Below are 114,144 nucleotides of genomic sequence, written 5' to 3'. Positions count from 1 at the left end.
CCGGAGCCCATCACGAGGGCGACGTCGTGGGTCTCGGCCCCGGTCAGTTCGCGCAGGCGCGCGGCGGCGGCGTCGGCGGCGGCGTACGGGTCGCCCTGGATGTCGTCCGGAAGAAGAGATGCGTTCACGTGGACGAGGGTAGCCGCTTCTCGCCTACGCGCGTAGATGACAGACCTCACGGGATTGGGATCGTTGTCTTGTCGTTTCCGACGATGGATTACCGCGGGTAAGTCATCGGGGTGCGGGACGGGCGCCGGACGGGTGCCGGGTGTGCGCCGGTCAGCAGGGGCGCTTGCGCAGTTCCATCACGTAGTCGTGGGGCGCCCCCGCGGACTCGACGGCGTCGGCGATCTCGCCCAGGTAGCGGGCCGAGGGGAGGCCGCCCTCGTAGTCGTTGAGGACGTAGGTCCAGGCCGGCTTCTCGCCGTCCAGGGTGTGCACGCGCACGCGCATGCGGCGGTACGTGCCGAGGTCCACGCCGTCCCAGCGGTCGAGGGACTCCTCGTCCATGGGCGCGATGTCGTACAGGCCGACGAACACCTGGGCCAGCGGCTCCTCGACGATCGTCGCCAGCGCGCCCTCCCAGCCGAACTGCTCCCCGCCGAAGGTCAGCCGCCAGTCGTTCAGCCAGCCCGTGGCGCGCAGCGGGGAGTGCGGGGCGCGGCGGGACATCAGCCGGGCGTCGAGGTTGCCGGCGTAGGCGGCATAGAGCGACATGGGGGAGAGGGTACGGCAGCGCCCTCATGCCGCTTACGCGCCCCGGGAGCGAGCCCCGGGGCGCCCCTGAGGCACCGGGCCTCCCGGTCACCGGGTCTTTCGCCGGCGCGGGCCCCTTCGCCGGGGATGTCCGGGTCCGCCCTCCGGGACGGGCCGCCGGCCGCTCCTCGGGCCGCCCGGCCGGATTCCGTACGGTTCGTCTCCCGGGGGACGCGCGTCGGCGCACGTCGGAAGGGGCCCGCCGCCCCCGGGCAGTGGCACCTTGAAGCGTGCGGGACAATGGGGTACGTGACTCGGATCGTGATCATCGGTGGCGGACCTGGCGGATATGAAGCGGCGCTGGTGGCCGCGCAGCTCGGCGCGGAGGTGACCGTCGTCGACTGCGACGGTCTGGGCGGCGCGTCGGTACTGACCGACTGCGTGCCGTCGAAGACCCTTATCGCGACGGCCGAGGTCATGACGACCTTCGACTCGTCGTACGAGGAACTCGGCATCATCGTCGCCGACGACACCCCGCCCCTGGAGCGGGCCGCCCGCGTGGTCGGGGTGGACCTGGGCAAGGTCAACCGACGGGTCAAGCGGCTCGCGCTGGCGCAGTCGCACGACATCACCGCCTCCGTGACGCGCGCCGGCGCGCGGGTCATGCGCGGGCGCGGACGCCTGGAGGGCATGCAGGCGCTCGACGGGTCGAGGAAGGTCGTCGTCACCGTCGCCGACGGCACCGAGGAGACCCTCACCGCCGACGCCGTGCTCATCGCGACCGGCGGTCACCCGCGCGAGCTGCCCGACGCCCAGCCCGACGGCGAGCGCATCCTCAACTGGACCCAGGTCTACGACCTCGACGAGCTGCCGGAAGAGCTGATCGTGGTCGGCTCCGGTGTGACCGGCGCCGAGTTCGCCGGCGCGTACCAGGCCCTCGGGTCCAAGGTCACCCTCGTGTCCTCCCGCGACCGGGTGCTGCCCGGCGAGGACCCGGACGCCGCCGCCGTCCTGGAGGACGTCTTCCGCCGCCGCGGCATGAACGTCATGGCCCGCTCCCGCGCGCAGTCCGCCAAGCGCGTCGGCGACCGGGTCGAGGTCACCCTCGCCGACGGCCGCGTCATCACCGGCACGCACTGCCTCATGGCCGTCGGCGCCATCCCGAACAGCGCGGGCCTCGGCCTGGAGGAGGCCGGCGTCAAGCTGCGCGACTCCGGGCACATCTGGACCGACAAGGTCTCCCGCACCACCGCGCCCGGTGTCTACGCCGCCGGTGACGTGACCGGCGTCTTCGCGCTCGCGTCCGTCGCCGCGATGCAGGGCCGGATCGCGATGTACCACTTCCTCGGCGACGCGGTGGCCCCGCTGAACCTGAAGACGGTCTCCTCCAACGTCTTCACCGACCCCGAGATCGCCACCGTCGGCTACTCGCAGGCGGACGTGGACGCGGGCAAGATCGACGCGAAGGTCGTCAAGCTGCCGCTGCTGCGCAACCCGCGCGCCAAGATGCAGGGCATCCGGGACGGCTTCGTCAAGATCTTCTGCCGGCCGGGCACGGGCATCGTCGTCGGCGGTGTGGTCGTGGCGCCGCGCGCCTCGGAACTCATCCACCCCATCTCGATCGCGGTCGACAACAACCTGACGGTCGAGCAGATCGCGAAAGCCTTCACGGTGTACCCCTCTCTCTCGGGATCGATCGCGGAGGTCGCGCGGCAGCTGCACACCCGCAAGGCGGGCGCCGAGGGCTGATGACCTGCGGCAACTTCCCGCTGGTCGCGGGGAGTTGCCGGACGTGCGGCTGGCATAGTCGGGCGGGATAGGTCGGAGGAAGGTCCTATACCACTTCGGGTTCGGCCATGCGAACAACTTCTGCTAATCGGCGCAAACTGCTGAAAGCAGACGGTCGCTGGGGTTACTGTCAGTTTCGTGTTCGCTGCTGAACGTCGCCAATTGATCCTCGAAATGGTGCGAGCGAACGGTGCCGTGTCGCTCCGTGAGCTCGCCCGCGTCGTCCAGACCTCCGAAGTGACCGTACGGCGGGACGTGCGGGCACTGGAGGCGGAAGGACTCCTCGACCGCCGGCACGGCGGTGCCGTACTGCCGGGTGGGTTCACCCGGGAGTCCGGCTTCCCGCAGAAGTCGCATCTCGCGACCGCCGAGAAGACGGCGATCGCCGATCTCGCGGCCGGCCTCGTCGAAGAGGGCGAGGCGATCGTGGTCGGTGCGGGTACGACCACGCAGGAGCTGGCCCGCCGGCTCGCCCGCGTGCCCGGACTCACGGTGGTCACCAACTCCCTCCTGGTCGCACAGGCGTTGGCCCATGCGAACCGGGTGGAGGTCGTCATGACCGGCGGCACCCTGCGCGGCTCCAACTACGCGCTCGTCGGCTCCGGTGCCGAGCAGTCCCTGCAGGGGCTGCGGGTGTCGAAGGCGTTCCTGTCCGGGAGCGGGCTGACGGCCGAACGCGGGCTGTCCACCTCCAACATGCTCTCCGCCTCCGTCGACCGGGCGCTCGTGCAGGCCGCCGCGGAGGTGGTGGTCCTCGCCGATCACACCAAGCTGGGCACGGACACGATGTTCCAGACCGTGCCGACGGATCTCATCACCCGCCTCGTCACGGACGAGCCGCCCGGCCATGACGACCGCGCCGCCACGGAGTTGCAGGCCCTCGCCGACCAGGGGGTGCAGATCGCCGTGACCGGGGCGAACGGAAGCCCGGGGGGTGACCAGGTCCCGCCGGCCCGCCGCCCCCAGCTGCCGGGACCACGCCGGGGCAACCCCCTGCGCTCCACCTCCGTCCTCTCCGACCAGCCCCAGCCTTCCGAACGGGCCAGGGTCGCGGATCTCCGTCGCAGGTGAGCCGCGCCGCGCTCGCCGGGACGGGGGGCGGTTCGGCGAGGCCGGGTCGCCGGGCCGAGAGGGCGGGGGCCTGGCGGGGGCCGCGCCGACGGGCCGATCCGAGCGGCCGAGTCCTCGCCGGCCGAGTCCTCGCCGGCCGAGTCCTCGCCGGAGGACGGGCCGAGCGTTCCGTCGGCGGGTTCATGACGCCGTGAGCCGTATACAGGCGTGACCGGTGCGGGCTGGTCCTGATGGCCCGGGTGGGCGCGTGCGCGCCGCCGCACCGGCCGACTGCACCGGGCTGGCCGACTGCACCGGGCTCCCGCCGTTCCACGGCAATAGTGGGCCATGTCCCCGGAAGAGCCCACTGCCGGGCCGGGGCGCCCGCAGGCCGACGCCTCCGTATGCCCCACATCCCCCTGCTGCCCACCTCATGCCCCACGACGAACCGGCCCCCGGTGCGTGCGCACCAGGAGCCGGTTCAGGTCGTGCAGGTGGACGTCAGTCCTTGATCTCGCAGATCGCCGCGCCCGAGGTGATCGACGCGCCGACCTCCGCGCCCAGGCCCTTGATCGTGCCGGCCTTGTGGGCGTTCAGGGGCTGCTCCATCTTCATGGCCTCCAGGACGACGACCAGGTCGCCCTCCTTGACCTCCTGGCCCTCCTCGACGGCCACCTTGACGATGGTGCCCTGCATCGGGGAGGCGAGGGTGTCGCCGGAGGCCACGGGGCCGGACTTCTTGGCGGCGCGGCGCTTGGGCTTGGCGCCCGCCGCGAGGCCGGTACGGGCGAGGGACATGCCCAGCGAGGACGGCAGCGAGACCTCAAGACGCTTGCCGCCGACCTCGACGACCACGGTCTCGCGGCCCGTGTCCTCGTCCGCCTCGGCGTCGGCCGGCGCGGCGAAGGGCTTGATCTCGTTGACGAACTCCGTCTCGATCCAGCGGGTGTGGACCTTGAACGGATCTGTGGAGCCGGTCAGTTCGGGCGCGAACGCCGCGTCCCGGACCACCACACGGTGGAAGGGGATCGCTGTGGCCATGCCCTCGACCTGGAACTCGTCCAGCGCCCGCGCGGCCCGCTCCAGGGCCTCCTTGCGGGTGCGGCCGGTCACGATCAGCTTGGCGAGGAGCGAGTCCCACGCCGGGCCGATGACCGAGCCCGACTCCACACCGGCGTCCAGGCGGACACCGGGACCGGACGGCGGGTCGAACACGGTGACCGTACCCGGGGCGGGCAGGAAGTTGCGGCCCGGGTCCTCGCCGTTGATGCGGAACTCGAAGGAGTGGCCGCGCAGCTCCGGGTCGCCGTACCCGAGTTCCTCGCCGTCCGCGATGCGGAACATCTCGCGGACCAGGTCGATGCCGGCGACCTCCTCGGTCACCGGGTGCTCGACCTGGAGACGGGTGTTGACCTCCAGGAAGGAGATCGTGCCGTCCTGGCCGACCAGGAACTCACAGGTGCCCGCGCCCTCGTAGCTGGCCTCCTTGAGGATGGCCTTGGAGGCGCGGTACAGCTCGGCGAGCTGTTCCTCGGACAGGAACGGCGCCGGCGCCTCCTCCACGAGCTTCTGGTGGCGGCGCTGGAGCGAGCAGTCACGGGTGGACACGACGACCACATTGCCGTGCTTGTCCGCCAGGCACTGGGTCTCCACGTGCCGCGGACGGTCCAGGTACCGCTCCACGAAGCACTCGCCGCGCCCGAAGGCGGCGACCGCCTCGCGCACCGCCGAGTCGTACAGCTCCGGCACCTCTTCGAGAGTGCGGGCGACCTTGAGGCCGCGACCGCCGCCGCCGAACGCCGCCTTGATGGCGATCGGCAGGCCATGCTCCTCGGCGAAGGCGACGACCTCGTCGGCGCCCGAGACCGGGTCGGACGTGCCGGCCACCAGGGGCGCGCCGGCGCGCTGGGCGATGTGGCGGGCCGCCACCTTGTCGCCCAGGTCGCGGATGGCCTGCGGCGGCGGGCCGATCCAGTTCAGACCGGCGTCGAGGACGGCCTGCGCGAATTCGGCGTTCTCCGAGAGGAAGCCGTAACCCGGGTGGATGGCGTCCGCGCCGGACTCCCGGGCCGCGTTCAGGACTTTGTCGATGTCCAGGTAGCTGGTTGCCGGTGTGTCACCGCCCAGGGCGAACGCCTCATCCGCAGCGCGGACATGCAGAGCGTCCCGGTCCGGGTCCGCGTAGACGGCAACGCTCGCGATCCCCGCGTCCCGGCAGGCCCGAGCCACCCGGACAGCGATTTCGCCACGGTTGGCGATGAGCACCTTGCGCACGATTGAGGCTCCCTCCTTGAAACAAGCCGAGTTTAGGGACTGCCGACACGGCTCTTCGACCCGTCCCCAATGGTGAGCTTGCCCACACGGAGCGTGATGCGGGGCTCGCCCGACCCGCGAAAGCCCCGGTGGCACCTTGCTACGCAGGACTCCTCCGGAAAACCCTAGTCCTGTCATGTGGCCAAGGTCTCTGTAAGAGCGTGCTGCGGCCCACTCGGTTTCTTTGTCGAGTCCCTACGAATGGCCCAATGATTCTTTGCTGCCGCACGAACCCTTGTCCCCTGGTTTACCCGTTAGTAGCGTTCGCCCTGTCTCGGACTACTGCTGGTAACAGCGGTCAAGGTGGGGAGCGGGTGGGGCCGGTGGTGCGCAGAACCGTGGCGTGGGTGGTGACCGTCGTCCTCCTCGTGGAGGCGCTCGGCATCGGGGCGCTGAACTGGTTCCTCGGCGTGGTCGTGGAGCGGCAGAAGATGTCCATGGCCGGTGTGGACCCGCGTCTGATGTCGACGTCCTCGAAGATCGGCGGCGTCGTCTTCGGCCTCTACTTCCTGCTGTGCGCCCTGGTCGCCCTGCTGGTGGCGGTCCGCGACCGGGCCCCCGCCGGCTTCGGGCGCGTCGTGCTGATCAGCGCGGCGGTCGTGCACGGCCTGCTGGGCGCCTTCGCCTGGGGCCTGGTCAACGCGACGGCCTTCCTGGTCATGGTCGTGGTGCTCGCGCTCCTGGTGCTGCTCCTGGTGTCGTACGACCGTGACGGCGGCCCCGCCGGGGCCGCGCCCGGTGGGGACGGCGGGACGGGCGGCGACCCGAGGGCCGCTGACGAGCCCGTGGACGCCCGCGCCGCCCCTCCGGGGGAACCGGCCGCCGGGCGCCCGGCGGAGCCGCGGGGCGGGGGCGACGGGCCGCAGGACGCCGTCCCCGAGCGGATCACCCGGCCGGTGCCCACAACTCCGTGATGCCGACGCCCAGTTCGGCCAGCAGCTTGCGCACCAGGGGCAGGCTGATGCCGATCACATTGCCGTGGTCGCCGTCGATGCCCTCGATGAAGGGCGCGGAACGGCCGTCCAGGGTGAACGCCCCGGCGACGTACAGGGGCTCGCCGGAGGCCACGTAGGCGGCGATCTCCTCGTCGCTGGGCTCGCCGAACCGTACGACGGTGGAGGCGGTCGCCGAGACGTAGCGCTTGGCCGCCGTGTCCCAGACGCAGTGCCCCGTCTGGAGGATGCCGGCCCGGCCGCGCATGGACTTCCAGCGGGCGGTGGCCTCCTCGGCGTCGGCGGGCTTGCCGAGCGCGCGGCCGTCCAGCTCCAGCACCGAGTCGCAGCCGATCACCAGGGCGCCCTGGACCTCGGGCAGCGCCGCCACGACGGACGCCTTGGCCTCGGCGAGGGCGAGGGCCAGTTCGGCCGGGGTGGGGGCGGTGACGGCGTCCTCGTCGACCCCGCTCACGATGACCTCGGGGGTGAGGCCCGCCTGCCGGAGCAGGCCGAGACGGGCGGGGGACTGGGAGGCGAGCACGAGCCGCCTGCGGTGCGTCGAGGTCATGCGATCAGGTTAGTCACCCGGTCGCGGGCCCGCGCGAATCGCCCGCCGGCGGGCTCGGCGCGGGCCCGGTGGGCTCAGCGCAGACCCATCAGGGCGGCCACCACCATGGCCGCGGTGACCGCCACGGCCATGAGGACGCCGAGCCGCCGCAGCATGTCCTGCGCGTCGCGCAGCTCTTTCGGCGGTTCGTCGTCAGGGTCGGACCAGAGCATGCCCCCAGCGTGGGGCTTGGCCGGCGAGGGCCGCCTGAGTACTGGTACTCAAGTCGGCCCTCGGTCTCGTACCGCCGGTCTCCCGGCTCGGCCCGTCCTAGCTCGGCCAGTAGGTGCGCATCCAGGCCGCCGCGCCCGCCCGGGGGACGCGGGCGGCGGCGATGCGGGCCGGGTCGGACCACGCGTCCTTCGGGCCCCGCGCACCGGACGGCGCGGCGGCCGCCGCGGCGGCGCGGGCGCGGACCACCGCCAGGGCGGCGGCCAGCTCCTCGGGGGTCGGGTTGCCTCGTACGACCTTGATCGTCATGTCGGCTCCTGTCGGTCGGCCGGGCCTAGAGGGGGATGTTGCCGTGCTTCTTCGGGGGCAGTGATTCCCGCTTGGTGCGCAGCTGACGCAGGCCCCGGACGATGTGGGAGCGGGTGTCGGACGGCATGATCACCGCGTCGATGTAGCCGCGCTCGGCCGCCACGTAGGGGTTGAGGAGGGTGTCCTCGTACTCCTGGATCAGCCGGGCCCGCACGGCCTCCACGTCCTCGCCGGTCGCGGCCGCCTCGGCGAGGGTGCGCCGGTGCAGGATGTTGACCGCGCCCTGGGCGCCCATGACGGCGATCTGGGCGGTCGGCCAGGCGAGGTTGAGGTCGGCGCCCAGGTGCTTGGAGCCCATCACGTCGTAGGCGCCGCCGAAGGCCTTGCGGGTGATCACGGTGATCAGCGGGACGGTGGCCTCGGCGTAGGCGTAGATCAGCTTGGCGCCGCGCCGGATGATGCCCTCGTGCTCCTGGCCGACGCCCGGCAGGAAGCCGGGCACGTCCACGAAGGTCAGCACCGGCAGGTTGAACGCGTCGCAGGTGCGCACGAACCGCGCGGCCTTCTCGGAGGCGTCGATGTCCAGGCAGCCGGCGAACTGCATCGGCTGGTTGGCGACGACACCCACCGGGTGCCCCTCGACCCGGCCGAACCCGGTGACGATGTTCGGCGCGAACAGGGCCTGCGTCTCGAAGAACTCGCCGTCGTCCACGACGTGTTCGACCACCGTACGGATGTCGTACGGCTGGTTGGCGCTGTCCGGGACCAGGGTGTCCAGCTCGCGGTCCTCGTCGGTGGCCGCGAGGTCCGCCTCCTCCGGGAAGACCGGGGCCTCGGAGAGGTTGTTGGACGGCAGGTACGACAGCAGCTGCTTGATGTACTCGATGGCGTCCTTCTCGTCCCCGGCCATGTGGTGGGCCACGCCGGAGACGGCGTTGTGGGTCCGGGCGCCGCCCAGCTCCTCGAAGCCCACGTCCTCGCCGGTGACGGTCTTGATGACGTCGGGTCCGGTGATGAACATGTGCGAGGTCTGGTCGACCATGACCGTGAAGTCGGTGATGGCCGGGGAGTACACCGCGCCGCCGGCGCAGGGGCCGACGACCAGGGAGATCTGCGGGATGACACCGGAGGCGTGGGTGTTTCGGCGGAAGATCTCGCCATAGGCGCCGAGCGAGGCGACGCCCTCCTGGATCCGGGCGCCGCCGGAGTCGTTGATCCCGATGACCGGGCAGCCGGTCTTCAGGGCGAAGTCCATGACTTTGACGATCTTCTGGCCGTACACCTCGCCGAGCGCGCCGCCGAAGACGGTGAAGTCCTGGGAGAAGACGGCGACGGGCCGGCCGTCGACCGTTCCGTACCCGGTGACGACACCGTCGCCGTAGGGCCGGTTCTGCTCCAGACCGAAGTTGGTGGAGCGGTGCTGGGCGAACTCGTCCAGCTCGACGAACGACCCCTCGTCCAGGAGCAGTTCGACGCGCTCACGGGCGGTCAGCTTGCCCTTGGCGTGCTGCTTCTCGACGGCGCGCTCCGAGCCGGCGTGCGTCGCCTCGTGGATGCGCCGCTGGAGATCCGCGAGTTTGCCCGCGGTCGTGTGAATGTCGATCCCTTGGATCTCGTGACGCTCTTCCGGCTCGGACATCGGGATGCGGCTCCCTGCCTGCTCAAAAGGGGGGGACGGTTACTCGTTCGTAGAGTAGTGCTGGGGCTACCGATCAGCACTGCGTCGTTTGCCACACCTAGGGTGGCTTGCATGACGCCCCGAGATGCAGCAGACGACAACGCCGGCCGCTGGTCCGATCTGGACCGCCCGCCGCTGAACGCGACCGCCCTGCGCCGCGCGCTGGTGCGCGAGGGCGGGCTGTGGTCGGAGCTGGAGGTGGTGCAGCGCACCGGCTCCACCAACAACGACCTCGTGGCGCGCGCCGCGGCCGGTCCGGTGGCCGAGGGCACGGTGCTGGTGGCGGAGGAGCAGACGACCGGCAAGGGCCGCCTGGACCGCCGCTGGACGGCGCCGCCGCGCTCCGGCCTCTTCGTCTCCGTGCTGCTGCGGCCCGCGGAGGTGCCGGTGCACCACTGGGGATGGCTGCCGCTGCTCACCGGGGTCGCGGTGGCGACGGGGCTGGCGCGGGCGGCGGGCGTGGACACGGCGCTGAAGTGGCCGAACGATCTGCTGGTGACGGTCGGCGGGGAGGAGCGCAAGGCGGGCGGCATCCTGCTGGAGCGGGCCGGCGAGGACGGCGTCGTCATCGGCTTCGGCCTCAACGTCTCGCTGCGCGCGGAGGAACTGCCGGTGGCCGGGGCGGGGTCGCTGCTGCTCGCGGGCGCGGTGAGCACGGACCGGGATCCCCTGCTGCGGGCGGTACTGCGCTCCCTGGAGGACTGGTACGGCCGCTGGCGCGCGGCCCTCGGCGACCCCGCGGAGTGCGGCCTCCAGGAGGCCTACGCGGCGGGCTGCGCGACGCTGGGCCGCACGGTGCGGGCGGAGTTGCCGGGCGACCGCGACCTGATCGGCGAGGCGGTGGCCGTGGACGGCGACGGCCGCCTGGTCATCGCGACCCCGGAGGGCGTCCAGCCGGTGGGAGCGGGCGACATCGTGCATCTGCGCCCGGCGTGAGGTCTTCGCCCAGGGGCGCGGGGCTGCGTTGTGCACGGCGGGTCGGGAAGTCTTCTAGGGGCGCGGGGAACTGCGCGACGAGCCACGACGGCGCCGCACTGGCGTACGGCGGGCCGGGAGGGCTTTTGAGGGGCGCGGGGAACTGCGCGACGAGCCACGACGGCGCCGCACTGGCGTACGGCGGGCCGGGAGGGCTTTTGAGGGGCGCGGGGAACTGCGCGACAAGCCACGACGGCGCCGCACTCGGGACGCTGGGCCGGGGCCGGGTCGCTCGCCCGCGCTGGCGGGGTGCCTCCCCCAGAGGGGGTACCCCCAGCGCCCACCCGTGCCGCCCCAAGCGGCACGCCTGCCCGCGGCCAGGGGGCGGCAGCCCAGGGCTACGGCGTCGTCGGGTGCGGGGTGCGTGCGCCGTTGAAGAAGGTGGTCAGGTAGCGGTGGGCGGTGCGGAGGCGGGACGCCGTGTCGCCGCCGTGGAGGTTCACCGCGTGCGCGATACCGCACATCAGCGGCACGAGATCCGCCGCGGTGAGGTCGGCGCGGACCGCCCCCGCCGCGTGCGCCCGGTCGAGAAGCTCCGTGCCGGCCGTCGTCAGCGCCCGCTTCAGCTCGGCCGTACGCGGCAACGCGTCCACCGTCGCCGCCGCGACCGGCGCCAGCGCCGCATCCGTGACCTGAGCCTCCACGACACGCGACAGGAACCCCTCCAGCGCGCGCAGCGGATCCGTGTCGGCCAGCGCCCTGGCGCCGTGCTCCGCGAGACCTTCCAGACAGGGCGCGGCCACGGTCTCCAGCAGCGCCTCGGGCGTGGCGAAGTGCCGGTAGACGGTCCCGACCCCGAGCCCCGCCCGCCGCGCGACATCGTTGAGCTGGAGCGCGGCACCCTCGTCCACCAGTTCGCGGGCTATGGCGACGATCCGGTCCCAGTTCCGGGCGGCGTCCTTGCGCAGCTGCGTGCTCGTCATAGGGGCAGTCCAGATCGCTCGTCTCGCGGTATCGGTTCGGCGTTCGATCGTACGCGGAGCGTTCGGGCCGCCGAGGCCGTCAGCGCCGGGGCACCTCCGCACCGAGGAACCCCGTGATCAGCTCCAGCCACCGCTGGGGCTGCTCCAGGAAGGGCAGATGCCCGGTGGCCAGCTCGGCGGTGCGCGCGCCGGGAACGGCCGCGGCCAACTCGCGCTAGAGGGCGGCCGGTATCAGGGGATCGGCGGTGGTCACCACGACCAGCGTGGGGACGTCGAGCGAACCGAGGTCCGCCCGGACGTCGACGCGGCGGACCAGGTCGACCTGGGCCCCGGTTCCGGCCGGCAGCGCCGCCGCGGTCCGCTCGGCGGCCCCGCGCACCTGGGCCGGGGTGAGGGTGTTCAGCACCGGCGTGCTCAGGGCCAGGTGGGTCAGGTACTGGGCGAGCAGGACGTGCTGCCCCGACTCGTACAGCTGCTGCCAGATCGCGGCGGCCAGCTCGGTGCGCGTGTCCAGCCGGGCGAAGGCCGCGCTCAGCACGAGCGCGGTGACCCGGCCGGGATGCCGGACCGCCGCCCTGATCGCGACCGGCCCGCCGAGCGAGTATCCGCAGAGCGCGAACGTGCCGAGCCCCTCCGCGTCCGCCGCCGCGACGAGCTGGTCCGCCAGCTCGTCGAGTTCCAGGGACGCGGGCGCTGCGGGCGTGCGCCCCGAGCCGGGGTGGTCGACGCCGACGACGGTGTGCCGGGCGGCGAGCCCTGCCATGAGCGGCCCGTAGTTGGCCTCGATGCCGCCGCCCGCGCCGTGCGCGAGGACGAGACCGGGCCCGGAGCCGCGGACGGTGCGGGCATAGGCGGTCGGGGCGGTGCCGGTCACGGTGATGTCCTTGTCGGTCGGTGCGCCGGTCGGTGAGTCGGTGAGTGCGCCGGTCGGCATGTCGGTCGGGAGGCCGGGATCGGTCACGGGGCCGGTCATGGACGCGCGCCCACCGGCGCGTGGGTCTCGCTGAGCCGTCGTACGGCCTCGGCGAGACGGGGGTCGGTCGCGTGGCGGTACGGGGCGACCGGGAGCGCCTCGGGCCCGATGACGACGCCGGTCCTGCCGGTCAGGGCGCCGTCGGTGGCGGCGGTGATCGAGGGCCCGGCCGCCGCGGACGCCGGGCCGGAGGTGGCGCGGGCGAACCTGCGCCGTACCAGCGGCCACAGCAGCCGTAGGGCGGGGGAGACGATCCGGGGATCGGTCAGGGTGCCGTCGGTCATGTCGGTCGCCGCGCCCCCGGGATCGGCCGCGAAGACCGAGACGCCCGTGCCGTCCAGCCGGGCCGCCAGGTCCAGGGTGTACGCGAGGTTGGCGAGCTTGGCGCGTCCGTAGTGGTGGAAGCCGTAGTAGCCGCCGGGCGGTTCGACGGCGTCGAAGTGCCGCTTGGCGACACCGACCGCGCCCGAGGTCACGTTCACGATCCTGCTCGGCGCGCCGGCCCTCAGCGTGGGCAGCAGCAGTTCCGTCAGCAGGTAGGGCGAGAGGTGGTTGACGACGAACGACGCCTCGACGCCGTCCAGGATCCGCCGCTCGGCGAACATCGCCCCGACGTTGTTGACCAGCAGCGCGAGGGGCTCCCCGGAGGCGGCGTGCTCGTCGGCGAGCTGGGCCGCGAGCGAGCGCACCTGGTCGAGCGAGGAGAGGTCGGCGCACAGGAACCGTCCGGGAACCGCCGGGTTCACCGTGCCGATCCGCTCGACCGCCCTGGCCCCCCGCACCCGGTCACGCCCGACCACGGTCACCGCGAACCCGGCCGCCGCCAGCCCGAGCGCCGTCTCCAGCCCGATCCCTCCCGTCCCACCCGTCACCACAGCTGTCTCCGACATGACCGCCTCCACCCCGAAACGAAACCAGAAACCGGATAGGGAATCCGCTTGATGACGCCGGACGCTAGCACATAAACGGATTACCTATCCGATTAATCTCCGGGCACCCGCACCGCCCCGCGGGCACCCGCACCGCCCCGCAGGTGCGCACAGCGACTTCGCCCCCCAAGCTGATGGCGGGGGGTCCGGGGGTCGCGGGCTCCCTGAAAGGGCGTCGGCGCCGACCCCGCACACGACCCGGCACCGGACAAGCAGACCTCGGCCGAACCCGACGGAGTGAGCTGGCGCACACCTGCCGTAGAGTTGAGGCCGGTCGTACCTGACCGCGGCAGATCGGAAGGGCAGCAGGCGTGACCGTCGACGACACGGGCCCCGGCGAGCAGGACCGGACGGACCCCAGCGCCGCCGACTCCGGCGAGGACCCGCTCGCGCTCCGTCTCGAACAGCTCATCCTGGGCGCCGAGCGCCGCTACACCCCTTTCCAGGCCGCCCGCAGCGCCGGCGTCTCCATGGAGCTGGCGTCCCGCTTCTGGCGGGCGATGGGCTTCGCGGACATAGGCCAGGCCAAGGCCCTCACCGAGGCCGACGTCCTCGCCCTGCGCCGCCTCGCCGGTCTGGTCGAGGCGGGGCTGCTCAGCGAGGCCATGGCCGTACAGGTGGCCCGGTCCACCGGGCAGACCACCGCCCGGCTGGCCGAGTGGCAGATCGATTCCTTCCTGGAGGGCCTGACCGAGCCCCCCGAACCCGGCATGACCCGCACCGAGGTGACGTACCCCCTGGTCGAGCTGCTGCTGCCGGAGCTGGAGGAGTTCCTGGTCTACGTCTGGCGCCGGCAGCTCGCCGCCGCGACCGGGCGGGTCGTCCAGGCCGCGGACGACGAGGAGATGGTCGACCGGCGCCTCGCCGTCGGCTTCGCCGACCTCGTCGGGTTCACCCGGCTGACCCGCCGCATGGAGGAGGAGGAACTCGGCGAACTCGTCGAGGCCTTCGAGACCACCGCCGCCGACCTGGTGGCCGCGCGCGGCGGCCGGCTCATCAAGACCCTCGGCGACGAGGTCCTGTTCGCCGCGGACGACGCGGGCACGGCCGCGGACATCGCGCTGCGCCTGGTGGAGACGCTGGCGGGCGACGAGACGATGCCCGAACTGCGCGTCGGCATGGCCTTCGGCACCGTGACCACCCGGATGGGCGATGTGTTCGGCACGACGGTCAACCTGGCCTCCCGGCTGACCTCCATAGCCCCGCGCGACGCCGTCCTGATGGACAGCGCGTTCGCCAAGGAGCTGATCCGCTCCGGTGAGGCGCCCGCCTCGGAGGCGGAGGCCGCCGAGGCCGCGGCGACCGCCGAGAAGGAGGGCGCGGAACCGCCGTCGTACCGCTTCGCGCTCCAGCCGATGTGGCAGCGCCCGGTGCGCGGCCTCGGCGTGGTCGAGCCATGGCTGCTCACCCGGCGGAACGGGGAGCAGTAGCCGCCCGGCCCTAACCCCTGTGACCGCCGCCGAGCACGTCCACGTCCACACAGAGGGCGATGATCGGCAGGCACAGCCCGCCCGGAGCGGGCGCGGGGCTGCCGTGGGCCGGGGTGGGCGCCGGTGTCGTGGGCGGTGCCGGGCGGTGTGAGGGCGGTGCGGGAGGGGCCGGCGCCGAGGCCGTGGGCCGGGGCGGGGCGCTCGGCGCGGTGCTCTTCCCGGGCGCGGACGGCACCCCGCCGCCCGAACCACCCGAGCCGTCCGATCCGCCGGAGCCTCCCAAGCCGCCCGATCCGTCCGGGTTCCCGGGTGTCGCCGCGGCCCCGGAGGGTGTCGGCGCGGGAGTCCGTCCGGCCAGGTCGGCGGCCGTCGAGGGCGGCGCGAGCGGGCCGGTGGTCAGGGTGCCGGTGGCGGTCGCGGCCGTACGACCGCCGGTCCCGGACGTGCCGGTGCGCGGTCCGGCGCTCGCGAGAACGCCGCCCGGGTCGAGCCGGGGTTCGGCCGCCGCGGTGCCGGGGGCGCCGACGCCGGACTCCGGGGACATGCGGACCAGGCCGAGCACCCCGGCCGCGAGGACGAGCCCGCTCGCGGCGAGCAATGCCTTGCGGGGGCGGGGTTTACGGTGCCGTCCGCGACGTAGACCGGAGAACCAGCCGCCCGGTTCCTCCACCCCTGCCTGACCTGTCCGTGTCCGTATACGTGTCTCCGCCATGCCTGCCTGTTCTCCCCCCACGACTCCCGACGACTCCCCCAACTCCCCACGGCCCCGCATCGCCGCGCGCTCCCCTTCACGCCCCCACCGCGCAGCGCACGCTATGCGCTCGTGTGGGTGATGTGGGGCGAGACGGCCGTGATGTCACCCGAACGGGCGTAGCGGTACGGGGTTTCCTGTGATCGGGTGCGGCTGCGATGATCGGGCCGACAGGGGTTAACCCGCGTTAACACGTGTACCGGAGGATGCGATGAGCGAGGCGCGGTTCGGGGAGTTCGTGCTGGTGCGGCGGCACGGGTACGTCGCGGAGCTGGTCCTGGACCGGCCCAAGGCGATGAACGCCGTCTCCACGGAGATGGCCCGCTCGATCGCGGCCGCCTGTACGGCGCTGGGCGCGGACCGGGACGCCCGCGTGGTCGTCCTGACCTCGTCGCACGAACGGGCGTTCTGTGTCGGCGCCGACCTCAAGGAGCGCAACTCCTTCAGCGACGCGGACCTGATGCGGCAGCGGCCGGTGGCCCGGGGGGCGTACACCGGCGTGCTGGAGCTGCCGATGCCGACGATCGCGGCGGTGCACGGGTTCGCGCTGGGCGGCGGCTTCGAGCTGGCGCTGTCCTGCGATCTGATCGTGGCCGACCGTACGGCCGTGGTGGGGCTGCCCGAGGTGTCCGTGGGCGTGATCCCGGGCGGCGGCGGCACACAGCTGCTGCCCCGGCGGGTCGGCGCGGCGCGGGCGGCCGAGCTGGTGTTCTCGGCGCGGCGCCTGGAGGCGGTGGAGGCCGGTGAGCTGGGGCTCGTGGACCACGTGGTCGAGGAGGGCCGGGACCGGGAGGAGGCGCTGGAGCTGGCGACGCGCATCGCCGGGAACTCCCCGGTGGGCCTGCGCGCGGCCAAGCGGGCGCTGCGGCTGGGGCAGGGCCTGGATCTGCGGGCCGGTCTGGAGGTCGAGGACGCCGCGTGGCGCTCCGTGGCCTTCTCCGGGGACCGCGCGGAGGGCGTCGCCGCCTTCAACGAGAAGCGGCAGCCGGAGTGGCCGGGGGAGTAGGGGCAGGCGCCCCTGGTGCGCCCCCGGTGCACCCCTGAGGCACGCGGGATGCGCCACTTAAGGTGCATCCCTGGCCAAACCCCCTATTCGCCGTACCAACACCACCCTCACCCGAAATCCTCCCTAATCTGGAGTAATGGGCGACGACGAGCGGCTTGCCGCAGTGGTGGCGTTGGCGCAGGGGATGGCCGCGGCGCACACCCCCGAGGACTCGTGGCAGGCCGCCGCGCTCGGCGCCTGCCACGCGCTGGACGGCAGCTTCGCCGCGCTGTCGGTCTGGGAGCGCGAGCTGGGGCGGCTGCGGGTCCTGGCGAACGTGGGGGACCGGCGCCCGGACGAGGAGGAGTTCCCGGCGGCCGAGTCCTATCCGGTGCACCAGTTCCCGGAGATCACCGAGTTCCTGCACGAGCGCTGGGCGGGCGGCGGCGGTCCCAACGCCTGGGTGGAGACCGCCGAGGGCACCGCCGCCGGCCGCCCCGGCTACTTCCACCAGCGCGTCGCCGCCCTGCGCCGCCGCGGCCGCGGCTGCTGTGTCGTCGCCCCCGTCGTGCTGCACGGCAGGGCCTGGGGCGAGGTGTACGTGGCGCGCGCCGTCGGAGCCCCGGTGTTCGGCCGGGCCGACGCCGACTTCGCGACCGTGCTCGCCGCCGTCGTCGCCGCGGGGCTCGCGCAGACCGAGCGCCTGGAGGAGGCCCGCCGGCTCGCCTACACCGACGCCCTGACCGGCCTCGCCAACCGCCGCGCCGTCGACACGCACCTCGACGAGGCGCTCGAACAGCACCGCGCCGAGGGCGCCGTCGTCAGCCTCGTGGTCTGCGACCTCAACGGGCTCAAGCGGGTCAACGACACCAAGGGCCATGCCGTCGGCGACCGGCTCCTGGAGCGGTTCGGCTCGGTGCTGTCGCTGTGCGGCGCGATGGTGCCGGGCGCGCTGGCCGCGCGGCTCGGCGGCGACGAGTTCTGCCTCCTCGCGGTCGGCCCGGCCGCCGACGAGGTGGTCAAGGCGGCCGACGAACTGTGCCGCCGTGCGGGCGAGTTGGAGCTGGGGGAGGGGGTCGCCTGCGGGGTCGCCTCGACGGAGGACCCGATCGGACCGGTGGCCGACGCCCGGCGGCTGTTCCGCCTCGCGGACGCCGCCCAGTACCGCGCCAAGGCCATGCGTGCCGACCGCCCCGTGGTCGCCGGCCGCGAGGGCCCCGACGACCCCGTCGTCCGGCTCGCCGACGAACCGCCCCCCACCCGCGCCGAGCGCCGCCGGTTCCGCGGCCGCAACCCCTGAAGGCTGCGACGAAGCCCACATCACCGGGTAAGGGGTGCACCCCGTCCCCACTAGTGACAGCGCTGCATTCAATGCGTACGCTCCTGAATATGGATATGCACACTGTGGTGGTGGGGACGTCCGGTGTCTCGGCGTCCGACGTTCTCGCCGTGGCGCGCGGCGCTGCCCGGATCGAGCTGTCGGAGGAGGCCGTGGCGGCACTGGCCGCGGCCCGCGGGATCGTGGACGCGCTGGCGGCCAAGCCGGACCCGGTCTACGGCGTCTCCACCGGCTTCGGCGCCCTGGCGACCCGGCACATCAGCCCGGAACTCCGCGCCCAGCTGCAGCGCAACATCGTCCGCTCGCACGCCGCCGGCATGGGCCCGCGGGTGGAGCGGGAAGTCGTACGGGCCCTGATGTTCCTGCGCCTGAAGACCGTCTGCTCCGGGCACACCGGCGTACGCCCCGAGGTCGCGCAGACCATGGCCGACATGCTCAACGCCGGGATCACCCCGGTCGTGCACGAGTACGGCTCGCTCGGCTGCTCCGGCGACCTCGCCCCGCTGTCCCACTGCGCCCTGACCCTGATGGGCGAGGGTGACGCCGAGGGCCCCGACGGCGTCGTACGGCCCGCCGGCGAACTGCTCGCCGAGCACGGCATCCAGCCCGTCGAGCTGCGCGAGAAGGAGGGCCTCGCCCTGCTCAACGGCACCGACGGCATGCTCGGCATGCTGATCATGGCCCTCGCCGACCTCGACACCCTCTACAAGTCCGCCGACATCACCGCCGCGCTGAGCCTGGAGGCGCTGCTCGGCACCGACAAGGTGCTCGCGCCCGAGCTGCACGCCATCCGCCCGCACCCGGGCCAGGGCGCCGCGGCCGCCAACATGCTCGCCGTGCTGAAGGGTTCCCAGCTCACCGGCCACCACCAGGACGACGCCCCGCGCGTCCAGGACGCCTACTCGGTGCGCTGCGCCCCGCAGGTCGCGGGCGCCGGCCGCGACACCATGGCACACGCCCGCCTGGTCGCCGAGCGCGAGCTGGCCTCGGCCATCGACAACCCGGTGGTGCTGCCTGGGGGCACCTCCCAGGCTTTCGGCTCTGGGGGAGGCCGGGTGGAGTCCAACGGCAACTTCCACGGCGCGCCCGTCGCCTACGTGCTGGACTTCCTCGCCGTCGCCGCCGCCGACCTCGGCTCCATCGCCGAGCGCCGCACCGACCGGCTCCTGGACAAGAACCGCAGCCACGGCCTGCCGCCGTTCCTCGCCGGCGACGCCGGTGTGGACTCCGGTCTGATGATCGCGCAGTACACGCAGGCCGCCCTGGTCAGCGAGATGAAGCGGCTCGCCGTACCGGCCTCCGCGGACTCCATCCCGTCCTCCGCCATGCAGGAGGACCACGTCTCCATGGGCTGGTCGGCCGCGCGCAAGCTGCGCACCGCCGTGGACAACCTCACCCGGATCATCGCCGTCGAGCTGTACGCGGCCACCCGCGCGCTCCAGCTGCGCGAGGGCCTGAGCCCGGCGCCCGCCTCCCGGGCCGTGATCGAGGCCGCCCGCGCCGCCGGTGTCCAGGGCCCCGGCCCCGACCGCTTCCTGGCGCCCGACCTGGCCGCCGCCGACGCCTTCGTGCGCGGCGGGCACCTGGTCGAGGCCGTGGAGAAGGTCACCGGCCCGCTCCAGTGACCGGCGGACGAAGGGGCCCCGGCCGCCGGCCGGGGCCCCTTCGGCGTCACTTCAGCCGGGTCTCCTGGGCCTTCACGACCGCGGGCGTCACCGTGTACGCCTTCTCGGCCATCATCGCGCCCAGGTTCGACGTGAAATAGACGGAGACGGTGGAGCCGTGCCGGTCCACCTCGGCGTGCACGAGGGCCGTGCCGCCGTCGCCGCCCTCGTCCTTCTCCATGGTCGCGGCGAACGCCACCGACGCGTCCCCGCCGCCCAGCGGCTTCTCCCCGGCGACCTCGGTGAACTTCACCGAGGTGCCCGCCTGCCGGCCGGTGAAGCCGCCCGCGCATGCCTTTACGGCGGCCGACAGCGAGGTCAGGGACCGCTCGGCGCCGTCCCCGTCGTACGAGGCGAGCGCCACCGTGGTGACATCGCGGTCGAGGGACTCGCGCATCGTCTCCTCGAACTCGCCCTCGTCCAGGTCGTCCAGGGACGTCGGCTTGGCCGAGGGCCGCTTCTTCGCGTTCTCGGTGACCATGCGGTCGGTGCTCGCCGGGGCCTCGGTGGGCGCGAGCCCGCTCAGCACCCGGGTCAGGGGCCCGCAGGCCGCCTTGTCGGTGGTGATCCGCTTGGCCCGGGCCTCGGTCACCGCCCCGACCGCGTACCCGGGCACATCGCCCTGAGCGACGATCAGCTTCCCCAACTCGGCGGCGCTCAGCGCCTTTCGCGCGGAACCCTTGTCCGCGGAATCCTTCGACCCTCCGTCGGAACACCCCGTGACAAGGGCGAACGACAGCGCGCTCACGGCGACGGTGGCGCACAGCCGCACGCCTGACGATCTCTTCATGAGGCGAACTATGTAAGCCCTGTGAAAGATCGGTCAAGGGAGATTAAAGACCCAGGCGTTCGCGGCGCACCGAATAGACCACGAACCCCGCGCCCAGCGCGAGGAACAGGGAGCCGCCGACGATGTACGGCGTGGTGTCCGGGCTGCCGGTGTCGGCGAGCCGAGCGTCGTCCGCCGGGCCCGAACCGGCTCTGGTGGCCGCCGCCGTCACCACACCCGCCTGCTCGGTGACGGGCGTGGAGAAGGTCGTGACGGAGCCGGCCGCCACGTCCTGCGCCGGTCCCTCCTGGGACGCGTTCGCGGACGGGACGAACCACAGGGCGCACAGCAGAGTGCCCGCGGCGGTGGCGGTCAGCAGCGGACGGCGAGCGGATGACACGGAATATCGATCCCCTTGTGACGCTGGCGAATTGGCCGTGTGAGCCGATGTTAGTGAAAGTCGCGGGTCACGGGAAAGTCACGGGAGGTTTCGGCCGTACGCTCCCGCCATGAGCGATGAAGAGACATCACGTTATGTACGGCTTCGGGTGGAGCTGGTGGTCGAGATCCTGGACGACGACGAGGTGACCCGGGCCGCGCTGGGCCGGCTCGCGGCCGATCCGGAGCTGCCGGAGTCCGAGCGGGACCAGGCCGAGGGCGCTGTGACGGAAGACACCGCGGAGGCCCTCGCCTATCTCGTGGACCCGTTCGACCTGGTCAGCGCGGTGCCTGGGGTGGAGCTCCAGCAGGCCTCCTGGTCGAGTGAGCGGGTCGACTACGACCCGGACTCGCCCGAATGGGACATCGACGGCGATGATGGGGAGGACGACGAAGAGGACGGCGTCGGCTGAGCGTCCAGGGGCACCTGAAACCCCGGGCGGCGACCTGCCGTCCGGGGTTTCGTCGTACGAGGGGGCGCACGGACCGATCACGCACCACCCCGCCCGGCGATGTCCCGCACGGGCCGGCGGACGTGGTGTGCCCCACAGATCCGGTGGATCCGGAACGGGACGAACCGGCCGTAGCGTTGAAGGTTCCCACGGGGGGACTCTCGGGGTTATCTGCGACTCGGCAACGATGGAGAAGCTTGTGATGACGGACGGTAAGCGGCGCAATGGCCTGGTGGCCGCGTCCGCTCTGCTCGGCGGTGTGCTGATGCTCTCGGCCTGTTCCGGAGGGGACAAGGCCGCGGCCCACGGCAGCGGCGAATCATCGCAGGCCCAGGCCGACGCGGCGGCCGCCCAGAAGTCGTCCGAGGCGCAGATCGCCGTCACCCCGAAGGACGGCACGGACAACGCGTCGATCAACAACTCCGGCACCGTCACGGTCGGCAAGGGCACGCTCACCGGTGTCACCATGACCACCGAGGACGGCAAGACCGTCGCCGGCCAGCTCTCCGCGGACAAGCTGAGCTGGAAGCCGACCGTCCAGCTGGAGCGCTCCACCACCTACAGGATCGCCGCGACGGCGAAGGACTCCCAGGGCCGCATAGCCCACGAGAACGCGTCCTTCACCACCGTCTCGCCGTCGAACAGCTTCATCGGCAGCTTCACCCCCGACAACGGCACGACCGTCGGCGTGGGCATGCCGGTCTCGATCAACTTCGACAAGGCGATCACCAACAAGGCGGCCGTCCAGAAGGGCATCACGGTCAGCACCAGCAGCGGCCAGGAGGTCGCCTGCCACTGGTTCAACGCCAACCGCATGGACTGCCGTCCCCAGGACTACTGGAAGGAAGGCTCCACCGTCACCCTGAAGCTCGCCCTCGACGGCGTCCAGGGCGCGAACGGCGTCTACGGCGTCCAGCAGAAGACGGTCACCTTCCACATCGGCCGCAACCAGGTCTCCTATGTCGACGCGAAGACCCACCAGATGAAGGTCACGCAGGACGGCAAGGTCGTCAAGACCATCCCGATCTCCGCCGGTTCCCCCGAACACACCACGTACGAGGGCCAGATGGTGATCTCCGAGAAGTTCAAGCAGACCCGCATGAACGGCGCGACCGTCGGCTTCACCGACGACGACGGCAAGGGCGAGTACGACATCAAGGACGTGCCGCACGCCATGCGCCTGACCACCTCGGGCACCTTCATCCACGGCAACTACTGGGGCGCCCCCTCGGTGTTCGGCAACGTCAACACCAGCCACGGCTGCGTCGGCCTCCAGGACGCCAAGGGCGCGGGCGACCCGAACACCCCGGCCGCCTGGTTCTACGACCACTCGCTGATCGGTGACGTCGTGGTGATCCAGCACACCGGCGACAAGACCGTCTCCCCGGACAACGGCCTCAACGGCTGGAACATGGACTGGTCCCAGTGGAAGGCCGGTTCGGCCGTCTGAGCCCGCCCCCGAAAGCCCCGTGAGTGCCGCCCCTTCGGGGGCGGCACCGCTGCTTGCGGGGCACGCGGGGATTCTTAACCCGCTCTTAGGTCAGCCTCAGGAAGCGGTCAGGGGCCGTTCCTATCGTTCCGGCCATGTTCTTCACCTACCTGAGGCGCGAACTGCGCCGCCGCCGGAAGGCGGCGCTCGTCGTGGCCTCCGGCCTCGCGCTCGGCATCGCGCTGGTCATCGTGGTCAACTCCGTGGCCAGCGGCATGGGCAAGGCCCAGGACAAGGTCCTGCAATCGCTCTACGGCCTCGGCACCGACATGACCGTCAGCAAGGCGGCCACCCCCTCCGCCGACGGCTCCCAGCGGCCCCACTTCCAGTTCGGCGCGAAGGGCAGCGGCGACAAGTCGACGCAGAGCAGCGACCGCGTCCAGGTGCAGGGCTTCACCACCCTCGCCTCCTCCACCGTCTCCAAGGTCTCCGGACAGCAGGGCGTGGCGGCGGCCGCCGGCGGGCTGAACCTGTCCGTCGTCAAGGTCAACGGCAGCTTCACCCGCGGCCAGTTCCAGCAGAACGGCGGCAGCGGCTTCGGCCGGCGCGGCGGTGGCGGCGAGGCGCAGGGCGAGGTCAAGGGCGGCGGCGCCGACTTCGACATCGACCAGTACACGGTCTACGGCACCGATGTCACCCAGACCGGGCTCGGCCCGCTGACCTCCTCGAAGATCACCAGCGGCCGTGACTTCAAGACCACCGAGACGAACGCCAAGGTGGCCGTGGTCGACTCGGCGTACGCCAAGACGAAGAAGTACAAGGTCGGCTCCACCGTCACCGTCAAGGGCACCAAGTACTCGGTGATCGGCATCGCCACCGCGGACAGCGGCGACTCGGCGGCCAACCTGTACATCCCGCTGCGGCAGGCGCAGACCCTCGCGGACCAGAAGAACAAGGTCACCACGATCTACGTGCGGGCGACCGACTCGCAGAAGATCGACTCCGTCAAGAGCACCATCCAGAAGAACGTCTCCGGTACGACGGTCACCACCTCCTCCGACCTCGCCAAGACGGTCTCGGGCTCCCTGTCCACCGCCTCCTCGCTCGCCACCAACGTCGGCAAGTGGCTGTCGATCGCGGTGCTCGTGGCCGCGTTCCTGGTCGCCGGCCTGCTCACCTCCTCCGCGGTCTCCCGCCGGGTGCGTGAGTTCGGCACCCTGAAGGCGCTGGGCTGGAAGTCGGGCCGGGTCACCCGGCAGGTGGTCGGCGAGGCCATCGTCAACGGCCTGGTCGGCGGCGTCCTCGGCATCGCCCTGGGCCTCGCGGGCGCCTATGTCGTCACCGCGATCAGCCCGACCCTCCAGGCCCAACTGGGTTCGGGCGGCGGCGGCTTCGGCGGCGGGCGCTCCGGTGGCGGCTTCGGCGGGGGCGGCGGGTTCGGCGGTCCCGGCCGGCAGACGGCGAAGTCCCTGGAGGTGGCCCTGACCGCCCCGGTGAGCCTGACGACCATCCTGCTGGCGGTGGGCCTCGCGGTGGCGGGCGGCCTGATCGCGGGAGCGTTCGGCGGCTGGCGGGCCTCCCGGCTGCGCCCGGCGGACGCGCTGCGGCGGGTGGAGTAGCCGCGCGGCGCGCCACCGCCCTCCCCGAAAACCCTCCCAGGAGCCACCATGTATGAACTCAAGAACGTCACCAAGCGCTACACCCGGGGCAAGGAGAGCGTCCACGCCCTGGACGGCGTCGACCTGATCATCGGCGACGGCGACCGGCTCGTCATCCAGGGCCCCACCGGCGGCGGCAAGTCCACCCTGCTCCAGATGCTCGGCGGCCTGGACCGGCCCACCTCCGGCGAGGTCGTCCTGGACGGCACCGACCTGGCCAAGCTCAGCGAGGCCCGGCTGACCCGGGTCCGCAGCGAGAACATCGGCTTCGTCTTCCAGTCCTTCAACCTCATCCCCACGCTCACCGCGCAGGAGAACGTGGAGACGGCCCTCGTCCCCCTCGGCATCAAGGTGAAGGAACGCCGCGAACTGGCCGTCGACGCGCTGAAGTCCGTGGGCCTCGGCGAACGCCTCGGCCACCTCCCCTCGGAGATGTCCGGCGGCCAGCAGCAGCGTGTCGCCATCGCCCGCGCGCTGGTGAAGAAGCCCAAGGTGCTGCTCGCCGACGAGCCGACCGGCAACCTCGACGAGAGCACCCGGGACGAGATCATGGACGTACTCGAACGGCTGTGGAAGGAGCACGGGCTGACCTTCATCATGGTCACCCACGACTCCTCGCTCGCGAAGAAGGCACCGCGGCTCGTCACCATCCGCAAGGGCAGGATCACGGTCAAGGAGAACGCGGGCGCCTGACGCCCGGCCGCGCGGGGGACCGGGCCTTCCGGTCGGCGGGAGGCCCTACGCGGAGGTCCCCGCGCGGGTCGCGTCCGTGCCCCAGCTGGCCAGCAGCCGCAGCGACTCGGCGGACGCCGAACCGGGCTCCGCGTGATAGGTGACCAGGCACTGGTCGGTGCCGTCCGACATGCGGAAGGACTCGAAGTTCAGGGCGAGATCGCCCACCAGCGGATGGTGCAGCCGCTTGACGCCATGGTTCTTCTCCTTGACGTCGTGCGTGGCCCACAGCCTGCGGAACTCCTCGCTCTTGACGGAGAGTTCACCCACCAGGGCGGACAGCCGGGGATCGTCCGGATAGCAGCCCGCGTCCATGCGCAGCGAGCAGACGACGTCGATCGCCTTCTGCTCCCAGTCCACGAACAGGTCCCGGTAGTCGGGCCTGAGGAACACCAGCCGCGCCCAGTTGCGCTCGGCCACCGGCAGCTCCGCCCAGTCGCCGAACACCGCCGCCGCCATCCGGTTCCAGGCGAGGATCTCCGAACGCCGGCCCACGATGTACGCGGGCACGCCCTCCATCGTGTCCAGCAGCTGGCACAGCACCGGGCGCACCTGCTGCTGGCGGGCCGCCGGCTTCTTCTTGTGCGACTTCGGCTTCGCCAGATGGGTCAGATGCGCGTGCTCGGCGTCCGTGAGGCGCAGGGCGCGGGCGATCGAGTCCAGGACCTCCGCCGAGACATTACGGCCGTTGCCCTGTTCCAGACGCGTGTAGTACGCCACCGACACCCCGGCCAGCTGCGCCAGCTCCTCCCGGCGCAGCCCCGGCACCCGGCGGTGCCTGCCGAAGTCGGGCAGCCCCACGTCCCCGGGCTTGAGCCGGGCCCGCCGGCTGCGCAGGAACTCGCTCAGCTCGGCCCGCCGGTCCAGCGGCGGCCCGGTCACGGCGGTGTCCTGCTGTTCGTCCATACCGCAAGTATCCGCCGTCCCCGCTGGTCGTAGGCATGCGAGCCTGATCCCGACAGTGGTAGGCACAGCAGTCGTACGCAAAGGCGTGTGCTGGGTGCGCCGCGGGATACGAGGCACCCTTGAGATGTGCTCGGTGGAAAAGCAGCCGGGCATGCGTAGACCTTGTGAGGGAGAACCCCGTCATGACCACTGTTGCCGCGTACGCCGCGCCCGCCGCGAAGGCCCCCCTGGAGCGGACCGAGATCGAGCGACGGGCGGTGGGCGAGTTCGACGTCCTGATCGACATCAAGTTCGCCGGTATCTGCCACTCCGACATCCACCAGGTCCGCGAGGGCTGGGGCAAGGCGTCCTTCCCGATGGTGCCGGGCCACGAGATCGCGGGCGTCGTCACGGAGGTCGGCTCCGGCGTGACGAAGTTCGCCGTCGGCGACCGCGTGGGCGTCGGCTGCATGGTCGACTCCTGCCGGGAGTGCGACAACTGCAAGGCCGGCCTCCAGCAGTACTGCGACCGGGGCCCCACCTGGACGTACAACGACACGGGCCGGGACGGCACGCCGACGTACGGCGGCTACTCCGAGAACGTCGTCGTGGACGAGAACTACGTCGTCCGCATCCCCGAGGGCCTGTCCCTCGACGTGGCCGCGCCGCTGCTGTGCGCCGGCATCACCACGTACTCCCCGCTGAAGCACTGGAACGTGGGCCCCGGCAAGAAGGTCGCCGTCGTCGGCCTCGGCGGTCTCGGGCACATGGGCGTCAAGATCGCGCACGCGCTGGGCGCGGAGGTCACCGTCCTGTCCCAGTCCCTGCGCAAGAAGGACGACGGCCTGAAGCTGGGCGCCGACCACTACTACGCCACCAGCGACCCGAAGACCTTCGAGGACCTCAAGGGCACCTTCGACCTCATCCTCAACACGGTCTCGGCCCCGCTCGACTTCAGCGGCTTCCTGTCCCTGCTGCGCACGGACGGCGCCATGGTCAACGTGGGCCTGCCCGAGGAGCCGGTCCAGATCACCCTCCAGTCCCTCTTCGGCAACCGCCGCAGCCTCAGCAGCTCCGGCATCGGCGGCATCCCGGAGACCCAGGAGATGCTGGACTTCTGCGCGGAGCACGGGCTGGGCGCGGAGATCGAGCTGATCGCCGCGTCGGAGATCAACGAGGCGTACGAGCGGGTGCTCGCGAGCGATGTGCGGTACCGGTTCGTGATCGACAACGCGACGATCTGACCTGCGGCGCTCGGCCGTCGCGGCGATCCGCCGTCGAGGGCGCGGGGTGCGGCCGGGCGCGGGTTGCCCGTGGCCGCTCGCGCAGTTCCCCGCGCCCCTTCGGGACGCGTGTCCTCAGAGCCGGCTGTACGTGTCGATGTCCTCGCCGAACTCCTTGATCGCCTGGGTGGTGAGGGTCGGCCGGGTGTCGGAGATCGCGGCCATGTAGTCCTCGGTGTCCGCCGGGCGGCCCGCGCGGTGGGCGACCTCGCGTTCGAAGGCGGCCTGCGCCCCCTTGCGGGCGGCGAACTCGATGTCCGCCGGGGTGAACAGCTCGCTCGCGGCGACCAGCCGGCCGACGTCCACCGAGTCGCCGACGTCCCGGAGATAGCGGGCCCAGATCGCCGCGCGGGCGGTCGGGTCGGGCGGCCCGATGGGGATGACGTAGTCGAACCGCCCCGGCCGCAGGAAGGCCGCGTCGAGGGACCGTACGGAATTGGTGGCGCACACCAGCAGCCGTGAGTCGTGCTCGCGGAAGACGGGGATCAGCTTCAGCAGCTCGTTGGTCACCCCGTGCCCGGGGTCCACCGCCTTGCCGGAGCGCGCCGCCGCGATCTCCTCCACCTCGTCGATGAAGAGCACCACCGAGTCCAGCTCCGCGAGATCCGCGAACGCGTCCCGCAGCGCCGTGGCCAGCCCCTCGCTGGTGTCGGCGGCGAGCCGCGAGGGGAACAGCTCCACGAACGGCCAGCCGAGCCGGGAGGAGACCGCCTTGGCGAAGCTGGTCTTCCCGGTGCCGGGCGGCCCGAACAGGATGACCGACTTCGGCGGCACGACCCCGTACCGGTCGGCCAGCGCCGGTTCCGTCAGCGGCAGCACCACCCGCCGCTCCACGACCTGCTTCTCCCGCTCCATCCCGGCCATCGCGTCCCACAGCCCCTCGGGCAGCATGCGCCCGCCGAGCGCGGCCAGGAGGTCGGCGTCGGCGGCGCCGAGCGGTTCGAGTTTCTCGTAGTAGGCGAGGCCGTCGCGGCACCGGTAGCCGCTGTTCGCCAGCGCCTTCGAACCGGCCGCGCCCGCTGGCAGCAGCGTGCTGATGTGCCGTATCCCCAGCGCCCGCAGCCGCCGCTCCAGCTCGGCGAGCAGCGCGCTGCCGATCCCGCGCTCGCGCCAGCGCGCGGCGAGCGCCATCAGCAGGATCCAGCCCCGCTTGCCCTGCGCCTGGGCCACCGCCATCCCCACCAGCTCGTCCCCGACCACCGCGACCACCGCCGTCTGCCCGGCCTTAGCCGCGGCCATCACCTCCGAGACCGGGAACACCGGGTCCTCGTCGGCCTGCCGGCACTGGTCCCAGATCTGGATGGCCTGATCGAGATCGTCGTCGTGATAGTCGCGCAGATGCCATGCGGGCATGGAGGCACCACCTCACCACCAAGGGGGTCTCCCATTGTCTCCGCGGGGACCGGGGACGACATCTCCAGGCTCCCGCGGGGCCCCTCCCGTGGGCCCCCGCGGGAGGATGCGGGCGGCTCAGCCGGTCAGGCTCGCCGGGCTGCCCCCGTTGGCCTCGTACCCCGCCACCGCCAGGGCGCGGTAGACGGCGAACTCGGCCGCCGGGTCGGCCGCCAGCGTCCAGGGCAGGGCGCCGACATGGCCGTCGACGTGTATCAGCTCATGCATGGCCTCCGCCCAGCGCTCGGCGCGGACCAGGAAGAAGACCAGCAGATGGCGGACGTGCGGCAGCGTCGGAGCGGCGGAGCCGGCCTCGTCCGCCGCGTGCCGCGCGCCCTGGATCGCCCTGGCGACGACCTCGCTCCGGTAGAGGCTCAGCACCAGATTCACCTCGGGGAGGTGCTCGAACACCGCGAACAGCGGGAGCGCGGCCAGCAGCGATCCGCGCGGGGCGCGGGCGGCGGCCGCCTCGGCGAAGGCGTACGCCTGCTCGCGCGAGCCGTGCCACTTCTCGCACCAGTAGGGGAGCGCGGCCAGATGCGCGCCCATGTGATGCGGGGCGCGGTCGAGGACCTTCAGCCACAGCCGCTCGAACTCGTCCCGAGAGACGCCGAGGCCGCGGCCGATCGCCAGCTCGATGATGTGCGGCACCGGATCGGCGGGCGCCGGCCCGGCCGCCTGCCCGCACACCTCCCGGGCCTCCTCCAGCAGCAGCCGGAAGTCCTCGGTGCCGGCCGCCGACGCCCGCCAGGCCCGCTGCACCAGGAACTCCGCGTGCACGGCCGCACCGCCCGCGTCCTCGGGCCGCTCCGCCCGCCACACCCGCAGCCACTGGCCGCCCGGCGTCTCGTGTATCCCGCCGGGACGCTGTTCGAGCTCCAGCGCGGCCGCGCCGCCGAGGGCCTGCACCCGCTGCCAGCGCAGCTCGCCCGCCGTCTCGGTGCCGGCCAGCAGCTGGGCCGCCGCCCGGTAGTCCTGGGTGCGCTGCACCAGCTCCAGCGCGTCCAGCAGATCCTGGTCGGGACCGGGCAGCCGTACGTCCAGCTCTTCCTGGCGCAGGAAGCCGTAGTCCGCGGGGTCGGCGGCGTCCGGGTGGTCCGGGTGCACCTGCTCGATCATCCCGCGCCTGCGCCGTACCAGCGGGAGCAGCACGAAGCTCAGCATGAGCAGTGCCATGAGCAGCCAGAGAATCACCATGCCCCCAAGGGTTCCAGACAGGGGGGCCACATGACCAACCCCGCCGTCGGCCTGTGGACAACTCCGGTCCTGGGCATGACAGCCGACACAGGATGTCCCTCCGCGCACCCGCCGCCCGCCCCCACCACCGGGCGTCGGAATCCCGCCGGGCGCACTACGCTCGGTGCACATGAGCGACAGGCACATCAGTCAGCACTTCGAGACCCTCGCGATCCACGCGGGCAACACCGCGGATCCCCTCACCGGCGCGGTCGTACCGCCCATCTACCAGGTCTCGACCTACAAGCAGGACGGCGTCGGCGGGCTGCGCGGCGGCTACGAGTACAGCCGCAGCGCCAACCCGACCCGTACCGCCCTGGAGGAGAACCTCGCCGCGCTGGAGGGCGGCAGCCGCGGCCTCGCGTTCGCCTCGGGCCTCGCGGCCGAGGACACCCTGCTGCGCACGCTGCTCACCCCCGGCGACCACGTGGTGATCCCGAACGACGCCTACGGCGGCACCTTCCGCCTCTTCTCCAAGGTCGCCACCCGCTGGGGCGTGGAGTGGTCCGTCGCCGACACCAGCGACCCGGCCGCCGTACGGGCCGCGATCACCCCGCGGACCAAGGCCGTCTGGGTGGAGACCCCCTCCAACCCGCTGCTCGGCATCACCGACATCGCCGCCGTCGCCCAGGTCGCCCACGACGCGGGCGCGCGCCTCGTCGTCGACAACACCTTCGCCACGCCGTACCTCCAGCAGCCGCTGTCGCTCGGCGCGGACGTCGTCGTGCACTCGCTGACCAAGTACATGGGCGGCCACTCCGACGTGGTCGGCGGCGCCCTGATCGTCTCCGACCAGGCGCTCGGCGAGGAGCTGGCCTACCACCAGAACGCGATGGGCGCCGTCGCCGGTCCCTTCGACTCCTGGCTGGTGCTGCGCGGCACCAAGACCCTCGCCGTGCGCATGGACCGGCACAGCGAGAACGCCACCAAGGTCGCCGACATGCTCAGCCGGCACGCCCGCGTGACCAGCGTGCTCTACCCGGGCCTGCCCGAGCACCCCGGGCACGAGGTCGCCGCCAAGCAGATGCGCGCCTTCGGCGGCATGATCTCCTTCCGCGTCGAGGGCGGCGAGGAGGCGGCCGTCGAGGTCTGCAACCGCGCCAAGGTGTTCACCCTCGGCGAGTCGCTCGGCGGCGTCGAGTCCCTGATCGAGCACCCCGGCCGGATGACCCACGCCTCCGCGGCCGGTTCGGCCCTGGAGGTCCCCGCCGACCTCGTCCGCCTGTCCGTCGGCATCGAGAACGCCGACGACCTGGTCGAGGACCTGCGCCAGGCCCTGGGCTAGACAACGCGGGGATGATCCGGGCCGGCCGCGGCCCGGATCACCAGCCGTCCATCGGCGGAGTCGTCTGCGAGGGCGGCTCCACCCATGGGTGGGCGTACGCCGCCCACACCCCGAACACCACCGCGGCCACGCACACCAGCGCCCACAGCACCCGGCGCGCCAGCCGCCGGCGCCGCAGCAGCCGTTCGCCGCGCCGCACCGCGTCCGGGTACAGCTCCGGCGGCACCGGCACCGGCCGCGCGCCCATCACCCGCCGTACGGCGGCCTCCCGCTCGGCCCGGTTCACCCCGGCCTCCCCGCGCCGTACGCCCGCCCGCGCCCGACGCCCCGCGTCCCGCGCCCGACGCCCCGCGTCCCGCGCCCGACGCCCCGCGCCCGACGCCCCGCGTCCCGCGCCCGACCTCCCGCGGCCTCACGACGGCGCCATCTTCGCGTTCGCCGTGCGCGGACCGGCCGCCCTGACCGGGTGCAGCACCAGGGACGTCGCCCGGTCGCAGACGGTGTGCACACGTTCCGCGGTCAGCCCGAGCAGCGCGGCCGTCTGCTCCTCGGCGACCCCCTCGTACATCCGCAGCACCAGGACCAGCCGCTCCTGCGGGCCCAGCCCGGCGAGCGGGCCGCACGGCGCGGGCCGTTCGCGGCCGAGGAGCCGGTGCCGGTGCTTGTGCGGGTGCGGGTGCGGGTGCCGGAGCGTGCGCGCGAAACGGACCGCGAGGTACTGGCGCGCGCAGTCGTACGGGTCCTCGCCGCGCAGCCGGTGCCAGCGGGCGTAGGTGTGGCCGAGCGCCAGGGTCAGCAGGCGCCGCGCACGGGGGTTGGCGTCCGGGGCCTCGGCGGTGAGCAGCGTCGCGGCGAGCAGCAGCCGGCCGGCCGCGCCCGCGACGAACGCCTCGAACTCCTGCTCCCTGCCTGCCCCTTGGGCCACCCGCCGATCACGCAAGACGCCTCCCCGTCAGGGGGCCCTGTCCGGTACGGGACGGGTGAATCGCGTACGACGCAGGACCCGGCTCTCATATGAGGCCAGCCGGGGCCCCGGGTCAAGACTCGGGATGCCTCCCCTGGGTGCGGGTGGACAGGCCGTGGTTGAAGCGGGTCAGCAGGGCGCAGAACTGCTCGCGCTCCTGCGGCGACCAGTCCTCGGTCAGCTCCGCCATCAGCAGACGCCGCGAGGAGCGCACCTCCGCCAGCCGGGCCGCCCCGCGCGGGGACAGCTGGAGCACCACCGCGCGGCCGTCCTCCGGGTGCGAGGTGCGCTTGACCAGGCCGGTGTCGACCAGCGGGGCCACCTGCCGGGTGACCGTGGAGGAGTCGATGCCCATGCCCGAGGCGAGCGCCTTGACGCCCATCGGGCCCTCCTTGTCGAGGCGGTTGAGCAGCAGATAGGCGGCGCGGTCCATGGAGTTGCGCGCCTGCCCGACACCGCCGAGCCGCGTCTGTTCGGCGCGGCGGGCGAACACCGCCACCTCGTGCTGGAGGGCGTCGAGAAGACCGGGATCACCGACGGTCGTCATGTCCATCGACATTTCAGGTGTTGTGGGCATGGCCGGAGGCTCGCTTCATGAAGGGCTGCAAGGTTGGGGGACAGGGTACGCGGCCCGGCGCCGGGCCGTACCGGCGCTGCGCAAACCCGTCTTGGACCTTGGTCACCACCGTCGTACGACACCGGGAGCTGCGATGCTGGAGTCATGAACTACCGCACCGCCCACCCCTTGCGTTCCGTCACCCTGGACGACGTACGCGGGGCCCGGAAGATGCTCTCGGGCGTGGCGCGGACGACCGCGACGGAGGGCAGCCGGCACCTGTCCCAGCTGGTCGGCGCGCCGGTGCAGCTGAAGTGCGAGAACCTCCAGCGCACCGGCTCGTTCAAGCTGCGCGGCGCCTATGTGCGCATCGCCGGGCTGCTGCCGGAGGAACGGGCCGCCGGGGTGGTGGCCGCGAGCGCCGGCAACCACGCGCAGGGCGTCGCCCTGGCCTCCTCGCTGCTGGGCGTGCACGCCACCGTGTTCATGCCGCACGGTGCCCCGCTGCCCAAGGTCAGCGCGACCAGGGAGTACGGCGCCGAGGTCCGCCTCACCGGCCAGGTGGTGGACGAGACGCTGGCCGCCGCCCAGGACTACGCGGCCCGCACCGGCGCGGTGTTCATCCACCCCTTCGACCACCCGGACATCATCGCCGGCCAGGGCACGGTCGGCCTGGAGATCCTGGAGCAGTGTCCCCAGGTGCGCACGATCCTCGTCGGGGTCGGCGGCGGGGGACTGCTGGCCGGGATCGCGGTCGCGGTGAAGGCGATCCGGCCGGACGTGCGGATCATCGGCGTCCAGGCCGAGGGCGCCGCCGCCTACCCGCCCTCACTGGCCGTCGGACACCCGGTGGCGGTCGCGAACCCGGCCACGATGGCCGACGGCATCAAGGTGGGCAAGCCCGGCGTGGTGCCGTTCGGCCTCATCCGCGAGCTGGTGGACGAGATGCGCACGGTCACCGAGGACCAGCTGTCCGCCGCGCTGCTGCTGTGCCTGGAGCGGGCCAAGCTGGTCGTGGAACCGGCCGGCGCGAGCCCGGTCGCCGCCCTGATGGCGTCCCCGGACACCTTCGAGGGCCCGGTCGTCTGCGTGCTGTCCGGCGGCAATGTCGACCCGGTGCTGCTCCAGCGGGTGCTGCGGCACGGCATGTCCGCGCAGGGCCGCTATCTGGCCGTACGACTGCGGCTCACCGACCGCCCGGGTGCCCTCGCCACCCTCCTCGGGGTGCTGTCGGGGGTGGACGCCAACGTCCTCGACGTCAGCCATGTCCGCACCGACCCCCGGCTCGGCCTCAGCGAGGTGGAGGTCGAACTCCACCTGGAGACCAAGGGCCCGGCCCACTGCGCCGAGGTCGGCCAGTGCCTGCGCGACGCGGGCTACACGGTCCTGCCCTGAGACCGCCCCCGTACGGGTCGTACGGCCATCAGGTACGACGGGACCCCCGGCGACCGCTGCGGTCGCCGGGGGTCCCGTCGTGGGTCAGGTCCGGGGCTCAGCCGTTGTAGGGCTCGGCCTTGAGAATGCGGACCGAGGCCTTCTTGCCGTTCGGCAGCTCGTACTCCGCGTCCTCGCCCACCTTGTGGCCGATGACACCGGCCCCCAGCGGCGACTGCGGCGAGTAGGTCTCCACATCCGAGCTCGCGTACTCGCGGGAGGCGAGCAGGAACGTCATGGTGTCGTCCTCGTCACCGTCGAAGGCGATCGTGACGACCATGCCGGGCGCGACGGCGCCGTCGGCGGAGGCCGGGGCCTCGCCCACCTTGGCGCTCTCGAGGAGCTGGGTCAGCTGCCGCACGCGCAGCTCCTGCTTGCCCTGCTCCTCCTTGGCCGCGTGGTACCCGCCGTTCTCGCGCAGGTCTCCCTCCTCGCGCGCGGCCGCGATCTTGGCGGCGATCTCCGTGCGCGCAGGACCAGTAAGGTACTCAAGCTCGACCTTGAGCTTGTTGTACGCCTCCTGGGTCAGCCAGGTGACGTTCTCGCTGGTCTGGGTCACAGGGTGCTCCTCGTCGGTACTGGGAATACAAAGCATCGCCCTACCCAGAAGAATGTTCCCTCTTGGATGGGCGAAACCACGAGCCTAACAATTCATCCGCGTAAGGGGGAGGACATAAGCCATCAGAATCACATCAACGCAGGTCGGACCGTCCGCATTCCGGGTGAAGGCACGGCGGGGCGGCGCGTCCGGCGCGGTGGACCACCGGCCGAAGCGGGGCCCGGCCGACGGTGTCCCCGGCGGGTCAGCCGCTGTGGCAGCCCAGCAGTTCGGCCGTGGTGCCACGGGCCGTCGTACGCAGCGTGACGACCTTGTCGATGCGCGTGGCGGAGCCGGTGAAGTGGAAGTCGGCGCGGCCGACCTCGGTGCCGTCCGCCGACTGGGAGCGCAGGGTGCAGTAGCCGTCGGCCCCGGCGTCCTTGTGGACCTCCAGATGGGCCTTGACCGTGTCGTTCGTGGCGTCGAAGGTGATCACCTGGGCGCTGATCTTCGTCTGCACGATGTAGTGGTACGCGAAGTAGCCGACCAGGGCCAGCAGGACGGCGCCCAGCACCACGGCGGCGGTCTTGAGTTTGCGGTCGGCGCGCTCGTCGGAGGAGCGGCCGTAGCGGCCCGTGGGCAGCCCCGTGCTCGCCGTACTCATGATCGTCCTCTCCGCGGAATTAAACGCTCCCCGATTCGGTCACTATAGAAGCCTTCGATTGCGCCCTGAGCCTTGGGGGCGCCGACCTACCGAGGATTGAGTCTTGACTGACCAGCTGCGACTGATGGCCGTTCACGCGCACCCCGACGACGAGTCGAGCAAGGGCGCGGCCACCATGGCGAAGTACGTGTCCGAGGGGGTGGACGTGCTGGTGGTGACCTGCACCGGCGGTGAACGCGGCTCCATCCTCAACCCCAAGCTCCAGGGCGACCCCTATATCGAGGCGAACATCCACGAGGTGCGCCGCAAGGAGATGGACGAGGCCCGCGAGATCCTGGGCGTCAAGCAGGAGTGGCTGGGCTTCGTGGACTCCGGGCTGCCCGAGGGCGACCCGCTGCCGCCGCTGCCCGAGGGCTGCTTCGCCCTGGAGGACGTCGACAAGGCGGCCGGCGAACTGGTGCGCCAGATCCGCTCCTTCCGCCCGCAGGTGATCACCACCTACGACGAGAACGGCGGCTACCCCCACCCCGACCACATCATGACCCACAAGATCTCCATGGTGGCGTTCGAGGGCGCGGCGGACACCGAGAAGTACCCCGAGGACGAGTTCGGCCCGGCCCACCAGCCGCTGAAGCTCTACTACAACCAGGGCTTCAACCGCCCCCGCACCGAGGCCCTGCACCGGGCGATGCTCGACCGCGGCCTGGAGTCGCCGTACGGGGAGTGGCTCAAGCGCTGGAAGGAGATCGAGCGGGTCGAGCGCACCCTGACCACGCATGTTCCCTGCGCGGACTTCTTCGAGATCCGCGACAAGGCGCTGATCGCGCACGCCACGCAGATCGATCCGGACGGCGGCTGGTTCCGCGTGCCGATGGAGCTCCAGCGGGAGGTCTGGCCGACGGAGGAGTACGAGCTGGCGAAGTCGCTCGTGGACACCTCCCTCCCCGAGGACGACCTCTTCGCGGGCATCCGGGACAATGCCTGACATGAGCGCAAGCGTGAGCCTGGCAGCGACGGACCTCGTCTCCCTCGCCGATCTCGACCAGAACAAGGTCACCCCCGGTGTCCTCGGCTTCATCGTGTTCGCGGTGATGGCGGTGGCGGTGTGGGGCCTCATGAAGTCGATGAGCAAGCACATGCGGAAGGTCGACTTCAAGGAGCCCGCCGACCCCGGCACGGACAACCACCCGGCCGACACCCCGGCCCACCGAAGCTGAACCCGGGCTGACCTGGGCCTGGGCCCCGGCCCCTGGCTCTGGGCTGTGGCCCTCGGCTCTAGCCCTCGGCCCCGGGCCGCGGCCCTCGGCCGATAGCCCCGGGTGCCCGTCTCCGCGGACCCCCGGCCTCCGAGAGCCGGCCCCGGGGAGCCCGTTCCACAGGACTTCGGCCCCTGAAAGCCCGGCCCGTGGGACCCCGGCCTTCGCGGCTCCGGCAGCCGGAGCCGCCCAGGGTCAGGGCCTCAGCCAGCCGCCCGCCGAAACCGTCGCCCCCGTCATCTCACGGGCGCGGCGGTCCGGAACCATGCGCGGTTGCCGGACCCCTGCCGACCGGCCCTTGGACGTGCGCCCGCTTGAGCAGAGCAGGGCGTGCGCGGGCGGCTGTCCGGGGAATTCCGCGTATCCGGAGCGGGGCGCGTGGGGTGTGGGGGCGGTCTCCCCTTGAACGACCGGTTCGGCCACTGACCGCGCCGCGCGACGCCGTACTGGCTGCCCTGCTTGCTGCCGTCGAGACGGGCGCGCGGCGGGCGCGGCCGCTGCCCGGAGCAGCCGCCTACACGGCAGACACGCTCCCCTGGGCCCCGCCCAGCCGCCCCTACGACGGCACCCGCGTCCCGCACCACCCCTTCCCCACCACCAGGTACACGCACGCCCTCGCCAGCGCGGCCTCCGCGACCGCGCAGCCCATCGCCTGGAGCAGGGCCGCGCCCGAGCCCGCGGCGGTTATGTCGAACCAGGCGTCCAGGACGGCCATGGACGCCGTGGGGGACGCGGTGAGCCGGGCCCGGGGGTCGGCGCGGAGGCCGAGGAAGGCCGTGGCCGCGTAGCCCGCCGCCATCAGGACGTCGAGGCCGATCCAGGCGAGCGGCCAGTGGTCCACCGTGGCGCGGCCGGGCAATGTCATCGCGAGCACTGCCATCCACGGCACCAGCAGGACCGCCGCCGCGGCCAGCCCGATGAGCGTCCCCCTCTTCTTCGCCGTCACGCCCCGTCCGCCCCAGCCCCTCCCAGGGCCGCAATCGACTCCGATCCGGCTCCACCATAGACCACAGATAAAATTCTGCAAAGAGAATTCGGCAGTTTTCGGCAAACCTCAGGGACGTCTCAGGGTTCCCGGGGTTACGGTTTCCGCATGACCGACGGCATGCCCGAGATGACCAGCCTGGACCGCACCGCGCTCTACAAGTCCCTGGGCAACCCCCTGCGTCGCCGGATCCTGGACTACCTCGGCTGGCACGGCGAGGCGAACTCCACGGTGCTGGCTCGCGAACTCGGCGAAAGCTCCGGCACTACCAGCTACCACCTGCGCAAGCTCGCCGAGCAGCGGCTTATCGAGGAGATACCGGAGAAGTCGGGCGGCCGTGAGCGCTGGTGGCGGACACTGCCCTTCCGGCACACCACGCCTGACCCGGTCACGATGACCCCGGAGGAGTGCGCGGCCGCCGCGCAACTCGCCCACCTCAAGATCGAGTTCGACACTGCGCTCTACCACCACGCCCACCAGGAGTACTGCGGCCCCGAGGGCTGGGCCCAGGTTCAGCGTCACGGCACCTGGATGATCCGCGAGGAACTGCTCGCCTTCATGCGCGACTACAAGGTCTTGCTCGACCGCTACGGCCACTCCCGCGAGGAGGCCCCGCAGGGCGCGCGCCCGATGCTCATGTACTACTACGCGGTCCCCGAGCTGACGGAGGACCACCCCACCGAACCAGCCACCGCCGAACCGGGAGAGCGGAACGGTGAACCGACGGGCCTCTGACGCGTCGCCATATCCGCTCCAGCACGCAGCCAGCCCCGTCGACTGGTGACCCTAGTCGGTGGAGGCGTTCGAAAAGGCGCGTAGGAGTGGCGGGCCGGCGCTGCTGAACGTGAGGTAAGGCAAATGCCATTGGATCGGTGCACTTGTTGAACCCGTAAACCCTGACCAGGCGTGACGCTGCGCGATCTTGGAGCCGACGGACGTTTGTGAGCAGGTCGGCCGCCATTCGACGCGATTCAGCAGGAAGCGGACCAGGGGCTGTGCAGGTGCGTCGGAGCGTGCTGCGCCGCCAGCCTGACTGCGTTTCAGCGTATGACCTCGACTGTGCGTTCAGGTTGCGCGGTCGTCCAGGTTCGTGCCGATCCAGGCGCGCACCCGGGTGGCAGCGCGGTCGGGTGACAGCGCGGCCGGAACGCGGGTTCCGAAAGCGTGGTTCCGAGCGGCGGGGAAGGACGGTACGCAGTAGAGCCCCATGCTGTGATCGGGTTCTGCCTTACGCGGAGCCGGCGACATGTTGCCAGCCCCACTCGGAGCTTGCTCCACCTGGTCCGGGCCGAGGTTCGCGGCGAATCCCCCGGCCCGGCAACCAAACGACGGACCGTTCAGAGTCTCCGCACTCCGAGATCGGCGAAGAGCGCCCTAACGGCAGGATCGACGGAATAAAGCACCGTTCCGCGGATGGAACGGGTCATCAGTACGCCGTAGGCGTTGCGCAATGCCCGGGCGAGCTCGGTGTCGTCCTCGATGCGTGACGCCTTGCTCTTCACGTACTCGCGGTGGGCGACCCAAGCCCCGTCCTCCCAGGTGAGGTCGGGGCCCATGATCACGCCGCCCCACTGGTACTCGAGCCCTTGAGCAGTGTGCACGCACCCGATCTGGCCGAAGCCCCCCGGATCAGTCGCCCAGAACTTCCGCTTAGGCACTCCAGGGGTGCTGTGATTGTCGCCGGCGTTCCAGGGGCGTGCCCAGCCGGGATCGGGGCTGACGTCGGGGTGGGTGCCGGTGTCGTCGGTCCAGTCCCAGCACATTCCGGCGCTCATCCGTGCGCTCGCGCCCGTGGGGTCCTTGCTCAGGAGGAATGCCTCCATCTCGGCGGCGCTCTCAGCGTAGCGGAGCTCGAAAGGCTCGGGATCGTCGGTGCCGTCGGGGCGCCATGCGATGGGGTCACCTGCCATGAGCTGGCGGATCCAGGTGTCGTAGGTTGAGCTGCCGACGGCACGCAGCACCCGGTCCAGAGTGATCGGCACGATCTCCACGCGGAGGCTCTGGAGTTCGGCCTTGAGCTTCTCGGGAGACCAGACCTCCTCCGCGAAGAGGCGCTGGTCGCCGTCGATGAAGAAGACCGGCACGCGAGCGCGACTGACGAGCGCAGCCACCGAACTCGGTCCTGTGGACCGCATTGCGAACGAACCGATCATGGGTCGCTCGCTGAGGCGGTGCGCCTCGTCGCAGACGATCAGATCCAGTTCGTCGGGCCCAAGGTTGTCGGCAACCCACTTCACCGTCATGAATGCCTTCCGATGCCCCTTGGCGCCCCGCTTGAAGGTGTCGCGCGAGGCGATGCCGCCGGATACGAAAGCAGCCGAGCGCTTGGCTTCCAGAGCCCCTCCGAGAGCGGTGAGCGCGACGAGCGACTTGCCGCTGCCCGCGCGTCCCTCGATGACGAAGACTTTCTTCACTCCCGGCGAACCGACAGGTTCAACGGCTTCGGCGATCGCCCGGACCGCCCGCAGTTGCTGCTCGATGAGACTGAACCGGGTGTGCCCGTTGACGATTGCTCCGGTCTCGTCAGAGAGCAGGGAAGTCGTGCGCCGACGCTCGAGCAACTTCTGTGCGGCCTCTGCGCCCGAATCGGAGGTGAAATTTGTGAGCAGGAACTTCTCTAGATCCCCTGGCTGCCGCTGAGTGAAAGTGGCGATCCCGGGGCGAGGGGACACCTGGCTGATCCACTGGTGGTCGTCGTGCAGGAGGTTGTGCAGGTAGGCCGCGCCCACCAGGTTGACATAGCGGTCGTCAAACATGCTGTGGTGCCTGCGCAGGTCGTCAATATTCTTATCGACCTGGACGGCGGGGTGCTTGATGTGCTTCTCGTACCCGGAGAACGGCGCGTAGACCAGATCCCTGGCGCACACTTGGCAGAGCATGCCGGTTCCTGAGAGCTTGCAGGACGCACAGAGCCCGGCTGGCTTCGACGGCGTCGGCCGTTCGATGCTGCTCCACTGCTTGAGTTCGATGACCGCGTAGCTGAGCCGTCCTGACGGGTGCTGTCCTGCGAGAACCACGTCGATGTGGTTCATCTGGCCGTCGGCGAGATACTCGATGAACATCCGCACCGAGCCGAGGTCGAGGTTGTCCAGCGTGGCCGCCAGCTCGTAGACGCTTTCACGCCATGCCTTGACGTCTGAAGGCTTCGGTCCCTTGTTGTGCGGGTGCGCGGCGGTGTAGCACTCGCCGATCTTCCGGACCAACTGGTGGCGGTCCCGTACCAGACGCTGTGCGGGCCAGAATGCCTCCAATGGCTTCCAGCCGCCCCCGACTGCCATGCCGTCTGCCCTTCCCGCAGTGAGTGGAAGCTCTTGCGAGCTAGGTCACTTGGAAACTTAGCAGAATCGTATTTTCGCTTTATCTGTACGTCACTGGCTGAGCCTACTCGGTAGCGTTCCCGACGTAGCCGCCGCCCGCGTCCGCGTGCCGCCGGTGCTGTGCACGACGGCCACGCTGTCCGGGCACGCGCAAGCAGGGTGGCTGTGATCATCATGGGATGGCGCGCTGGTGCAAATCAGCCGAGCAGGGCAGAGAGGCTGCGGGTTGAGCCTTCAGGGCCGGGCTGCGTGAGAGGCTGGGCCGTATGAACCGGCTGGCTGGTGTGACCTCGCCTTATCTGCTTCAGCACGCTGACAATCCGGTCGACTGGTGGCCCTGGACACCAGAGGCCTTCGAGGAGGCGCGGCGGCGTGACGCCCCCGTGCTGCTGTCGGTCGGGTACTCCGCGTGCCACTGGTGCCACGTCATGGCCCATGAATCCTTCGAGGATCAGGACACCGCCGACTACCTCAACGACCACTTCGTCAGCGTCAAGGTCGACCGTGAGGAGCGGCCGGACGTCGATGCCGTGTACATGGAGGCGGTGCAGGCGGCCACCGGGCAGGGTGGGTGGCCGATGACCGTGTTTCTCACGCCGGACGCCGAGCCGTTCTACTTCGGCACGTACTTCCCGCCCGAGCCCCGGCACGGGATGCCGTCCTTCCGGCAGGTGCTGGAGGGGGTCCAGCAGGCGTGGAGCACCCGGCGGGACGAGGTCGGGGAGGTCGCCGGGAAGATCGTGCGGGATCTGGCGCAGCGGGAGATCGGCCACCAGGGGACCCGGCCGCCCGGCGAGCAGGAACTCGCCCAGGCGCTGCTCGGGCTGACCCGTGAGTACGACGCGCAGCGCGGCGGATTCGGCGGCGCGCCCAAGTTTCCGCCGTCCATGGTGCTGGAGTTCCTGCTGCGCCACCACGCGCGCACCGGCGCCGAGGGCGCGCTCCAGATGGCGCAGGACACCTGTGAGCGGATGGCCCGTGGCGGTATCTACGATCAACTAGGCGGCGGGTTCGCCCGTTACTCGGTCGATCGTGACTGGCAAGTGCCCCATTTTGAGAAGATGCTTTACGATAACGCCCTTTTGTGCCGGGTGTACGCGCATCTCTGGCGGGCCACCGGGTCCGAACTCGCCCGCCGGGTCGCCCTGGAGACCGCCGACTTCATGGTCCGCGAACTGCGGACGGACGAAGGGGGGTTCGCGTCCGCCCTCGACGCCGACAGCGACGACGGCGAAGGACGGCACGTCGAGGGGGCGTACTACGTCTGGACGCCGGAGCAGCTGACCGGCGTCCTGGGCGAGGCCGACGCCCAGCTCGCCGCGCAGTTCTTCGGGGTCACCGACGAGGGAACCTTCGAGCACGGGCAGTCCGTCCTGCAACTCCCGCAGGACGAGGGCGTGTTCGACGCCGAGAAGATCGCCTCCGTCAAGCGGCGGCTGCTCGGCGCCCGCGCGCTGCGGCCCGCGCCCGGCCGGGACGACAAGGTCGTCGCCGCCTGGAACGGACTCGCGATCGCCGCGCTCGCCGAGACCGGCGCCTACTTCGACCGCCCCGACCTGACCGAGGCCGCCCTCGGCGCCGCCGACCTGCTCGTGCGGGTGCATCTCGACGAGCACGCCCGGCTCGCCCGCACCAGCAAGGACGGCCGGGCCGGCGCCAACTCCGGTGTCCTGGAGGACTACGCGGACGTCGCCGAGGGCTTCCTCGCCCTCGCCTCCGTGACCGGCGAGGGCGTCTGGCTGGACTTCGCCGGACTGCTCGTCGACCATGTGCTCGCCCGCTTCACCGACCCCGCAAGCGGCGCGCTCTACGACACCGCCGCCGACGCCGAACAGCTCATCCGCCGCCCCCAGGACCCCACCGACAACGCCACCCCCTCCGGCTGGTCGGCCGCCGCGGGTGCGCTGCTCGGTTACGCCGCGCAGACCGGATCCGAGGCTCATCGCACCGCCGCCGAGCGGGCGTTGGGCGTCGTAGGGGCCCTCGGGCCGCGCGTGCCCCGGTTCATCGGCTGGGGGCTGGCCGTCGCGGAGGCGCTGCTCGACGGGCCCCGGGAGATCGCGGTCGTCGGCCCGTCCCTCACCGATCCGGCGACAACGTCCCTGCACCGTACGGCACTTCTGGGCACCGCCCCGGGCGCGGTCGTCGCCGTCGGCACCCCGGACAGCGAGGAGTTCCCGCTGCTCGCCGACCGCCCGCTCGTCTCCGGACAGGCGGCCGCCTACGTCTGCCGTAACTTCACCTGCGACGCCCCGACCACCGACCCGGACCGGCTCCGCTCGGCCCTCGAAAGCCCCTGAAGCCGAGCAACCCCCTGAAGCCGAGCAACCCTTTGAACCGGCGGCGTCACGCGCCGCTGAGGATCATCGCCCCCAGCGTGAGCTGCGCGCCCCACTGCACGACCACGGCCCAGGCCCGGGAGTACGTCCCCCGGCCCCTGGGCCAGACCAGTGCCGCGACGCCCGCGGCGAGGGCCAGCCAGAAGGCGGTGTAGAGCGCCGAACCGGGGATGGCCGAGCACCCCTCGCCGTACATCAGGCACGCGGTGCCGCGCTCGCCGGAGAGGACGACCGCCCAGGACAGGACGACGATCGGCAGCAGCAGGACCAGTCCGGCGATCGCCCAGCCGCTGATGAAGCGGTCCTTCTGCCGTGCGGTGAGGGCCACCGGCTGCCCGGTCGTGGTGTTCATGCCCCCATCCCACCGCGCCGCCCCGGCCCCCGGGAGCGGCCCGCCTACTCAACCGCCCTGAGTACTCCCCTGGGTACGCATGCTCAACGCCCGCTCCACGACCGCCTCCAGCTGGCCGTGATGCGCGCCCTTCCAGTACGCGCGCCCGCAGGACACGCACTGCGCGAAGACGTCGTACGACCGCTCGGTGCCGTCCTTGAGCTGGTCGGCGACCTCCTCCTTGGTGGCGGCGCGCAGCAGCCCGTTGCAGGCCGTGCACCGGGTCCAGGGGCGCAGTTCGGGGGCGAAGCGGCCGAGGACGTCCTGGAGTTGTTCCTCCGGCTGGGTGCTGTAGACGTACGCGCCGGCCCACAGCTCGCGCCGCCGCAGCAGCCCCCGGTCGCGGCTGAGCATCACCCGCTGCTCGGCCGCCGAGCACGCCGCCAGCGCCGGATCGCCGATGTCCGTGGACTCGTACGCCGCGTCGACGCCGAGCAGCCGCAGCCGCCGGGCCAGGGTGCCGAGGTGGACGTCGAGGAGGAAGCGGAGCGGGGCGCCGGGAACCCGCTGCGGGCGCGCCACCGCCTGGACGCGGACGCTCTCGCCCGCGCGCGGGATGTGCGAGACCGGTACCTCGCGGCCGTCCACGACCAGCGCGCCGACCTCGGTCAGCGGCACGCCGAGGGACTCGATGACATGGCCGAGTGTCGAGACGCCGTCGGTGCCGAGCGCGGTGGCGCCGGCGCGCCGGGCCGACGGGACGAACAGGTGCAGCTCGGGGGCGACTTCGACGCGGATCTCGGTTCCGTTCACCCCGTCAGCATGGCACGCCGGGAGGGAGCGGTCTCAGTGGTTCTCGGCGCCCGGCGGGCCGTGCCCCAGGACGTCCAGGGTGCGGTCGACCAGGTCCCGCAGATCGTCCCGGTGGCCCTGCTCGGCCCAGTACATGGTGGTCTCCATCAGGCCGCCGATCAGCGACATGGCGTAGACCCGCACCTCCAGGTCACCGGGGTCGCGGCCGGTGCGCTCGGCGACGGCCCGGCACAGCAGGTGACCGGTCACCGACAGACTCTGCATCATCCGTGAGCGCACCGCGGGGACCTGGACCATCAGACGGGCGCGCAGCCGGGAGACCTCCGGTTCGTCCTCCGCCCCGGCCTGGACGGCGCGCCGCAGCACGTACCGGATGGTGTCGGCCCAGGGCTCCTCGGCGGGCCGGCGCCCGATCTCCTCCAGCATGACCGCGTCGAACACGTCGGTGAGGACGATGTCCTCCTTGGCCGGGAAGTACCGGAAGACCGTCGACGGCGACACCTCCGCCCGGTCGGCGATCTGGTCGATCGTCGTGGCGTCGTACCCCTGCTCCTCGATCAGGGCGTACGTCGCCCCGCGGATCGCCTCCCGGGTCTTGACCTTCTTGCGCTCCCGCAGTCCGAGGCGGGGGCCCTCGGAGCGGGCGGGGGAGGGGGAGGTGGTGCTGGTGGGGCGAGCGGCCGTCATGCCGGTCATTCTCCCCGCGTCGTACGACCAGGGTGCACCGAACCTGCCGGGGTGGCGAAGCGGGCGCTCTCCGGGCATGAGAACGGCCACGGCTCGGATGAGCCGTGGCCGCGGGGTGAGCGGGCGGGAGCTACGCGTGCTGGTACGCCACCAGCGAGATCCCCACGTAGTGGACGACGAACGCCGCGAGCGTGAAGGAGTGGAAGACCTCGTGGAAGCCGAACCAGCGCGGTGACGGGTTCGGCCGCTTGAAGCCGTAGACGACGCCGCCCGCGCTGTAGAGCAGCCCGCCGACGACCACCAGGACCAGGACGGCGATGCCGCCGGTGCGCAGGAAGTCGGGCAGGAAGAAGACGGCCGCCCAGCCCATCGCGATGTAGCAGGGCGTGTAGAGCCAGCGCGGGGCGCCGACCCAGAAGACGCGGAAGACGATCCCGGCCGCCGCCGCGGCCCAGATGCCCCACAGCAGCCACTGGCCCTTGGCGCCGGGCAGCAGCAGCATCGTCAGCGGGGTGTAGGTGCCCGCGATGATCAGGAAGATGTTGGCGTGGTCGAGGCGGCGCAGCAGCCCGTCCATCCGCGGGCCCCAGTTGCCCCGGTGGTACAGCGCGCTGACGCCGAACAGCAGGCAGGCCGTGAGGACGTAGATCCCGCAGGCGATGCGCCCTCTGGTCGAGTCGGCGAGGGCGGTGAGCACGAGTCCCGCGATGAGTACGGCCGGGAACATGCCGAGGTGCAGCCAGCCGCGCAGCCTCGGTTTGATCGGGTGGGGAAGGGAGAGCGCCAGGGGACCGCGGCCGCCGGCCGGCGTGTCGTTGGGCGCGTCGGGGACGGACGCAGTCATGCGCCGCATGGTACCTACGCCTCCGTAAATCGGATGTGAGGGGCGTGCCTTGGTCGGGTGAGCGCAAAAAGAAGTTCAGCTGAAATCCAGACAGACGCAAAGAACATGCAAACGCCGCTGGAAGCGTGGCTCACCTCACCTCGCTCACCTGTGAGACCCCCTGGACAGATGGGCACTCCGGGCGGATGATCAAATGAGTGCAGTCGGCACCGGATGAGCGACAGCGAAGCATCCGGGTCGCAGCCCCCACGGGGCGACAAGGACAAAATCCCTCACTTAGGAGCAACCGTGGCGCGCGACAACTCGGCTCCCAGCGTTCCCACCCGCCACCAGGAACTGATCTCGTGGGTCAACGAGATCGCCGAACTGACGCAGCCGGACAACGTGGTCTGGTGTGACGGATCCGAGGCCGAGTACGAGCGCCTGTGCGAGGAGCTCGTGACCAAGGGCACCTTCAAGAAGCTCGACCCGGTCAAGCGCCCGCACTCCTACCTCGCCGCCTCCGACCCGACCGACGTCGCGCGCGTCGAGGACCGCACCTTCATCTGCTCCGAGAAGGAGGAGGACGCGGGCCCGACCAACAACTGGAAGGCCCCCGCCGAGATGCGGGAGATCTTCGCCGGCGACAAGGGACTGTTCCGCGGCTCCATGCGCGGCCGCACCCTGTACGTCGTCCCGTTCTGCATGGGCCCCCTCGGCTCCCCGCTGTCCGCGCTCGGCGTCGAGATCACCGACTCCGCCTACGTCGCCGTCTCCATGCGCACCATGACGCGCATGGGCCAGGCCGTCCTGGACGAGCTGGGCGAGGACGGCTTCTTCGTCAAGGCCGTCCACTCCGTGGGCGCCCCGCTGGAGGCGGGCCAGGCCGACGTGCCGTGGCCGTGCAGCCAGACCAAGTTCATCTCCCACTTCCCCGAGGCGCGCGAGATCTGGTCGTACGGGTCGGGCTACGGCGGCAACGCCCTGCTCGGCAAGAAGTGCTACGCGCTGCGCATCGCCTCCGTCATGGCCCGTGACGAGGGCTGGCTCGCCGAGCACATGCTGATCCTCAAGCTCACCCCGCCGCAGGGCGAGTCCAAGTACGTGGCCGCCGCGTTCCCGAGCGCCTGCGGCAAGACCAACCTCGCCATGCTGGAGCCCACCGTCTCCGGCTGGACCGTGGAGACCATCGGCGACGACATCGCCTGGATGCGCTTCGGCGAGGACGGCCGCCTGTACGCGATCAACCCCGAGGCGGGCTTCTTCGGTGTCGCGCCCGGCACCGGCGAGCACACCAACGCCAACGCGATGAAGACCCTGTGGGGCAACGCCGTCTTCACCAACGTGGCGCTCACCGACGACGGCGACGTCTGGTGGGAGGGCATGACCGAGGAGACCCCGGCGCACCTGACCGACTGGAAGGGCAACGACTGGACGCCGGACAGCGAGACCCCGGCCGCCCACCCCAACGCCCGCTTCACCGTGCCGGCTTCGCAGTGCCCGATCATCGCGCCCGAGTGGGAGGACCCCAAGGGCGTGCCGATCTCCGCGATCCTCTTCGGCGGCCGCCGCGCCAGCGCGGTGCCGCTGGTCACCGAGTCCTTCGACTGGGACCACGGCGTCTTCCTCGGCGCCAACGTGGCCTCCGAGAAGACCGCCGCGGCCGAGGGCAAGGTCGGCGAGCTGCGCCGCGACCCGTTCGCCATGCTGCCGTTCTGCGGCTACAACATGGGCGACTACATGGCGCACTGGATCAACGTGGCCAAGGACAAGGACCAGTCCAAGCTGCCGAAGATCTACTACGTCAACTGGTTCCGCAAGAACGACGAGGGCAAGTTCGTCTGGCCCGGCTTCGGTGAGAACTCCCGCGTCCTGAAGTGGATCGTGGAGCGCCTGGACGGCAAGGCCGCGGGCGTCGAGACCCCGATCGGTGTGCTGCCGACCAAGGACGCGCTGGACACCGACGGCCTCGAACTGTCCGACTCCGACCTCGACTTCCTGCTCACGGTCGACAAGGAGGTCTGGCGCGAGGAGGCCGCGCTGGTGCCCGGCCACCTCGACACCTTCGGTGAGCACACCCCGAAGGAGCTGTGGGACCAGTACCGCGCGCTGGTGGAGCGCCTGGGCTGAGCCCCGAGAAGCTCCGCGGCCGGTCCGACTAGCCCTGACCAGCAATAGTCGTCACGAAGGCCGGCCGCGGAAACCCGCGCGGGGCCCCGCACAACGGCGTGCGGGGCCCTCGGGCGTTCCTGAACGCCGGGTGAGGGGCCGGCCCGGCAGCGCGACGCGTGAGTGAGGGCACCCGGTCCGCGCGTCGCTGCGGGTGCGCGCGGACCGGGGCCGATCAGGGGGCCGGGATCAGCCGGTGGTGGTGAGTTCCCTCGGGTCGGCGGCCAGCGCGGCCGCGTGCGCGTCCATCCGCTCGGCGGCCAGGATCGCCACCGCGGTGTCCGCGCGGGAGGCGGCGACCACCAGGGCGCGCCCGGCCAGGGCATGGGCGCGGCGGTGCAGGGCCACCGGATCCCCGGGGTCGGCACCCGGCGTCGCCCGCAGCGGCTTGCCGCCGCGCAGCCGGCACACCTGCGCCACCAGCCGGTCCGCGGCCGCGTCCAGGTCGGCCGAGGGGGCCCGCGCGCGCAGCTCGTCGGTGACCGCGAGCAGTGCCGACAGATGCCCGGCGAGCTGGATGTCCAGCTCCTCCTCGCGCGACCGGTGGGGGAAGTCGGAGGTGCCGGCCATCGTGCTGTGGACCGACTTGGTGCGGATCGGTTCGTACATGGAACGGCCTCCTGTGCTCTGACAGGAAACCATCCTAGCTTGGATTTCGTCTAAAGTTGAGCCGGGTCACGGATTGAAGCCCGTCGACTACGGACCGCCGTACCGGAGCGCCGTACCGGAGGGGCCCGGTCTACGGCTGCCCGTACCCGTCCAGGAAGGTCCCGATCCGCGTCACCGCGTCCTTGAGGTCCCCGACGCTCGGCAGGGTGACCACGCGGAAGTGGTCCGGCTCGGGCCAGTTGAAGCCCGTACCCTGCACCACCATGATCTTCTCCTGGCGCAGCAGATCGAGGACCATCTGCCGGTCGTCCCGGATCTTGAACACCTGCGGGTCGAGCCGCGGGAAGAGGTACAGCGCGCCCTTCGGCCGCACACAGCTCACGCCCGGGATCTGCGTCAGCAGCTCGTACGCCGTGTCCATCTGCTCCTTCAGCCGGCCGCCCGGCAGCACCAGGTCCTGGATCGTCTGGCGTCCGCTCAGCGCGGCGACCACGCCGTGCTGCCCCGGCATGTTGGCGCACAGCCGCATGTTCGCCAGGATCGTCAGACCCTCGATGTACGAGTCGGCGTGGGCGCGCGGGCCGGAGATCGACATCCAGCCCACCCGGTAACCGGCCACCCGGTACGCCTTCGACATGCCGTTGAAGGTCAGTGTCAGCAGATCGGGGGCGATCTTGGCGGTCGGGGTGTGCGTGGCGCCGTCGTACAGGATCTTGTCGTAGATCTCGTCGGAGCAGACCAGCAGATTGTGGCGGCGGGCGATGTCCGTCAGCCCCTTGAGCATGGCCTCGTCGTAGACCGCGCCCGTGGGGTTGTTCGGGTTGATGATGACGATCGCCTTGGTGCGGTCGCTGACCTTGCGCTCGATGTCGGCGAGGTCGGGCATCCAGTCGGACTGCTCGTCGCACCGGTAGTGCACCGGTGTGCCGCCGGACAGGGAGACCGCGGCCGTCCACAGCGGATAGTCCGGCGCCGGTACGAGGACCTCGTCGCCGTCGTCCAGCAGGCCCTGCATCGCCATCACGATCAGCTCGGAGACGCCGTTGCCGATGAAGACGTGCTCGACGTCCGTGTCGATGCCGAGGGTCTGGTTGTGCATGACGACCGCGCGCCGGGCGGCGAGCAGTCCCTTGGCGTCGCCGTACCCGTGGGCCGTGGAGACGTTGCGGAGGATGTCCTCCAGGATCTCCGGCGGGCACTCGAAGCCGAACGCCGCGGGGTTGCCCGTGTTCAGCTTGAGGATGCGGTGACCCGCCGCCTCCAGCCGCATGGCCTCCTCGAGAACCGGGCCCCGGATCTCGTAACAGACGTTGGCGAGCTTGGTCGACTGGATCACCTGCATACGCGCGAGCTTAGGGCGCCGCAGCCGCTCATGGGTGGTGTTTTCCACCACGCGAGACGGGGTTTTGCCCCGGATCGCCCCCGCGGCGGCCGGGACACCCCGGCGCCTCCCCGGAATCCACCGCCGTGTCCGGCGAACGTGAGTACGAGCCGGAGGGGCCCGGCGCGGGGGCGGCGCCCTGTTTCCCGCCGCCGCGTACGGCCTGGCGGAACGTGTACGACGGCACGCGGGGGCCGCCCCCGGGCCCAAGGCCGTCGATCACCAGCCCGGTCCCGGCCCTGTGGCACCCGGTACCCGATGCCTCACCCCGATCGGGCTTCGGTGCGGGCCGGGCCGAGCGCCGTCGGCGGAGCGCTCGGGGGCACCGAGGCGGTCGCCCTGATCGCCGGTGTGACGGGACGGCCGGTGTGACGGGACGGCCGGTGTGACGGGATGGCCGGTGTGACGGGATGGCCGGTCTGACGGCCTCAGGTCTCCCGGCCGGGTCCCGGCATCGGAAGGGCGGCCATGCCGACACCACGGCGAGCGCGGGCACGGCCGACGCCGGGGGCCCGGTTGCAGCGACCCCCTCGGCGACCGACCCGGCGCCCGCGCCACCCCCGGCACCCGCGCCCGGCACCTCCGCCCCGACACCCACCCCGCACCTCCCACCCGGCGTCAGCGCCCACGGCCACGGCGGACCACCCACTGACCCCTCCTCAAGTCGGCCGGAAATCGGCAGAGTTGATCACAGGCGTCGCACAGGGAAACCCCTACGACCTGATCCCGCTTCTTGTTCCCGTCCCCTCGCTGCACAGAGAATGCGCATGACAACACAGCGGGCGACCGGAAATCCCTCCGGTCGCTCCCGTCGTAAGAGGGGACCCCCACATGAACAAGCCTCTCCTCGCCGCGCTGTCCGCCCTGGCCCTGGCCGGGCTGGGCGCGGCTCCCGCGGTCGCCGCCCCACTCACCGCGGCCCCCGCCGCGCACGTCGACTCCCCGGCGCCCAAGGCGAAGAAGCCCGCCGTCACCGTCAACTTCGCCGGCACCGTCTCGCTCAGCGACTGCTCCGGCTCCGTCATCCGCTTCCCCAACTCCGCCGACAGCGACCCGGCGCTGGTGCTGTCCAACGGCCACTGCCTGGAGACCGGCTTCCCCGACCCCGGTGAGGTCATCACCGGCCAGTCCTCCGGCCGCACCTTCGGCCTGCTGAACGCGAGCGGCAGCAAGATAGCCACCCTGCGCGCCAACCAGGTCGTCTACTCCACGATGACCGACACGGACGTCACGATCTACCGCCTCACCAGCACCTACGCGCAGATCAAGAGCTCCTACGGCATCAGCCCGCTCACCCTCAGCGACACCCACCCGACTGCGGGCACCGCCATCAAGGTCGTCTCCGGGTACTGGAAGAAGACCTACAGCTGCAACATCGACGGCTTCGTCAACCAGCTGAAGGAGGGCGACTGGACCTGGAAGGACTCGGTCCGCTACACCTCCAGCTGCAACACCATCGGCGGCACCTCCGGCTCCCCGGTCATCGACACCAGCACCGGCAAGGTCGTCGCCGTCAACAACACGGGCAACGAGGACGGCGAGCGCTGCACCGTCAACAACCCGTGCGAGGTGGACGCGAACGGCAACGTCACCGTCCACGAGGGCACCAACTACGCCGAGGAGACGTACGGGATCCCGGCCTGCTTCACCACCGGCAACAAGCTGAACCTCGGCGCGGCCGGCTGCACCCTGCCCAAGCCGTAAGACACGGGGGTACGACGCTCACCTCGGCGTCGGCACCGGCGTCCGGCGGACGGACCGTCCCGCGAGGACATCCGTCCGCCTGCCGTCCTCGATGACGAAGCGGCCGTCGACGAGGACGTACGGAATACCCGTCGGCAGCGTCCGGGGCGCCTCGAAGGTGGCGCCGGACGCGACCGTCCCCGGGTCGAACAGCACCAGATCCGCCCGGTACCCCTCGCGCACCAGGCCCCGGTCCGGCAACCGCAGCCGGGCCGCGGGCCGCGCGGTGAGGCGCGCGACGCACTCCTCCAGCGACAGCACGCCCAACTCCCGCACGTAGTGGCCCAGATAGCGCGGGAAGGTGCCGTACGCCCGCGGGTGCGGCTTCGCACCGCGCAGGATGCCGTCGGAGCCCCCGGTGTGGGCGCGGTGCCGCATCAGGGCACGCACATTGTCCTCATGGCCGACGTGCTGGAGAACGGTCGTACCGAGCCGGTCCTCGATCAGCAGCCCCCGGACGACCTCCCACGGCGACCGGGCCCCCTCCGCCGCCAACTCCCTTACGGTGCGCCCCACATACGCGCCGAGCGCCGGGTCGGCCACCCCGGAGACCTCGACCGTCTCCCACTCCACCGGCACACCGTGGCAGCCGTCCGAGCCGGTCACCTCCAGCTCCCGCCGGACGCGCTCGGCCGTCGCCGGGTCCGCGAGCCGGGCCAGCACCTGTGCCGGGCCGCCCTCGCCCGCCCAACTCGGCAGCAGCGCCGCCAGGGTGGTGCAGCCGGGCGTGTACGGGTACGTGTCGAACGTGATGTCCGCGCCCGCGTCCAGCGCGTGGTCGAACAGGGCCGTCAGCTCATCGGCGCGCCCCTCGTTCACCCCGAAGTTCATGGTGGCGTGCGCCAGATGCAGCGGGCAGCCCGCCGCCCGGGCCAGCGCGACCATCTCGGCGTAGGCGTCCAGCGCGCCGGCGCCGTAGGACCGGTGGTGCGGGCAGTAGTAGCCGCCGTACGACGCCACCACCCGGCACAGCTCGGTCAGTTCGGCGTCGTCCGCGTACATACCGGGGGTGTAGGTGAGCCCCGAGGACAGCCCGACAGCCCCCTGCGCCAGCCCCTGCGCCACCAACTCCCGCATACGGCGCAGCTCTTCGGCGGTCGCGGGCCGGTCCTCCCACCCCATGACGAGCGCCCGGACCGTGCCCTGCGGAATGAGATAGGCGGCGTTCACGGCGATCCCGCGCCCCTCGAACCCGTGGTCCAGCCGGTCGAGGTACTCCCCGACCGTGCGCCAGCCGAAGTCGATGTCCTCGCCGTACCCGTTCCACCCGGCGATCGCCCGGCGCACCTCGGCCAGCGTCCGCTCGTCCACCGGCGCGTACGACAGCCCGTCCTGGCCGATCACTTCCAGGGTGACCCCCTGCGCGGCCTTCGCGCTGTGCTCGGGGTCGCGGAGCAGCGCGAGGTCGGAGTGCGCGTGCATGTCGATGAACCCGGGGGCCAGCACCAGCCCCCCGGCATCCAACTCCCGCGTCGCTCGCGGCCGTTGGCAACCGGCTGCCGCGGCCTCCTTGACGATGGAGACGATCCGCCCGCCGTCGACGACCACATCGGCCCGGTACGACGGCTCGCCACTGCCGTCGACCACCTCGGCGTCCCGCACGACCAGGTCTTCCACGCCGGCCTCCCGACCGCTCCAGAACCTCGCCCGCCCCAGCTGCCCCGCTCCGGCTTTCCCGCTCCGGCAGCTCTCCCGCTCTAGAAATAGGTGCGGAGGTAGTCGACCACCGTCCCGTCCGCCTCCGCCACCGGGATGAGCTGCCACTTCTCGAAGACCGTGCACGGATGCGACAGGCCGAAGCCGATCCAGTCGCCCACCCGGAGATCCGCGTCGGCTCCGGTACGCAGCCACAGATGCTGGTCGGACAGCGCGGTCACCTCGATCCCGGCCGCCGGCCGCTCGGCACCCTCCCGGCGCACCACCCGCGCCACCGGCGGATCGAGGTCGTACGAGACATCCCGCTTCCCCGCGTTCACGAACGCCTCCGTCGCCGACGGCCGCGAGACCACCTGCGCCCACAGCCGGAACGCGGGCTCCAGCGCGCCCTCCTCGGGCACCCGGTTGAACGGGGTCAGCTCGCTGTAGTGCACATCGTCGTGCGAGACGTACGCACCGGAGCGCAGCAGCTTGAGCACGGGGCGGGACAGCGCGGGGATCCCGGCGAAGACCTCGGCGACGACATCGAACCACTCGCTGCCACCGGCGCTCACGACGATCTCGTCGGCGCCCTCGAACAGCCCGTCCCGGTCGAACTCGACGGCGAGGGCGACGAGTCGCTCCAGCCAGGCACGCACCCGCTCCGGATCGGCGTCCGGCACCTGGGCCTCGTAGCCCGCCACACCGACGAGCCGCAGCGCCCGCGCCCGCCCGGCGGCCTCGGCGACCGCCCGCGCGTCCGCCGCCGTCCGCACACCGGTACGGGCCCGCTCGCCCGCGCCCAGCTCCACGACCACGTCCACCGGCCGGGCGGCCCCCGCGAGGGCCGCGTCCATCAGCTCCACACCGCGCACCGAGTCGACATAGCAGACGAAACGGAAACCGGGGTCGGCGGCGAGCTCACCGGCGAGCCAGCGCAGGGCCGCTGCGTCCACCAGCTCATTGGCGAGAAAGACCCGCTGGACGCCGAACTCCCGCGCCACGCGCACCTGATGGGGCACGGCCAGGGTGATGCCCCACGCGCCGTGCCCGATCTGGCGCCGGAACAGCTGCGGCGCCATGGAGGTCTTGCCGTGCGGCGCGAACGCCAGGCCGTGGCGGGCGGTGTACGTCTCCATGAGCGCGAGGTTGTGCGCGAGGCGCTCGGCGGACAGGACGAGCAGGGGGGTGGTGAATCCGCCGTCCGCGTCGAACAGGTTGCGCCGCTGGGAGGCCAGCTCCCGGACGGTGAGACCGCGGGCGTCCGGCGGAAGGCCCTTGAAACGGTGGTCGACCCGTTCCTCGGCCAGCCGGTCGAGCGCTTCGGTGTCCATGAGAGCCCTTCTTCGTCCGGCGCGTGCCCATGCCGTTGCATTCTGTGCAACGTTCATTGCATGCAGTGCTCACTGCTGTCTAGCATCTCGCCGACAACGGGTCAACGGAGTGATGCCGCCGGCGCTTGGGGGGTACGAGAGTGGACGTCGTCGCGCTGGGCGAATCCATGGTCACCTTCGTCCCCACCCGCCCCGGCCCCCTGGCCGACGTGCCCACCTTCTCCCGCGCCGTCGGCGGTGCGGAGTCCAACGTGGCCTGCGCGATGGCGGCGCTCGGCCACTCGGCCCGCTGGGTGAGCAGGGTGGGCGCGGACGGGTTCGGGGAGTGCGTGGTGGCGGGGGTCGCGGAGTACGGGGTGGACGTCTCGACCGTCCACCGCGACCCGTCCCGGCCGACCGGCGTCTACTTCCGCACGGCGGCGGACCGGGGGTCGGGGGCGCACGAGGTGGCGTACTACCGGGCCGGTTCGGCGGCCTCGGCGATGTCTCCGGCGAACGTGGACATGCGGGCGGTACGGGACTGCCGGATCCTGCATCTGTCGGGGATCACGGCGGCCCTGTCGGCGGACTGCCACGACCTCCTCCACCGACTGACGGCCCCGGCCGCCTCCCGCCCCCTGATCTCCTTCGACATCAACTACCGCCCGGCTCTGTGGCGGGAAGAAGACGCCGCCCGAACCCTGCTGGAGCTGGCCCGCCGGGCGGACATCGTCTTCGTGGGCGAGGACGAGGCGGCGGAGGTGTGGGGGGTGACGGGCGGACCGGGGGCGATCAGGGGCGTACTGCCGGAGCCGGAGGTGCTGGTGGTGAAACAGGGGGAGAGGGGCGCGACGGCCTTTCGCCAAGCCGCCGGGGGTACCCCCTCTGAGGGAGGCACTCCGTCAGCGCCGAGTCGCGCGACCGGCCCGCGGCCCGCCCCAGCACAGGGCACCTCTGAGCCGACCGTCACCGTAAACGCCGTGACCGAGGGCACTTTCGAGCCGAGCCCCACCGTCACCGCCGTATCCACCATCGGCGCCGGAGACTCCTTCGCCGCCGGCTACCTCTCCGCCACCCTCCGCTCCCTCCCCCTCCGCCGACGCCTCCGCCACGGCCACCTCCTCGCCGCCGCCACCCTCACCACCCCCACCGACCTCGCCCCACCCCCCACCCGCGCCCACGCCGACCACCTCGCCGCCCTGGACGACGCCGCATGGGGGAGACTGCGACTCGCCCCCGGCTGGACGCAGACCGCGTGGGCCCCCGAGGAGGCCAGCACCCCATGAGCCAGACCGTCGACCGCGCCCTGAGCATCCTGCCGCTGCTCGCCGAGGGCCCCGCCGACCTCGGCCGCGTCGCCGACCGCCTCGGCGTCCACAAGTCCACCGCGCTGCGCCTCCTGCGCACCCTGCACGAACACGGCCTGGTCTACCGCCAGTCCGACCACCGCTACCGCCTCGGCGCCCGCCTCTTCGCCCTCGCCCAGGAGGCGATGGAGAACCTGGACGTCCGTGAGATCGCCCACCCCCACCTCGTACGGCTGAACGAGCAGTGCGGCCACACCGTCCACCTCGCCGTGTACGACGACCCCGAGGTCCTCTACATCGACAAGGTCGACAGCCGCTACCCGGTGCGCATGTACTCCCGCATCGGCAGGCCGGTCGCCCTCACCGTGGCCGCCGTCGCGAAACTCCTCCTCGCCGACCTCCCCGAGCCCGAACGCCGGGCCGTCGCGGAGAAGCTCGACTACCCCTCGTACACCCCCCGTTCGACCCCGAACGCCGACGCCTACCTCCAGGAACTGGCCAAGGTCCGCGAACAGGGCTGGGCCACCGACCTCGGCGGCCACGAGGAGTCCATCAACTGCGTCGCCGCCCCCATCCGCGGCGCCGAGGGCCGGGTGGCCGCCGCGATGTCGGTGTCCGCCCCGAACGTGGTCGTCACGGCCGACGAACTCCTCGCCCTCCTCCCGCTGGTCCGCCGCACGGCGGACGCGATCAGCGCGGAGTACTCCGGTAGAACCCCGGTGACGGAACACCCGTAACACCTGTAACGCCCGTACTGCTCGCCACCCCCACGAAGGAACCGCCCGATGGACAAGATCGCCCTGACCCCGAAGACCCACACCACCCCGCCCGCGAAGTTCTCGCACGGAGTGCGCAAGGGCAACATCCTCCAAGTCGCGGGCCAGGTCGGCTTCCTGCCCGCCGAGGAGGGCAAGCCCCCGGCCCCGGCCGGGCCCACCCTGCGCGAGCAGACGCTCCAGACCCTCGACAACGTCAGGTCGATCCTGGAGGAGGGCGGCGCGAGCTGGGACGACGTGATGATGCTCCGCGTCTACCTCACGGACGTGAACCACTTCGCCGAGATGAACGACATCTACAACGCCTACTTCGAGGCCCAGGCCCTCACCCAGCCGCCCGCCGCCCGTACGACCGTCTACGTCGGCCTTCCGCCCGGCCTGCTGATCGAGATCGACGCGCTCGCCGTGCTCGATTCCCCCGGAGCGGCCTGAGTCGCCGGCGCGACGCGCGGGCTGACTGGTTCCGGCACAGGGAAGTCGTCCATACTGCCGCCGTGGAGCAGCGCATAGGATCAGGCAGCAATCCGTTGAACACCGAAGCGTTGAAGGCGGAAGCGGTGAAGGCCGAGCCCGTGGCGGGCGCCGGCTTCGACCCGGCCTTCATCCCGGGCATCACGGCCCCGGCGGCGCCCTTGGCGAAGCAGGAGGAGCCGGGAGAGCCGAAGGAACCGGAGACCGAGGCGCCGGACGGTTCCGCCGAGCCGACGAAGCCCAAGGGCACTGAAGCGGCCGAGGGCGCCGAGGAGGCCGAGGAAGGCGACACGGCCGAGGACGAGCCGGCGGCGCCCGCCGACGGCCCGGTCTTCGAGGCCGCCGACCGCCGCGCCAAGATAGTGGCCGACCACAAGGGCGTCCGCCTCAGCCTGGACGAGGAGGCCTGCGAGTTCAAGTGGGCCGAGATCGCCGCGGTGGAGTCGGAGTCCCCCCGCTTCGGCAAGCGCTACACCATCACGGTGCACACCCCGGACCGCCGCTGGTACCCGATCGAGATCGAGGCCACGTCCCGCTCCCGCTTCAAGGAATGGGACGAGAAGCTGGACGCGGTCCTGGACGCCTACTTCGAAGACGGCGCCTGACCGACCCCCGCTCTCCACGAGCCGGCTCCCCGGGAGCCGGCTCCTTCATCCATGGCCGGCCCCGGCGGGGCGTTCGAGGGCGGTCAGAGGCCCCGAGAACTTCTGATAAAGTTTGGTTCGCCGCAAGGGAAACGCGAGAGCGAGAACCGGAAGGCACCGAGGAAATCGGATCGGAAAGATCTGATAGAGTCGGAAACACGAAGGGAAGCCCGGAGGAAAGCCCGAGAGGGTGAGTACAAAGGAAGCGACCGTTCCTTGAGAACTCAACAGCGTGCCAAAAGTCAACGCCAGATATGTTGATACCCCGTCTCCGGTCATCACGACCGGGACGTGGTTCCTTTGAAATAAACACAGCGAGGACGCTGTGAACGGTCGGACTATTCCTCCGACCGTTCCGCTCTCCAATGTGTCACCGGCTGAAATATTTTTCGGCCGAGTAAACATTCACGGAGAGTTTGATCCTGGCTCAGGACGAACGCTGGCGGCGTGCTTAACACATGCAAGTCGAACGATGAAGCCCTTCGGGGTGGATTAGTGGCGAACGGGTGAGTAACACGTGGGCAATCTGCCCTGCACTCTGGGACAAGCCCTGGAAACGGGGTCTAATACCGGATATGACCGTCTTGGGCATCCTTGACGGTGTAAAGCTCCGGCGGTGCAGGATGAGCCCGCGGCCTATCAGCTTGTTGGTGAGGTAACGGCTCACCAAGGCGACGACGGGTAGCCGGCCTGAGAGGGCGACCGGCCACACTGGGACTGAGACACGGCCCAGACTCCTACGGGAGGCAGCAGTGGGGAATATTGCACAATGGGCGAAAGCCTGATGCAGCGACGCCGCGTGAGGGATGACGGCCTTCGGGTTGTAAACCTCTTTCAGCAGGGAAGAAGCGAAAGTGACGGTACCTGCAGAAGAAGCGCCGGCTAACTACGTGCCAGCAGCCGCGGTAATACGTAGGGCGCAAGCGTTGTCCGGAATTATTGGGCGTAAAGAGCTCGTAGGCGGCTTGTCACGTCGGTTGTGAAAGCCCGGGGCTTAACCCCGGGTCTGCAGTCGATACGGGCAGGCTAGAGTTCGGTAGGGGAGATCGGAATTCCTGGTGTAGCGGTGAAATGCGCAGATATCAGGAGGAACACCGGTGGCGAAGGCGGATCTCTGGGCCGATACTGACGCTGAGGAGCGAAAGCGTGGGGAGCGAACAGGATTAGATACCCTGGTAGTCCACGCCGTAAACGGTGGGCACTAGGTGTGGGCAACATTCCACGTTGTCCGTGCCGCAGCTAACGCATTAAGTGCCCCGCCTGGGGAGTACGGCCGCAAGGCTAAAACTCAAAGGAATTGACGGGGGCCCGCACAAGCGGCGGAGCATGTGGCTTAATTCGACGCAACGCGAAGAACCTTACCAAGGCTTGACATACACCGGAAAGCATTAGAGATAGTGCCCCCCTTGTGGTCGGTGTACAGGTGGTGCATGGCTGTCGTCAGCTCGTGTCGTGAGATGTTGGGTTAAGTCCCGCAACGAGCGCAACCCTTGTCCCGTGTTGCCAGCAGGCCCTTGTGGTGCTGGGGACTCACGGGAGACCGCCGGGGTCAACTCGGAGGAAGGTGGGGACGACGTCAAGTCATCATGCCCCTTATGTCTTGGGCTGCACACGTGCTACAATGGCCGGTACAATGAGCTGCGATACCGTGAGGTGGAGCGAATCTCAAAAAGCCGGTCTCAGTTCGGATTGGGGTCTGCAACTCGACCCCATGAAGTCGGAGTCGCTAGTAATCGCAGATCAGCATTGCTGCGGTGAATACGTTCCCGGGCCTTGTACACACCGCCCGTCACGTCACGAAAGTCGGTAACACCCGAAGCCGGTGGCCCAACCCCTTGTGGGAGGGAGCTGTCGAAGGTGGGACCAGCGATTGGGACGAAGTCGTAACAAGGTAGCCGTACCGGAAGGTGCGGCTGGATCACCTCCTTTCTAAGGAGCACTTCTTACCGGGCTCTTGCTCGGTCAGAGGCCAGTACATCAGCGCATGTCTGATGCTGGTTGCTCATGGGTGGAACGTTGACTACTCGGCCGGATGTTCGGGTCGGGGGCTGTTAGTACTGCTCTTCGGAGTGTGGAACGCATGATCCTCGGACGGGTTCTGGTCGGGCACGCTGTTGGGTGTCTGAGGGAATGATCTGATCTTCTCCTCAGTCGCCGGCCCCAGTGCACTCGGACCTGTTGATGGTTCGGGGTGATGGGTGGCTGGTCGTTGTTTGAGAACTGCACAGTGGACGCGAGCATCTGTGGCCAAGTTTTTAAGGGCGCACGGTGGATGCCTTGGCACCAGGAACCGATGAAGGACGTGGGAGGCCGCGATAGTCCCCGGGGAGTCGTCAACCAGGCTTTGATCCGGGGGTTTCCGAATGGGGAAACCCGGCAGTCGTCATGGGCTGTCACCCTTGCCTGAACACATAGGGCAAGTGGAGGGAACGAGGGGAAGTGAAACATCTCAGTACCCTCAGGAAGAGAAAACAACCGTGATTCCGGGAGTAGTGGCGAGCGAAACCGGATGAGGCCAAACCGTATGCGTGTGATACCCGGCAGGGGTTGCGTGTGCGGGGTTGTGGGATCTCTCTTCTACGGTCTGCCGGCCGTAGGGCGAGTCAGAAACCGTTGATGTAGACGAAGGACATGCGAAAGGTCCGGCGTAGAGGGTAAGACCCCCGTAGTCGAAATGTCAGCGGCTTGCTTGAGAGACACCCAAGTAGCACGGGGCCCGAGAAATCCCGTGTGAATCTGGCGGGACCACCCGCTAAGCCTAAATATTCCCTGGTGACCGATAGCGGATAGTACCGTGAGGGAATGGTGAAAAGTACCCCGGGAGGGGAGTGAAATAGTACCTGAAACCGTGTGCCTACAAGCCGTGGGAGCGTCGGATGCAGCTTGCTGCATCTCGTGACTGCGTGCCTTTTGAAGAATGAGCCTGCGAGTTTGCGGTGTGTTGCGAGGTTAACCCGGGTGGGGAAGCCGTAGCGAAAGCGAGTCCGAACAGGGCGATTCAGTAGCACGCTCAAGACCCGAAGCGGAGTGATCTAGCCATGGGCAGGTTGAAGCGGAGGTAAGACTTCGTGGAGGACCGAACCCACCAGGGTTGAAAACCTGGGGGATGACCTGTGGTTAGGGGTGAAAGGCCAATCAAACTCCGTGATAGCTGGTTCTCCCCGAAATGCATTTAGGTGCAGCGTCGTGTGTTTCTTGCCGGAGGTAGAGCACTGGATAGGCGATGGGCCCTACCGGGTTACTGACCTTAGCCAAACTCCGAATGCCGGTAAGTGAGAGCGCGGCAGTGAGACTGTGGGGGATAAGCTCCATGGTCGAGAGGGAAACAGCCCAGAGCATCGACTAAGGCCCCTAAGCGTACGCTAAGTGGGAAAGGATGTGGAGTCGCACAGACAACCAGGAGGTTGGCTTAGAAGCAGCCACCCTTGAAAGAGTGCGTAATAGCTCACTGGTCTAGTGATTCCGCGCCGACAATGTAGCGGGGCTCAAGCGTACCGCCGAAGTCGTGTCATTCACATAATAGCCCCAACGGGTGTGTGGATGGGTAGGGGAGCGTCGTCTGCCGGGTGAAGCAGCACCGGAAGGTAGTTGTGGACGGTTGACGAGTGAGAATGCAGGCATGAGTAGCGATACACACGTGAGAAACGTGTGCGCCGATTGACTAAGGGTTCCTGGGTCAAGCTGATCTGCCCAGGGTAAGTCGGGACCTAAGGCGAGGCCGACAGGCGTAGTCGATGGATAACCGGTTGATATTCCGGTACCCGCTGTGAAGCGTCAAACATCGAGCATCGTGATGCTAAGGCCGTGAAGCCGCCCTGATCTCTTCGGAGTTGAGGGGAGTGGTGGAGCCGCTGAACCGAGCGGTTAGTAGGTGAGTGATGGGGTGACGCAGGAAGGTAGTCCATCCCGGGCGGTGGTTGTCCCGGGGTAAGGGTGTAGCCCGAGTGGTAGGTAAATCCGCCACTCATGAGGGTGAGACCTGATGCCGAGCCGATTGTGGTGAAGTGGATGATCCTATGCTGTCGAGAAAAGCCTCTAGCGAGTTTCATGGCGGCCCGTACCCTAAACCGACTCAGGTGGTCAGGTAGAGAATACCGAGGCGTTCGGGTGAACTATGGTTAAGGAACTCGGCAAAATGCCCCCGTAACTTCGGGAGAAGGGGGGCCACACTCGGTGATGGGATTTACTCCTTGAGCTGGGGGTGGCCGCAGAGACCAGCGAGAAGCGACTGTTTACTAAAAACACAGGTCCGTGCGAAGCCGTAAGGCGATGTATACGGACTGACGCCTGCCCGGTGCTGGAACGTTAAGGGGACCGGTTAGCTCCATTTCGGTGGGGCGAAGCTGAGAACTTAAGCGCCAGTAAACGGCGGTGGTAACTATAACCATCCTAAGGTAGCGAAATTCCTTGTCGGGTAAGTTCCGACCTGCACGAATGGCGTAACGACTTCTCGACTGTCTCAACCATAGGCCCGGTGAAATTGCACTACGAGTAAAGATGCTCGTTTCGCGCAGCAGGACGGAAAGACCCCGGGACCTTTACTACAGTTTGATATTGGTGTTCGGTTCGGCTTGTGTAGGATAGCTGGGAGACTGTGAAGCTCATACGCCAGTGTGGGTGGAGTCGTCGTTGAAATACCAGTCTGGTCGTGCTGGATGTCTAACCTGGGTCCGTGATCCGGATCAGGGACAGTGTCTGATGGGTAGTTTAACTGGGGCGGTTGCCTCCTAAAGGGTAACGGAGGCGCCCAAAGGTTCCCTCAGCCTGGTTGGTAATCAGGTGTTGAGTGTAAGTGCACAAGGGAGCTTGACTGTGAGACCGACGGGTCGAGCAGGGACGAAAGTCGGGACTAGTGATCCGGCGGTGGCTTGTGGAAGCGCCGTCGCTCAACGGATAAAAGGTACCCCGGGGATAACAGGCTGATCTTCCCCAAGAGTCCATATCGACGGGATGGTTTGGCACCTCGATGTCGGCTCGTCGCATCCTGGGGCTGGAGTCGGTCCCAAGGGTTGGGCTGTTCGCCCATTAAAGCGGTACGCGAGCTGGGTTTAGAACGTCGTGAGACAGTTCGGTCCCTATCCGCTGTGCGCGTAGGAGTCTTGAGAAGGGCTGTCCCTAGTACGAGAGGACCGGGACGGACGAACCTCTGGTGTGCCAGTTGTTCTGCCAAGGGCATGGCTGGTTGGCTACGTTCGGGAGGGATAACCGCTGAAAGCATCTAAGCGGGAAGCCTGCTTCGAGATGAGGACTCCCACCCACTTGATGGGGTAAGGCTCCCAGTAGACGACTGGGTTGATAGGCCGGATCTGGAAGCCAGGTAACTGGTGGAGGTGACCGGTACTAATAGGCCGAGGGCTTGTCCTCAGTTGCTCGCGTCCACTGTGTTAGTTCTGAAACCACGAACAACCTTTGCTGGTTGATAGTTTCATAGTGTTTCGGTGGTTATAGCGTTAGGGAAACGCCCGGTTACATTCCGAACCCGGAAGCTAAGCCTTTCAGCGCCGATGGTACTGCAGGGGGGACCCTGTGGGAGAGTAGGACGCCGCCGAACAATTTTTGGGAAAACCCCCGCACCATGTGGTGCGGGGGTTTTCTGCGTTCAAGGACAGTCTCACTCGGAGGCTGGAGGGCACGCGGAATTGAGACTCATCGATGATGAAACCCATGTGAGTTCACTCGCCCTGGTCGAGCCAGTCCACGACCCACCTTCCTTCGCTGAAGAACTGTTCCAGGGATGGGAAATCCTCTACCCAATAATCACCGCATCCGTGAGTGAATTCCTGGTCGTGAGCCAGCAGGACGAGATAACTGGGAGGAGAGTCGGGCAGCTCTTCAATTTTGACGAACTTCCCGGCTTCGTCTCCGGATGAAATTTGTCCGACCTTGTCGACTCTAATCAATTTTCCTCACTTGTTGAATCGCCTGAAGCGTCGAGTGATGTTACTTGACAAGCGGAACGTGGTTGTTCACAACGGCCTTCTTGGCTCCAGGGCTGTCGAACATCTCGAAGTGAACGTGAGGCACGTCCGGCCAGTGGTTTCCCTGCAAGGAATCCGGATCCATGCGGAATTGCCGCATACCGTCGGCGCTGCGGAAAACACCACGGCCCTGCCCCAGCTCCCTGTACCCCTCCCCCAGGAATGTGCGGGCAGATTCGATGGCTTCGTCGGCTGTCATTGGGTGATTACTGACGAGACTGCCATTGCCCATGTTATTGCGTGTCTCGCTGACTGCCGGGTGTTCGCACGCAGCAGGTGCGAGTCCCAGCGGGTCGATCCACGCATGGGGGTTGGACACGTAGGTGCCTGGATTCGGGGCAGGCGTGAGACCGAGGGGGTCTGGGCTGAGGTATCGCGCTGTTTCTGGGTCGTAGTGGCGGAAGTAGTTGTAATGCAGGCCCGTTTCCGGGTCGTAGTACTGGCCGGGGAAGCGTAGGGGTGTGTAGGTGGTGCTGTCCGTTGCCCATGCCGTGGTGCCCCACAGGGTGCTTCGGGTTCGCCAGGTGAGGTTGCCTTGTTCGTCGATCAGTTCGGTTGGGGTGCCGATCAGGTCGGTGATGATGGCGAAGAAGCGGGAGTCGATCTCCTGCTGTGGGGCGTCTGCCGCGGTGATGCGTTCGGTTTGGGACAGGGGGCGGAGGCCCTGGTGGTCCCAGGTGAGGGTGACCGGGTTCGGGAGGGACGAGGACGTTGTCGTCTGTTCGCAGAGGGTGGTGCCGTCCCAGGTGAAGGTCACCTGTTCCAGGACTGTCGTCCCGTCCGCCGCCAGGCGTTGTTTCGAGGTGCGGCGGCCCAGGGGGTCGTAGGTGTAACGCCAGCGGGTGCCGTCGGGGGTGGTGACCGAGGTCAGGCGGTCCTCGGCGTCCCACTCGTAGCGCCAGGTGTCCGGCTTTCTCGACAGGCGGGTCTTCTGGCGGAGGGTGACGCGGCCCAGGGCGTCGTGTTCGTAGCGGACGTTGCCGGCGCGGAGGATGCGGGTGCCCTCGTAGGTGCGCGGGCCCGTGGCCTCCGTGCCGGGGTGGGTGGGGGGCCAGCTCGCCTCGGTCTGGTTGCCGGCCTCGTCGTAGGCGTAGCGCTCGGTCCAGCCGGCCGCGTGGACCGCCGTGACCCTGCCCGTCGCGTCCAGGTCGAAGCGGCGGGGGCCCGACAGGTGGTCGTCGACGCCGGTCAGGTTGCCGTCGGCCCGGTAGGTGTAGGAGCGGTGCTGGAGCAGAGCATCGTCCACGCCCGTCACCGATTGGGTCGTCAGGCGCCCCACGGGGTCGAAGGTGTGGGCCAGGGTGATCGTCTCGCCGATCCGGCGGGTCAGTTCGCGGCCCGTCTCGTCGTACGTGAAGTCGATCGGGCGGCCTGACGCCGTCATACCTGTGCGGCGGCCCGCCGCGTCGTACGACCAGGTGGAGACGGCGCCGGTCGGGGTGGTGCGGCCCGTGCGGCGGCCCAGCTCGTCGTAGGTGTAGGTCAGGGTCCGGCCGTTCACCGTCTCCGAGCGCAGGCGGCCGTGCTGGTCGCGGAGCAGCGTGAGTGTGGTGCCGTCGGGGGCCGTCGCCCGGGCCAGTTGGTCGGTCAGGTCGTAGGCGTACGTCGTCACCCGGCCCGCGGCGTCCTTGTGGACGGTCTGGCCGATCTCGTTCCGCTCGAAGGAGATCTCCTCGCCGAGGGCGTTGCGGCGGGAGGTCAGGCGGCCCGCCGCGTCGTAGGCGTAGGTCAGGGTGCGGTGGTCGAAGTCCGTCTCCGAGCGCAGGCGGCCGGCCGCGTCGTAGTCGTAACTCCACGTCAGGCCCTGGGGGTTCGTGACCTGGGTCAGGCGCAGTTCCGCGTCGTGGGTGAACTCGTAGCGGATCCCGTCCGGGCCCGTCCGCGACGACAGGAGGTCGAAGTGGGTGTACTCGAAGCGGGTCACGCCGCCCAAGGGGTCCGTGTGGGCCGTGCAGTTGCCCTCGCCGTCGTAGGTCCACGACTCCGTCGTACCGTCCGCGGCCGTACGGCGTGTCAGGTGGCCCTCGACCGACCACTCCAGCTGTGTCGTCGCGCCGGACGGATCCGTGATCGTCGTCGGGCGGCCGAAGGGGTCCCGGGTGTAGCGGGTGACCGCGCCGAGGGGATCGGTCACCGTCACGGGGAGGCCCGCGCGGTCGCACACCAGCGTCGTCGTACGGCCCAGGGGGTCGGTCAGCGAGGTGAGGTGGCCAAAGTCGTCGTAGGTGAACCGGGTCGTCCGGCCCGAGGAGTCCGTCACCGAGGTGCGGTTGCCGCGGGTGTCGAAGGTCTGCCGGACGGTCGTGCCGTCCGGGTGCACCAGCTTCACCGGCAGATCCGGGCCCTCGTACTCCGCCCTCGACTCCCGGCCGTCCGGGCGGACGACCGAGATGAGGTTGCCCGTCTCGTCGTAGCGGAACGACGTGGTGTGGCCGAGCGGATCGGTCGTGGAGAGCAGGCGGTTGCGGCGGTCGCGGACGTAGCTCGTGGTCGCGCCGAGGGGGTCGTTCTCCGCGACCACCTGCCACGCCTCGTTGACCAGGTAGCGGCGGGTGTGGCCCGTGCCGGTCGTCGCCGTCGTGGTGCGCAGGCCCGTGACCGGGTCCGGGTCCCCGTAGGTCAGGCGCAGCGCCATGTGGCCGGCGGCGCCGCCCTCGGCCACGCAGCGGTCCCGGTCGTCGTACGCGTAGGTGTAGGAGCGGTCGTTCGTGTCCGTCCAGGAGGTCACCCGGCCGCGGTCGTCGTAGGCGAAGCGCAGCGGCAGGCCCGAGGAGTTGACGACCTCGGTGAGGTCGCCGTCCGTGTAGGCGAAGCGCTTCAGCTCCTCGCCGGTCGCCGCCAGGTGGTACGAGGTGACGCGGCCCGAGTCCGTGGTGATGCGGACGCCCTGGCCGGCGCTCGTGGAGACGGCCAGCGGGGTGCCCTCGGCGTCGTACTCGAAGGTGAGCCGGTTGCCGTTGCGGTCGTCCACCTGCTCCAGGACGGCCAGGTTCTCGGTGCGGTCGGCGAAGTGCCAGGTGCGGCGGGTCTCCGGGTCGGTGACCGTGTAGCCGCCGGTCACGCGGTCCAGCGGGCGGCGGGGGCCGTGGCTGGGAAGGGTCGGCAGGCCCGGGGCGGGGTGCGGGTACGACAGGAGGAGGCCGTCCTCGGTGACGAGGACGACTCCCTCCGCGTCGATCTCCAGGCGCTGGTCCAGCGTGGAGGACCACGACGGGCCGAACCAGCGGCCCAGGCGGTAGCCGGACTCCACGCGCCGCTTGAGGAGCAGGGGGAGCGCGCCGGGGAGGGCGACGTCCGTCTGCGGCAGATACATCCTGCCGGTGGCGAGGTCGATGGGGTCGGTGCCGTCGCTCAGCACCGAGTCCTGCTCGCGGGAGGGCTGGTGGGGGTCCTCGCCCACCGTGTCCCGGGCGGTGGCCTTCCCCGCGTCCGCCGCGCCCGCCCGCGCCCCGTCCGCCGCGCCCGCCCGGGCCCCGCTCTCCAGCGTGCCCTCGGCCGCCGAGCGGAGCCCCGCCTGTGCCGCGTCGCGGGTCAGGCCCACCTCCAGGCCGGCGCCGTCGCCGACGAGGAGCTGGGGGAGCATGCGGCCGCCGAACTCGGACGGGTCCTTCTTGAAGTCGGACCACATGCCCTTCAGGGCGCGGTCGGGATGTTCGTCGAGGGCCAGCAGACCGCTGAGGGTCGTGCTGACGTGCTGGAGGTAGTTGGCCGGGTGCGTGACGTTGTAGAGGTCGACGGGGTTGAGGCCGCGCACGAAGGTGAGCAGGCCCGCCGTGCCCTTGACGACGCCGCCCACGAAGTGGACGGCCTCGGCGTCGACCTCCAGGTAGCCGTCTTTGAGGTCGTGGCGCAGCCGGGTCAGCGGCGGGGGCTCGGCCGGGGCGTGGGCGAGGGCCTCCTTGATCCTGCCCTGGGCCTCCGTGGCGGCGGTGTCGCGCTGCTTGCGGGCGGCGGCGAGCTTGTGCACGGCCGCGTCGATGTCGGCCTTGCCGGGGTCCTGGAACGGCTCGGGCTTGGGACCCGGGTCCTCGTTCGCCTTGACCTTCGCGTTGTAGGCGTCGGCCTTCTTGTTGTACGCCTCGACCGCGTCCTTGGACGCCTTCGTGCCCTTCTTGTAGAGCGCGACGGCCTCCTTGGCCTGCCCTTGAGCCCATGCGACGGTGTCCGCGTACGACTCCAGCGCCTCCGCCGCCCCGAGGCACGCCTCGGCCGCGGTGGTCCACTTGGCCGGGTGCACGCCGAACTTCTCGCGGAAGGCGTCGCCACCCGCGCCCTCCCAGCCGGAGGAGTCGACCTTGCGCATCCCCCGGCCGACCTTGTCGAAGGCGCTGTTGAAGTCCCGCAGGTGCCCCGCGCTCGCCCGGATCCGCTCCGGGGCGCCGTGCAGGAGCCGGTCCGGGTCGTCGGTCTCGCCGAGCTGCTGCTCGCCGGGGGTGGCGCCGAGGTAGGAGGCGAGCCCGTCGCCCGCGTCCTCGACCTTGTCGGCCCACTGGTGCAGGCCGACGTGGTCCAGTTCGCCGCCCACCTTGTGCGCGGCCCAGTCGACGCCCTCGCCGAGCTTCTTCTTGCCCGCGTCCCATGTCTCCTCGCCGGCGCCGAGGACGGTGTTGGTGATCTTGCCCAGCTCGCCCAGCCCCATCAGCCCGCACCGCCCTGCTGCCGGGCGGCCTCGGCGCGTTCCTCGGGGGAGGGGCCGAAGGCCTTTTCGAGCAGCTGGTGGTAGTCGGCGTCCGACATGCCGCTCGGCCTGATGCCCATGGTCCTCGCGGCCGGCGAGTTCATGAAGTCGCGTGCGTCGTCGTCCCAGCCCTGCTTGCTGTTCGTCCACGCGTCGGCGAAGGACTTCTTGCTGTAGTCCACATTCCCGTCGTACGGGCTGGACTTGAGGATGTCGCCCCAGCCCATCTTCTCCACGTCCTCCTCGGAGGCGTCGGGATTGCCGATCACCGCGTTGGCGACGTCCTTGAAAGTACCGACCACGTAGTTCTCGGTGTCGTGGTACGTGCCCGCCGCCAGGCCCGTCTTCAGCGCGAATCCGCTGCCCTCCTCGACCAGCGCGCGCACGCCCCACTCCCAGCGCTCGCAGAACGACTTGAATTCGCCGGTCAGCCCGTCGTGGCCCAACTGCAAGCCTGTCAGGCCGACTTTGTCGAAGCCCCGGCCGGCGTCCGCCTCGTAGAGCATGCCCAGTTCCTTCAATTCGCCGAGGGCGTCGTTCAGCCCCTTGGCGATCAGGGCCAGGCCCTCGGTCTTCAAGTCCTCGCCGTCGCCGCTCACCCGGCAGCCCCCCGCTCTTGCGCCACGTCCACCGCCACCCGGTCCGGCACGATCCCCGCGAGCGGCGGGAACAGCGTGCCCGGGCCGCCCACGTCCAGCGCGACCCCGCACGGCACGCCCATGGCGGGCACCGCGGCGTCCAGCAGCCGTGCGCCCAGCCAGCGCTGGTACGCCCACTCCCGGTCGCCCGCGCCCCGCGCCAGCGCGTAGCGGGCCAGGGCGGTCTCGTCGGAGAAGGCGTAGATCCAGCGGACCCCGCCGAAATCGGCCGTCAGGGGCACGTCGTGCTCGTCCACGGGGACGAGCACGGCCGTACGGCGGAACTCGCCCACGCGGACGGCCCATTCACGGCACGCGTGCGCCGACGCGTCGGCGGTGGAACGAGCAACGGCATTCCTGTCCGACGGCAAAGACATGTGTTCGCCCCGCCGGTCGGTCTCCGTCCGCTCCCGCTCGACGGGTGCCGCCGGCTCCGCGTATGCGGCGAGGCGTGATCTGCGCGTCCCTGCCGTCGAATTCATTCCGTCCCCCTGAGGCCCACGTCAGGGAGCATCACATCGATGTATTGCCGTTCGCAACGCGGATCGGACGGGACCGGCCGGAAGCGCACGAGGCGCCCGGACTCCGAGGAGGAGGCCGGGCGCCGGGTGGTGGGGGTGGAGGGTGGTCGGGTCAGGGCATCGCGTGGACGTGGGCGCCCACCGTGCCGGACCAGGCGTTGCCGTTGGACGCGTCCCAGTTGGTGGACCAGGTCATGGCGCCGCGCAGGTCGGGGTAGGTCTTCGAGGGCTTGAAGGTGCCGCAGCCGGTGCCCGCGGTCAGGCAGTCGAGGGCGTTGTCCACGACCGAGGGGGAGACGTAACCACTGCCGGCCGCGCTGGTGGAGGCGGGGAGGCCGAGGCCGATCTGGGAGGGCGAGAGGCCGCCCTGGAGCTGGATGCAGGCGAGCGCGGTGAGGAAGTCGACCGTGCCCTGGCTGTAGACCTTGCCGTCACAGCCCAGCATCGAACCGCTGTTGTAGTACTGGGTGTTGACGACCGTGAGGATGTCCTTCACGTTCAGGGCCGTCTGGAAGTAGGAGGCGGACGTCGACTGCATGTCGATCGTCTGCGGGGCCATCGTGATGATCAGCGACGGGCCCGCCTTCGCGGACAGGGCGCGCAGGGCCTGGGTCATGTACGTCGCGTTCAGACCGTTCTCCAGGTCGATGTCGACGCCGTCAAAGCCGTACGTCTGCATCAGGGAGTAGACGGAGTTCGCGAAGTTCGTCGCCGAGGCGGAGTCGCTGACCGAGATCGTGCCGTTCTGGCCGCCGATCGAGACGATGACCTTCTTGCCGGCCGCCTGCTTGGCCTTGATGTCGGCCTTGAACTGGTCGACCGTGTAGCCGCCGAGGTCGGCCGAGTCCAGGGTGAAGGTCACCGCGCCCGGCGTCGTGGACGCGTCCGCGAAGGCCACCGCGATGATGTCGTAGGCGGCGGGGACGTCGGAGATCTTCTGGACCTTGGCGCCGTTGTTGAAGTTCTGCCAGTAGCCCGTCACCGCGTGCTTCGGGAGCGAGCCCCCGGTGTTGCCGCCGGTGCCGGTCGAGGCGGTGGTCGCCGACACCGCCGCGGACTTCTGCGACTCGCCCGCCGCGTTCGTCGCCGTCACCTGGAAGGAGTACGAGGTGGCGGCGGACAGGCCGGTGACGGTGGCCGAGGTGCCGGTCGTGGAGGAGACCTTCGCGCCGTTCTCGTACACGTTGTAGCCGGTCGCGCCCGAGGACGTGGACCAGGTGAGCGAGGCGGAGGACGAGGTCGTGGCGGAGACCGCGAGGCCGGTGGGGGCGGCCGGGACGGTGGGGGGCGGGGTGGTGCCGCCGGTGCCGCCGCCGTCGGGGCCGTACAGGGAGACGTCGTCGGCGTAGTACGCGGCCTGGCCGTACCAGCCGTGCGTGTAGAGCGTGACCGACGTGGTGTTCGCGCCCGTGGTGAACGACGTCGACAGCTGCTTCCAGGCCGTCGTGTCCGGCGTCCAGGTGGAGACGTCCGTGGTGCCCGTGCCCGTCACGCCCAGGTAGGTGTAGCCGCCCTGGACCCAGGAACTCAGCGTGTACGAGGAGTTGGGCTTCACGGCGACCGTCTGGGTGCACTGGGCGTTGTCCTGCCCCGCGGGGGTCGCCTTGAGCGCGCTGGTGCCGGAGTGGACCGGGGAGGAGACGGTCGTGCCGCTGCCCCCCGAGCACGTCCAGTTGGACAGGCCCGATTCGAAACCGGCGTTGACGACGTTGTTGACGTCGGCCGCGGACGCCGGTGCGGCGGTCGCGGCGAGGCCCGCGGCGGCGAGGGCGACGGTGACGGCGGCGGACCAGGCCGCGAGCCGGCGTCGGGGTGGTCTGGGGGTGCCTGGTGCTCGGTCCACGGGGACCTCCGGGGGAGTCGGAGTGGGGCAGGGGTCCAGCGGGCGGATCCCGGCGGGTGGATTCCAAGGGGGTGGAATCCGACGGGCGGGATCCAGGGGGTGGAGCCGGTGGCCACCGGTGCACAGACAAGTTGGTCCAGACCAATCCGGCTGTCAAGGGGTCCAGACCGAAGCGGGGGTCGGCGGGTTTCGCAACCTGCCCCGGTTTGCGCGGACTTGCCCCCAGCAAGTTCCACATGTGCTTCACCAACGCTGTTCTCCCGCCCCGGACGCGTGGATACAGTGCTCAGGTAGTCACGCAGTGAAGTCACCGGGGAGCGGGGCGTGCCAACTGCCATTGCCGTGACCAGCGCCGACCTGGCGCTGCCGCCACAGGACGAACGCACCATGCCCGCCGTCGTGCTGGCCGGGCTCGACCGGCATCCGCTCGACCGGGCGCTCACCGAACTGACCGACCTCATCGAGGGGTACGGCCATGTCGTCGTCGTGTGCTCGGCGGCCACCCCGGAGCCGGTCGTACGGCGCCTGTACACCCTGCGCTCGCTGCTGGAGAGCGACCGGGTCGCCCTGCTGCGGCCCGAGCTGCCGCCCCTCGGAGTGGCCGTCCTGGGGCGCCAGTTGCGCCAGCTCGCCTCCTGCGACCTCGGTCCCGGGGTGCTGGCCTCCGCCGGGCGGCTGCTCGCCCACTACATCCACGCCGGGGCCGTCCTCGGCTCGGTGGCCCGGCTCGACCGCGTGCCGGTCGGGCTGACGGCACACGCCAGGTCCTGGGTGCCGGGCAGCCGGTTCGCCGTACTCGCCCATCCCGAGCCGCAGCTCGTCAAGGTCGCGCCCGACGTCACCCTCAAGGGGCCCGATTTCCCCACCTGGCTGCTGCTCGCGAAGGGACAGCTGCCCGGCGACTGGGCGGCCGGGCTCCAGGACGCGTGGGGGACGCGGGGGGTGCGGGAGACCGCGCTGCCCGCCGAGTCCCGCGCCTGGTGGGGGACCGGCCGCCTGGTCGAGTTCTGCGCCCACCTCGACGATCTCTCCGTGCTGTACCAACTGGTCACGTCCGTACGGCAGTCCAGCTGCCACTGGTGCGGACTCGACGTCATCGGCGACCGCTGCGTCTTCTGCTCCGCCGTCCCGCCCGTCCATGAACCGCCCGCCCCAAGGGCCCTGGAACCCCGCACGCCCGCCTGAGCCGGGAACACGCCCACGAGCTGTACGTCCATATCCCGAACGGCCGATTCCCCCAATGAGGTTGCACGGTTCATGAACTCCCGTCAGCGCCGCGGCGTGATCCTCCTGCTCCTGTCGGTCCTGTGCGCCCTGCTCGCGTTCGCCGGCGTGCTCTCCGTCGTCCACGACGTCGACTCCAAGGTCGGCCCCGAGGTCACCGCCTACCGGGTCCGCTCCGACGTGAAGCCGTACACCACCCTGGACGCGGGCCAGTTCGAGAAGGTCAGGATGCCCAAGCGGTGGCTGTCCGGGACCGCGGTCACCGATCTGCGACAGCTCCAGGGCAAGATCGCCGTCACCACGCTGCGCGCCGGTTCCCTGCTCCAGAGCGACATGATCGTGGACCAGCCCGCCCTCCAGCCCGGACAGCAGGAGGTCGCCATCATGATCGACGCGGCGACGGGCGTGGCGGGGAAGATCACCCCGGGGTCGCGGGTCAATGTCTACGCCACCTTCGCGGGCAAGAAGGAGAGCGACCCCGACCAGTCGAAGATCATCGTGACCGGCGCGCGTGTCCTCGACGTCGGCCGGATCACCGCGCTGGACCCGGACGCCGGCAAGAACAGCCAGCAGCAGCCGAGCGAGGCCGTCCCGATCACCTTCGCGCTGTCCACCCTCGACGCCCAGCGCATCACCTACGCCGAGTCCTTCGCCCAGCGCGTCCGGCTGGCGCTGGTGGGACCCGGCGGCGACACCGGCGTCCCGGACAAGGACCGCACCTACGAACTCGCGACGGACAAGTGAGAGGCGGCCCGCATGCCGACCAGGATCCTCCCGGCGGGCGCCGACCCGGACGCCGTCCGCTCCCTCGTCACCCTGCTCAGCCAACTGCCCGACGCCGAACCGCAGCCGCCGGTCACCGACTCCACCCAGCTGGTGGACGCCCTCGCCCGGCTCGCCGCCGAGTCCGTGGACGAACTGCCCGAGGTGCTCGTCGTCCATGAACGCATCGGCCCCGCACCGGCGTTGGAGCTGATCCGGGAGATCGCCCTGCGCTTCCCGGCGGTCGGCGTCATCCTCGTCACCACCGACGCGAGCCCCGGTCTGTTCGCGGCCGCCATGGACTCCGGCGCCCGGGGCCTGGTCGCGCTCCCGCTGTCGTACGACGAACTGTCCGCCCGGACGCAGGCGGTCGCCCAGTGGTCGACGGAGGTACGGCGCCACCTCGGCCAGGGCGGCGAGGCACCGGCCGGCTCCGGCGGTACGGTCGTCACGGTCAGCGGCGCCAAGGGGGGTGTCGGCGCGACGCTCACGGCCGTACAGCTCGCGCTCGCCGCACAGGCGTCCGGGCGCGCCACCGCGCTGGTCGACCTGGACCTCCAGTGCGGGGACGTCGCCTCCTACCTGGACATCCAGTTCCGGCGCTCGGTCGCCGACCTCGCCGCCATCAGCGACATCTCGGCGCGGGTCCTCGCCGACGCCCTCTTCCGCCATGACACCGGGCTCGCGCTGCTGCTCGCGCCCGGCGAGGGGGAGCGCGGCGAGGAGGTCACCGACCGCGCCGCCCGGCAGATCGTGCGCGCCCTGCGCTCGCGCTACGAGGTCGTGGTCATCGACTGCGGCGCGCAGCTCGGCGGGGCGGGCGCGGCCGCGATCGAGACGGCCGACACCGCGCTGCTGGTGACGACCCCGGACGTGATCGCGGTACGCGCGGCCAAGCGGACCGTGCGGATGTGGGACCGGCTCCAGATCCGCAAGGCCGAGGAGACCACGGTCGTCGTCAACCGGCAGAGCCGGCACACCGAGATCCAGCCGGCGCTGGTGCAGCGGATCACCGGTACGGCGCTGGCGCGCACCGCCGTGCCCGCCAACTTCAAGGAACTCCAGGCGGTCGTGGACGCGGGGCGGGTCCATGAGCTGGACGCGCGCAGCACGGTGAAACAGGCGCTGTGGGCGCTCGCGGGGGAGCTGGGGCTCGCGCGGGCGGCGGAGGGCGCGCACCGGGGCGGGGCACGGGGCGGCGCGGGCGGCGGCGGGCGCGGTGGGCCGCGCGCCGGGGCGCGCGCCGGGGGCCTTCGGCGGCGGAAGGAGTGAGCCGGTGACGAAGAGGGGCAAGAGGGGCGCGGATCGGGGCCGGGCGGGCGACGGAGGCCGGGTATGCGTCGAAGGCCGGGCAGGCGACGAACTCCGGGCAAGCGCTGAAGGCTGGGCGAGCGACGCGGGTCGGATGAGTGCTTCGGGACCGATGAGCGATGCGGGCCGGATGAGCGGCGCAGGCCCGACGAGCGGCGCGGGCCGGATGCGCGACGTGGGTCGGGTGCGCGGCGCGGGCCGGATGCGCGACGTGGGTCGGGTGCGCGGCGCGGGCCGGATGCGCGACGTGGGTCGGGTGCGCGGCGCGGGCCGGATGGGCGACGCGGGTTGGGTGCGCGGCGCGGGCCGGATGAGCGACGCGGGTTGGGTGCGCGATGCGGGCCCGAGGGGTGATTCGGGTCAGGTGAGCATCGAGTTCCTCGGCATGACACCGCTGATCCTGCTCACGCTGGTGCTCGTGTGGCAGGCCGTACTCGTGGGGTACACCTTCACGCTCGCCGGGAACGCCGCCGACGAGGCGGTCCGGGCCGGTACGGCGGCGCCGCCGGGCGGTGCGCGCCAGGCGGCCTGTTCGGCGGCGGGGCGCAAGGACCTGTCGGCGGCGTGGCGGGGGGACGCGACGGTGAGCTGCGGCGGGTCCGGCTATGTCACGGCCGATGTCTCCCTGAAGGTCCCGGTGCTCTTCCCGGGCCTGTTCGCCTTCCCGGCGCGGGTGCACGGCCACGCCGGCGCGGTGGAGGAGGCGAAGGACTGAGATGCGTCATCCGAGCGGGCGTCATGACCGTCGGGATCGCCGTGATCGTCGTGAAAGGCGTGAGCGGCGTGAGCGCGGCCAGGTCGCCATCGAATACCTGGGGTTCCTGCCCGTGCTGCTGATCGTCGCCCTCGCCGGCATCCAGCTCGGCGCCGTCGCCTACGCCGCCGAGCAGGCCGGTACGGCGGCCCGCGCGGGGGCACGGGCCGCCTCGCTGCGCCAGGACGCGCAGCAGGCGTGCGCGGCGGCGGTCGGCGGGGGGATGCGGGTGAGCTGTGCGCAGGGCGGCGGGGGCGGCTCCGTGACCGTGACCGCGACCGTCCGGATCCCGAAGATCGTGTGGAGCTTCGGGGACGCCACCAAGTCGGCGACCATGCCGCTCGACCACTGAGGAGCCGGGGACCATGAGCCTGCGGGCACGCATCAGCACTCCGGAGGAGCACGGCAGCCGGGGCGAGGACGGGCATCTGGTCGCCGCCTACCGGGCCAAGCTGCTGGAGGAGATCGACCTCGCGGAGATGGGCGCGCTGGCCGCCGCGGAGCGCCGCAGCCGTCTCGAACGGGTGCTCGGGCACATCATCAGCCGGGAGGGCCCGGTGCTCTCCACGGTGGAGCGCGCCCAGCTGATCCGGCGGGTGGTGGACGAGGCGCTGGGCCTCGGCATCCTCGAACCCCTCCTGGAGGACACCTCGATCACCGAGATCATGGTGAACGGGGCGGACGCGATCTTCGTCGAACGCGGCGGCCGGGTCGAGCAGTTGCCCCTGCGGTTCGCCTCCGCGGACCAGCTGATGCAGACCATCGAGCGGATCGTGTCGACCGTCAACCGCCGGGTGGACGAGTCGAATCCGATGGTGGACGCCCGGCTGCCGTCCGGCGAGCGCGTCAACGTCATCATCCCGCCGCTGTCGCTGACCGGGCCCGTCCTCACCATCCGCCGCTTCCCGCGCTCCTTCACCCTCCAGGAGCTGATCGGGCTCGGCTCGCTCGACGAGCCCATGGTGTATCTGCTGGCGGGGCTGGTGCAGGCGAAGTTCAACATCATCGTCTCGGGTGCGACCGGCACCGGCAAGACGACCCTGCTCAACGCGCTGTCCGGGCTCATCCCGCCGCACGAGCGCATCATCACCATCGAGGACTCCGCCGAACTCCAGCTCCAGCAGAGCCATGTGGTCCGGCTGGAGTCCCGGCCGCCGAACGTCGAGGGCAAGGGCCAGGTCACCATCCGCGACCTGGTGCGCAACTCGCTGCGGATGCGGCCCGACCGGATCGTGGTCGGCGAGGTCCGCGGCGGCGAGTCCCTCGACATGCTCCAGGCGATGTCCACCGGCCACGACGGCTCGCTGGCCACCGTGCACGCCAACAGCGCCGAGGACGCCCTCACCCGGCTCCAGACGCTCGCCTCCATGTCCGACGTGGAGGTGCCGTTCGTCGCGCTGCACGACCAGATCAACAGCGCCGTCGACGTCATCGTCCAGCTCACCCGGTTCGCCGACGGCGCCCGCCGGATCACCGAGATCGCGCTGCTGGACAGCCACGGCGGGGAGCCGTACCGGCTGGCCAGCGTCGCCCGCTTCGAGGCGGAGCCGATGACGGCGGACGGCCGGGTGCCCGGCGCCTTCGCCTACTTCCCGCTGCCGCGCCGCACCGCCGACCGCCTGCACATGGCGAGCCAGCCCGTCCCGGGCGCCTTCGGCGTCGCCCGCACCGCCGACCAGCTCGCCACCCGAGAGGCCAGGTAGGCCCCCCATGGAACTCCACACCCTCGTCCAGCTCACCCTCGGGGCGGCGCTGCTGACCTGCGTGCTCGCGGTGCTCGGCGTGCACAGCTACGCCCGGGGCCGGGCCCGGCGCGCCGAGCTGGTGGACCGCCTCACGCACACCGGGCCGCCGGTCACCGGCACCGGGCGCAGGCGGCACTTCCGCGATCTCGACCGGCGGCTGCGCCGTACCCGCTTCGGCCGCTGGCTCGAACGGCGCCTTATCACCACCGGTCTGGACATCACCCCGGGCGAGTTCTTCGTCGCCATGCTCGGCACGGTCGCCGCGCTCTGGCTGATCGGACAGGCCGCGCTCGCGCCGTTCTTCGGGCCGATCGCCGGGCTGCTGGGCATCTGGGCGGCGGTGCAGTTCCTCAACTGGCAGCGGCGCAGGCGCATCGAGCGGTTCATCGGCCAACTCCCGGAACTCGCCCGCATCCTGGCCAACGCGACGCAGGCGGGGCTGGCCCTGCGTACCGCGATCGGGATGGCGGCGGAGGAGCTGGAGGCCCCGGCCGGGGAGGAACTGGTCAAGGTCGCCGACCAGTTGGCGATCGGGCACTCCCTGGACGACGCGCTCGGGGAACTCGCCGAGCGCCTGCCCTCGCGTGAGCTGGTCGTGCTGGTGACGACGCTGGTGCTGTCCAACCGGGCCGGCGGGCAGGTCGTCTCCGCGCTGCGCAACCTCACCGAGACGCTGGAGGAGCGCAAGGAGACCCGGCGCGAGGTCCGCACCCAGCTCTCCCAGGTGACCATGACGTCGTACGCCGTGCCCGTTCTCGGGGTCGGCGCGTTGTTCCTGATGAACGGCGTCCGGGACGGCGCCCTGGCCCGGATGACCGGCTCCCCGGTCGGCCAGGGCTGCGTACTCGTCGCGTTCGGGCTGTACGCGGTCGGTTTCGTCCTCATCCGGCGGCTCAGCCGCATCGACGTGTGAGGGAAGGAGGATCCATGGCCTTGCTGCTCGCCCTGCTGATGGGCGTCGCCGTGTGGGGGATCTTCACCGGCGTGCGCATGTACCGCGCCGACGCCAGGCTCCCCGCCGACCTCGCCGTCGCCCTGGAGGTCGGCGCCACCCGCACCGGCGCGGTGGGCTCCGTCATCGACCGCATGGGCATGCGGTACGCGCCGCTGGTGCTCCGGCTGATGGGACCCCGGCTGGTCGCCCGCTACCGGCGCCGGATCGACCTCGCGGGCAACCCCGGGGGCCTGACCATCGACCGGTACGCCGCCCGCCGCGCGGTGTACGGCGCGCTGGGCGGCGTCGGCTTCCTGGTGTTCCTGCTGCGCGGCCAGTGGTTCGTGGCGGTGCTGCTCCTGCTGTTCGGGGCGTTCTGGACGGAGGTCGGGATCTGGTCGGCGATCCGGGTCCGCCGGGACGTGATCGAGCGGACCCTGCCGGACTTCCTGGACGTGCTGGCGGTCGTGGTCAGCGCCGGGCTCGGCTTCCGGCAGGCGCTGGACCGGGTGGCGTCCCGCTACGAGGGCCCCTGGGCCGACGAACTCCGCATCACACTGCGCCAGATGGACCTCGGCATGAGCCGCCGCCAGGCCTTCGCGGAGCTGCGCCGGCGCAACGACTCCGAACAGGTCGCCATGTTCGTCACGGCGCTCCAGCAGGGCGAGGAACTGGGCGCGCCGATCGTCGACACCCTCGTCTCCCTGGCCAAGGACATGCGCCGCACGGACGCCCAGAACGCCCGCCGCAAGGCCGCTCGCGCGGTACCCAAGGCCACGCTGATGATCACCACCTTCATGGTCCCGGCCACGATGCTGCTCCTCGGCGCGGGCCTGATCCTGGGCTCGGGCGTCGACTTCGGTTCCCTCACGGGGAAGTGAGGCCGGTGGGACGCGGGGGAGCGAGGAGTGCGCGGGGGGTGTGGTCGAAGGGGGCGCGGGATGTGGGGGCGGGGGTCGGTGAGGTGGTGCCGGGGGGTGTGGTGGGCCGTGCTGGGTCGGCGTCGGGTGCGGCGAGCCCTGCCGGGTTGACGTCGGGTGTGGCGGGTTCCTCCGGGCCGGGGGCGGCTGATCCGGTGGCTCGCGCCGAAGGGGAGCCGGGTGATGCGGCGGTCGGCGGCTCCTCGTCGGGCCTCGCACCGGGTCTTGCCGAGCCGGGGCGGGACGGCGTGGTGGCTTTCGCCGGGTCCGTGCCGGGTGATGGTGCGGCTTTCGCCGAATCCGCGCCGGGTCTTGCGCCGGGTCCTGTCGAGTCGGGGCCGGATGGCGTCGCGGCTTTCGCCGGGCGCGCTTCGGACGATGGTGCGGCGGGTGATGCTGCGGCTCCCGTCGAGCCCGCGCCAGACCTGGCGCCGGGTCTTGCCCGGACGATGCCGGCCGACGGGGCCGCCCCCGCCGAGCCCGTGCGGGCCGGTGCGATGGGCTTCGCCGAGCCTGCGCCGGGCGGTGCGATGGGCTTCGCCGAGCCTGCGCCGGGCGGTGCGATGGGCTTCGCCGAGCCTGCGTCGGGCGGTGCGATGGGCTTCGCCGAGCCTGCGTCGGGCGGTGCGATGGGCTTTGCCGAGCCTGCGTCGGGCGGTGCGACGGGCCCCGCCGAGCCCGCCACGGCCCACGCGATGCCCCCTGCCCGCCCCTCGCCCCCGCCCCTTGCCGGGCCCCCTGTCCGCCCCTCGCCCTCGCCCCTTGCCGGGCCCCCTGCTCGCCCCTCGCCCCCGCCCCTTGCCGGGCCCCCTGCCCGCCCCCCGTCCCCGTCCTCCGGCGTCCCCCCTGCTGTCCGGCCCCCGTCCCCGCCCTTCGCCGTACCCCCCGCCGCGCCTCCGGCCGACCCCACCACCCCCGGACCCCCCTCCGAGCAGCTCCAGGTCCGTGCGCTTCAAGCCATGTGCCGGCAGGTCTTCGGGTTCCGGCTGGCCATGATCGTCGTAGCGGCGCCCGCGGCCCTGCTGCATGCCGCGCCCGGGGTCGGGGTGCGGCTCGTCGGGGTGGCGGTCGTCGTCGCGGTCATGGTGTCGTACGTCCTGTTCCGGGACTGGGAGCGGTTCGGGCCGCTGCTGCTGCGGCACCCCGCGCTGCTCGCCGCCGACACCCTCGTCGGCTCGCTCCTGCTGGTCTCGGCCGGGCCCGACACCACGCTCGCCTATGCCGGTGTCTGCACCCCGCTGCTCGCCGGGCTGCTCTACAGCTGGCGCGGGGCGGCCTGCTTCGCCTCGCTCCAGGCGCTGATCCTGTTCGTCGTCCACCTCACCCTGAAGGCCGACCGGTCCGCCCCCGTCGCCGAGGCCCTGCTGCTGCCCGGCCTGTGTGTCGTCGCCGGGGCCATGGGCTCGACCCTGCGCGGCCTGATGCTCCGCTTCGGCACCGCCACCGAGGCGCTGACGGCGGTCCGCGTCCGGCTCGCCGCGGCGGAAGCCGTGAGCGCCGAACGCGCCCGGCTGGCACGGGAGATGCACGACTCCGTCGCCAAGACCCTCTACGGCGTCGCCCTCGCCGCCGACGGCCTCGCGGCCACCGCCACGGCCCCCGCCCCCGACCCGGCCCGCATCCGCGAACAGGCCGAACTGGTCTCCCGCTCGGCCCGCCGCGCGGCGACGGAATCCCGGGAACTGCTCATGGACCTACGACGCGAACAGCCCGAGCCGACCGCGCCGGCCAAGCCGTTCTGGTCCGAACTCGCCGACGCCGTACGAGACTTCGCCGCCCGCACGGCACTCGACGTCACCTGCGTCTGCACGGACCCCCCGGCCACCCTCCCCGCGCTGCCCGCCGCCCCGGCCCGCGCCCTCCTCGCCGTCGCCACGGAGGCGCTGGAGAACGCCCACCGGCACGCCGAGGCGACCCGGGTGGACGTACGGCTGTGCGTCGACGGAACCCTGCTGCGGCTGACGATCCACGACGACGGCCGCGGCCTGCCCCCCGGCACCACCCTCGAACAGCTGCGCGCCCGCGGCCACTTCGGCCTGCTCGGCATGGTCGAACGCGCCGCACACGCGGGCGCCCGCATCCGCATCGGCCGCGGCACCCACCCCCGCGGCACCGAGGTACGGGTCGAACTCCCCCTGCGCACCCAGGATTCCTGAAAGGAGGCCCGGCACACCCATGCGGCAGCACACGAACGACCCCGGCATACCGGCCTTCCCGCCACCGGCCCGATTGAGGCTGCTGGTGGCCGACGACAACCCCGTGGTGCGCGCCGGACTGACCGCGCTGCTCACGGACCGCGCCGACACCACCGTGGTGGCACAGGCGGCGGACGGCCGCGAGGCGTACGACGCCGCGCTCCGGCACCATCCGGACGTCATCCTCCTCGACGTCCGCATGCCCGGCGTCGACGGCATCTCGGCATTGCCCCACCTGGCGCGCCTCGCGCCCGTCATGATGCTCACCTACAGCCATGAGGCCGAGACGGTGCGGGAGGCGCTGCGGCTGGGGGCGGGGGGATACCTGGTGCACGGCGAGTTCACCACCGAGCAGCTGGTACGCGCCGTACGGGACGTCCACGAGGGCCGGCCGCATGTGACGCCGGGGGCGACACGGGCGCTGGTGGACGGATTGCGGGGGAGTGCAGCTGCACACACGAGTTCTCAACTCGCCGCAACGGAAGGCCAAAATACCTCCCCTCCTCCTTCACAACTGCAATCCTCTATGGGACAGTCGATCCGCTCGCGGTTCCGGCTGAGTGTCAGGGAGGCGGAGATCATGGACCTCATCGCGTCCGGCATGACCAACCAGCAGATCGCCGCCGCCTGCTTCATCAGCGAGAAGACGGTCAAGAACCACATCAACCGCATCTTCGCCAAGCTCCAGACCGCCACCAGGTCCCAGGCCGCGGCGAAATGGCTGGGGGTGGCGTGAGATGCCGGACCGGACCGGCGCCGACGCCGTGAAATGGGCCCGGGGTTGGGCCCTGGGACCCTCGGCCGAGCGGGTGGCCGCCTCGTACGGTGCCCCGATCGGACGCGCAGCTGGAGGGGACAACCGTGAGCAAATGGTTCAACACCACCGTGACGTATCTGATGACCCGCGCCGCGCGGAACGACCGGGGACAGACCGCGGTGGAGTACCTCGGCATCATCGCGGTGGTGGTGGCGATCGTGCTGGCGATCACCGGGACGAGCATCGGGCAGACGATCTACGACGCGATCACCTCGAAGATCTCCGAGGTCACCGGCGGCTGACCCGGCCGGTCCGCGACGCAGGGCAGGCCTTCCCCATCTATCTCACGGTGGTGGCGGGCCTGCTCTTTCTCGCGCTCGCCTACCTCGCGGTCGGCCAGGCGGCGGTGAACCGGGGCGGCGCCCAGACCGCCGCCGACGCCGCGGCGCTCGCGGCGGCCCAGGACGTGCGGGACCAGCTCACCGGCCAGTGGCTGAAGGTGCTGCTCGACCCGGCCGAGTGGCAGGCCGTCCTCGACGGTGACGCGCCCCTCGACGACGACCCCTGCGCGCGGGCCGGGGAACTGGCCGGGCAGAACGACGCCCGGCTGACCGGGTGCGCCCCGGACGGGCCGCTGAAGTACTCGGCCGAGGTGCGCACCGGCAAGTCCGTCGGCCACTCCGTCGTACCCGGCACGGAGAAGTTCCGCTCGACGGCCTCCGCCACCGCCGAGATCGAACCCCTGTGCACCTTCGTGCTGCCGCCGAAGGGCGCCGGGGACGGTGCCGAACGGGGCGCCGCGAAGGCAAACCTGCCCCGGCTCACCTGCAAGGACAAGGTGTGGGACCTGGACCCGGACGACCCGTCGGGACTTCCCGGGCCCGAGGACCTCTTCGATGTGCATCTGGCCGACTGACGAACGACCGACTGGCGAACGATGAGTGACGAAGGAAGCGGACTATGACCATGCGGTTCACCGCGAAGACCCGCAGAGGGATGGTCGCCCTGGCCGTCGCGGCCGGACTGGCCGCGGGCGCGGCCGGATGCGGCACAGGCGGCGGCGACGGCAAGCGGCCGGAGAAGACGGCATCCGCTTCCAGAACGGCCGGGGCGGGGCCCAGCGCCCAGGAGGGACAGTCGGACGAACCGCTGGCCGAACTGCGCGGCTCCGACGGCCTGAGCCTCCAGATCACCTCCGCCCAGCGGGACTCCGGCGGGTTCGTGACGGTCAACGGCACCCTGAAGAACGACGGCGCCCAGAACGTCGTCATCCCCTCCGCGCTCAGCGGCAACGAGACCGAGATCATCAAGAACGGCAGGTCCCTGGGCGGGGCCACACTGGTCGACCCGAAGGGCAAGAAGCGGTACTACGTGCTGCGGGACACCGAGGGCCGGCCGCTGACCACGACGGGCTTCTCGACCCTGCGGGCCGGTGACACCCTCGCGGTCTTCATGCAGTTCCCGGCGCCTCCCGCGAACCAGGTGGAGTTCCAGCTGCCCACCTTCTCCTCCGCCACCCTCCCCATCTCCGGCTGAGGCCCCCGTGACCACCCGACCCCGTCTCACGCTCACCCTCGCCTCCGCCGCGTTCCTGCTCGCCGCGACCCTCACCTCCGCGCACGCCGACGGCACCGACCCGACCGAGCCCCCCGACACCGCGCCGTCCGCCGCCGCGCCCGTGAAGATCGACCCCAGGGACCCGGACCTCAAGCTGCCCGAGGGCGCCACGCTCGCGCAGCCCAAGGTGCTGGACATCAAGTCGGTCGTGGAGGACCAGAGCGGGGACGAGCGCCGCGAGGACACCAACGCGGACGTCACCTTCGCCCTCCAGGCCGAGGTCCTCTTCGGCAAGGACAGCGCGCGGCTCGGCGACGACGCCAAGGCCCGTATCGCCGCCATCGCCGACGAGATCAGGAAGCAGCACGCCACCCAGGTCCGCGTCTTCGGCTTCACCGACGACCTCGGCTCCTCCAGCCACGGCGTCCTGCTCTCCCGGCAGCGCGCCAACGCCGTCCAGGCCGTCCTCGGCCAGGACCTCGGCAGCCCCGACATCACCTTCGAGGTGCGCGGCTACGGCGAGCAGTACCCCATCGCCGACAACTCCACGGAGGAGGGCCGCAAGAAGAACCGCCGGGTGGAGGTGTCCTTCCCGCGCACCGCGGACTGACGGCGGCGACCGACGGCTCACCCGCCCTCGCCCTCACCGCCGTCCACCTCCACCCGCAGCCCGGCCCGCAGCCCCCACTCCGCCATCGCCCCCGCCTCCGCCTCCAGCACATGCCGGGCCCGCGGTCGGGGCAGGCCCAGGCGGCCCGGCCTCATGGTGCGGACGGCGCGGACCGTCAGCCGGCGGTCCAGGTACGCCACGTCGATGGGCATGCGCATCCCGAAGGTGTGGATGCTGTTGGCCGGGGACAGCAGCAGCGCGCCGTCGACACCGGTCCGGCCGAGCAGGCCCCTGGTGCGGGCCCGGTAGGAGGCCGCGATCTCCAGGGGGACCTCCACCGCCCCGGGCTCCCCGGGGATCCGCAGCACTCCCCGGCCGTCCCGCCACCGTCGTCGCGCCATCGTTGCCTCCACCGTCAACGGGCCTGCCCCGTAAAGCGTTAGTCCCCAGGCCCGCATGACTTCACTCGGCGTTGTGTTCCGGCCCCGCACCCCCGAGCGGCTGCGGGCGGGGACCGGACTGCTGCCCCGTACCGCGCCTGCCCGGCGCCGGGGCCGACGGCACGCCGCTCACCCGCGCCCCCTCCCCGGACGGCGTACCCGAGACCCGCCGGCCCATCGAGGAGGACCGGGCGCAGGCCGGACGCGTCGAGCCGCACCGGGTGGTGGTCCGTCTCCTGGCCGCCACGGGCTCCGGCGCCGCCGAACGGGTCCGGGCCGGTCCCGCCGCCGAGCGCGCGCGGCCCCGCGGCGGGTGAAAAAAGGGGAGGACCGGGGCGGCGGCGCTCGTCATCATGGAGGGCATGACTCAAGCCCGCCGCTCCTTCACCGAACTCGTCGCCGAGGGGACCGCCGTGCCCACCGACGGGTGGGACTTCTCCTGGTTCGAGGGACGGGCCACCGAGGCGCGGCCCTCCTGGGGGTACGCGCGCTCGGCGGGGGAGCGGCTGGCCGGTGCCGAGGCCGCGCTGGACATCCAGACCGGCGGCGGGGAGGTGCTGGCCTTCAGCCTCGGCGCCGCCGCCCCGGCCCGCCCCCGGCTGGTCGCCGCCACCGAGGGCTGGGCGCCGAACACGGCCAGGGCCACCGCGCTGCTGCGGCCGCACGGCGTGGTGGTGGTCGCCGCCCCGGACGACGCGCCGCTGCCGTTCGCCGGTGAAGCCTTCGACCTGGTGCTCAGCCGGCATCCGGTGGTGCCGCACTGGGACGAGATCGCGCGGGTGCTGCGGCCGGGCGGCACGTACTTCGCCCAGCACGTCGGGCCCGCCAGCGTGTTCGAGCTGGTCGAGTACTTCCTCGGACCGCAGCCGGAGGCGGTGCGCCGGGGGCGGGATCCGCTGCGGGAGCGGGCCGCGGCCGAGGCGGCGGGCCTGGAGATCGTCGCGCTGCCCGCGGAGCGGCTGCGGATGGAGTTCCACGACATCGCCGCCGTTGTCCACTTCCTGCGCAAGGTCGTCTGGATGGTGCCCGGGTTCACCGTCGAGGCGTACGAGCCCCAACTCAGGGCGCTGCACGAGCGGATCGAGCGGGAGGGCCCGTTCGTCGCCCACAGCGCGCGGCACCTCTTCGACGCCCGCAAGCCCTGCTAGGCCCCTCGGGGGCCCGCAGTGTCCACATCGTTATCGGACATGGTTCACACCAGCCCCACCCGTCACGTAAGTTCAGACCAACGCAATTCGCGCCAGCAAAGCAGCGCGGGTGGTACCGCGCAGTGGAGGGGGCTGCGCGGTGCCGTGAAACGGGGGGATCGCCCCGTGGGGGCGCGCGGCGGCCGTCAAGACACCGTTCGCTCGCCGGGTAGTCCCTCGGGGGGATCCGGGGGCAACACGCCGACGCGACCCCGGATGGCGGCAAGTCTCCGAATTCCTTCGGTTTTCAGCCCCTCCGCCCAGGTTTGCCTGGGATTCCCCGGCGAATCTCCCGGGAAGACCCCCTGAATCCATCGTTCCGCATCCAGCGGGGCGTTTTCGGGCGACTCCGGAGAGTAGTTGTGGGGCGCCAATGCCCCCATCCGCCCTTACGAAGGGTTATGGTGGAAACCCCCCCTCGGGCCGGTCCGTCTCCCCCCCACGGACCGGCCCGTTTTTTCTTGGCCGCGCGAGAGGTTCCGACCGGGAACCGGTCACCACCCGGCGCGCGTCCCTACAGCGAGGACCGGAGTCCCGATCCCGCCCCGCCCCCTCGCCCCCGCCTTACCAGGGCCGGACCAGGGCCCGGGCAGCGGTAGGCTCGACGGGCCCGGCATCCGTACCCCGCGCCAACCCCCCGGAGGGCCACGTGAACCTGCGCGACAAACTGCGCGGCCTGCTGGTCAGGCTCTACGCACGCCGGGTGGAGGGCCACCTCGACCACGCCCAGGTGCCCAAGCACATCGGCGTCATCGTGGACGGCAACCGCCGCTGGGCGAAGGCGTCGGGCTCCACCACGGTCCACGGCCACCGGGCCGGCGCGGAGAAGATCGAGGAGTTCCTCGGCTGGTGCTCCGAGACCGAGGTCGAGGTCGTCACCCTGTGGCTGCTGTCCACGGACAACTTCGACCGCGCGCAGGCGGAACTGGCCCCCCTGCTCGGCATCATCGAGGACGTCGTACGCACCCTCGCCGCCGACGGCCGCTGGCGGGTGCACCACGTGGGCGCCATGGACCTGCTGCCCGCGGGCATGCAGGCCACCCTCAAGGAGGCCGAGGAGACCACCGCCCACACCAAGGGCATAGTGGTCAACGTGGCCATCGGCTACGGCGGCCGGCAGGAGATCGCCGACGCCGTGCGCTCCATGCTCTACGAGGCCCACGACAAGGGCGTCGCGATGACGGACCTCGCCGAGTCCGTCGACATCGACATGATCGGCCGTCACCTCTACACCAGCCACCAGCCCGACCCGGACCTCGTCATCCGCACCAGCGGGGAGCAGCGGCTGTCCGGATTCATGCTGTGGCAGACCGCCCACTCGGAGTACTACTTCTGCGACGTCTACTGGCCGGCCTTCCGCAAGGTCGACTTCCTGCGCGCGCTGCGCGACTACGCCGCACGTCATCGGCGGTTCGGCGGCTGAGACACGCCCGGGGGCCCCGTCGGTGAGATCACCGGCGGGGCCCTCGCGCATCTCCGTTCGAACGGTCGTCACCAGGAGTTCACCGCCGCTGCGGTGGCCGCTTTTGCATGGCCGCGCTCGTTCGAGGGCATAGACCAAGCAGGTCGACGCCCGAACCCCGGGCGTCGGATCTCAGCGGGCGGCAGGAGCCGTCCGCCCGGGAGGTCCCTTGCACCAGCACGACCGTGCGACAGCGCCGCGGAGGTCCGGCCCCCGGCCCACCGTGTGCACGGGCCGCCGGCCGGACCGGTCCGTCCCGCCCTCCCGGCCCGGCTTCCACCTCGTCGCTCCCCGACCTCATCCGAGGGGGTACGTCCTTCCGTGGTGACCAGCACAAAGCGCCACAAGCCCGACCGGCGCACCTATGTTCTCGACACCAGCGTCCTGCTGGCCGACCCGAACGCCCTGACCCGCTTCGAGGAGCACGAGGTCGTGCTTCCCATCGTGGTGGTCACGGAGCTGGAGGCCAAGCGGCACCATCCCGAACTCGGGTACTTCGCCCGCCAGGCCCTGCGCCTGCTGGACGACTACCGGGTGCGGTACGGCCGCCTCGACTCCCCCATCCCGATCGGGGAACTGGGCGGGACCATGCGTGTCGAGCTCAACCACTCGGACCCCAGCGTGCTGCCCACCGGCTACCGCCTGGGGGACAACGACTCCCGCATCCTCGCGGTGGCCCGGAATCTCCAGGCCGAGGGGTTCGACGTCACCGTCGTGTCGAAGGACCTGCCGCTGCGCATCAAGGCCTCGTCCGTCGGGCTCCTCGCCGAGGAGTACCGGGCGGAGCTGGCCATCACGGAGAACTCCGGCTGGACCGGGATGACCGAACTGACGCTCCCCGGTGAGCAGGTGGACGTCCTCTTCGAGACGGGTCACCTCTATGTACCGGAGGCGTCCGAACTCCCGGTGCACACCGGTCTGACCATCCAGTCGGAGCGCGGCAAGGCGCTCGGCCGGATCACCGCGGAGGGCAACGTACGCCTGGTGCGCGGCGACCGGGAGGCGTTCGGCATCAAGGGCCGCAGCGCCGAGCAGCGCATCGCCCTCGATCTGCTGCTCGACCCGGACGTCGGGATCGTCTCGATGGGCGGCCGGGCCGGCACCGGCAAGTCGGCGCTGGCGCTGTGCGCGGGCCTGGAGGCGGTCCTGGAGCGCCGCCAGCACCAGAAAGTCATGGTGTTCCGGCCGCTGTACGCGGTCGGCGGGCAGGAGTTGGGCTATCTGCCGGGTTCCGAGGCGGAGAAGATGAGCCCCTGGGCGCAGGCCGTGTTCGACACGCTGTCGGCGGTCACCAGCCGGGAGGTCATCGAGGAGGTCACCGCGCGCGGCATGCTGGAGGTCCTGCCCCTCACCCACATCCGCGGCCGCTCGCTGCACGACGCGTTCGTCATCGTGGACGAGGCCCAGTCGCTGGAACGCAATGTGCTGCTGACGGTGCTGTCCCGGATCGGCGCCAACTCCCGGGTCGTACTGACCCATGACGTGGCGCAGCGGGACAATCTGCGGGTCGGGCGGTACGACGGTGTGGTCGCCGTGGTGGAGAAGCTGAAGGGGCATCCGCTGTTCGCGCATGTCACCCTGACGCGGTCCGAGAGGTCCCAGATCGCGGCCCTTGTGACCGAAATGCTCGAAGACGGTCATATCTGAGCCTATCCAGCCCAGTTGGCGCCGTCCGGCAAAGGCATCAGAGCCTAGCCGGGCGGCGCCTTCGTGTGGGGGTGATTCCGGAAATCCCTTGGGCCAAACGGGATGTGAGCTTTCACACTCAACTCGGAATTGCCTCCCGGCGTCCGGTTACGGCAGAGTCTCAGTCCTGTCAGGCCCCGCATACGACACAGCTGCACCACCTGGGGGTACCTCCCGCGCCTTCAAGGCTGTGGGGGAGGTGTGGACACCAGGAAAAGCACCAACTCCATAGCGTTCGTCGTATGCCGCCCGCGCACCACGCGGCGCTTCCCGCAGGGGGAGTTGCCCACCGGGCCCGCGCCTCCCGTGACCGCGCAGTTGGGAGGCCAGCGTCAGGGGCACGATTGCGTCCGCCAGGGTCACCGAAGCGGGCGATGCTGGAAGGAAACCGTGTGAGCCGGATCTCGGTCCGGGGATTCGCAGTGGCCTCGGCCACCGCGGTCACCGCCGTCGGAAGCGTCGTCGGAGTTGCCTCGGGCAGCGTCGCGCAGAACAACGACGTCGAGCCGACGGCAGCAGCCGACACCACGCTCCTCGCGGACATACCGACGGGTCAGCAGGCCCAGGTCCAGTCCGCGACCCTGACGCAGCAGGCCGACTCCCAGGCCATCGCCGCGGACGCGAGCGCCAAGAAGGACGCCGAGGCAGCAGCCCGCAAGGCCGCTGCCGAGACCGCGATCGCGAAGAAGGCGGCCGCCGAGAAGGCGGCCAAGGAGGCCAAGCAGCGCGCGGAGACCAAGGCCGCCGCCAGCCGTGGCGACGCCAATGCCAGCTTCCCCGTGCAGACCTCGTACACGGTCGCCCAGATCCAGGCGATGGCGCGTCAGATCGTGCCGTCCGGCCAGTACCAGTGCTTCAGCAACATCGTGGACCACGAGTCCACCTGGAACTACCGCGCGGTCAACGCCTCCTCGGGTGCCTACGGCCTCGTCCAGGCCCTGCCCGGCGGCAAGATGGCCTCCGCGGGTGCCGACTGGCAGACCAACCCGGCCACGCAGATCAAGTGGGGCCTCAACTACATGAACCAGCGTTACGGCAGCCCCTGTGACGCCTGGACCTACTGGCAGGCCAACGGCAACTACTGAGTGCCCGGCCACGCCACGCTCAACCCCGCGCAGCCCCTTCCCGTCATCCGGGAAGGGGCTTTCGCATGTACGGTCGTAACCGCACGACTCCACGCGGGGGAAGAGGACGGAACATGTCGCGAGTGCCAGGGTGGCTCGGCAAGCTGGGCGCGCGTCTCACCGAGATGAGCGAACGGCTGGACGCCCGCCAGGCGGAGGTGGCCGACGAGGACACCGCGCCCCGGTCCGAAACGGCGCGCCCGCGGCCGGCCACGGCCGACACCGCGAGCGATGCCGTCGCCGACGCGGTGCCGCACGCCCGCCGTCCCTCCGCCACGTCCCCGCCCGTCCCGCGCCCCGATCCCGCCCAGGCCGTGCCCTGGGGGGTGCGGGTCGCGGCCGAGGCCGGCTGGCGGCTGCTGGTGCTCGCGGGCACCGTCTGGGTGCTGATGCGGGTCATCAGCGCCATCCAGCTGGTGGTGTTCGCCTTCGTCATCGCGCTGCTGATCACCGCGCTGCTCCAGCCGACGGTCGCCCGGCTCACCCGCCGCGGGGTGCCGCGCGGCCCGGCCACGGCGCTCACCGCGATCAGCGGCTTCGTGGTGATCGGCCTGATGGGCTGGTTCGTGACCTGGCAGGTCATGGAGAACATCGACACGCTCTCCAACCAGATACAGTCCGGCATCGACGATCTGCGCAACTGGCTGCTGCGGAGCCCCTTCCACGTCACCGACAAGCAGATCAACCAGATCGCCAAGAACCTGCGCGAGGCCATCGGCGCCAACGCCGACCAGATCACCTCGGCGGGCCTGGAGGGCGTCCAGGTCATCGTGGAGGCCCTGACCGGCATCCTGCTGGTGTTCTTCTCCACGCTCTTCCTGCTCTACGACGGCAAGCGCATCTGGAGCTGGTTCCTGAAGCTGGTGCCGTCCGCCGCCCGGGAGGGCGTGGCCGGCGCCGGTCCGCGCGCCTGGCGCACCCTGACCGCCTACGTCCGCGGCACCGTGCTGGTCGCCCTGATCGACGCCACCTTCATCGGCATCGGGATCTACTTCCTCGATGTGCCGATGGCGGTCCCGCTGGCCGTCTTCATCTTCCTGTTCTCCTTCATCCCGCTCGTCGGCGCGGTGGCCTCCGGCGCGCTCGCGGTGATCGTGGCCCTGGTGACCCAGGGCGTGTTCACCGCGGTGATGACCCTCGTCGTGGTGCTCGCCGTGCAGCAGATCGAGGGGCATGTGCTCCAGCCCTTCATCCTGGGCCGGGCGGTGCGGGTGCACCCCCTCGCGGTGGTGCTGACCGTGGCGGCCGGCGGCATGGTGGCCGGCATCGGCGGCGCGGTGGTCGCCGTACCGCTGGTGGCGGTGACGAACACGGTGGTGGGCTATCTGCGGCAGTACTCCGAGGAGATGCACCACTCGGCCGCCCCGGCCCTGGAGGAGACAGCTGCCCCGGTGCTGGAGGAGCCCGCGCCGGTGAACGCGGAAGACCCCGCCCACCAGGGGTGAGCGGGGTCCTCGGCTGACGCGGCGCGGGCCTTACTCGGCCAGCACGGCCTCGGCCTCCAGGGTGGCGCCGACCGCCTGCACGACGGCAGCGATCTTGAAGGCCTCCTGGATGGTGTCGCGCTCCATACCGGCCTTGCGCAGCACCTGCTCGTGCGAGTCCAGGCACAGACCGCAGCCGTTGATCGCGGAGACCGCGAACGACCACAGCTCGAAGTCGACCTTCTCCACGCCCGGGTTGCCGATGACGTTCATCCGCAGGCCGGCGCGCAGGGTGCCGTACTCGTGGTCGGACAGCAGGTGCCGGGTGCGGTAGAAGACGTTGTTCATCGCCATGATGGCGGCCGCGGACTTGGCCGCGGTGTACGCCTCCGGCGAGAGGTTCGCCTTCGCCTCCGGCTCCAGCTCACGCAGCACGATCGGGGAGCGGGAGGCGATCGCGGTCGCGAGCACCGTGCCCCACAGCTGCTGGGCCGGAAGGTCGGAGTTGCCGATGACCGAGCCCAGGTTGAGCTTGAGGTCCTTGGCGTAGTCCGGAACCCGGGACTTCAGCGAGTCGAGCGACATGGGTCACTCACCAGCCAGCAGCGCGACCGGGTCGAGGGTCTCGTCGCCCTTGCTCCAGTTGCACGGGCACAGCTCGTCGGTCTGCAGGGCGTCCAGGACCCGCAGGACCTCCTTGGGGTTACGGCCCACGGAACCGGCGGTCACCATCGTGAACTGGATCTCGTGGTTCGGGTCCACGATGAACACGGCGCGCTGCGCGAAGCCGTCCTCGCCCTCGATGCCCAGGTCACGCATGAGCTCGTGCTTGGAGTCGGCCATCATCGGGAAGGGCAGCTCGGTCAGGTCCGGGTGGTCCTTGCGCCAGGCGTGGTGCACGAACTCGGAGTCACCGGAGAAGCCGAGGATCTGGGCGTCGCGGTCGGCGAACTCGTCGTTCAGCTTGCCGAACGCGGCGATCTCGGTCGGGCAGACGAAGGTGAAGTCCTTCGGCCAGGCGAACACGACCAGCCACTTGCCCTCGTAGGACTTGTGGTTGAGCTGCTCGAACTCCTTGCCCTTCTCCAGCGAGACGCAGGCGGTCAGGTCGAACTCGGGGAACTTGTCACCGACAGTGAGCACAAACTCTCCTTGCAGCGAAGAATCACCCCTTTTGAGGGCGATTCCCATGGGTTGGACTCTGACGATGTTGGCACAGGGTGCATTGATTAGGGAAATAGCTACACTCGGTCGTGTTGATCGGAGGTATCTATCAGTGACCATCAGTAGCGGTAAGCGGAGACAGCCCAGCCTCGCGCAGCTGCGCGCCTTCGCCGCCGTGGCCGAACATCTGCACTTTAGAGACGCGGCGGCGGCCATCGGGATGAGCCAGCCCGCCCTGTCCGGCGCGGTCTCGGCGCTGGAGGAGACACTCGGAGTGACCCTCCTCGAGCGTACGACGCGCAAGGTACTGCTCTCGCCCGCGGGGGAGCGGCTCGCGGTGCGGGCCAAGGCGGTGCTGGACGCGGTCGGCGAGCTGCTGGAGGAGGCGGAGGCGGTCCGCGCCCCCTTCACCGGGACGCTGCGCCTCGGGGTGATCCCCACCGTGGCGCCGTATCTGCTGCCGACCGTGCTGCGGCTCGTCCATGAGCGCTACCCGGACCTCGACCTCCAGGTGCACGAGGAGCAGACCTCCAGCCTGATCGACGGCCTGGCCACCGGCCGCCTCGACCTGCTGCTGCTCGCCGTCCCGCTGGGCGTCCCCGGCATCGCCGAACTCCCGCTCTTCGACGAGGACTTCGTGCTGGTCACCCCGCTCGACCACTGGCTCGGCGGCCGCGAGGGCATCCCGCGCGAGGCGCTGAAGGAGCTGCATCTGCTGCTGCTGGACGAGGGGCACTGCCTGCGCGACCAGGCCCTCGACATCTGCCGGGAGGCGGGCCGCGCGGACGCGCCGGTCACCACCACGGCCGCCGGGCTGTCCACGCTGGTCCAGCTGGTCGCCGGCGGCCTCGGCTGCACCCTGCTGCCGCGCACCGCGCTCAAGCTGGAGACCACCCGCAGCAGCCAGTTGCTCACCGGCTACTTCGCCGACCCGGCCCCGAGCCGCCGGGTCGCCCTCGCGATGCGCGCGGGCGCGGCACGCGGTGCCGAGTACGAGGAGCTGGCGGGGGCGCTGCGGGAGGCGCTGCGGATGCTGCCGGTACGGGTGGTCGAGTCCGGCTGACCGGCGTACGCGCGGGGCCCCTCCCGGATGGAAGGGGCCCCGCGGGCAGGGCAGTCGCTCCCGCGCCGTCACTCGGTCCGCAGACCCTCCGGGCGCATCAGCCGCAGCAGCGGCGGCAGGCTCAGCGTGGTGACCGCGAGGACCACCAGCGCGCCGGCGCCGGTCATCGACAGCACGCTCCGCCAGTCCACGCCCAGCGGCGAGCCCACCATCTTCAGCAGCACCGAGCCCAGCGCGAGCCCGACCACCGAGGCCAGCAGCAGGCCGAGCGCGACCGGGACCGCGCTCTGCCAGAACACCGACAGGCTCAGCGTGCGCCGCCGGGTGCCGAAGGCCATCAGCGAGGACAGCAGCTTCCGCCGCTCGCGCAGCTGTTCCAGCTGGGTCACCAGCAGGCTCACGCCGATCAGCGTCAGGACGCACAGGGCGCCGACGTACAGACCGGTGCGGATGGAGGTGAACTTCTTGGACTGTTCGGTGGTCGACCACACCATCACATCGGCGAAGGGATCGACCTTGGCCGCCGTGTTGCGGGTGTACTCGGTCACGTCCGGCACGTTCTTGTCGAACATGACGTACACCGTGCCGTCCAGCAGCCGGTCCACCCGGGCGGGCACCGCCGACGGGGTCAGCAGGATGGCGCTGCTCCTGCTGCCGTTGGGGCTGTCGATCGCGCGGGCCGGCTTCAGGCCGGCCGGCACGGTCCAGCGCACGTCCGGCCCCCGGCCCGCGCCGTGGTCCGTGTCGAGATGGAGCACCCGGCCGGGCCGGGCGAGCTTGGTGAGGGCGGCGTCGTCGTCCCCGCCGGTCGCCAGGAAGGCGTCCCCGTCGTGGCAGGACGGCAGCCGGGCCGTCTCGCGCAGCGAGGCACAGGTGCCGGAGACCAGCAGGGCCGTGTCCCCGGGCCCGCTCTTCCAGTCCTTCTCGCCCAGGGAGGCGTTGCCGAGCGAGACCGCCTTGCGCACCCCCTTGGTCGTGCGGAACTGGTCCGCGGCCGTGCGGAACGGGGTGCCGTGCGACAGGTTGATCTGCATCTGCGCCCGGGTGACGTCCTGGCCGGTCGACTTGGTGTAGTCGCCCTGGACCCCCGCGAACAGCATCTGGAGCGCGATCGCGCCGGCCACCGCGACGGCGATGCCGTTCACCATGCGGGCCGCCGAACCACTGCTCAACTGGAGCCGCCGTACCGCCAGTTGCCAGGCCACCGGGCCGTGGTGCAGCCGGGCCACCACCGCCTCCACCGCCCAGGGCAGCAGCGCGGTGACGCCGACGAGCAGCAGCAGGACGCCGCCGGTCACCTGGTACTGGTTGAAGTCCCCGCCCGAACGGCCCTGGCCGATCATCGGGGCGAGCAGCCCGAGGCCGGCCAGCGGCAGCAGCAGCCGCCACCACAGCCGGCGGCGCGCGGGCTTGGCCGTACGCACCACGCCCAGCGGCTCGATGACCACCCCGCGCAGCGTGAGCAGCGTGACCAGCACCGCCGCCGCGGGAACGGCGAGGGCGACCAGCGCGGCCAGCGTGGGCGAGGGGTCGAGATAGTCGGGGTACGCGCTGATGCCCACGACCTCCACCGAGCCCGCGAACTGCCGGCCCAGCAGGAAGAAGACGGTGCCGAAGACCAGTCCGATCAGCGAGCCGGCCAGCGCCTCACCGGCCGCGATCCGCCGGGTCATCCGGCTGTCGGAGCCCACCAGGCGCAGCGCCGCCAGCCGGCGGTCGCGCCGTTCGCCGCCGAACCGCACGGCGGTGGCGATGAACACCGCGACCGGCATCAGCAGCACCACGAAGACCACCAGCACCAGCAGGATCAGGATCGGGTCCGTCTGAGCCGGCGGGGGTGTGTCCGTCAGCCCGTACATGTTGATCCGGGCGGTCCGGGAGCCGTCGATCTTCGAGGCCAGGTTCTTCGCCCCGGCGTAGTAGGCGAGTTCACGCGAGCCGACCAGGCCGTCCTCGGTGATCGTGCCGGTGATCCGGTACGGCAGCCGGGCCCGCAGCACCTGGCCCTCGCCGGAGCCGAGCAGCTCCTTCAGGGCGGGGGAGACGACCATGTCGCCGGTCGCCGGGTACGCGGTCAGGCCGGGCGGGAGCGGCGCCTTGGGGCCCTCCGGCTCCACCAGCCGGCCGCGGACGTCGTGGCCGTGGAACTCGGTGTCGGTGTCGGAGATCACCAGGGTGTTCGCGGCCTTCGGCCGTTCCTGCCCGTAGGTGTGGTCCGCGCGGGCGTTGTCCCGGGCGTGCCGGACCGAGAGCGCGTTCGGTATCGCGGTGGTGAGCAGCAGCAGCGCCACGCCGAGGCCGACCCCGACCGCCGTCAGCAGTACCCGGATCCAGCCCTCGCGGCCCCCGGTGAAGGCGAACCGGAAGCCCAGGCCGAGGTCCCTGCCCCATTGGCGGGTGTTCATACGGCGCGCTCCATGTCCCGGGACTTGCCGTCGCGCACGACGATCTCCCGGTCGGAGTAGGCGGCGACCCGGGCCTCGTGCGTGACCAGCACGACGGCCGCGTTGGTGGAACGGGCCGCGTCGGTGAGCAGCTCCATCACGCGCTCGCCGTTGAGGGAGTCGAGCGCGCCGGTCGGCTCGTCCGCGAACACCATCCGGGGCGCGGTGACCAGCGCCCGCGCCACCGCGACGCGCTGCCCCTGACCGCCGGAGACCTCGCCGGGCCGCTTGCCGCCCAGGTCGTCCACCTCCAGCCGCTCCAGCCAGGTCAGCGCGGCGCGCTCGGCCTTCTTGCGGGGGGTGCCGTTGAGCCGCAGCGGCAGGGCCACGTTCTCCACGCAGGTCAGCTCCGGGACCAGCTGGCCGAACTGGAAGACGAACCCGAACTCGCTGCGCCGCAGCGCGCTGCGCTCGGCGTCGCTCATGCCGGACAGCTCCCGGCCGGCGTACATGATCGAGCCGGAGTCGGGCGGCACGATGCCGGCCAGGCAGTGCAGCAGCGTCGACTTGCCCGAGCCCGAGGGGCCCATGATCGCGACGACCTCGCCGGGGTGGATGGAGAAGTCGGCGCCGTCCAGCGCGACCGTCGGGCCGTACGCCTTGCGGAGGTCCCGGGCGGTGAGCAGGGAACCGGGGGGAGGAGTCATGCGGCGACCTCCGCGCGCAGCTTGTCCAGACGGGCGGTGGTCAGTTCCAGCCAGCGCAGGTCGGCCTCCAGATGGAACAGGGCGTGGTCGCAGATCAGCTGGTCGGCGAGGTCGCCCTTGCGCTTGCGGTCCGTCAGGATGCGCATGCTGCGCAGATGCTCGGAGCGCTGGATGTCGAGGATGCCGGCGGCGTCGCGGTGGGTGAGGAGAGCGAGGACGACCTTGGTGTACAGGGTCGACTGGAGGTACTCCTCCGGCTTCTCCGGGGTGGCGAGCCAGCGCTGGACGTCGGTGACGCCGGCATCGGTGATGGCGTACCGCTTGCGCTCGGGGCCGCCGCCGGTCTCTATGCCGTCGACCTCCACGAGGCCGTGCTTCAGCAGCCGGGACATCGTCGAGTAGACCTGGCCGTAGTGCAGGGGCCGGTCCTGACCGAATTTCTCGTCGAAGGCCCGCTTGAGGTCGTAGCCGTGGCGCGGGCCGGACTCCAGGAGTCCTAGGAGGGTGTGACCGATGGACATGCCCCGCACTCTACACACTGTGTATACGCGATGTGTATACACACCGCGTGCAGGTCGGTGACTTCGGGACGCGGAGCAACCCCGGGCCCCCTGTAACCGTCGGTTCCCTTGGAACGGGTGCTGATTCTCACGTCCGCAAAAGAGAGGATCGGTTGCCCTTTGTCATAGAGGCGAGTGTTAGCTTTCGGAGCTGACCACCGAGACGGAAGCGGAGCGAAGGACCCATGGGACGAGCGGAAGAGAGACGAGCGCGACAGCGCGGCGGCCACCGCGCGGCGCCCCAGCGCCGCCGCTCGATACCCGGGACCGGCAACGGATCGGCGGGTCTCGCGCCCGGGGGCAAACCCCGCAAGGGCTTCCTGCGCCGGATGTTCACGTGGAAGAAGATCCTCGGCACGGTCTTCGGACTGTGCCTGCTGTGCATAGGCGGCTTCACGGCCGCGTACATGCTGGTGGACATCCCGGCGGGCAACGCCGCCGCCCAGCTGCAGAGCAACATCTACAAGTACAGCGACGGCACGATGCTCACCCGCACCGGTTACCTCAACCGGGAGAGCGTCGACCTCGACGAGGTCCCCAAGGACGTCCAGCACACCTTCGTCGCCGCCGAGAACAAGAGCTTCTACCACGACTCCGGCGTCGACCTGAGGGGCACCGCCCGCGGTGTGCTCAACACCGTCATGGGGCGCGGTACGCAGGGCGGTTCGACCATCACCCAGCAGTACGTCAAGAACTACTACCTCGACCAGAACCAGACCGTCTCGCGCAAGCTGAAGGAACTGGTCATCTCGCTGAAGCTGGACCGCCAGAAGTCCAAGGAGTACATCCTCGCGGGCTACATCAACACCAGCTACTACGGCCGCGGCGCCTACGGCATCCAGGCCGCGGCGCAGGCGTACTACCACAAGGACGCCAAGAACCTCACGGTCGAGGAGGGCGCCTACCTCGCGGCCCTGCTCCAGGCGCCCAACGAGTACGACTGGGCGCTGGCGTCCCCCACCGGCAAGCGGCTGGCCGAGGCGCGCTGGAACTACGTCCTGGACAACATGGTCAAGCAGCACTGGCTGGACGCCGGCAAGCGCCGGGCCATGCACTTCGAGAAGCCGAAGGCGCCCAAGGCGGCGCCCGGTATGAAGGGCCAGACCGGCTACCTGGTGGACGCGGCCAACGCGTCCCTGGAGCGGCAGTTGGTCGCCCAGGGCAGCGCCGCCACGATCGGGGACGCCGAGGCGCTGGTGAGGAAGGGTGGCTGGACCATCACCCTCAACATCGACAAGGGCAAGCAGCACCAGCTGGAGCAGGCCGTCACACAGCGGCTGACCAGCAAGCTGGACGCGAAGAAGCGCTCCGTCGACGGCGATGTCCAGCCCGGTGCCGTGTCCGTCGACCCGAAGACGGGCAAGGTCCTCGCCATGTACGGCGGCGCGGACTACTTCAAGCACTTCAGGAACAACGCCACCCGCACCGACTACCAGCCCGCCTCCACCTTCAAGCCGGTGATCCTCGCCGCGGCGCTCCAGCAGGGCTCCGTCACCCAGGACGGCAAGCCGATCAACGCCGACACGGTGTACGACGGCACCAGCGGCCGCCAGGTGGTCGACCACGGCGCCAAGGTCGGCTTCGGGCCGCCCAACGAGGACGACGCCGACTACGGGAACATCACCGTCCAGAAGGCCATGGACGACTCCGTCAACTCCGTCTTCGCGCAGATGGGCGTCGACGTGGGCATGGACAAGGTGATGAACACCGCCAAGCAGCTCGGCATGGACACCACCGGCATGCAGGCGGTGCCCGCGCAGACGCTGGGCTCCATGGGCGCGAGCCCGCTGGAGATGGCCGGCATCTACGCGACCCTCGACAACCACGGCAAGAAGGTCACCCCGGCGATCATCAAGTCGGTCGAGCACAAGGACCGCGATGTGAAGATGCCCGACCCGATCGGCGACCAGGTGATCAGCAGGACGGCGGCCGACACGGTCACCTCCGTGCTCACCGGCGTGGTCGACGACGGTACGGCCAGGGTGTCGGTGGCGGCCAACCCGGCACGTGACGGGCAGCAGGTGGCCGGCAAGACGGGTACGTCCGACAACAACAAGTCGGCCTGGTTCACCGGCTACACGCCCGGCCTCGTCACCTCGGTCGGCCTGTTCGGCGAGAGCGCCAAGACCCACGCGCAGGTTCCCCTGACGGGCGCCACCGGCCTGCTCCCGGGCACCGGCCGGGTCAACGGCGGCACCTACCCGGCGGAGATCTGGGCCGCCTACACCTTCAACGCGATGGACGGCGTCAGCAAGTTCGACCTGGACACCTCCCAGGGCGCAGCCGTCGAGACGCCGACGCCGTCGCTGACCACCAGCCACACCCCGACCCGGTCGCCCTCGCAGTCGCCGTCGGGCACGCCGTCCTCGTCCCACACCCCGACCCAGTCGCCCACCCAGTCGCCGACGCAGACCCCGACCAAGTCGCCGACGCAGTCCCCGACCGGGTCGCCGACCACCGGGGCGCCGACGGGCGACCCCTCCCCGGACGACCCGCTCGACCAGCTCGGGGGGCAGCGGGAGCAGCTGGAACACCAGCAGCGGCAGAAACAGCCGTAGACGGACATGAGGGAGGGCGCCCGGTATGTCACCGGGCGCCCTCCCTCATGCGTGCCGCCGCCTCGGCTCAGCCGCGATGCAGCTCGAACCACACCACCTTGCCGGTGCTCAGCCGTGTCGCACCCCACCGCCGGGCCAGCTTGTTGACGAGGTACAGGCCCCGCCCGCCCTCGTCGGTCGCGCGCGCCTGCCGCAGCCGCGGCAGCTGCGGCACGTCGTCGCCGACCTCGCAGCGCAGCACATGCGTGCGCAGCAGCCGCAGCGTCACCGGCCGGGACGCGTACCGTACGGCGTTCGTCACGACCTCGCTGACCAGCAGCTCCACCGAGTCGGTGAGGTCCTCCATGTCCCAGCGGGCGAGCGCGCGCCGGGCCAGCCGGCGGGCCTGCCCCGGGGCCGAGTCCTCCGGCTCCAGCGTCCAGTACGCCACATCGCTCGGCGCGATCCCGTCGAAGCGGGCCGCGAGCAGCGCGATGTCGTCGTCCCGGTCGCCCGGACCGAGCATGTCGAGGACCTCGTCGCACAGGGCTTCCAGCGGCGGCGGATGGTCCGGACCGGTCAGCTGCGCGGTGGCGGCGAGCCGCTCGCGCAGCTGCTCTATGCCCGTCCACACGTCCCGCAGCCGGGACTCCACCAGGCCGTCGGTGTACAGCAGCAGCGTGGCCCCGGCCGGCGCGTCCAGCTCGACCGCCTCGAAGTCCACCCCGCCGACACCGATCGGCGCGCCCGGCGGCACCCGCAGCACCTCGGCCCGGCCGCCCAGGTGCAGCAGCACGGGCGGCGGATGACCGGCGTTGGCGATGGTGATGCGGTGCGTGACCGGGTCGTAGACGGCGTACAGGCAGGTCGCCATGCGGTCGGTGCCGAGCCGCTGGGCCTGCTCGTCCAGGTGGTGCAGCACCTCCTGGGGCGGCAGATCGAGACCGGCCAGGGTCTGCGCGGTGGTGCGCAGCTGGCCCATGATCGCCGCCGAGGTCATCGAGTGGCCCATGACATCGCCGACCACCAGCGCGACCCGGCTGCCGGGCAGCGGGATCGCGTCGTACCAGTCGCCGCCCACCCGCGCGGTCTCCGCGGCCGGCAGATACCGGGAGGCGAGCCGCACCCCGGTCGGGCGGGGCAGGGTCTCGGGCAGCATGGTGCGCTGCAACTCGTCGGCGATGTACGCCTCGCGGCCGTAGAGCACCGCCTTGTCGATGCCGAGCGCGCTGTGCGTGGCCAGCTGGGCGGCCACCAGCAGATCGTCCGTCTCGAACGCGGGGCGCTCGGGGCGGCGCAGGAACAGGGCCGCGCCGATCACCCGGCGGCGGCCGCGCAGCGGCGCGAGGATCGCGTGCTGCCCGGACGGTACGAGCGCCTCCGCGCCGTCGCCGAGCAGTTCGGGCAGCGCTGCCCGTGCGGCCGGCGCGTCCGCGAACACCGGGCGCACCCCGCGCAGCACCTCGTTCAGCGCGCCGCCGGGGCGCACCTCGCACAGCTCGGTGGTCAGCGAGGACAGTTCCGCGAGCGCGACCGGCTCGGGCTCCGGCTCGAACGCGCCGGGCAGCAGGACGCCGTCGGTGTCCCGCTCCTCCGGTACGCGGTCGGTGCGGCGCAGCCGCAGGACGACGGGGCCGGTGGGCCGTTCGTCGCCGACCGGCAGCGGGTCGCGCAGATAGACGAGGATCGCGTCCGAGAACGTCGGCACCGTGGCCCGGCACAGACCCATCACGATCTCGTCCAGGTCGAGGCCGCGGGCGATCCTGCGGGTGGCCGCGCCGACGAACCTGAGCCGGTCGCCGTCACGCCGCATGGGCATCGGCCGCCCCGGCGGCAGACCCCGTCCGGTACGGCGCTCCGGACCGCTTGGCGCCCGCTCCTGGTCGGCGCCCGGCTGCGGCGGAATGGCCTCCGCGGGACGCGGGCGATGGGCCGCGCCGGCGTCCGCGGTGGCGGGCTGGGAGTGCTCCGGGCCGTTGACTGGGGGCTCCTTCCCCTTGCCGTCCATTGGCTGGCCACACGAGGTGGCCGCTCCGGGCCCGGAGGGCGTCCCGTCCGCCCGTGCCTGCACGGGTAAGACGGGCGTGCCGGCCGGTTCCGGAGCATGCGTCAGCGCCCCGCGGCCGTCCGCGGGGTCGGCGCCCGCCTCGGGGCGCTCGAAGGAGGTGGGCTGCTCCGTCACGCGTGTCGCATCCATCCGTCCGGGGCCGCGCGCAGGGCGCGCGGTCGGTCCCGCAGAAGTCCCGATACCCGCAATACGTGTCCCGGGAACGGATTTTCCGCGTGCTCGAAGGAAGTTCCCGTGCCACCGGCGTGGCCCGCGCGCCCGGCGGTGCTCCCCTGATACCCCTCGTTCACGTCCCTGCCGCCCCTCGGTGACGATCGGTCAAGCCCGGCGCAAGCCGCGGAAGTTGTCGCTCCGAAGCGCCCTTGCGGAGGACGATCCTACGTTTCCTGCCCGGGGGCGCATCAAGAGTCTCATGAGGACACGTGCGCGGGCGTACGGTCCCAGTCCTCGGGGAGTGACGGTACCGCCCAGGACTCGTCCGGGCGCCATCTCGGCCAGCCTTCCGAGAACGGCGGCCCCCAGGCCGCGATCGCCTCCAGGGCCGCCCTCCCGGCCGCGCGGACCCGTTCGGCGGTCTCGGCGGGCATCAGGCCGTCCCGCTGGGCCTGTGCGAACTCGTCCTCGTCGCGCCACTGCCAGCTGCGGTCCGGGCGTACGTCGATGTCCAGGAAGTGGTCCTCGGAGTCCACCCCGCCCGCCCAGCGGACCAGCGGTTCCTCCAGGTTGACGTACCAGTTCTTGAACCGCCAGCCGGGTTCCCAGAACAGCCACACCGACCAGGGCACCCCGGGCTGGGCGAGCTTGAGCACGCCGGTGCCGAGCCAGCGGTCCCGCCGTACCGTGCGCGGCTTGGTGTAGCGGGACTCCAGCGGCTCGCGGTGCACCGGCGTGCCGTCGGCGAGGGCCGGCTTCACGCACTCGGTGCCGGGGGCCAGCCAGACGGCGAGCAGATCGGCGTCGTCGCGTACGACGGTGACGGGCCGCACGATATGGAACTTCGCGCCGCCGTTCTCCCGGTAACGCCACAGGATCTGGGTCCCCGGCGCCCAGTACGCCGCAGGTCCCGCCGCCGCTTGCCGCATCGTTCCGTCGTCCGTCATGGGCAGATATTAGGTGCCGGGCGCGGCGGGCGCTGCGGCGCGGGTCACGGTTCCCCCGTGCGCGTGCGCGGTGGCCGAAAAGGTTCGCTCAGGGGCTACGGATGGGTCATCCGCAGCACGTCCAGCGCCTCGTCGAGCTGCTCCGCGGTCAGCTCGCCGCGCTCCACGTACCCGCCCTCCTCGACCACCTGACGGATCGTCCTGCGTTCGGCGAGCGCCTTCTTGGCGACCTTCGCGGCCTCCTCGTAGCCGATGTACTTGTTCAGCGGGGTGACGACGGACGGCGACGACTCGGCGTACTCGCGGGCGCGTTCGCGGTCGGCGGTGATGCCGTCGACGGTGCGGTCCGCCAGCAGCCGGGTCACGTTGGCCAGCAGCCGGATCGATTCCAGGACGTTCTTGGCGATGACCGGAAGCATCACGTTCAGCTCGAAGTTGCCGGCGGCGCCCGCGGTGGCGATGGTGGCGTCGTTGCCGACGACCTGGGCGGCGACCATCAGCACGGCCTCCGGCACCACCGGGTTGACCTTGCCCGGCATGATCGAGGAGCCCGGCTGGAGGTCGGGCAGCCGGATCTCGGCGAGCCCGGTGCGCGGTCCCGAGGCCATCCAGCGCAGATCGTTGGCGATCTTCGTCAGCCCGACCGCGATGGTCCGCAGCTGCCCGCTGGTCTCCACGACGCCGTCCCGGGCGCCCTGCGCCTCGAAGTGGTCGCGGGCCTCGGTCAGCGGCAGCCCGGTGGCCCGGGCGACCTCCTCGATGACGGCGGCGGAGAACCCGGGCGGGGTGTTGATGCCGGTGCCCACCGCGGTGCCGCCCAGCGGCAGCTCGGCCAGCCGGGGCAGCGAGGCGCGCAGCCGCTCGACGCCGTAGCGGACCTGCGCCGCGTAGCCGCCGAACTCCTGGCCCAGCGTCACCGGGGTGGCGTCCATCAGATGCGTGCGGCCCGACTTCACCACGTCGGCGAACTCGGCGCTCTTGCGCTCCAGCGCGGCGGCGAGATGGTCGAGGGCCGGGATCAGGTCGTGGGTGACGGCGGCGGTGGCGGCGATGTGGAGGGAGGAGGGGAAGACGTCGTTGGACGACTGCGAGGCGTTGACGTGGTCGTTCGGATGCACCGGGCGCCCGAGCCGCTCGCTCGCCAGGGTCGCGAGGACCTCGTTGGTGTTCATGTTGGACGAGGTGCCCGAACCGGTCTGGAAGACGTCGACCGGGAAGTGCTCGTCCCAGTCCCCCCGGGCGACCTCCCCGGCCGCCTCCTGGATCGCCCCCGCGATGTCCTTGTCCAGCACCCCGAGTTCGGCGTTCACCTTCGCCGCGGCCGCCTTGATCCGCGCGAGCGCCTCGATGTGCGCCCGCTCGATCCGCTGCCCGGACACGGGGAAGTTCTCCACGGCCCGCTGCGTCTGCGCCCGCCACTTGGCACCCGCCGGTACCCGGACCTCGCCCATGGAGTCGTGCTCGATGCGGTATTCGCTCATACCGGGTACAGCGGAGGAGGGGCCGGTGTTGTTCCAGGGGTTGGGCCATCGGTTCTGGCCCAACCCCCGTATGGGTCAGGCCAGGCCGGGGCCCCGCACCGGGATCGAGGTGAAGGTGGGGGCGGGGGCCGGGTCCTGGAAGAAGTCGTTGCCCTTGTCGTCCACGACGATGAACGCCGGGAAGTCCTCGACCTCGATCTTCCAGACGGCCTCCATGCCCAGCTCCTCGTACTCCAGGACCTCGACCTTCTTGATGCAGTCCTGGGCGAGCCGGGCCGCGGGGCCGCCGATGGAGCCGAGGTAGAAGCCGCCGTGGGCGTCGCACGCGTCGGTGACCTGCTTGCTGCGGTTGCCCTTGGCGAGCATCACCTTGGAGCCGCCGGCCGCCTGGAACTGCGCCACGTAGGAGTCCATCCGGCCGGCCGTGGTCGGACCGAAGGAGCCGGACGCGTAGCCCTCGGGCGTCTTGGCCGGACCGGCGTAGTACACCGGGTGGTCCTTCAGGTACTGCGGCATCTCCTCACCGGCGTCCAGGCGCTCCTTGATCTTGGCGTGCGCGATGTCACGGGCCACGACCAGCGGACCGGTCAGCGACAGCCGGGTCTTGACCGGGTACTTGGTCAGCTCGGCGAGGATCGTGTCCATCGGCTGGTTGAGGTCGATCTCGACGACGTCGCCGTCGGTCCGCAGGTGCTCGTCCGTCGTCTCCGGCAGGAACCGCGCCGGGTCCCGCTCCAGCTGCTCCAGGAAGACGCCCTCTGCGGTGATCTTCGCGACGGCCTGACGGTCGGCCGAGCAGGACACGGCGATGGCCACCGGGCAGGACGCGCCGTGCCGGGGCAGCCGCACCACCCGCACGTCGTGGCAGAAGTACTTGCCGCCGAACTGCGCGCCGATGCCGATCTTCTGGGTCAGCTCGAAGACCTTCTCCTCCAGCTCCTTGTCCCGGAAGCCGTGGCCGAGCGGCGAACCCTCGGCGGGCGCGTTGTCCAGGTAGTGCGCGGAGGCGTACTTCGCGGTCTTGAGCGCGTACTCGGCGCTGGTGCCGCCGACCACGATCGCCAGGTGGTACGGCGGGCACGCGGCCGTACCGAGCGAACGGATCTTCTCCTCCAGGAACTTCATCATGGAGGCCTCGTTCAGGACGGCCTTGGTCTCCTGGTACAGGAAGGACTTGTTGGCCGAGCCGCCGCCCTTCGCCATGAACAGGAACTTGTAGGCGCCGCCGTCCGTCGCGTACAGCTCGATCTGCGCGGGCAGGTTGGAGCCGGTGTTCTTCTCCTCCCACATGGTGAGCGGAGCCATCTGCGAGTAGCGCAGGTTCAGCTTCGTGTAGGCGTCGTAGATGCCGTGCGAGAGGTGCTTCTCGTCCGCGCCCTCGGTGAGGACGTTCTGGCCGCGCTTGCCCATGACGATCGCCGTGCCGGTGTCCTGGCACATCGGCAGCACGCCCGCCGCCGCGATGTTCGCGTTCTTCAGCAGGTCCAGGGCGACGAACTTGTCGTTCGCGGACGCCTCGGGGTCGTCGATGATGCGGCGCAGCTGGGCGAGGTGGGCCGGGCGCAGGTAGTGCTGGATGTCGTGGATGGCCTCCGCGGCCAGCGCCCGCAGTGCCTCGGGCTCCACCTTGAGGAACGTCCGTCCGTCCGGTCCCTCGACGGTGGACACGCCCTCGGACGTGACCAGCCGGTAAGGGGTGGTGTCCTCTCCCTGGGGGAGCAGATCGGTGTATGCGAACGCTGGGCGGGGCGGTTGGGAACTACGCGGCATCTCAGCCCATTCCTCACTCTGACGGACGGGCCCGCCGACGCTGGCGGGCCCGTCCAGCGTAGAACCTGCCGCCGACGGCCAGCTTGTGAGGTAAGGCTCAGTGGCCGTGAGCCGGTGCCCGGCCGGGCGGCGGCGCCGACACGCCCAGGGTTGTCCACACCCCTAGTCGCGATCTATCGCGTTTCGGTACGCTGCTGCCGTGGACCTTCAGAAGCCCGCCCGTACCCAGGACGCCACCCCGAGCGTCTCCGCCCTGCGCGCCTCGGACGCCGACCGCGACCGGGTCGCCGACATCCTCCGCGAGGCCCTCGCCGAGGGCCGCCTCACCGCCGACGAACACGCCGAGCGCGTGGACGGCGTGCTGAACGCGCGGACGGTCGGTGAACTGGAGGTCTTCATCCAGGACCTGCCCGCCGCCCACCAGCACTCCTCCCGCGCCGCCTGCACCCCCGCCCCGCCGCGCCCCACGGACGAGATACCCGGCGAGTCCGACGCGAACGTGGTGGCCGTCCTCAGCAGCGCGGTCCGCCGCGGCCGCTGGCGCGCCGGGCGCCGGATGCACGCGTACGCGGTCTTCGGCAGCGTCGAGATCGACCTCAGCGAGGCGATCTTCGAGTACCAGCAGGTCGTGATCAAGGCGGTCTCGGTCTTCGGCGACGTCCAGATCCGCGTCCCGGAGAACGTGTCGCTGCGCGGCACCGGCGGCGGCGTCCTCGGCAACTTCGAGGTGGCGACGCTGGACTCGACCGAGACGGACGCGCCGGTCGTCTACATCGACGGCTGGGCCGTCCTCGGCAATGTGGAGGCCCGGCCCAAGCGGGGCAAGCTCGTCTCGGACATCCTGGAGCGGGTCCAGGACAGGGTCGAGCGGAAACTGCGTAGACACCTGGACCGTTGACGGTCGCCGACTCCCCGGCAATCGCCCGTCGTCGGGGACGCAGTGCATAGGCGCGCGTACAGCGGGTAGGGCTTGCTGCATCGTCTCTCGCTCGCGAAGCCGTCGTCAGGAGTAGACCCGTGCTGCGACCGCCGCATTCGTCCTTGCAGGTAGCTGCCGTACCGGCCCAGCGGGAGCCAGCGCGGGAGCGGGACCAGGAGGCACCCTGGCACACCGAGGCCGTGTGCCGGCGCGACGAGGCGGGGCTGTTCTTCGCCCCGTCCAAGGAGCCGACCGCCGCCCGGCTGTCCCGCGAGGAGGCGGCCAAGCGCGTCTGCGCCCGCTGTCCGGTCATGGTCGAGTGCCGTGAACACGCCCTCCTCCAGCCCGAGCCCTACGGCGTCTGGGGCGGCCTCACGGCGGCCGAGCGCCGGGTGGTCCTGGCGCGGCGCCGCCGCCGCGAACTGGACCTGAAGAAGGCGGCCCGGGCGACGACGGACCGCATAGCCGGCTGACAGGCGAAAGCGCCCCCTCCGCACAGGGGGCGCTCACGCCGCTCGGCCTACTTGGCCCGCTCGAAATCGATCGCGCTGTAGGCCCGCAGCTTGCTGAGGCGGTGCTCGGAGTCGATCCGGCGCACCGTGCCCGACTTCGAGCGCATCACGATCGACTCGGTGAGCGCGGTCTCCGACCGGTAGCGCACACCGCGCAGCAGCTCGCCGTCGGTGATGCCGGTGGCCACGAAGAACACGTTCTCCCCGGAGACCAGGTCGTCCGTCGTGAGCACCCGGTCGAGGTCGTGCCCGGCGTCGATCGCCCGCTGCCGCTCCTCGTCGTCCTTGGGCCACAGCTTGCCCTGGATCGTGCCGCCCAGGCACTTCACGGCGCAGGCCGAGATGATGCCCTCCGGCGTACCGCCGATGCCGAGCAGCAGGTCGACGCCCGTGCCCTCGCGCAGCGCGTAGACGGACCCGGCGACATCGCCGTCGGAGATCAGCTTGATGCGCGCGCCGGCCTCCCGGACCTCCTTGATCAGGCCCTCGTGCCGGGGCCGGTCCAGGATGACGACGGTGACGTCCTCCGGGGTCGCCTTCTTCGCCTTGGCGATCCGCCGGATGTTCACGGCCACGGGCGCGTCGATGTCCACGAAGTCCGCTGCCTCGGGGCCGGTGACCAGCTTGTCCATGTAGAACACGGCGGACGGGTCGAACATGGCGCCGCGTTCGGCGGCGGCCAGCACGGCGATCGCGTTCGGCATGCCCTTGGCGGTCAGCGTGGTGCCGTCGATCGGGTCGACGGCGATGTCCACCTCGGGGCCGGTGCCGTCGCCGACGTGCTCTCCGTTGAAGAGCATCGGGGCCTCGTCCTTCTCGCCCTCGCCGATGACGACGACGCCGTTCATCGAGACGGTGGAGACGAGGGACCGCATGGCGCGCACCGCGGCACCGTCGGCGCCGTTCTTGTCACCGCGCCCGACCCAGCGGCCGGCGGCCATCGCCGCGGCTTCGGTCACCCGGACGAGTTCCAGGGCGAGGTTGCGGTCGGGAGCCTCGGCGGGAACATCGAGTTCGGAGGGCAGGTGATGATTTTCGGTCATCGGGGCGCACCTTTCTGATACGGCGACGGCCGGATGAGGGTCTTGGCCATGACTCTATCGTTAGGCAGACAAAATGAGCAGGGGACCCCACGTTTGAGCGCCTGAGGCACCTGCGACGATAGGGACGTGGCAGGTTCGAAAGGCAAGCAGAAGACGGCCCGGGACATGATTCTCTCCCTGGCCCTGATCGGTATCGCGGCGGCGGTCGTCTACCTCTTCGCCATCCCGCACGACAATCACGCTCCCGACCTCAAGCGGGTCGACTACCGGGTCGAGCTGATCACGGCCCGCCGGGCGGCGAGCTACCCGGTGGCGGGGCCCGAGGGCCTGTCCGACGCCTGGAAGGCCACCTCGGTGAGCTACGACGGCGCGAACGGCGACTACTGGCACCTGGGCTTCCAGACCCCTGATGCCCAGTATGTCCAGATCGAGCAGTCGGCGCAGAAGCGGGCCGACTTCATCGACCAGGCCACCCAGGGCGCGAAGGCCACCAAGGCCACCGAGCGGATCGACGGCCGCACCTGGACCCACTACACCGGGGGCCGCTACGACGCCCTCGTCCTGGAGGACACGCCCGGCTCGACCACCGTGGTCGCCGGCACGGCGTCCTTCGGCGACCTGACGAAGATGGCGTCCGCGCTGCGGCTGGAGAAGACCTCCGCGTCGTAGCCCGGCGAGCGGCACGCGGGTCGCGGCTTGTCGAGCGGCACGGAAGAGGCCCCCGGCGTCGCCGGGGGCCTCTCTCTTTGCCGTGCGGGGCGGCTCAGACGGTCGTGACGACGTCCTCGTACGCGAGCCGCGGGGAGCGCGGGTACGACGCGTCCGGGCCCGGACGGCCGATGTTGACGACCATCAGCGGGGTGTGGTCGTCGTCCAGGAACTCCTTGCGCACGCCCTCGGGGTCGAACCCGGTCATCGGGCCCGCGGCGAGGCCGGCGGCGCGCACGCCGACGATGAAGTAGGCGGCCTGGAGCGCGGAGTTCAGCGCGGCGGAGCGCTCGCGGGCCGGGCGCTCGGAGAAGAAGGCGTCCTTGGCGGCCGGGAAGGCCGGGAACAGGGCCGGCAGCTCCTCGTGGAACTCGTTGTCCGCGGCGAGGATCGCGACCAGCGGGGCGGCGGCGGTCTTGGGCCGGTTGCCCTCGGCCATGTGCTGCACCAGGCGCTCACGGGCCTCGGGGGAGCGGACCAGGGTGACGCGCAGCGGGGTCTGGTTGAAGGCCGTCGGGCCGTACTTGACCAGGTCGTAGATCGCCCGGACCTGCTCCTCGGTCACCGGCTCGTCGGTGAAGGTGTTCGCGGTGCGGGCCTCGCGGAACAGCAGGTCCTGGGCGGCGGGGTCAAGAACGAGAGACATCGTGACTTCCTCGGTGATGCGTACGGTCCGCTCCGGACCGCTGCTGACCGTACGACCCTACGTCAGTTGAGTTTTAACTTTCAACAAAACCGGCCGCAGGGTGACCCACTCCACAGTCCCGGGCGGCCCCCTACTCGGCGGCCTCCCCGCCCGCTCCCTCCTCCTCCGCGAGCGCCGCGTCCAGGCGAGCGCGCGCCCCCTCCAGCCAGCGCCGGCACACCTTGGCCAGCTCCTCCCCGCGCTCCCACAGCGCCAGGGAGTCCTCCAGCGAGGTACCGCCCGCCTCCAGCCGCCGTACGACCTCGATCAGCTCGTCCCGCGCCTGCTCGTACGAGAGCGTCTCCCGCGCCCCGCCGGTCTCCGTCTTGCCGGTCATTCGCCCACCTTCACCGTGAATTCGCCGTCGGCGACGCGCGCTCGCAGCGCCTCGCCCTCACTCACCTCGCCCGGATCGCGCACCACGTGCCCGTCGGAGCGCTGCAGCACCGCATAGCCGCGTTTCAGCGTGGCCGCGGGGGAGAGGGCCACCACGCGCGCGTGCGTGTGCGCCAGCTCCGAGTCCGCGCGGTCCAGCAGATGGCCGACGGTGCGCCGGCTCCGCCCGAGCAGGGAGGCCACGTGGTCCGCGCGCTCGTCGAGCATCCGGTGCGGATCCTCCAGCACGGGCCGGGCCAGCGCGTGCGCCAGCCCCCGCTCCTCGCGCTCGATCAGCGCGTGCGCGCAGCGCCGGGCCCGGCCCTGGAGCATCCGCACCCGCTCCAGCTCCTCGCCCACGTCCGGTACGACCTTCTTGGCCGCGTCGGTCGGGGTGGAGGCGCGCAGATCGGCGACCAGGTCGAGCAGCGGACTGTCCGGCTCGTGCCCGATCGCGGACACGACCGGCGTACGGCACCCCGCCACCGTCCGCACCAGCTGCTCGTCGGAGAACGGCAGCAGATCCTCCACGCTGCCGCCGCCGCGGGCCACGATGATGACGTCCACGTCCTCGATCGCGTCCAGCTCCTCCACCGCCCGCACGACCTGCGGGACGGCGTGCACCCCCTGCACGGGGACGTTGCGCACCTCGAAGCGCACGGCGGGCCAGCGATGCCGGGCGTTCTCCAGCACATCACGCTCCGCCGCGGAGGCACGGCCGCAGACCAGGCCGATCAGCTGCGGCAGGAACGGCAGCGGCTTCTTGCGCTCCGCCCCGAACAGCCCCTCCGCCGCGAGCGACTTCTTCAGCCGCTCCAGGCGGGCCAGCAGCTCACCGACCCCGACCGGCCTTATCTCGGCCGCGCGCAGGGAGAGCTGGCCTCTTGGCGCGTACCACTCCGGCTTGGCCAGCACGAGGACGCGGGCGCCCTCGCCGACGACGTCCGCCACCTCGTCGAACACCTGCCGGAAGCAGGTCACACCGACCGAGATGTCGTGCGACGGGTCGCGCAGCGTCAGGAACACGACGCCGGCGCCCGGCCGCCGCGACAGCTGGGTGATCTGCCCCTCGACCCACACCGCGCCCAGCCGGTCGATCCAACCCCCGATCAGCCGGGAGACCTCACCGACCGGCAGGGGTGCCTCAGGGGTCGTCTTCAAAGCCATGCGCCGAGCGTAATGGCCGCCACCGACAGAGCGGTCCGGCCGGGCGCGGGCGGCTGATCCCGGCGCCGTCGTACGCCCCCTACGATGGACCCATGACCGCTTCGCCGCGCCGCCGTGTCCTGCTCGCCGCCCCCCGAGGCTACTGCGCCGGTGTGGACCGCGCCGTGATCGCCGTCGAGAAGGCCCTGGAGCAGTACGGCGCCCCGATCTACGTCCGGCACGAGATCGTCCACAACAAGTACGTCGTGCAGACCCTGGAGAAGAAGGGCGCCGTCTTCGTCGAGCGCACGGAGGAGGTGCCCGAGGGCAACATCGTCATGTTCTCGGCGCACGGCGTGGCCCCCGTCGTCCACGAGGAGGCCGCGCGCGGCCGGCTCGCCACCATCGACGCGACCTGCCCCCTGGTCACCAAGGTCCACAAGGAAGCCGTCCGGTACGCGAACGAGGACTACGACATCCTGCTGATCGGCCACGAGGGCCACGAGGAGGTCATCGGCACCTCCGGCGAGGCCCCCGAGCACATCCAGCTGGTCGACGGCCCCGAGGACGTCGCCAAGGTCGAGGTCCGCGACCCGTCGAAGGTCGTCTGGCTGTCGCAGACCACCCTCTCCGTGGACGAGACCATGGAGACCGTCGACGCCCTGAAGACCAAGTTCCCGGGCCTGGTCTCCCCGCCCAGCGACGACATCTGCTACGCCACGCAGAACCGCCAGATCGCCGTGAAGCAGATGGGCGCCGACTCCGACCTGGTCATCGTCGTCGGCTCCCGCAACTCCTCCAACTCCAAGCGCCTGGTCGAGGTCGCCAAGCTCGCCGGTGCCCGCGAGGCGTACCTGGTGGACTTCGCCGACGAGATCGACGAGGCCTGGCTGGAGGGCGTGTCCACCGTCGGCGTCACCTCCGGCGCCTCCGTCCCGGACGTGCTGGTCGAACAGGTCCTGGAGTGGCTCGCCGAGCGCGGCTACGCGGACGTGGAGATCGTCAAGACCGCCGAGGAGTCCATCACCTTCTCGCTGCCCAAGGAGCTCCGCCGCGACCTGCGCGAAGAGGCGGCGAACCTGATGGCCGAGCGCGGCGGATCGGGCGCTTCAGAGGAGTGATCGCGGCCCTTTCGGGCGTGACTGTCAGTGGCCCGTCGTAACGTGGGGCCATGCAGATCTTCGGCGTGGACATCGGCGGATCCGGGATCAAGGGCGCCCCTGTGGACCTCGACAGGGGCGACCTCGCCCAGGAGCGCTGCAAGGTGCTCACCCCCCACCCGGCGACGCCCGACGGCGTGGCCGACGGGGTGAAGCAGGTGATCGACCACTTCGGCTGGACCGGCCCGGTCGGCCTGACCTTCCCCGGCGTGGTCACCGGCGGGGCGATGGTCCGTACGGCGGCCAATGTCGACAAGAGCTGGGTCGATACCGACGCGCGCGCCCTGTTCGGCGGCAGACTGGGCGGCCTGCCGGTGACGGTGGTCAACGACGCGGACGCGGCGGGCGTCGCCGAGATGCAGTTCGGCGCGGGCCGGGACCGCCGGGGCACGGTCATCCTGCTCACCTTCGGCACCGGCATCGGCAGCGCCCTCTTCGTGGACGGCGTCCTGGTCCCCAACACCGAACTGGGCCACCTGGAGCTGAACGGCCACGACGCCGAGCACAAGGCGTCCAGCAAGGCCAAGGAGGACCACGACCTGAGCTGGGAGCAGTGGGCGCGCCGCGTCCAGAAGTACCTGGCACACGTGGAGATGCTGTTCTCGCCCGAGCTGTTCATCATCGGCGGCGGGGTCAGCCGCAAGGCCGACAAGTTCCTCCCCCACATCGAGGGCATCACGGCCGACATCGTCCCCGCGCAGCTCCAGAACAACGCGGGGATCGTGGGCGCGGCGATGCGGGCGGCGCAGCAGTCGTAGGGACGGCGGCCGGAGGGGCGGCGCGGCGGACGTAGGAGGTTGCGGTCGGAGGGGCCGCGCGGCAGTCGTAGGGGGGCGGCCGGAGGGGGCCCGGTCAGTGCGGGCGCCGCCGCGACCGCACCCACCGCACCCGTCGTACGAGCACGATCACCCCCGCGGCGAGCGTCCCCCCGTACAGCCAGCCGGCCTGGGTGGCCAGCCCGGTCGCCAGGCCCATCAGCCGGCCGAGCATCCCCTCGCGCCCGTCGGCGACCACGAGCAGCCCGGCCGCGAAGGCGATGGGCACGGCGACCGGCGCGGTCAGCACGTCCCCGGGGCGCACCCACAGCGCGGTCAGCACGCACACGGGCAGGAACAGCAGGCCGTACACCGGCAGCGAGCCGCCGAGGAGCAGCTGGTCGAGGCAGCCCAGGAGGAACATCGC

The 114,144-nt window shown here is 71.0% G+C and carries 104 protein-coding genes and 3 rRNA genes (2 of these 107 cut by a window edge); 56 read left to right on the top strand and 51 right to left on the bottom strand.

The window, feature by feature from the left end; genetic code table 11:
* Together QHG49_RS13675 and QHG49_RS13670 are read right to left on the bottom strand one after the other, a co-directional pair.
* A protein-coding gene (locus QHG49_RS13675; protein ID WP_145483206.1) for a purine-nucleoside phosphorylase crosses the window boundary here: on the bottom strand, positions 1-128 show its beginning. Its footprint begins 697 nt before the window's first position; the window shows 128 of its 825 coding nt (coding positions 1-128); the start codon lies at positions 126-128; its stop codon lies beyond the left edge, outside the window.
* Between the two features lie 151 nt (positions 129-279).
* On the bottom strand, positions 280-717 hold the full coding sequence (locus QHG49_RS13670; protein WP_145483208.1) for a gamma-glutamylcyclotransferase: 438 nt from the start codon (positions 715-717) through the stop codon (positions 280-282).
* A 279-nt stretch (positions 718-996) separates the two neighbouring features.
* Between QHG49_RS13670 and QHG49_RS13665 the strand changes: the two genes are divergently transcribed.
* Together QHG49_RS13665 and QHG49_RS13660 are read left to right on the top strand one after the other, a co-directional pair.
* Positions 997-2,445 (top strand): NAD(P)H-quinone dehydrogenase, encoded by a 1,449-nt coding sequence (locus tag QHG49_RS13665; protein WP_159704434.1) that lies wholly within the window; start codon positions 997-999, stop codon positions 2,443-2,445.
* 201 nt (positions 2,446-2,646) lie between these two features.
* A complete protein-coding gene (locus QHG49_RS13660; protein ID WP_202441066.1) occupies positions 2,647-3,555 on the top strand; it encodes a DeoR/GlpR family DNA-binding transcription regulator in 909 nt (302 codons plus the stop codon).
* A gap of 480 nt (positions 3,556-4,035) precedes the next feature.
* Here QHG49_RS13660 and QHG49_RS13655 read toward each other — a convergent pair whose 3' ends face one another.
* Positions 4,036-5,808 (bottom strand): biotin carboxylase N-terminal domain-containing protein, encoded by a 1,773-nt coding sequence (locus QHG49_RS13655; protein ID WP_145483214.1) that lies wholly within the window; start codon positions 5,806-5,808, stop codon positions 4,036-4,038.
* 362 nt (positions 5,809-6,170) lie between these two features.
* On the opposite strand from QHG49_RS13655, the gene QHG49_RS13650 reads away from it, so the two are divergent.
* Positions 6,171-6,761 (top strand): hypothetical protein, encoded by a 591-nt coding sequence (locus QHG49_RS13650; protein WP_370530461.1) that lies wholly within the window; start codon positions 6,171-6,173, stop codon positions 6,759-6,761.
* Here QHG49_RS13650 and QHG49_RS13645 read toward each other — a convergent pair.
* The 4 genes from QHG49_RS13645 to QHG49_RS13630 form a co-directional block, all read right to left on the bottom strand.
* The gene (locus QHG49_RS13645; RefSeq protein ID WP_301489880.1) at positions 6,733-7,350 is read right to left on the bottom strand and encodes a nucleoside triphosphate pyrophosphatase; all 618 of its coding nucleotides are present in this window, start codon (positions 7,348-7,350) and stop codon (positions 6,733-6,735) included. The genes QHG49_RS13650 and QHG49_RS13645 overlap by 29 nt on opposite strands.
* Positions 7,351-7,424: 74 nt before the next feature.
* Entirely contained in the window at positions 7,425-7,562 is a 138-nt protein-coding gene (gene mmpB / locus QHG49_RS13640; RefSeq protein WP_167532143.1) for a morphogenic membrane protein MmpB, read from the bottom strand.
* A gap of 97 nt (positions 7,563-7,659) precedes the next feature.
* Complete coding sequence (locus tag QHG49_RS13635) at positions 7,660-7,869, bottom strand: acyl-CoA carboxylase epsilon subunit (RefSeq protein WP_145483220.1); 210 nt, start codon at positions 7,867-7,869, stop codon at positions 7,660-7,662.
* Between the two features lie 25 nt (positions 7,870-7,894).
* Positions 7,895-9,508, bottom strand: coding sequence for an acyl-CoA carboxylase subunit beta (locus tag QHG49_RS13630; protein ID WP_145483222.1), 1,614 nt, complete (start codon positions 9,506-9,508; stop codon positions 7,895-7,897).
* 111 nt (positions 9,509-9,619) lie between these two features.
* Between QHG49_RS13630 and QHG49_RS13625 the strand changes: the two genes are divergently transcribed.
* Entirely contained in the window at positions 9,620-10,483 is an 864-nt protein-coding gene (locus QHG49_RS13625; RefSeq protein ID WP_159704443.1) for a biotin--[acetyl-CoA-carboxylase] ligase, read from the top strand.
* A gap of 377 nt (positions 10,484-10,860) precedes the next feature.
* On the opposite strand, the gene QHG49_RS13620 is transcribed toward QHG49_RS13625, so the two are convergent.
* From QHG49_RS13620 to QHG49_RS13610, 4 genes are all read right to left on the bottom strand, one after another.
* Positions 10,861-11,445 carry a TetR/AcrR family transcriptional regulator gene (locus tag QHG49_RS13620; RefSeq protein ID WP_145483227.1) on the bottom strand — a complete coding sequence of 195 codons (585 nt, stop codon included), beginning with the start codon at positions 11,443-11,445 and terminating at the stop codon, positions 10,861-10,863.
* Between the two features lie 79 nt (positions 11,446-11,524).
* Positions 11,525-11,653 (bottom strand): alpha/beta fold hydrolase, encoded by a 129-nt coding sequence (locus QHG49_RS34110; RefSeq protein ID WP_370530460.1) that lies wholly within the window; start codon positions 11,651-11,653, stop codon positions 11,525-11,527.
* A gap of 6 nt (positions 11,654-11,659) precedes the next feature.
* The gene (locus tag QHG49_RS13615) at positions 11,660-12,406 is read right to left on the bottom strand and encodes an alpha/beta fold hydrolase (RefSeq protein ID WP_370530459.1); all 747 of its coding nucleotides are present in this window, start codon (positions 12,404-12,406) and stop codon (positions 11,660-11,662) included.
* 8 nt (positions 12,407-12,414) lie between these two features.
* A complete protein-coding gene (locus tag QHG49_RS13610; protein ID WP_301489874.1) occupies positions 12,415-13,308 on the bottom strand; it encodes an SDR family NAD(P)-dependent oxidoreductase in 894 nt (297 codons plus the stop codon).
* 350 nt (positions 13,309-13,658) lie between these two features.
* Between QHG49_RS13610 and QHG49_RS13605 the strand changes: the two genes are divergently transcribed.
* Entirely contained in the window at positions 13,659-14,777 is a 1,119-nt protein-coding gene (locus QHG49_RS13605) for an adenylate/guanylate cyclase domain-containing protein (protein ID WP_301489872.1), read from the top strand.
* Between the two features lie 10 nt (positions 14,778-14,787).
* On the opposite strand, the gene QHG49_RS13600 is transcribed toward QHG49_RS13605, so the two are convergent.
* A complete protein-coding gene (locus QHG49_RS13600) occupies positions 14,788-15,489 on the bottom strand; it encodes a hypothetical protein (protein ID WP_301489870.1) in 702 nt (233 codons plus the stop codon).
* Positions 15,490-15,739: 250 nt separating this feature from the next.
* On the opposite strand from QHG49_RS13600, the gene QHG49_RS13595 reads away from it, so the two are divergent.
* From QHG49_RS13595 to hutH, 3 genes are all read left to right on the top strand, one after another.
* Positions 15,740-16,534: an enoyl-CoA hydratase/isomerase family protein gene (locus QHG49_RS13595; protein ID WP_301489868.1), complete on the top strand. Its 795-nt coding sequence runs from the start codon at positions 15,740-15,742 to the stop codon at positions 16,532-16,534.
* Positions 16,535-16,670: 136 nt separating this feature from the next.
* Complete coding sequence (locus tag QHG49_RS13590; RefSeq protein WP_159704452.1) at positions 16,671-17,813, top strand: GGDEF domain-containing protein; 1,143 nt, start codon at positions 16,671-16,673, stop codon at positions 17,811-17,813.
* A gap of 95 nt (positions 17,814-17,908) precedes the next feature.
* Positions 17,909-19,477 (top strand): histidine ammonia-lyase, encoded by a 1,569-nt coding sequence (hutH, locus tag QHG49_RS13585; protein WP_301492768.1) that lies wholly within the window; start codon positions 17,909-17,911, stop codon positions 19,475-19,477.
* Between the two features lie 46 nt (positions 19,478-19,523).
* On the opposite strand, the gene QHG49_RS13580 is transcribed toward hutH, so the two are convergent.
* Positions 19,524-20,306: a hypothetical protein gene (locus QHG49_RS13580; RefSeq protein ID WP_301489864.1), complete on the bottom strand. Its 783-nt coding sequence runs from the start codon at positions 20,304-20,306 to the stop codon at positions 19,524-19,526.
* A gap of 43 nt (positions 20,307-20,349) precedes the next feature.
* Entirely contained in the window at positions 20,350-20,685 is a 336-nt protein-coding gene (locus QHG49_RS13575) for an LAETG motif-containing sortase-dependent surface protein (protein WP_301489863.1), read from the bottom strand.
* A gap of 109 nt (positions 20,686-20,794) precedes the next feature.
* Here QHG49_RS13575 and QHG49_RS13570 point away from each other — a divergent pair, with 109 nt between their 5' ends.
* The 4 genes from QHG49_RS13570 (at position 20,795) to QHG49_RS13555 (ending at position 24,955) form a co-directional block, all read left to right on the top strand.
* Positions 20,795-21,136, top strand: a complete 342-nt coding sequence (locus QHG49_RS13570) for a hypothetical protein (protein ID WP_301489861.1) — start codon at positions 20,795-20,797, stop codon at positions 21,134-21,136.
* A gap of 241 nt (positions 21,137-21,377) precedes the next feature.
* Entirely contained in the window at positions 21,378-22,625 is a 1,248-nt protein-coding gene (locus QHG49_RS13565) for an Ig-like domain-containing protein (protein ID WP_145483243.1), read from the top strand.
* Positions 22,626-22,759: 134 nt separating this feature from the next.
* Entirely contained in the window at positions 22,760-24,223 is a 1,464-nt protein-coding gene (locus tag QHG49_RS13560) for an ABC transporter permease (RefSeq protein ID WP_301489858.1), read from the top strand.
* A gap of 48 nt (positions 24,224-24,271) precedes the next feature.
* A complete protein-coding gene (locus QHG49_RS13555) occupies positions 24,272-24,955 on the top strand; it encodes an ABC transporter ATP-binding protein (RefSeq protein WP_145483247.1) in 684 nt (227 codons plus the stop codon).
* Positions 24,956-25,000: 45 nt separating this feature from the next.
* Here QHG49_RS13555 and QHG49_RS13550 read toward each other — a convergent pair whose 3' ends face one another.
* Positions 25,001-25,900 (bottom strand): helix-turn-helix domain-containing protein, encoded by a 900-nt coding sequence (locus QHG49_RS13550; RefSeq protein WP_145483250.1) that lies wholly within the window; start codon positions 25,898-25,900, stop codon positions 25,001-25,003.
* 182 nt (positions 25,901-26,082) lie between these two features.
* Here QHG49_RS13550 and QHG49_RS13545 point away from each other — a divergent pair, with 182 nt between their 5' ends.
* Positions 26,083-27,123: an NAD(P)-dependent alcohol dehydrogenase gene (locus QHG49_RS13545; protein ID WP_145483253.1), complete on the top strand. Its 1,041-nt coding sequence runs from the start codon at positions 26,083-26,085 to the stop codon at positions 27,121-27,123.
* A gap of 114 nt (positions 27,124-27,237) precedes the next feature.
* Here QHG49_RS13545 and QHG49_RS13540 read toward each other — a convergent pair whose 3' ends face one another.
* On the bottom strand, positions 27,238-28,515 hold the full coding sequence (locus QHG49_RS13540) for an ATP-binding protein (protein ID WP_159704458.1): 1,278 nt from the start codon (positions 28,513-28,515) through the stop codon (positions 27,238-27,240).
* A 117-nt stretch (positions 28,516-28,632) separates the two neighbouring features.
* A complete protein-coding gene (locus QHG49_RS13535) occupies positions 28,633-29,751 on the bottom strand; it encodes a hypothetical protein (RefSeq protein ID WP_301489851.1) in 1,119 nt (372 codons plus the stop codon).
* A gap of 169 nt (positions 29,752-29,920) precedes the next feature.
* On the opposite strand from QHG49_RS13535, the gene QHG49_RS13530 reads away from it, so the two are divergent.
* Positions 29,921-31,075, top strand: a complete 1,155-nt coding sequence (locus QHG49_RS13530) for a cystathionine gamma-synthase (protein WP_145483264.1) — start codon at positions 29,921-29,923, stop codon at positions 31,073-31,075.
* 37 nt (positions 31,076-31,112) lie between these two features.
* On the opposite strand, the gene QHG49_RS13525 is transcribed toward QHG49_RS13530, so the two are convergent.
* The 3 genes from QHG49_RS13525 to QHG49_RS13515 form a co-directional block, all read right to left on the bottom strand.
* On the bottom strand, positions 31,113-31,361 hold the full coding sequence (locus QHG49_RS13525; RefSeq protein ID WP_159704464.1) for a hypothetical protein: 249 nt from the start codon (positions 31,359-31,361) through the stop codon (positions 31,113-31,115).
* 126 nt (positions 31,362-31,487) lie between these two features.
* A complete protein-coding gene (locus tag QHG49_RS13520) occupies positions 31,488-32,015 on the bottom strand; it encodes a sigma factor-like helix-turn-helix DNA-binding protein (RefSeq protein WP_301489847.1) in 528 nt (175 codons plus the stop codon).
* 97 nt (positions 32,016-32,112) lie between these two features.
* Positions 32,113-32,616, bottom strand: a complete 504-nt coding sequence (locus QHG49_RS13515) for a MarR family winged helix-turn-helix transcriptional regulator (protein ID WP_186337729.1) — start codon at positions 32,614-32,616, stop codon at positions 32,113-32,115.
* A 144-nt stretch (positions 32,617-32,760) separates the two neighbouring features.
* Between QHG49_RS13515 and ilvA the strand changes: the two genes are divergently transcribed.
* Positions 32,761-33,990, top strand: coding sequence for a threonine ammonia-lyase (gene ilvA, locus QHG49_RS13510; protein WP_301489845.1), 1,230 nt, complete (start codon positions 32,761-32,763; stop codon positions 33,988-33,990).
* A gap of 97 nt (positions 33,991-34,087) precedes the next feature.
* Here ilvA and greA read toward each other — a convergent pair whose 3' ends face one another.
* Entirely contained in the window at positions 34,088-34,588 is a 501-nt protein-coding gene (gene greA, locus QHG49_RS13505) for a transcription elongation factor GreA (RefSeq protein ID WP_037662846.1), read from the bottom strand.
* Positions 34,589-34,832: 244 nt separating this feature from the next.
* On the bottom strand, positions 34,833-35,231 hold the full coding sequence (locus QHG49_RS13500; protein ID WP_159704473.1) for a DUF4307 domain-containing protein: 399 nt from the start codon (positions 35,229-35,231) through the stop codon (positions 34,833-34,835).
* 103 nt (positions 35,232-35,334) lie between these two features.
* Between QHG49_RS13500 and mca the strand changes: the two genes are divergently transcribed.
* Positions 35,335-36,216 (top strand): mycothiol conjugate amidase Mca, encoded by an 882-nt coding sequence (gene mca, locus QHG49_RS13495; protein ID WP_145483280.1) that lies wholly within the window; start codon positions 35,335-35,337, stop codon positions 36,214-36,216.
* Positions 36,209-36,448 (top strand): hypothetical protein, encoded by a 240-nt coding sequence (locus QHG49_RS13490; protein ID WP_167532144.1) that lies wholly within the window; start codon positions 36,209-36,211, stop codon positions 36,446-36,448. Before mca ends, QHG49_RS13490 begins: the two co-directional genes overlap by 8 nt.
* A gap of 595 nt (positions 36,449-37,043) precedes the next feature.
* Here QHG49_RS13490 and QHG49_RS13485 read toward each other — a convergent pair.
* On the bottom strand, positions 37,044-37,433 hold the full coding sequence (locus QHG49_RS13485; protein ID WP_301489838.1) for a hypothetical protein: 390 nt from the start codon (positions 37,431-37,433) through the stop codon (positions 37,044-37,046).
* Between the two features lie 147 nt (positions 37,434-37,580).
* Here QHG49_RS13485 and QHG49_RS13480 point away from each other — a divergent pair, with 147 nt between their 5' ends.
* On the top strand, positions 37,581-38,207 hold the full coding sequence (locus QHG49_RS13480; RefSeq protein ID WP_301489836.1) for a helix-turn-helix transcriptional regulator: 627 nt from the start codon (positions 37,581-37,583) through the stop codon (positions 38,205-38,207).
* Between the two features lie 602 nt (positions 38,208-38,809).
* Here QHG49_RS13480 and QHG49_RS13475 read toward each other — a convergent pair.
* Positions 38,810-40,750, bottom strand: a complete 1,941-nt coding sequence (locus QHG49_RS13475; RefSeq protein ID WP_301489833.1) for a DNA/RNA helicase domain-containing protein — start codon at positions 40,748-40,750, stop codon at positions 38,810-38,812.
* Positions 40,751-41,055: 305 nt separating this feature from the next.
* On the opposite strand from QHG49_RS13475, the gene QHG49_RS13470 reads away from it, so the two are divergent.
* On the top strand, positions 41,056-43,089 hold the full coding sequence (locus QHG49_RS13470; protein WP_301489831.1) for a thioredoxin domain-containing protein: 2,034 nt from the start codon (positions 41,056-41,058) through the stop codon (positions 43,087-43,089).
* Between the two features lie 46 nt (positions 43,090-43,135).
* Here the strand turns inward: QHG49_RS13470 and QHG49_RS13465 are convergent, their stop codons facing one another.
* From QHG49_RS13465 to QHG49_RS13450, 4 genes are all read right to left on the bottom strand, one after another.
* On the bottom strand, positions 43,136-43,480 hold the full coding sequence (locus QHG49_RS13465) for a hypothetical protein (RefSeq protein WP_159704488.1): 345 nt from the start codon (positions 43,478-43,480) through the stop codon (positions 43,136-43,138).
* A gap of 48 nt (positions 43,481-43,528) precedes the next feature.
* Entirely contained in the window at positions 43,529-44,272 is a 744-nt protein-coding gene (locus tag QHG49_RS13460; protein WP_301489828.1) for a Mut7-C RNAse domain-containing protein, read from the bottom strand.
* Positions 44,273-44,305: 33 nt separating this feature from the next.
* Positions 44,306-44,959 carry a TetR/AcrR family transcriptional regulator gene (locus QHG49_RS13455; RefSeq protein ID WP_301489826.1) on the bottom strand — a complete coding sequence of 218 codons (654 nt, stop codon included), beginning with the start codon at positions 44,957-44,959 and terminating at the stop codon, positions 44,306-44,308.
* A 130-nt stretch (positions 44,960-45,089) separates the two neighbouring features.
* Positions 45,090-45,803 carry a hemolysin III family protein gene (locus tag QHG49_RS13450; protein WP_085568721.1) on the bottom strand — a complete coding sequence of 238 codons (714 nt, stop codon included), beginning with the start codon at positions 45,801-45,803 and terminating at the stop codon, positions 45,090-45,092.
* A gap of 288 nt (positions 45,804-46,091) precedes the next feature.
* Here QHG49_RS13450 and QHG49_RS13445 point away from each other — a divergent pair, with 288 nt between their 5' ends.
* Entirely contained in the window at positions 46,092-47,912 is a 1,821-nt protein-coding gene (locus QHG49_RS13445; RefSeq protein WP_301489823.1) for a phosphoenolpyruvate carboxykinase (GTP), read from the top strand.
* Positions 47,913-48,140: 228 nt separating this feature from the next.
* On the opposite strand, the gene QHG49_RS13440 is transcribed toward QHG49_RS13445, so the two are convergent.
* A complete protein-coding gene (locus tag QHG49_RS13440; RefSeq protein WP_159704497.1) occupies positions 48,141-48,560 on the bottom strand; it encodes a hypothetical protein in 420 nt (139 codons plus the stop codon).
* A gap of 130 nt (positions 48,561-48,690) precedes the next feature.
* Entirely contained in the window at positions 48,691-49,902 is a 1,212-nt protein-coding gene (locus tag QHG49_RS13435) for a pyridoxal phosphate-dependent aminotransferase (protein ID WP_159704500.1), read from the bottom strand.
* An 870-nt stretch (positions 49,903-50,772) separates the two neighbouring features.
* Here QHG49_RS13435 and QHG49_RS13430 point away from each other — a divergent pair.
* A complete protein-coding gene (locus tag QHG49_RS13430) occupies positions 50,773-51,645 on the top strand; it encodes a serine protease (protein WP_301489820.1) in 873 nt (290 codons plus the stop codon).
* Between the two features lie 18 nt (positions 51,646-51,663).
* Here the strand turns inward: QHG49_RS13430 and QHG49_RS13425 are convergent, their stop codons facing one another.
* On the bottom strand, positions 51,664-53,301 hold the full coding sequence (locus tag QHG49_RS13425) for an amidohydrolase family protein (protein ID WP_301489818.1): 1,638 nt from the start codon (positions 53,299-53,301) through the stop codon (positions 51,664-51,666).
* An 80-nt stretch (positions 53,302-53,381) separates the two neighbouring features.
* On the bottom strand, positions 53,382-54,653 hold the full coding sequence (locus tag QHG49_RS13420; RefSeq protein WP_301489816.1) for an alanine racemase: 1,272 nt from the start codon (positions 54,651-54,653) through the stop codon (positions 53,382-53,384).
* Positions 54,654-54,820: 167 nt separating this feature from the next.
* Here QHG49_RS13420 and QHG49_RS13415 point away from each other — a divergent pair, with 167 nt between their 5' ends.
* The 8 genes from QHG49_RS13415 to QHG49_RS13380 all read left to right on the top strand — a co-directional run bounded on the left by QHG49_RS13415 (position 54,821) and on the right by QHG49_RS13380 (position 63,700).
* On the top strand, positions 54,821-55,918 hold the full coding sequence (locus tag QHG49_RS13415) for a sugar kinase (protein WP_370530573.1): 1,098 nt from the start codon (positions 54,821-54,823) through the stop codon (positions 55,916-55,918).
* Complete coding sequence (locus tag QHG49_RS13410; RefSeq protein ID WP_085566320.1) at positions 55,915-56,676, top strand: IclR family transcriptional regulator; 762 nt, start codon at positions 55,915-55,917, stop codon at positions 56,674-56,676. Before QHG49_RS13415 ends, QHG49_RS13410 begins: the two co-directional genes overlap by 4 nt.
* 48 nt (positions 56,677-56,724) lie before the next feature.
* Complete coding sequence (locus QHG49_RS13405) at positions 56,725-57,147, top strand: RidA family protein (protein ID WP_159704515.1); 423 nt, start codon at positions 56,725-56,727, stop codon at positions 57,145-57,147.
* A gap of 125 nt (positions 57,148-57,272) precedes the next feature.
* Positions 57,273-57,791: a hypothetical protein gene (locus QHG49_RS13400; protein WP_301489808.1), complete on the top strand. Its 519-nt coding sequence runs from the start codon at positions 57,273-57,275 to the stop codon at positions 57,789-57,791.
* Between the two features lie 443 nt (positions 57,792-58,234).
* Positions 58,235-59,759 (top strand): 16S ribosomal RNA (locus QHG49_RS13395).
* A gap of 316 nt (positions 59,760-60,075) precedes the next feature.
* Positions 60,076-63,194, top strand: a 23S ribosomal RNA gene (locus QHG49_RS13390).
* 70 nt (positions 63,195-63,264) lie between these two features.
* Positions 63,265-63,381 (top strand): 5S ribosomal RNA (rrf, locus tag QHG49_RS13385).
* Together the 16S, 23S and 5S rRNA genes form the textbook arrangement of a ribosomal RNA operon.
* Positions 63,382-63,469: 88 nt before the next feature.
* Positions 63,470-63,700 carry a hypothetical protein gene (locus QHG49_RS13380; protein WP_301489806.1) on the top strand — a complete coding sequence of 77 codons (231 nt, stop codon included), beginning with the start codon at positions 63,470-63,472 and terminating at the stop codon, positions 63,698-63,700.
* Between the two features lie 70 nt (positions 63,701-63,770).
* Here QHG49_RS13380 and QHG49_RS13375 read toward each other — a convergent pair whose 3' ends face one another.
* From QHG49_RS13375 to QHG49_RS13360, 4 genes are all read right to left on the bottom strand, one after another.
* On the bottom strand, positions 63,771-68,447 hold the full coding sequence (locus QHG49_RS13375; RefSeq protein ID WP_301489804.1) for a putative T7SS-secreted protein: 4,677 nt from the start codon (positions 68,445-68,447) through the stop codon (positions 63,771-63,773).
* Positions 68,447-69,085: a hypothetical protein gene (locus QHG49_RS13370; protein ID WP_159704524.1), complete on the bottom strand. Its 639-nt coding sequence runs from the start codon at positions 69,083-69,085 to the stop codon at positions 68,447-68,449. Before QHG49_RS13370 ends, QHG49_RS13375 begins: the two co-directional genes overlap by 1 nt.
* Complete coding sequence (locus QHG49_RS13365; protein WP_370530458.1) at positions 69,082-69,417, bottom strand: SseB family protein; 336 nt, start codon at positions 69,415-69,417, stop codon at positions 69,082-69,084. The genes QHG49_RS13370 and QHG49_RS13365 overlap by 4 nt, the downstream gene beginning before the upstream one ends.
* Before the next feature lie 340 nt (positions 69,418-69,757).
* Positions 69,758-71,488, bottom strand: coding sequence for a chitinase (locus QHG49_RS13360; protein WP_145492837.1), 1,731 nt, complete (start codon positions 71,486-71,488; stop codon positions 69,758-69,760).
* Positions 71,489-71,812: 324 nt separating this feature from the next.
* On the opposite strand from QHG49_RS13360, the gene QHG49_RS13355 reads away from it, so the two are divergent.
* From QHG49_RS13355 to QHG49_RS13290, 14 genes are all read left to right on the top strand, one after another.
* Positions 71,813-72,673 carry a hypothetical protein gene (locus QHG49_RS13355; protein WP_145492835.1) on the top strand — a complete coding sequence of 287 codons (861 nt, stop codon included), beginning with the start codon at positions 71,813-71,815 and terminating at the stop codon, positions 72,671-72,673.
* Positions 72,674-72,745: 72 nt separating this feature from the next.
* The gene (cpaB, locus tag QHG49_RS13350) at positions 72,746-73,456 is read left to right on the top strand and encodes a Flp pilus assembly protein CpaB (protein WP_301489799.1); all 711 of its coding nucleotides are present in this window, start codon (positions 72,746-72,748) and stop codon (positions 73,454-73,456) included.
* A 12-nt stretch (positions 73,457-73,468) separates the two neighbouring features.
* Entirely contained in the window at positions 73,469-74,746 is a 1,278-nt protein-coding gene (locus QHG49_RS13345; protein WP_301489795.1) for an AAA family ATPase, read from the top strand.
* A gap of 349 nt (positions 74,747-75,095) precedes the next feature.
* Complete coding sequence (locus tag QHG49_RS13340; RefSeq protein WP_159708517.1) at positions 75,096-75,500, top strand: TadE family protein; 405 nt, start codon at positions 75,096-75,098, stop codon at positions 75,498-75,500.
* A gap of 1 nt (position 75,501) precedes the next feature.
* Positions 75,502-75,891, top strand: coding sequence for a TadE/TadG family type IV pilus assembly protein (locus tag QHG49_RS13335; RefSeq protein ID WP_159704533.1), 390 nt, complete (start codon positions 75,502-75,504; stop codon positions 75,889-75,891).
* 13 nt (positions 75,892-75,904) lie between these two features.
* The gene (locus tag QHG49_RS13330; protein WP_145492826.1) at positions 75,905-77,242 is read left to right on the top strand and encodes a CpaF family protein; all 1,338 of its coding nucleotides are present in this window, start codon (positions 75,905-75,907) and stop codon (positions 77,240-77,242) included.
* A gap of 7 nt (positions 77,243-77,249) precedes the next feature.
* A complete protein-coding gene (locus tag QHG49_RS13325; protein WP_301489791.1) occupies positions 77,250-78,197 on the top strand; it encodes a type II secretion system F family protein in 948 nt (315 codons plus the stop codon).
* A gap of 14 nt (positions 78,198-78,211) precedes the next feature.
* Positions 78,212-79,099 carry a DUF5936 domain-containing protein gene (locus tag QHG49_RS13320; protein ID WP_145492822.1) on the top strand — a complete coding sequence of 296 codons (888 nt, stop codon included), beginning with the start codon at positions 78,212-78,214 and terminating at the stop codon, positions 79,097-79,099.
* Positions 79,100-79,833: 734 nt separating this feature from the next.
* A complete protein-coding gene (locus QHG49_RS13315; protein ID WP_370530572.1) occupies positions 79,834-81,294 on the top strand; it encodes a sensor histidine kinase in 1,461 nt (486 codons plus the stop codon).
* A 19-nt stretch (positions 81,295-81,313) separates the two neighbouring features.
* Positions 81,314-82,069 (top strand): response regulator transcription factor, encoded by a 756-nt coding sequence (locus tag QHG49_RS13310; RefSeq protein WP_301489788.1) that lies wholly within the window; start codon positions 81,314-81,316, stop codon positions 82,067-82,069.
* A gap of 125 nt (positions 82,070-82,194) precedes the next feature.
* Positions 82,195-82,392 (top strand): Flp family type IVb pilin, encoded by a 198-nt coding sequence (locus QHG49_RS13305; protein ID WP_037664603.1) that lies wholly within the window; start codon positions 82,195-82,197, stop codon positions 82,390-82,392.
* Positions 82,389-83,006, top strand: coding sequence for a pilus assembly protein TadG-related protein (locus tag QHG49_RS13300; protein WP_301492765.1), 618 nt, complete (start codon positions 82,389-82,391; stop codon positions 83,004-83,006). The genes QHG49_RS13305 and QHG49_RS13300 overlap by 4 nt, the downstream gene beginning before the upstream one ends.
* A 44-nt stretch (positions 83,007-83,050) precedes the next feature.
* On the top strand, positions 83,051-83,626 hold the full coding sequence (locus tag QHG49_RS13295; RefSeq protein ID WP_301489783.1) for a hypothetical protein: 576 nt from the start codon (positions 83,051-83,053) through the stop codon (positions 83,624-83,626).
* Positions 83,627-83,633: 7 nt separating this feature from the next.
* On the top strand, positions 83,634-84,257 hold the full coding sequence (locus tag QHG49_RS13290; RefSeq protein ID WP_145492342.1) for an OmpA family protein: 624 nt from the start codon (positions 83,634-83,636) through the stop codon (positions 84,255-84,257).
* A gap of 17 nt (positions 84,258-84,274) precedes the next feature.
* Here the strand turns inward: QHG49_RS13290 and QHG49_RS13285 are convergent, their stop codons facing one another.
* Positions 84,275-84,658 (bottom strand): DUF192 domain-containing protein, encoded by a 384-nt coding sequence (locus tag QHG49_RS13285; protein WP_159704551.1) that lies wholly within the window; start codon positions 84,656-84,658, stop codon positions 84,275-84,277.
* A gap of 71 nt (positions 84,659-84,729) precedes the next feature.
* Between QHG49_RS13285 and QHG49_RS13280 the strand changes: the two genes are divergently transcribed.
* From QHG49_RS13280 to QHG49_RS13255, 6 genes are all read left to right on the top strand, one after another.
* A complete protein-coding gene (locus QHG49_RS13280) occupies positions 84,730-85,014 on the top strand; it encodes a hypothetical protein (protein ID WP_370530457.1) in 285 nt (94 codons plus the stop codon).
* 45 nt (positions 85,015-85,059) lie between these two features.
* Positions 85,060-85,845, top strand: coding sequence for a methyltransferase domain-containing protein (locus tag QHG49_RS13275; protein ID WP_301489780.1), 786 nt, complete (start codon positions 85,060-85,062; stop codon positions 85,843-85,845).
* 688 nt (positions 85,846-86,533) lie between these two features.
* Positions 86,534-87,307 (top strand): isoprenyl transferase, encoded by a 774-nt coding sequence (locus QHG49_RS13270; RefSeq protein ID WP_159704556.1) that lies wholly within the window; start codon positions 86,534-86,536, stop codon positions 87,305-87,307.
* Positions 87,308-87,667: 360 nt separating this feature from the next.
* Complete coding sequence (locus QHG49_RS13265; protein ID WP_145492350.1) at positions 87,668-88,993, top strand: PhoH family protein; 1,326 nt, start codon at positions 87,668-87,670, stop codon at positions 88,991-88,993.
* A gap of 431 nt (positions 88,994-89,424) precedes the next feature.
* Positions 89,425-90,117 (top strand): transglycosylase SLT domain-containing protein, encoded by a 693-nt coding sequence (locus tag QHG49_RS13260; protein ID WP_159704559.1) that lies wholly within the window; start codon positions 89,425-89,427, stop codon positions 90,115-90,117.
* Positions 90,118-90,230: 113 nt separating this feature from the next.
* On the top strand, positions 90,231-91,601 hold the full coding sequence (locus tag QHG49_RS13255; protein ID WP_145492353.1) for an AI-2E family transporter: 1,371 nt from the start codon (positions 90,231-90,233) through the stop codon (positions 91,599-91,601).
* A gap of 30 nt (positions 91,602-91,631) precedes the next feature.
* Here the strand turns inward: QHG49_RS13255 and QHG49_RS13250 are convergent, their stop codons facing one another.
* Both QHG49_RS13250 and QHG49_RS13245 read right to left on the bottom strand, forming a co-directional pair.
* Positions 91,632-92,165 carry an alkyl hydroperoxide reductase gene (locus tag QHG49_RS13250; protein WP_145492355.1) on the bottom strand — a complete coding sequence of 178 codons (534 nt, stop codon included), beginning with the start codon at positions 92,163-92,165 and terminating at the stop codon, positions 91,632-91,634.
* Between the two features lie 3 nt (positions 92,166-92,168).
* Positions 92,169-92,723 (bottom strand): peroxiredoxin, encoded by a 555-nt coding sequence (locus tag QHG49_RS13245; RefSeq protein ID WP_037661760.1) that lies wholly within the window; start codon positions 92,721-92,723, stop codon positions 92,169-92,171.
* Positions 92,724-92,862: 139 nt separating this feature from the next.
* Between QHG49_RS13245 and QHG49_RS13240 the strand changes: the two genes are divergently transcribed.
* Positions 92,863-93,807, top strand: coding sequence for a LysR substrate-binding domain-containing protein (locus tag QHG49_RS13240; RefSeq protein ID WP_370530571.1), 945 nt, complete (start codon positions 92,863-92,865; stop codon positions 93,805-93,807).
* 68 nt (positions 93,808-93,875) lie between these two features.
* On the opposite strand, the gene QHG49_RS13235 is transcribed toward QHG49_RS13240, so the two are convergent.
* The 3 genes from QHG49_RS13235 to QHG49_RS13225 are packed head-to-tail and all read right to left on the bottom strand — an operon-like array spanning position 93,876 to position 97,419.
* Entirely contained in the window at positions 93,876-96,212 is a 2,337-nt protein-coding gene (locus QHG49_RS13235; RefSeq protein WP_301489772.1) for an ABC transporter permease, read from the bottom strand.
* Positions 96,209-96,898 (bottom strand): ABC transporter ATP-binding protein, encoded by a 690-nt coding sequence (locus QHG49_RS13230; protein WP_145492360.1) that lies wholly within the window; start codon positions 96,896-96,898, stop codon positions 96,209-96,211. The genes QHG49_RS13235 and QHG49_RS13230 overlap by 4 nt, the downstream gene beginning before the upstream one ends.
* Positions 96,895-97,419: a PadR family transcriptional regulator gene (locus QHG49_RS13225; RefSeq protein ID WP_145492362.1), complete on the bottom strand. Its 525-nt coding sequence runs from the start codon at positions 97,417-97,419 to the stop codon at positions 96,895-96,897. The genes QHG49_RS13230 and QHG49_RS13225 overlap by 4 nt, the downstream gene beginning before the upstream one ends.
* 224 nt (positions 97,420-97,643) lie before the next feature.
* Between QHG49_RS13225 and QHG49_RS13220 the strand changes: the two genes are divergently transcribed.
* Positions 97,644-100,016 carry a transglycosylase domain-containing protein gene (locus QHG49_RS13220; protein ID WP_301489768.1) on the top strand — a complete coding sequence of 791 codons (2,373 nt, stop codon included), beginning with the start codon at positions 97,644-97,646 and terminating at the stop codon, positions 100,014-100,016.
* 67 nt (positions 100,017-100,083) lie between these two features.
* Here the strand turns inward: QHG49_RS13220 and QHG49_RS13215 are convergent, their stop codons facing one another.
* The 4 genes from QHG49_RS13215 to QHG49_RS13200 all read right to left on the bottom strand — a co-directional run bounded on the left by QHG49_RS13215 (position 100,084) and on the right by QHG49_RS13200 (position 106,414).
* Positions 100,084-102,177 (bottom strand): ATP-binding SpoIIE family protein phosphatase, encoded by a 2,094-nt coding sequence (locus QHG49_RS13215; protein WP_145492366.1) that lies wholly within the window; start codon positions 102,175-102,177, stop codon positions 100,084-100,086.
* Positions 102,178-102,473: 296 nt separating this feature from the next.
* Positions 102,474-103,163 carry a DUF402 domain-containing protein gene (locus QHG49_RS13210; protein WP_301489765.1) on the bottom strand — a complete coding sequence of 230 codons (690 nt, stop codon included), beginning with the start codon at positions 103,161-103,163 and terminating at the stop codon, positions 102,474-102,476.
* Positions 103,164-103,258: 95 nt separating this feature from the next.
* Positions 103,259-104,644, bottom strand: a complete 1,386-nt coding sequence (locus tag QHG49_RS13205; protein WP_145492368.1) for an aspartate ammonia-lyase — start codon at positions 104,642-104,644, stop codon at positions 103,259-103,261.
* A 75-nt stretch (positions 104,645-104,719) separates the two neighbouring features.
* Positions 104,720-106,414 (bottom strand): fumarate hydratase, encoded by a 1,695-nt coding sequence (locus QHG49_RS13200; RefSeq protein WP_145492370.1) that lies wholly within the window; start codon positions 106,412-106,414, stop codon positions 104,720-104,722.
* Between the two features lie 199 nt (positions 106,415-106,613).
* Here QHG49_RS13200 and QHG49_RS13195 point away from each other — a divergent pair, with 199 nt between their 5' ends.
* Both QHG49_RS13195 and QHG49_RS13190 read left to right on the top strand, forming a co-directional pair.
* Positions 106,614-107,312 carry a DUF1707 domain-containing protein gene (locus tag QHG49_RS13195; protein WP_301489761.1) on the top strand — a complete coding sequence of 233 codons (699 nt, stop codon included), beginning with the start codon at positions 106,614-106,616 and terminating at the stop codon, positions 107,310-107,312.
* Positions 107,313-107,431: 119 nt separating this feature from the next.
* Positions 107,432-107,806: a WhiB family transcriptional regulator gene (locus tag QHG49_RS13190; RefSeq protein ID WP_145492374.1), complete on the top strand. Its 375-nt coding sequence runs from the start codon at positions 107,432-107,434 to the stop codon at positions 107,804-107,806.
* Between the two features lie 47 nt (positions 107,807-107,853).
* On the opposite strand, the gene glpX is transcribed toward QHG49_RS13190, so the two are convergent.
* Positions 107,854-108,888, bottom strand: coding sequence for a class II fructose-bisphosphatase (glpX, locus tag QHG49_RS13185; RefSeq protein ID WP_037661730.1), 1,035 nt, complete (start codon positions 108,886-108,888; stop codon positions 107,854-107,856).
* 126 nt (positions 108,889-109,014) lie between these two features.
* Between glpX and QHG49_RS13180 the strand changes: the two genes are divergently transcribed.
* On the top strand, positions 109,015-109,557 hold the full coding sequence (locus QHG49_RS13180; protein WP_159704576.1) for a DUF4245 domain-containing protein: 543 nt from the start codon (positions 109,015-109,017) through the stop codon (positions 109,555-109,557).
* A gap of 94 nt (positions 109,558-109,651) precedes the next feature.
* Here QHG49_RS13180 and QHG49_RS13175 read toward each other — a convergent pair whose 3' ends face one another.
* From QHG49_RS13175 to xseA, 3 genes are all read right to left on the bottom strand, one after another.
* Positions 109,652-110,242, bottom strand: a complete 591-nt coding sequence (locus QHG49_RS13175; protein ID WP_145492378.1) for a malonic semialdehyde reductase — start codon at positions 110,240-110,242, stop codon at positions 109,652-109,654.
* 130 nt (positions 110,243-110,372) lie between these two features.
* Positions 110,373-110,618: an exodeoxyribonuclease VII small subunit gene (locus QHG49_RS13170; protein ID WP_145492380.1), complete on the bottom strand. Its 246-nt coding sequence runs from the start codon at positions 110,616-110,618 to the stop codon at positions 110,373-110,375.
* Positions 110,615-111,823 (bottom strand): exodeoxyribonuclease VII large subunit, encoded by a 1,209-nt coding sequence (gene xseA, locus QHG49_RS13165; RefSeq protein WP_301489755.1) that lies wholly within the window; start codon positions 111,821-111,823, stop codon positions 110,615-110,617. Before xseA ends, QHG49_RS13170 begins: the two co-directional genes overlap by 4 nt.
* A 92-nt stretch (positions 111,824-111,915) precedes the next feature.
* Between xseA and QHG49_RS13160 the strand changes: the two genes are divergently transcribed.
* The gene (locus QHG49_RS13160; RefSeq protein WP_145492384.1) at positions 111,916-112,923 is read left to right on the top strand and encodes a 4-hydroxy-3-methylbut-2-enyl diphosphate reductase; all 1,008 of its coding nucleotides are present in this window, start codon (positions 111,916-111,918) and stop codon (positions 112,921-112,923) included.
* Positions 112,924-112,973: 50 nt separating this feature from the next.
* Positions 112,974-113,720 (top strand): polyphosphate--glucose phosphotransferase, encoded by a 747-nt coding sequence (ppgK, locus tag QHG49_RS13155; RefSeq protein ID WP_145492385.1) that lies wholly within the window; start codon positions 112,974-112,976, stop codon positions 113,718-113,720.
* A 94-nt stretch (positions 113,721-113,814) separates the two neighbouring features.
* Here the strand turns inward: ppgK and QHG49_RS13150 are convergent, their stop codons facing one another.
* Positions 113,815-114,144 carry the 3' portion of a DUF6542 domain-containing protein gene (locus tag QHG49_RS13150; protein ID WP_301489751.1) on the bottom strand. The gene runs 201 nt beyond the window's last position, so only the last 330 of its 531 coding nucleotides appear in the window; the start codon falls outside the window, past its right edge; the stop codon is at positions 113,815-113,817.

It is taken from the genome of Streptomyces sp. WP-1, from assembly GCF_030450125.1.
Taxonomy (GTDB): Bacteria; Actinomycetota; Actinomycetes; order Streptomycetales; family Streptomycetaceae; genus Streptomyces; species Streptomyces incarnatus.
This window is presented reverse-complemented; position numbering and strand designations above follow the sequence as displayed.

Bases quoted from the DNA above. Each gene is read 5' to 3' on its own strand.
- QHG49_RS13255 (WP_145492353.1), top strand. From the start codon at position 90,231: ATGTCGCGAGTGCCAGGGTGGCTCGGCAAGCTGGGCGCGCGTCTCACC.
- QHG49_RS13295 (WP_301489783.1), top strand. From the start codon at position 83,051: ATGACCATGCGGTTCACCGCGAAGACCCGCAGAGGGATGGTCGCCCTG.
- QHG49_RS13545 (WP_145483253.1), top strand. From the start codon at position 26,083: ATGACCACTGTTGCCGCGTACGCCGCGCCCGCCGCGAAGGCCCCCCTG.
- QHG49_RS13515 (WP_186337729.1), bottom strand. From the start codon at position 32,616: ATGCCCACAACACCTGAAATGTCGATGGACATGACGACCGTCGGTGAT.
- QHG49_RS13330 (WP_145492826.1), top strand. From the start codon at position 75,905: ATGAGCCTGCGGGCACGCATCAGCACTCCGGAGGAGCACGGCAGCCGG.
- QHG49_RS13610 (WP_301489874.1), bottom strand. From the start codon at position 13,308: ATGTCGGAGACAGCTGTGGTGACGGGTGGGACGGGAGGGATCGGGCTG.
- xseA (WP_301489755.1), bottom strand. From the start codon at position 111,823: ATGGCTTTGAAGACGACCCCTGAGGCACCCCTGCCGGTCGGTGAGGTC.
- QHG49_RS13670 (WP_145483208.1), bottom strand. From the start codon at position 717: ATGTCGCTCTATGCCGCCTACGCCGGCAACCTCGACGCCCGGCTGATG.
- QHG49_RS13225 (WP_145492362.1), bottom strand. From the start codon at position 97,419: ATGTCCATCGGTCACACCCTCCTAGGACTCCTGGAGTCCGGCCCGCGC.
- QHG49_RS13250 (WP_145492355.1), bottom strand. From the start codon at position 92,165: ATGTCGCTCGACTCGCTGAAGTCCCGGGTTCCGGACTACGCCAAGGAC.
- QHG49_RS13600 (WP_301489870.1), bottom strand. From the start codon at position 15,489: ATGGCGGAGACACGTATACGGACACGGACAGGTCAGGCAGGGGTGGAG.
- ilvA (WP_301489845.1), top strand. From the start codon at position 32,761: ATGAACTACCGCACCGCCCACCCCTTGCGTTCCGTCACCCTGGACGAC.
- glpX (WP_037661730.1), bottom strand. From the start codon at position 108,888: ATGACCGAAAATCATCACCTGCCCTCCGAACTCGATGTTCCCGCCGAG.
- QHG49_RS13475 (WP_301489833.1), bottom strand. From the start codon at position 40,750: ATGGCAGTCGGGGGCGGCTGGAAGCCATTGGAGGCATTCTGGCCCGCA.
- QHG49_RS13210 (WP_301489765.1), bottom strand. From the start codon at position 103,163: ATGACGGACGACGGAACGATGCGGCAAGCGGCGGCGGGACCTGCGGCG.
- mmpB (WP_167532143.1), bottom strand. From the start codon at position 7,562: ATGCTCTGGTCCGACCCTGACGACGAACCGCCGAAAGAGCTGCGCGAC.
- QHG49_RS13410 (WP_085566320.1), top strand. From the start codon at position 55,915: ATGAGCCAGACCGTCGACCGCGCCCTGAGCATCCTGCCGCTGCTCGCC.
- QHG49_RS13470 (WP_301489831.1), top strand. From the start codon at position 41,056: ATGAACCGGCTGGCTGGTGTGACCTCGCCTTATCTGCTTCAGCACGCT.
- QHG49_RS13420 (WP_301489816.1), bottom strand. From the start codon at position 54,653: ATGGACACCGAAGCGCTCGACCGGCTGGCCGAGGAACGGGTCGACCAC.
- QHG49_RS13620 (WP_145483227.1), bottom strand. From the start codon at position 11,445: ATGACGAGCACGCAGCTGCGCAAGGACGCCGCCCGGAACTGGGACCGG.
- QHG49_RS13560 (WP_301489858.1), top strand. From the start codon at position 22,760: ATGTTCTTCACCTACCTGAGGCGCGAACTGCGCCGCCGCCGGAAGGCG.
- QHG49_RS13435 (WP_159704500.1), bottom strand. From the start codon at position 49,902: ATGCAGGTGATCCAGTCGACCAAGCTCGCCAACGTCTGTTACGAGATC.
- QHG49_RS13555 (WP_145483247.1), top strand. From the start codon at position 24,272: ATGTATGAACTCAAGAACGTCACCAAGCGCTACACCCGGGGCAAGGAG.
- QHG49_RS13200 (WP_145492370.1), bottom strand. From the start codon at position 106,414: ATGCCGCGTAGTTCCCAACCGCCCCGCCCAGCGTTCGCATACACCGAT.
- QHG49_RS13480 (WP_301489836.1), top strand. From the start codon at position 37,581: ATGACCGACGGCATGCCCGAGATGACCAGCCTGGACCGCACCGCGCTC.
- QHG49_RS13570 (WP_301489861.1), top strand. From the start codon at position 20,795: ATGAGCGATGAAGAGACATCACGTTATGTACGGCTTCGGGTGGAGCTG.
- QHG49_RS13375 (WP_301489804.1), bottom strand. From the start codon at position 68,447: ATGGGGCTGGGCGAGCTGGGCAAGATCACCAACACCGTCCTCGGCGCC.
- QHG49_RS13530 (WP_145483264.1), top strand. From the start codon at position 29,921: ATGAGCGACAGGCACATCAGTCAGCACTTCGAGACCCTCGCGATCCAC.
- QHG49_RS13645 (WP_301489880.1), bottom strand. From the start codon at position 7,350: ATGACCTCGACGCACCGCAGGCGGCTCGTGCTCGCCTCCCAGTCCCCC.
- hutH (WP_301492768.1), top strand. From the start codon at position 17,909: ATGCACACTGTGGTGGTGGGGACGTCCGGTGTCTCGGCGTCCGACGTT.
- QHG49_RS13625 (WP_159704443.1), top strand. From the start codon at position 9,620: ATGACGCCCCGAGATGCAGCAGACGACAACGCCGGCCGCTGGTCCGAT.
- QHG49_RS13205 (WP_145492368.1), bottom strand. From the start codon at position 104,644: ATGAGCGAATACCGCATCGAGCACGACTCCATGGGCGAGGTCCGGGTA.
- QHG49_RS13590 (WP_159704452.1), top strand. From the start codon at position 16,671: ATGGGCGACGACGAGCGGCTTGCCGCAGTGGTGGCGTTGGCGCAGGGG.
- QHG49_RS13285 (WP_159704551.1), bottom strand. From the start codon at position 84,658: ATGGCGCGACGACGGTGGCGGGACGGCCGGGGAGTGCTGCGGATCCCC.
- QHG49_RS13450 (WP_085568721.1), bottom strand. From the start codon at position 45,803: ATGACTGCGTCCGTCCCCGACGCGCCCAACGACACGCCGGCCGGCGGC.
- QHG49_RS13565 (WP_145483243.1), top strand. From the start codon at position 21,378: ATGACGGACGGTAAGCGGCGCAATGGCCTGGTGGCCGCGTCCGCTCTG.
- QHG49_RS13335 (WP_159704533.1), top strand. From the start codon at position 75,502: ATGCGTCATCCGAGCGGGCGTCATGACCGTCGGGATCGCCGTGATCGT.
- QHG49_RS13665 (WP_159704434.1), top strand. From the start codon at position 997: ATGGGGTACGTGACTCGGATCGTGATCATCGGTGGCGGACCTGGCGGA.
- QHG49_RS13235 (WP_301489772.1), bottom strand. From the start codon at position 96,212: ATGAACACCCGCCAATGGGGCAGGGACCTCGGCCTGGGCTTCCGGTTC.
- QHG49_RS13220 (WP_301489768.1), top strand. From the start codon at position 97,644: ATGGGACGAGCGGAAGAGAGACGAGCGCGACAGCGCGGCGGCCACCGC.
- QHG49_RS13630 (WP_145483222.1), bottom strand. From the start codon at position 9,508: ATGTCCGAGCCGGAAGAGCGTCACGAGATCCAAGGGATCGACATTCAC.
- QHG49_RS13595 (WP_301489868.1), top strand. From the start codon at position 15,740: ATGAGCGAGGCGCGGTTCGGGGAGTTCGTGCTGGTGCGGCGGCACGGG.
- ppgK (WP_145492385.1), top strand. From the start codon at position 112,974: ATGCAGATCTTCGGCGTGGACATCGGCGGATCCGGGATCAAGGGCGCC.
- QHG49_RS13175 (WP_145492378.1), bottom strand. From the start codon at position 110,242: ATGTCTCTCGTTCTTGACCCCGCCGCCCAGGACCTGCTGTTCCGCGAG.
- QHG49_RS13500 (WP_159704473.1), bottom strand. From the start codon at position 35,231: ATGAGTACGGCGAGCACGGGGCTGCCCACGGGCCGCTACGGCCGCTCC.
- QHG49_RS13440 (WP_159704497.1), bottom strand. From the start codon at position 48,560: ATGTACGAACCGATCCGCACCAAGTCGGTCCACAGCACGATGGCCGGC.
- QHG49_RS13540 (WP_159704458.1), bottom strand. From the start codon at position 28,515: ATGCCCGCATGGCATCTGCGCGACTATCACGACGACGATCTCGATCAG.
- QHG49_RS13310 (WP_301489788.1), top strand. From the start codon at position 81,314: ATGCGGCAGCACACGAACGACCCCGGCATACCGGCCTTCCCGCCACCG.
- QHG49_RS13490 (WP_167532144.1), top strand. From the start codon at position 36,209: ATGCCTGACATGAGCGCAAGCGTGAGCCTGGCAGCGACGGACCTCGTC.
- QHG49_RS13415 (WP_370530573.1), top strand. From the start codon at position 54,821: ATGGTCACCTTCGTCCCCACCCGCCCCGGCCCCCTGGCCGACGTGCCC.
- QHG49_RS13455 (WP_301489826.1), bottom strand. From the start codon at position 44,959: ATGACGGCCGCTCGCCCCACCAGCACCACCTCCCCCTCCCCCGCCCGC.
- QHG49_RS13315 (WP_370530572.1), top strand. From the start codon at position 79,834: ATGCCCCCTGCCCGCCCCTCGCCCCCGCCCCTTGCCGGGCCCCCTGTC.
- QHG49_RS13345 (WP_301489795.1), top strand. From the start codon at position 73,469: ATGCCGACCAGGATCCTCCCGGCGGGCGCCGACCCGGACGCCGTCCGC.
- QHG49_RS13535 (WP_301489851.1), bottom strand. From the start codon at position 29,751: ATGGTGATTCTCTGGCTGCTCATGGCACTGCTCATGCTGAGCTTCGTG.
- QHG49_RS13160 (WP_145492384.1), top strand. From the start codon at position 111,916: ATGACCGCTTCGCCGCGCCGCCGTGTCCTGCTCGCCGCCCCCCGAGGC.
- QHG49_RS13340 (WP_159708517.1), top strand. From the start codon at position 75,096: ATGAGCGACGCGGGTTGGGTGCGCGATGCGGGCCCGAGGGGTGATTCG.
- QHG49_RS13320 (WP_145492822.1), top strand. From the start codon at position 78,212: ATGGCCTTGCTGCTCGCCCTGCTGATGGGCGTCGCCGTGTGGGGGATC.
- QHG49_RS13325 (WP_301489791.1), top strand. From the start codon at position 77,250: ATGGAACTCCACACCCTCGTCCAGCTCACCCTCGGGGCGGCGCTGCTG.
- QHG49_RS13405 (WP_159704515.1), top strand. From the start codon at position 56,725: ATGGACAAGATCGCCCTGACCCCGAAGACCCACACCACCCCGCCCGCG.
- QHG49_RS13170 (WP_145492380.1), bottom strand. From the start codon at position 110,618: ATGACCGGCAAGACGGAGACCGGCGGGGCGCGGGAGACGCTCTCGTAC.
- QHG49_RS13430 (WP_301489820.1), top strand. From the start codon at position 50,773: ATGAACAAGCCTCTCCTCGCCGCGCTGTCCGCCCTGGCCCTGGCCGGG.
- QHG49_RS13580 (WP_301489864.1), bottom strand. From the start codon at position 20,306: ATGAAGAGATCGTCAGGCGTGCGGCTGTGCGCCACCGTCGCCGTGAGC.
- QHG49_RS13465 (WP_159704488.1), bottom strand. From the start codon at position 43,480: ATGAACACCACGACCGGGCAGCCGGTGGCCCTCACCGCACGGCAGAAG.
- QHG49_RS13275 (WP_301489780.1), top strand. From the start codon at position 85,060: ATGACTCAAGCCCGCCGCTCCTTCACCGAACTCGTCGCCGAGGGGACC.
- cpaB (WP_301489799.1), top strand. From the start codon at position 72,746: ATGAACTCCCGTCAGCGCCGCGGCGTGATCCTCCTGCTCCTGTCGGTC.
- QHG49_RS13635 (WP_145483220.1), bottom strand. From the start codon at position 7,869: ATGACGATCAAGGTCGTACGAGGCAACCCGACCCCCGAGGAGCTGGCC.
- QHG49_RS13230 (WP_145492360.1), bottom strand. From the start codon at position 96,898: ATGACTCCTCCCCCCGGTTCCCTGCTCACCGCCCGGGACCTCCGCAAG.
- QHG49_RS13550 (WP_145483250.1), bottom strand. From the start codon at position 25,900: ATGGACGAACAGCAGGACACCGCCGTGACCGGGCCGCCGCTGGACCGG.